This is a genomic window from Roseicyclus mahoneyensis, from assembly GCF_003148775.1.
GTDB classification, from domain to species: Bacteria; Pseudomonadota; Alphaproteobacteria; order Rhodobacterales; family Rhodobacteraceae; genus Roseicyclus; species Roseicyclus mahoneyensis.
This window is the reverse complement of record NZ_QGGW01000001.1, coordinates 166,760-278,894: the sequence shown is the minus strand read 5'-3', so window position 1 is coordinate 278,894 and position 112,135 is coordinate 166,760. Positions and strand designations below refer to the sequence as shown.

The window sequence follows — 112,135 nt, the reverse complement described above, 5'->3', positions numbered from 1 at the left end:
CACCATCGAGGTGGGCTGGACCGGCCCCGACTATCAAAACGACTTCATCTCGGTCCGTGCGCCCGACAGCGAGGGCTTCCACCGATTCGTCAACACCATTCGCACGGATCGCGGCAACCCCGCGCGTCTGCAGATGCCGACAGAACCAGGCACCTATGTCATCGAATATATCGAGGCGCAGGATCGTTCTCCGCTCGCCGCAGTGATGATCGAGATCTCCGCCGTCTCGGCCAGCTTGACCGCGCCCGCAACTGCCCCCGCGGGCGCCACCATCGAGGTGGGCTGGACCGGCCCGGACTATCAAAACGACTTCATCTCGGTCCGCGCGCCCGACAGCGAGGGCTTCCACCGATTCGTCAACACCATCCGCACAGACCGGGGCAACCCCGCGCGGCTGGAAATGCCCTCGGTTCCCGGAACCTATGTCATCGAGTACATCGAGGCGCAGGACCGTTCTCCGCTGGCCGCGGTGATGATCGAGATCTCCGCCGTCTCGGCCAGCGTCACAGCCCCCGCGACCGCCAGCATCGGCAGCACGATTGAGGTCGGCTGGACCGGCCCCGATTACAACAACGACTTCATCGCAATCCGCGCCCCTGACAGCGAAGGCTTCCACCGCTTCGAGGATTCGGCCCGCACCAACCGTGGCAACCCCGCCCGGCTCGAGATGCCGGCCGAGCCCGGCACCTACCTGATCGAATACATCGAAGGGCAGGACCGCACCCCCCTCGCCGTGGCCGAGATCACCATCACGCAGGTCGAGGCCAGCCTGACCGCCCCCGCCAACGCCATGGCCGGCGCCACCATCGAGGTGGGCTGGACCGGGCCGGGCACCGATGGCGATTACATCGGCATCGGACGGGTCGGCGCGCAGGATGGCGCACGCTGGGAAAACTACGTCTGGACGCGCGAGGGGAACCCCGCGCGGCTGGAAATGCCCGCAGAGCCCGGCAACTACCTCATCACCTACTTCCTCAGCCAGGACACCACGCCGCTCACCTCCGTTCCGATCACGATCACGCCTGTTGCCGCCAGCCTGACCGCACCGGCAAGCGCCGTCGCTGGCCAAACGATCGAGGTGGGCTGGACCGGCCCGGATTACCCACTGGACTATATCGGCATCGGCCGTGCGGGCGCGACCGACGGGGCACAGTGGCAGAACTACACCTACACCCGCGACGGCTCGCCCCTTCGCCTCGTGGTCCCGACCGAACCGGGCGACTACGTAATCCGCTACTTCCTGAATCAGGAGGCCACGTCCATCGCCGAAGTGCCCCTGAGCGTCAGCGCAGTGGCAGCCTCGATCACCGCGCCGGCGACGGCAGCCGCCGGGTCGACCGTGGAATTGGGCTGGACCGGCCCGAATTACCAGAGCGACTTCATCGGAGTAGGCCGCGCGGGCGCAACCGATGGGGCACAGTGGGAACGCTACACCTACACCGAGGCGGGCAACCCGCTGCGACTGGAAATGCCCGACGCGCCGGGCCAGTATGTCATCCGCTACTTCCTGGGCCAGGGCAGCACGCCCATCGCCGAAGTGCCGATCACATTGCAATAGGTGCAGGGTCCAAGACACGAAAGGGCGGCCCGCCGGGGCCGCCCTTTTTTCATGCCGATGCGGCAATCGGTCAGAGGTGGATGACCCGCCCATAAGCGTCGAGCACGCTTTCGTGCATCATCTCCGACAGGGTCGGATGCGGGAACACCGTTTCCATCAAGTCGGCCTCTGTCGTTTCCAGCTTTTGGCCGATCACATAGCCCTGGATCAGCTCCGTCACTTCCGCCCCGATCATGTGTGCCCCCAGCAACTCGCCGGTCTTGGCGTCGAACACGGTCTTGATCATCCCCTCGGGCTCGCCCAGTGCGATGGCCTTGCCGTTGCCGATGAAGGGGAAACGGCCGACCTTGACCTGATAGCCCCGTTCCTTGGCCTTGGCCTCCGTCAGCCCCACGCTTGCGACCTGCGGATGGCAATAGGTGCAGCCCGCGATCTGTTCGGGCTTCACGGCATGCGGATGTCCGCCTGCGATTAGTTCGGCCACCATCACGCCCTCATGGCTCGCCTTATGCGCCAGCCACGGCCCGTTGGTGGCATCGCCGATGACGTAAAGCCCCTCGGCACCCGAGCGGCAATACTCGTCCGTCACCACGAAACTGCGGTCGATCTTTGCGCCCAGCGCCTCCAGCCCCAGACCTTCGGAATTGGCGACGATCCCGACTGCGGAAATCACCGTGTCGAACTCATGCGTCTCGATCTTGCCGCCCACCTCGATATGGGCCGTCACCTTGTCGGCCGCGCGATCAAGCTTTTTGACCATGGCTTTGGCCATGATCTTCATCCCCTGTTTCTTGAACGACTTTTCGGCAAAGGCCGAAATCTCGGCGTCTTCCACCGGCAAGATGCGGTCCAGCACCTCGACCACGGTCGTGTCAGCGCCCAGCGTGTTGTAGAAGCTGGCGAACTCGATCCCGATGGCGCCCGAGCCTATCACGAGGAGTTTCTTGGGCATATGCGGCGGCACAAGGGCGTGCTTGTAGGTCCAGACCCGCTTGCCATCCGCCTCCAGCCCCGGCAATTCGCGGGCCCGGGCGCCGGTGGCAAGGATGATGTTCTTGGCCGTCAGCACCTCTGTGCCCTTATCGGTCTTGACCGAAACCTTGCCCTTGGCGGGCAGCGTGGCTGCGCCCATGAACACCGTCACCTTGTTCTTCTTCATCAGGTGGCCAACTCCGGAATTGAGCTGCTTGGCCACGCCGCGCGAGCGTTTCACCACGGCATCGAGGTCAAAGGCGATATTGTCAGCCGACAGGCCGAATTCCTTGGCCCGGTGCATCAGATGGAACACTTCCGATGACCGCAGCATCGCCTTGGTGGGGATGCAGCCCCAGTTGAGGCAGATGCCCCCCATGTGCTCGCGTTCCACGATGGCGACCTTCAGGCCAAGCTGGCTGGCACGGATGGCGGCGACATAGCCGCCGGGGCCCGCGCCGATCACGATGACGTCGAATGTGTCTGCCACGGGTCACTCTCCTCCCGGAATTCCATTTGTTCAACGTTAAACAAATTCCGGCGCCGCGGGCAATCGCCGTCGGGTCGCAGGCGGGATTGCATGGGATGCAAGGCTTGCTGACGGGGCTGGCGCGCCTTGTGGCCGCAAAACGGATCAGAAACCTGCCGTTTTCCGCCGCCCTTACGCCGCTGTCGACGCAAGCTCGCCCAAGATCGCAGCGTACCCACCGCCCGACAAAAACACCTCCTCGGCCGGGGTGGACACCCGCCCGAGCGCCGCGTTGCGATAGGGAAAGCGGCCGAAACGGCGGATGATCTCACGGTGGGCGCGGGCATGCAGCAGGTTGTCGCCCTCCTCCATCCGCGCCTTGAAGAGCCGCACGCTGCGGTCCTGATGGGTCAGTTGTTCGGAATGCATGAAGGGCAGATAGAAGAATTGCCTGAGCGGCGGGTCGATGCGCAGGTCCCAGCCATTCGACAGCGCCAGATGCGCGGCCAGAAGCGCGCGGTCATCTGTGGCAAAGGCCAAGGCGCTGCCGCGGAACATGTTGCGCGGAAACTGGTCCAGAAGCACAATCAGCGCCAGCGAAGTCCGCGGCCCCACTGCCCAGCGGTCGCATTCGCCCGCCGCAGCCGTATCCCATAGCGCGCCGAACCGGTCACGGATCGTGCGGTCGAAGCTGTCGTCTTGCTTGTACCACATCTCGGGGCCGGCCTCTTCCCAGAAGGTCAGCACTTCGCCCGCGCGGTTTGCCATCGGTTTGACCATCGCCTCACACCCCTTTGTTTGCCGCCCGCAGGTCGGCCTGTCGTGCCGGTCGCGCATCTGTAGCGTCATGCGCATCGGCCATGCCTTCGGCCGCCTCCACATACAACTCCTGCGCGGCGGCGACCGCAACCGGGGATGCCGCCCCCGGCAACAGGTTGGCATAGGGCACGGCGTCGTAATCGCCCTCCTCAGCATAGGCCGACACACGCTGCGTCATCCGCCAGATCCCGTAAAGCACGGTGACGAAGAGAATCGTGGCCAAGACCAGCCAGAACGCGCCCGGCCCGAACCGCCCCATCGCCAGACCAATCACCGGCGGCCCGGCCACGGCCCCCAGACCGTTCACGAACAACAGACCGCCCGAGGCTGCAGGCATGTCCTCCGGGGCGAGATAGTCATTGGTATAGGCGATCAGCAGCGCGTAAAGCGGCTGTGCCAAGCCGCCCGACAAGACGCCGACGGCCAGAAGGACCGGGTAAATGTCGCCGAAAAACAGCCCGATCAGGCACACCAACCCCGACAGGCCCGCGCAAACCACGATCAGTGTGCGCCGGTCCATCCGGTCCGACAGCCAGCCGATGGGATATTGCAAGATGATGCCGCCGATGAAGATCGACGAGACGAAGGCCGACAATTCCCCAAGACTCAGGCCCATCTCGGTCGCATAAACCGCCGTCATGCCGTACTGCCCGGCGAAGACCGCCCCCAGCAATGCCATGCCGACGACCCCGAAGGGCGAGGCGCGGTAAAGCGCGCCGAGGCTCATCGTGCGGGTCGCACCAAAGGCAGGCGCGGGCTGCACCGACAGCAAGATCGGCGCAAAACTGATCGACACGAGGATCGAGGGGATGACGAACAACAGCCACCCCGTCGGATCACCCGCCGACAAGATGCCCTGCGCGGCCACGAGGCCCACCATCTGCACCAGCACATAGGCCGACAAGGCCTGGCCCCGCGTGGTGTTGGTCGAGGCATCGTTGAGCCAGCTCTCCGCCGAGACATAGACGCCCGAGATGGAGAAGCCGAGGATCACCCGCAGAACCATCCACGCATAGGGATCGGCCAGAAGAGGGTAGGAGATCAGCGTCGCGGAAATGAGCGAGCCCAGCGCCGCGAACACCCGCACATGCCCCACCTTGGCGATGAAGACCGGCGCAAACCGCGAGCCACCCAGAAAACCAAGGAAATAGCATGACGCGATCAGCGAGATCTGAAAGGTCGAAAACCCTTCGATCGCGCCGCGCACGCCCATCATCGAGCTTTGCAGACCGTTGCCGATCTGCAGCAGGAACATGCCGAGCAAAAGCGCCCAGGAGGAGCGGAGAACGTGGATCATGTCAGGTTGCCTTTCCCTGGCTGGTCCGCGGAACGGTGGGGGCGGAAGGACCCCCCGTCTGTCACGGGTGCGACGGTATAAGCAAGGACGCGTCACCGTAGGAGAAGAAGCGGTAGCCTTCCGCGATGGCATGGGCGTAAACTTGCCGGACGCGCGCCTCGCCCATCAGGGCCGATACCAGCATCATCAGCGTCGATTTCGGCAGATGGAAATTTGTCATCAATCCATCCGTCACGCGAAAGCGGTAACCGGGATAGATGAAGATGTCGGTATCGCCCTCGAAGGGGTGCACCGTGCCATCGGCGGCGGTCGCGCTTTCGATCAGGCGCAGCGCCGTGGTGCCGACGGGAATGATCCGTCCGCCGCCCGCCCGCGTGGCGTTGATCTCGGCGGCGGCGGCCGCGCGCACCTCGCCCCATTCGGCGTGCATCTTGTGGGTGGTCACATCCTCGACCGTCACGGGCAGAAATGTCCCCGCGCCGACATGCAGCGTGACAAAGGTGAAATCGACGCCCCTGTGCGTCAGCGCCGCGATCAGCGGCTCGTCGAAATGCAAGGATGCCGTGGGCGCAGCCACCGCGCCCGCGCGTTTGGCCCAGACCGTCTGGTAATCCTCGCGGTCGCGCGCGTCCGGCGCGCGTTTGCCCGCGATATAAGGCGGCAGGGGCATGGCGCCGGCGGCGTCGAGGGCTGCGTCGAAATCGCTTCCCGCAAGGTTGAAGCGCAGGCGCAGACCTTCATCCAATGCCTGAACTTCAGCCAACAGATCGTTGGAAAAAAAAATACTTTCTCCGATCTTGATCTTGCGTAGCGGCTTGGCCAGCGCAGACCATGTGCCATCGGCCTGCGGTTCCATCAAGGTGACCTCGATCCGGGCGGTGACCGTCCCTTGCGCGCTTTGCCGCGTGCGCTGTCCGGTCAACCGCGCAGGGATCACGCGGGTGTCGTTGAGAACCAGCCGGTCGCCCGGCCGCAAGATCTTTGGCAGATCGAAGACGTGGCGGTCGCCGGTCGCGCCTGCCTCGGCATGCAAAAGCCGCGCCGAGGACCGCGGCCGCGCGGGCCGCGTGGCGATCAGCGCCTCGGGCAGGTCGAAATCGAAATCTTCAAGTTTCATTCAATTGCCAGTCAGCTCGGGCGGCGGGCGGCGAAAGATGTCGCGGAACACGCCGGGCGTCAGAATCGACAAGGGGTTCACGAAGACCTGCGGGTTATCGGCCCGCCCCGTCAACCGGTAGGAAAACCCGAACAACCCCTCGCGGCGTGGCGCGAAGAGCGCTCCCACCAGCCCGTTGACCACATAGAGCGGCGAGACCACGCCCTGCATATCCAATGCGCGCGTGCCCAAAGTGTAGGTACCGTCAAGCGACAGGCCCAGCGCCGGGCCGACCGCGGTGCCCTGCTGCAAGATGACCTGCGCAGGCGTCAGGCGGAAGCGGGCATCGACGGAACCCAGATTGATCCCCTCGCCGCTCAGTTGCTCCAAAAGCCCCACGACCGAGATCAGGTTCAACAATTCCGCCATCACGGGCGCGTCGCGCAGGCGCGGGTTCTCGATCGAGAGCGTGCCATCATAGGTGCCCGTCGCGCCTGTGGCCTGCAAGATCAGCTCCATCGCGCCGCCATGGGCGGTTCGGAACACCCCCGCCGCGCGCAGCACCGCCCCGCCATCCTCGGCCCGGACCCGGACCGCCGAGCCATTGGGCGTGGACACAAGCGTGCCCGTGACCGGCGCCTCTCCGTTCACCCGGCCGCGGAACTGGCCCGACAGGCCGCCATCGCTGGTCATCTCGGCGCTGAGCGCGGTCAGCGCGATCCCCTCGCTGATCTGCAGTCGGTCGAGAGTCGCGCTGATCGGCCCGCCCACGATGCCGCCCACCCCGCCGCCCTGCGGCGCGCCACGCAGGTCGAGCGTGCCGCCAGTCACCTCAATCCCCGGCGGGCGTGCGCCCCCACGCCCGACCAACGCACCCGTGACATCGAGCCAGCCGTCAAGCCGGACCCGGTCCGCGGTCAAGCGGTCCAGCCCGCCGCCGGGCGCTAAGCTGATCCTGCACAGCATGTCCAGCCCGTTCCCTTGCAGCGCCAGCCGCGTCACGGCGGGATCTGGGCCCAGCAGGATCTCTGCCTCGAACCGCCCCGTCTGTCCTGCCGTCAGGGCCCAGCCCAGAGGCGGCAGCGCCAGCGCCGCGCCCGCAAGATCCGAGCTCACCCTAAGCTGCGGCGGGGCGCCATCGGGGAGGCTGACCACGATATCGGCGGGCGCCTCGCCCGACAGCATCCACTCGGGAAGGGTCACGCCCAGCGCCGCTAGCCGGTCGCGCGACAGCCCCGTGCGCGCCTCGAGCAGGCTGGCGCGCGCGGCCTGCGCGCCCAGCGGGCGCGTCCATTGGCCCGTCAGCGGCACGCCGTCAAACGTCGCCTGCCCCGCGATGCGCAACATCGAGGGGTCTACCTCCACCTGCAACCGCTCGGCGGTCAGGCTGCGACCGGGCACCAGCGTGTCCGAGGCGAAGCCACCGATCTCGCCCGCAAAGGCATAGTCGACCCCGCCGGTGCCGTCGTGCCGCATCAGCCGCGTTGTGATGTGCCCCTCGGCGCTCAGACCGCCGCTGCCGATCTGGGCGGGCGTCATCGCTCCGCCCGCGAACAGGCGCACAGGCGGGCGTGTCAGCAGCGTCAGAACATCGGTCAATTCGCCCGCCACCGCGAGATCGATCACCGCCTCGGGGCCGCGCTGGCTTGTGTCGGCAATGACCATGCGCGAGCCGTCGATCGCCACCGCTGCCCCGCCCGGCGCGATCAAGGCCCCCTCGTCCAGCTGCAAGATCAGACGCGGGCCCGATAGTGACAGATAACCCACCCCGCCCTCGATCGGGGGCAGATCTGGCAAGACAAGCAACCGCACGCCGTCGAAGTCGAAGCTGAGGTCATGGACAGGGGCAGCGCCGGGCCGGGCCCTTACCGCCAGATCGACGCCCGACAGCCGCCCCTCGGTCAGCCGCTCGGCGATCCAGCCGCGGGTGTCGGGCAACATTGCGGGGGGCCAATAGGTCAGCGCCTCGCGCGCGCGCGCCTCGGGGACATGCGCATCGAAAGCGATATCCAAGCCCTCCTCGTGCGATGCGATCCGGCCACGGGCGTGCAGTTCCAGCCCGGCGTCATGGATCACCGCCTGCCCGATCTCGATCACCACCTCGGGCGAAAGCGTCAGACGCAGGTCGGCCATCGCCCCGTCCAGTTCCAAGGGCTCGGGATAGAGATCGGTGCGGGCCACAATGATGTCGGTCATCCGGAACTGCGCGGTGTAGCGGGTGCCATCGGGCGACACATCGGCATGGCCTGCCGCATCGAGCGACAGGTCGGGCGCGCGCAGGGCCACGCTGTCGAAGACGATCCGCCCGGCACTTGCATCATAGCGCATGGCGGCCGTCAGGCTGTCGAACCGCAGGGGCGTCGCGGCCCCGTCCAGCGTCACCTGCCCGGCCCCGATGTCGAGCGTGGCGCGCAGATCGCCGACCGATCCGTCGTCGTTCAACGCGCCGCCCATGAACCCCGAGATCGGCGCGCGCATCAGATCGACCCAGGCCAGCACGGGCCCCACCGTCGCCACGTCACGCGCAGAAAGATTGGTGAAGGCAAAACCGATGTTGGTGGCGCCCGTTGCCGCCGCGCGGCTGAGCGCAATGTCGATGGTGGCATCCCGGCTGCCCGACAGCGCGCCGCCCAGCGTGACGGTCAGCACGTTGTTCTTGCGTTCCAGCCGCATCCGCGCGTCGCTGACCCGCATCACCTGTCCGGTGACCGCGTCGGCCATGGCCAGCGACAGGCCGCTGGCCGTCACCTCGCCCAGCTCGGCAAAGGCTGGCGCGGCGAACATCTGGTCCAGCCGTGCCAGCGTATCGGGCAGGCTCTGGCGTCCGATCTCGCCGCCTCCGGTCAAGGCAAGGTCGATCTGCCCGTCCGCGTCGCGGCTGAGCCCCAATCCCGCATTGTCCAGATCCACGCTGATCGGCCTGATCTCGCCCCGCGCCAGAGCCTGTGCCGAGAGCGTCACGGACACCTCAGGAAAGGCGGCGCGCAAGCTGCCATCGGGATCGGTCAGCCGCAGGTTGATCAGCTGCACGTCAAAGCGGGCGGCACCTTCGGCGCGGCTGACGGCAAGCCGCTCCAGCGTGACGCCATTGGCGGGCATGGCCGCGTCGAGCGCGGCTTCGACCCGCATCGTGACAGACGCGGGCAATTCCAGCGGTCCGGCCGCCAGCCGAAGCCACAGCGCCCCCGCCGCGGACAGCGGCACGACGCCAACGACCAGCCCGGCAAGCGCCAGCGCCGGCCAGATCCTTCGTCTGCGCCGGGGCGGGTCGTCACCGCCCGCGCCGCCTGTGATGTCCGTCGTCGCCATGACGCGCCTGTCCGCCCTTTGGTCTTGCCGCCTCAGGGCTTTATCTTCGCCGCAAACCGGCTAGCTTGCAAACCGGCCGGCGCGACTGCGCCGAAATGATTTTCCGATGCCCCAGCGTGAGGTTCCCATGACACAGATCGGCAGCACCGCCCCCGACTTCACCCTGCCCCGCGATGGCGGCGGCGACATCACCCTGTCGGGCCTGCAGCCCAAGACCGTGGTCCTTTACTTCTACCCCAAGGACGACACGCCCGGCTGCACCAAGGAGGCGATCGCCTTTTCCGGTCTGGCAGCCGAGTTCGAGGCCGCGGGTGCGGTTGTCGTGGGCGTGTCCAAGGACAGCGCGGCCAAGCATGACAAGTTCATCGCCAAGCATGGTCTGGGCGTGATCCTCGCCTCGGACGAGGCAAGCGATGTCTGCGAGCGCTATGGCGTCTGGGTCGAAAAATCCATGTATGGCAAATCCTACCTCGGGATCGAACGCTCGACCTTTTTGATCGACGGGGCGGGCGTGATCCGGGCCACCTGGCCCAAGGTCAAGGTGCCCGGCCATGCCGATGAGGTTCTGGCCGCCGTCAAGGCGCTTTAGGCCAAGCCACCGGCCCGCGTTTCGCTTGACGGCGGGGCGCGGGGCCCGCATGCCCCCTGCATGAGTGACCTGATCCCCCTTGCGCAGATGGCCGAGGCCGTCCTGACCACCTCTGACGCGCGCGAAAAGACCGCGCTGTCGCGCCGCTATGCCGGGCTGTGGCAAGCCGCGCGGGCCACGGGTGCCGTGCCCGAGATCGGCACGGCCAGCCCACCCGACCGCCCCGCCCGACCCGACGCACCCGCGCTGCTCGACCCGCGCGATGTGCCGCGCCGTCGCCCCGGAACGCCCGAGGGGCGCGCGGCCATCTTGCATGCGGTGGCGCATATCGAGCTGAATGCCGTGGACCTTCACTGGGACATCATCGCGCGTTTCACCGCCACGCCGATGCCGATCGGATTCTACGATGACTGGGTGCGCGCGGCGGACGAGGAATCCAAGCATTTCAACCTGATCGCCGATTGTCTTGAGACGATGGGCAGCCATTACGGTGCCCTGCCCGCCCATGCCGGAATGTGGCGCGCGGCCGAGGATACGGCGCATGACCTGATGGGGCGGCTGGCAGTCGTGCCGATGGTGCTGGAGGCGCGTGGCCTCGACGTGACGCCGGGCATGATCGAGGTCTTCCGGCGCGCGGGCAAAGACCCGGCCGCCACGCAGGCCGTTGCAGCGATGCAGGTCATCTATGCCGAGGAAGTGCATCACGTCGCCTACGGGTCGAAATGGTTCCATTTCCTGTGCGGCCGCCACGAGCTGGACCCAAAGGACGCCTTTCACGATCTTGTCCGGCGCTATTTTCACGGCGCGCTCAAGCCGCCTTTCAACGAGGAAAAACGCGCCGAGGCGGGCCTGCCGCCCGATTTCTACTGGCCACTGTCAGAGTGATCGCCCTCTCCGCACCGCTGCCATCGGCGGATTCCCGCCGGAATAGGCGGATTTACGGTGCCGCATCATCCCTTCGACGATAGAATGTTGAGACGTGGTGCGGTCCCTTGTATCCCCGAGGAAGCCGTTGCCGGTGCGGGACAACCCGGTTCGGTTCAAAAAACGAGGGGAAGATGGGGCAAGAAACGTGACAGCACGGCTGATCGGTCGCCTGAATGCGACGCTTGAACGACGGTTTCCCGAACAACGCCTGTTTCTGAAATCGGACGAGGGAACGCGCTTTGTCCGCCTTCGGCCGGTGACGCAGGCAGCCATCCTGACGGGCTTTGGTGTCGTTGTCGCCTGGACGGTGATCATCACCTCGGTCTTCCTGATCGACATGGTGTCAGCCGGCAATTCCCGCGAGCAGGCACAGCGCGAACAGATCATGTTCCAGACCCGCCTCAACGCGCTGTCCGACCAGGTTGAACTGCGCACCAACGAGGCCGTGCTGGCGCAAGAACGCTTTGCCAGCGCGATGAACCAGGTCGCCGCGATGCAGGTGCGCCTGCTCGACAGCGAAGAACGGCGTCGCGAACTGGAAACCGCCGTCGATGTGATCCAGGCGACGCTCAGGCGCACAATCGGCGAGCGTGACACCGCGCGGGGCGAAGTGGCGACGCTGCGCAGCGAGTTGAGCGCCGACACCGGCACGATCCAGACTGCCGCCGCGCGCGAGGCCGAATTGACCCGCGCCGTGGACCGGCTGGCCGCCGCCCTTGAGGCGACCGCCGACCAGCGCGACGGTTCTGCCACTCTGGTGGCCGAAGCCGCCGCCGAGATTGACCGCATGCGCTACGAGGCAGCGCTGGCCGAAGAACGGCAAGACCGCGTGTTCCGCCAGCTCGAGGAAGCCGTCGCCATGTCGATGGAACCGCTCGACCGGATGTTGTCGGCCTCGGGCGTGTCGACCGACCGCCTGATCGGGCAGGTGCGCGCCACCTATTCCGGGCAAGGCGGACCCTTGATGCCCATCGCCGTATCGACCATGGGCGAGGAGCCCGACGCCCTGTCGCTGCGCGCCAATGAACTGCTCGCAGAGCTGGACGTCATGAACCTGCACCGCATCGCCGCCGAACGTCTGCCCTTTACTGTCCCGGTCCGCGGCACCTATCGCAACACCTCTGGCTTCGGCTACCGCAACGATCCGTTCAACGGCGGTCGGCGGCTTCACGCCGGTGTCGACTTTGCCGGCGCGCGCGGCACTCACATCGTCGCGGGCGGCGATGGCAGGGTGGTTTTCGCAGGCAGGCAAAGCGGTTACGGCCTCATGGTCGAGATCGACCACGGCTTTGGCATCACCACCCGCTACGCCCACATGACCCGTCTTCACGTCTCCGAGGGCGAAAGGGTCTCGCGCGGGGAACACATCGGTGATATGGGCTGCACAGGGCGGTGCACAGGGACCCACCTACATTATGAGGTGCGGCGCAACGGCGACCCGGTGAACCCGATGACCTTCATCACGGCAGGACGCGATGTTTTCTAAATCAAAGATAAATGAACCCGGGCCGAAGTCCTCCGGTGCCGAAAGCGGCGCCGCCGCGACTTCCTCCGATCCGAAATCCAGCCCCAAGCCGGGAGCAGACATGTCGACCACCCCTTCTTCGTCCCCGAAAACAAAGCCCAATCCGTCGATCCTCAGCTCGGATCTGACGATCACGGGCAACCTGCGCACCACCGGTGACATTCAGGTCGAGGGAACGGTTCAGGGTGACATCCGCGCCCATCTGCTGACGGTCGGCGAAACCGCCAACATCGAAGGTGAGATCGTCGCCGATGACATCGTCGTCACGGGGCGCGTCGTAGGCAAGGTGCGCGGTCTCAAGGTCCGCCTGACCTCCACCGCCCGGGTCGAGGGTGACATCATCCACAAGACCATCGCCATCGAGAGCGGTGCCCATTTCGAAGGCTCCGTCCAGCGCGCCGAAGATCCTCTGTCGACCGGCGGCCAGTCCTCGGGTGGCATGGCCCCCCGCTCGCCCTCGTCCCCGGCCCCCGCCGTGCCGCGCCCGGCTGCCGCCGGCCCCGCGCCGATGTCCGAGGCCAAGTCGTCCTGATCGCTGCCAACCGATCCGAAATAAAAAAGCCGGGCCGCTGCGCCCGGCTTTTTCATGCCCGACCCGGCGCAACTCAATCTTGCGACAGCAAGGCCCGACGGTAGATATGCCATGTCGCATGCCCGAGCACCGGCAGCACGACGAACAGGCCCAACAACCCCGGCAACATCCCCAGAAATGTCAGCCCGGCAATCACGAAACCCCAGGCCAGCATCACCCCGGGGTTGCGCCGCACCACCGCGATCGAGGTCAGCATCGCGGTGACGAAATCCAGCTCCTTGTCCAGAAGAAGCGGCAGTGACACCGCCGTCAGACAAAACAGCGCGAAGGCGAAGACCGCCCCGAACCCAGTGCCAACCATCAACATCGCCAGCCCCTCGGGCTCCAGCAGGTAGGCATACGAGCTTGTCACATTGGTCAGCGCCGAAGGTCCCAGGAACAGCGCGAAAAGCATGTGGGCAAAAAAGGACCAAAACAGGAAATAGACGATGATGATCCAGGCGATTGAGGGCAATTGCCGCAGCCGCTGGCGCCAGATCACGCCGAAGATGTCATTGCGCCGCCATTCCTTTTGCCCCGCCTCCAGCCGCCGCGACACCTCGTAAAGGCCGACGGCAAGGAATGGCCCCAAAAGCGGAAAGCCCAGCGTGATTGGGATCGCCCACCAGATCTGGTCGGTCACGAAGAAAAACACGTAAAGCAACCACCCGCCGACCACATAGACATGGGAAAAGAACAGCCCCATCATCGGCTTGGTCCTGTAATCGCGGAGCCCCGCGCGCAGGGCAAAGCCGATGTCATCCAAGACCATGTCGCGCACGGCGGGCACCTTGCTGGCCGCAAGAGGCGCCTCGCCGCTGTCCGCCTCGACCTCGATCGCCTCGCGCATCCCCCGTTTCCTCCTGCGGGCCCGGCACGTCTCCGCAGCCAAGCCTAGCCGAGGCACCGCCCCCGCGCCAAGCGCCTTGACGCGCGCCTAGATCATGCCCGGCGGCGGGTGCTTGTCCGGCCAGTCGGTCGCCACATGATACGCCTGCCCCAGCGCCATCAGAGCGGCATCCGCCCCCGGCGCGCCGATCAACTGCACCCCTGCGGGCAGCCCCTCTGCGCCAAATCCGGCGGGCAAGGCCAATGCGGGCAATCCGCCAAGGCTTGCGGGCGCCACCACCTCCATCCAGCGGTGATAGGTGTCCATGACCGTGCCGTCGATCGTTTCCGGCCAGCGCGCCTCCACGGCGAAAGGCCAGACCTGCGTCGAGGGCAACACCACCGCGTCGAAGCGCGCGAAAATCTCGCGCGCCGCCGCTCGCCATGCCAGACGCGTCTCGGCGGCCCATTCCACCTCTGCTACCTTGAGGGCGAAGCCGTGGCTCACCTCCCACTTGGCCTGCGCGGGCAACAGCGCCTGATGCGCCTCTACGCGCCAGTAAGGGCCAAGGTTCATCGCCACCGCGAACTGGCGCAGCGTCACCCAAGCCTCCCACAGGGCGGCGGCGGGAAAGGGCGGCGCGACAGGTTCTACCGCCCAACCAAGGCTTTCCATCACCCTCAGCGCCGCCTCGGATTGCGTCACAAGGCCCGGCTCCATCGCATAGGCCCCGCCCCAGTTGCCCAACCAGCCAATGCGCGGCCGGCGGGGCAGCTTGCCCGAACCGGGCCGGTAAGCACCATCCGACAGCGTGCCAAGCAGCGCCTCCAGATCATCGATGTCGCGCGCCATCGGCCCATCGGTCGACAGCCGGTGCTGCACCACGCCGTCGCGCGCCTCGCCCGGCACGAGGCCCGCGGTCGGGCGGAACCCGTAGACATTGTTCCAGGCAGCCGGGTTGCGCAGCGACCCCATCATGTCCGAGCCATCCGCCACCGGCAGCATCCGGAGCGCCAGCGCCACCGCCGCCCCGCCCGAGGACCCGCCCGCGCTGCGCGACAGGTCATAGGGATTGCGCGTTGCGCCAAACACCGGGTTGACCGTGTGAGAGCCGAGGCCAAAGGCCGGCACATTGGTCTTGCCGATCACGATGGCGCCTGCCGCCCTCAGCCGCCGCGCCAGACCATCATCGGCCAGCGGCACATGGTCCTTGAGGATCGGCGAGCCCCGCGTCGACCGCACACCCCGCACATCGACCAGATCCTTGATTGCCACAGGCACACCGTGCAGCCAGCCCTCGGGCGCCATCGCCTCGGCCAGCCGCGCCTCGCCCATCAACGCCTCGCGGTCACGCAATGACACGATGGCATTGACCGGCCCGTTGGCCGCCTCGATCCGGCCCAGCACTTCGCGCATCACCTCGACCGGTGAGACCTCACGCCGCGCGATCCGCGCGCCCAGATCCCGCGCTCCCAGCCGCCAAAGATCGGTCATAGCGCACCCTCCCCGCTTCTTCGTTTCAAAAATATCCCCGCCGGAGGCTCCCGCACCCTCCGACTGCACACCGCCGGATCATGGCGCCCAAATCACCCCTCGGCGCGCGCGTCCGCCCGGCTCTTGCCCGAGACATCCATCGCCAGAACGCTGGCCATCAGCCCGTCCAGATCGCCGTCCAGCACGCCGCCCGTATCGCTGGTCTCGAACCCGGTGCGCAGGTCCTTGACCATCTGGTAGGGCTGCAGCACGTAGGACCGGATCTGGTTGCCCCAGCCTGCATCGCCCTTGTTCTCATGCGCCTCGTTGATGGCGGCGTTCCGGCGGTCCAGTTCCATCTGGTAAAGCCGCGATTTCAGGGCCTTCATGGCGATGTCGCGGTTCTGGTGCTGCGATTTCTCGGAGCTTGTCACCACGATGCCTGACGGCATGTGGGTGATCCGCACGGCCGAATCCGTCGTGTTGACGTGCTGTCCGCCCGCGCCCGAGGACCGGTAGGTGTCGATGCGGATATCGGAGGGGTTCACCTCGATCTCGATATTGTCGTCGATCACCGGATAGACCCACACGCTGGCGAAGCTGGTCTCGCGCGTGCCCTTGCCGAACGGGCTGATCCGGACCAGCCGGTGCACGCCCGATTCCGATTTCAGCCAGCCGTAGGCATTAGGGCCCTTGATCTGGTAGACCACCGACTTGATCCCGGCCTCGGTGCCCTCGCTGCGGTCCTGCTGGTCGACCTCGTAGCCATGCGCCTCGGCCCAGCGGACATACATCCGGCTCAGCATCAGCGCCCAGTCGCAGGCCTCCGTGCCGCCGGCACCTGCGTTGATCTCGAGGAAGGCATCATTGCCATCGGCCTCCCCATCGAGGAGCGCCTCAAGCTCCTTGGTGGCGGCCGACTTCACCAGATCGGCCAGTGCCGCCTCGGCCTCGGCCACCACCTCGGCATCGCCCTCGGCCTCGCCCAGTTCGATCAGCTCGACATTGTCGGTCAGCCCTGCCTTGATCGCCTCGTAGGTCCCCAGCTTGTCGACCAGCGCCTGCCGGTCGCGCATCAGCTTTTGCGCGCGGGCCGGGTCGTTCCACAGCGAAGGGTCCTCTACGCGGGCGTTGAATTCCTCAAGCCGGTGCTTCGCGGTATCGAGCCCCAGTCTCTGACCCAGCAGGGTAAGGGATTTGCGGATCTTCTCGATATGCGATTGCGTCTCGGCGCGCATGGTCAGGGCCTTTCGGGTTCGTTCGGGGGTGATATACCAGCCCCGCGCCGCACCACAAGGTCACGCGCCCGGCCAGGCCGCAGCTTAGGGTGGGCCATCGTGCCCACCAGCGCCCTGTGTCAGTAAAGCCCGCCCGAACTCAGCGTGCCAAAACCCGATTGCGTCGGCACCCGCGCGGCCTCGCCGGTCGAGGTGGTCACGGTCTGGTCGCCGTCGCCGGCCTCGCCTGTCTCGCCCTGCCCGAACAAGGGCAGGTCCGACCCCATGCCCCAGCCGCCGTCGATGATCGAGAGGATTCCGAAATAAGGCTCCTCGCCGTCGCGGAACAATTCATAGACCACATTTCCGCCCTGCGCGCCGTCAGGCAGGCGCTGGCCCGAAAAGCGGTCGATCGGGTAGAAGACGCCGCCCTCGGGCACGGCAAAGGGGCCGCCGCCATATTCACGGGTCGCTTCCAGCATGAATTCGTTGAACACCGGGCCGCACATGCCGCCACCCGACGCGCCCGACCCCAGCGGTTGCGGCTGGTCGTAGCCGATATAGCAGCCCGCGGCTATGGTCGAGGTGAAGCCCACGAACCACACGTCGCGCGCGTCGTTGGTGGTGCCGGTCTTGCCTGCGGCCGGAACCGGCAGGTTGACGGTCGAGGATGCCGTGCCCCGATCCACCACGCCCCGCATCATCGAGGTCATCTGATAGGCCGTGATCGGGTCGATCACCCGCTCGCGGTTGGACATGATCGCAGGCGCGAAGCCTGCCTCGAGCGAAGCGACCTGACAATCGGGGCAGGTGCGCTGGTCATGGCGGTAGACGGTGTTGCCCCAGCGATCCTGAATGCGGTCGACCAGCGTCGGTTCCACCCGCTCGCCGCCATTGGCGAACATGGAATAGGCCGCGACCATGCGGAACAACGTCGTTTCCTGGCTGCCCAGCGAATTGGCGAGGAAGGGCTGCATGTCGTCATAGACGCCGAAACGTTCGGCATAGCGCGCGACCGTTTCCATGCCGACATCTTGCGCCAGCCGCACCGTCATCAGGTTGCGCGACATCTCGATCCCGGTGCGCAGGGGCGACGGGCCGTAAAAGCGGTTCGACGCGTTGGTCGGCCGCCAGATGCCCGCGCCCGTCTCGATCTCGATGGGCGCGTCCAGAACGATGGTGTTGGGCGAATAGCCACTGTCCAGTGCCGCGGCAAAGACAAAGGGCTTGAAGCTTGACCCGGGCTGGCGGGTCGCTTGCGTCGCGCGGTTGAAGCTCGAATGCTGGTAGGAGAACCCGCCTTGCATCGCCAGAACCCGGCCGGTGTTCACGTCCATCGCCATGAACCCACCCTGCACGGCGGGCACCTGCCGCAGCGTCCAGCGCAGGAAGGACCCGTCGCTGTCACGCGTCATCGCGCGCACATGCACCACATCACCGACCGACAACAGATCGCCCGCGACACGGGCCTGCGCGCCGCGGTTGCCATCGGCATCGACAGGCCGGGCCCAGGTCACATCCTCGGCGGGGATGAAATGGCCGTCGTCATCCTCCTCCACGCCCTCGATCCCGATCCGGGCGGAGGTCGCGCCAACCTCCAGCACCACGGCGGCATACCAGCCGTCGATATCGCGCGCGATCTCGGCATCGGCGAGCGCCTCGCGCCAGCTGGCCTCGTCGGTCAGAAGGCCCGGGTCCACCGTGTCCACTGGGCCGCGCCAGAGGCCGAGGTTGCGATCGTAGCGTTCCAGCGCGCGGCGCAGCGCGCGGGCCGCCACCACCTGCAGGCTCTCGTCCATGGTGGCGCGCACGGTATAGCCACCGGAAAAGAACTCGTCCTCGCCGTATTGAACGGAGAGCTGGCGGCGGATCTCGTCGGTGAAATAGTCGCGCGGCGGCATGGCACTGCGGAAGGGCTCGATATGGCCACCCTGCACGGTCTCGAGCGGCATCGCGGTGGTCTGTTCCATCTCCTCCCGGGAGATGTAGCCATTCTCGAACATCTCGCGCAGAACGTAGTTGCGGCGGCTGATGGCGCGATCATAGTCGCGCACCGGGTGGAAGTTCGACGGTGCCTGCGGCAGGGCCGCCAGATAGGCTACCTGCTCAAGCCGCAGATCCTCAAGATTGGCGTTGAAGTAAGTCTGGGCGGCGGCGGCCACTCCGTAGGAGTTCTGCCCGAGAAAGATCTCGTTGAGATAGAGTTCAAGGATGCGCTCCTTGCTGAGGGCCTGTTCGATCCGCGCGGCGAGGATGATCTCGCGCACCTTGCGTTCGATGGTGCGCGAACCGTCGAGCAGGAAGTTCTTCATCACCTGCTGCGTGATGGTCGAGGCGCCGCGCACGTCGCGTCCGCGACTTTGCACCGCTTCGACAAAAGCAGCCGCGATGGCGCGCGGGTCATAGCCGCCGTGCTCGTAGAAATTCCTGTCCTCGGCGCTGATGAAGGCTTGGGCGACCAGATCGGGAATTTCGTCGGCCGGCACGAACAGGCGCCGTTCGGCCGCAAATTCATCGACGATCATCCCCTCACGGGAATAGATCCGACTGATCGTGGGGGGCGTGTAGGACGACAGCGCCTCGGTGCTGGGCAGGTCATGCGAATACATGAACAAGACGCCGCCCACCGCAATGGCCATGGCGACGATGCCAAGTGTGACGGCGCTGAAAATGGCGCCGAAAATGCCAATGATGAATCGGATCATGAGTGCCGCCCGTGTCTGGTGGACAGTCTATACTCTTCTCACCCGCGCCGATCAAATGGGATGGGCGGGTTTTCGCCCCGCGATTGCTTCACCATATTGTGCGGATGTCCGGCCCCGACGACATCTTGCCCGCTTACGAGACCGAGGCCGCCCGCTGGGCCCGCGAACGCAACCGCACCCTGTGGGAGGAACCGGCCCTGTTGGCGACGGTCGCCGGTCGCCCGCCGGGGCTGTCGGTGCTGGACCTCGGCTGCGGATCGGGTGAACCGATCGCGGCGTGGTATGTGGCGCGCGCAGACCGGGTGACGGCGGTGGACGGCGCGGCGGCGATGATCGCCCAATTGCGCGCAAGGGTGCCGCAGACCGAGGCAATCCATGCAGACATGCGGGGGCTGAACCTTGGGCGACGGTTCGACGTGATCCTCGGCTTCAATTCGTTTTTTCATCTCTGCCCGGCAGATCAACGCGCGATGTTTCCTGTCTTTGCGGCCCATTCCGCGCCCGCTGCGCGCCTTTTGTTCACAAGCGGCCCGTCGGCAGGTGAGGCGGTGGGACGAGTGGGCGGCAGCCCGGTTTATCACGCCAGCCTCTCCCCCCATGAGTATCGCGACCTCTTGTCGGCGAACGGGTTCTCGGTGGTCTGGTTTCGCCCCGAGGATCCCGGTCTGATGGGGCATTCGGTCAGGCTGGCCGTGGCGACCTGATCGCTATTGCCGCGCCCGCGCCATCCGGGCGGCATCGGCATCGGCCCATGCGAGAATCGCCGTCACCGCCGCCCCCTGCATCCGTGCGCGCCATTCGGCATCGAGGATATTGGCAAGATCGCGGTCATCCGAGATGAACCCGATCTCCAGCAGGGCCGAGGGGATGTCGGCGGCGCGCAGCACGGTGAAACCCGCCTCGCCCCAGGGCTGGGGGTGCATCCGCACGCCCTGCGCGCCGAAGGTCTCGACCAGCGTCGTGGCAAAAGCCTCTGCCCTCGGCGCGGTGTCGAGGCGGGCAAGGTCCATCAGCACGCCCGCCACCACATCGTCAGACCCCCGCAGATCGATGCCCGCCAGCAGATCGGCGCGGTCATGCTGTTCGGCCAGCGCCTCGGCGGCGGCATCTGACGCCGTGTCGGAGAGCGTGTAGATCGTGGCGCCCTGCGCCCGCCCTTCGGCCAGCGCATCGGCATGGATCGACAAGAACAGGTCCGCGCCTGCCGCACGCGCCAGCGTCACGCGGGTCGGCAAGGGCACGAAGACATCGGCATCGCGCGTCAGCACGACCTCCACCCGGCCGGTCAGGCGCAGCGCGTCGCGCAATTCGCGCGCAAAGGTCAGGACCAGATCGGCCTCGGTATGGTCGCCCCGCACCGCGCCGGGATCGACACCACCATGGCCGGGGTCGAGCACCACTGTGATGCGGCCGTCTCGGGGCCGCATGACGACCTCGGGCAGGGTCGGCAAGGGGCCGGCTGCCTCGGGCGGGGTGCCGATGCGCGCCAGAAACGCCGCCTCGGTGGCGGGCGCAAGCTGCAGCGTGACGGTGGCGCGTCCGGTGGCGGCATCGGTCGTCATCGCAGCCGTCTCGGGCGTCATCGGCGTGGCAAGCTGCAGCACCAGACGCGACCAGCCCGCCTCGCGCGCCGCACCCGCCGTCAGGGTCGCCAAGCCTTGCGGCAAAGGCTGCGCGGCTGTCCAATCGCCAAAGGCCACCTCGCGGAAGTCGACCACGAGCCGCATCGGATCGGCCAGCGTGAAGACGCGGAAGGGCACCGGCTGGCTGAGCGACAGGGTCAGCGTCACGCCCTCTTCGTCGGCCGTGATGCGGCTCTCCTCGGGGATCAACCGGGCCAGCGCGCCAAAGCCCTGCGCATGGACGACAACTGACAGGAAAAGGACGGCAAGCGCCGCAAGAAACGGGGTAAGAACTGCTCGGATCACGGGGTTGGTCCCGGTTGTGGTTTGGTTGGCGGCAAGTCTAGCAGACCGCACCGCACAGCCCTAGCCCCTGCCCGCGAAAAATGCGCCAAGGCGGTCCATCCCCTCTTCGATATCGGCGGTCGCGCGGGCATAGGACAGGCGCAAGAAGCCGCCGCCCCGCGTCTTGTCGAAATCGAGGCCGGGCGTCACGGCCACGCCCGCTTCGGCGAGAATCTGACCCGAGAGCGCGAGCGCATCGTCGGTGAAGGCCGAGACATCGACATAGACGTAAAAGGCCCCATCGGCGGGGGCAATCTTGGTCAGCCCCGCGCGCGCCAGCCCCGCCAGCACGATCTCGCGGTTCTTCGCGTAGACCGCGCGGTGACCGTCAAGCTCGCGCCGCCCCTCGGGCGACATCGCGCCAAGGGCCGCGATCTGGCTGGCATGGCTGGGACAGATGAAGAGGTTCTGCGCCAGCCGCTCGATCACGCGCACATGATCCGGCGGCACGACCATCCAGCCCAGCCGCCAGCCGGTCATCGAGAAATACTTGGAGAAGGAATTGATGACATAGACGTCATCGGTGACTTCCAGCGCGCTGGTGGCGCGTTCGGCATAGTGCAGGCCGTGATAGATCTCGTCGGAAATCAGCGCGATGCCGCGATCGGCCACAGCCTGCGACAGCGCGGCGAGCGCGGGGCGGTCCAGCATCGTGCCTGTCGGATTGGCGGGGCTGGCCACGATCAGGCCGGCAAGGCTTGCGTCCAGATGGGCGGGCGTGGGCTGGTAGCGGGTATCGAGCGTGGTGGGCAGGCCCACGGGCGTCAGGCTCATCGCGGTCAGGATCTGGCGGTAGGACGGGTAGCAGGGCTCGCCCAGACCCACGCGGTCACCGGCGTCAAACAGCGCCGAAAAGGCAAGGATGAAGCCGCCCGACGCGCCCGAGGTCAGGATCACGCGGCCCGGATCAAGGTCCACGTCATACCATTCGCCGTAAAGCGCCGCGATGGCCGCGCGCAGGTCGGGGCGGCCAAGCGCTACGGTATAGCCCAGCGGCCCCGCCTCCATCTCGGCGGCCAGACGCGCGCGGGCGGCCTTGGGCGCGCCTGTGCCGGGCTGGCCCACTTCCATGTGGATGATGTGGCGGCCCGCCTCTTCGGCGGCGCGCGCGGCCTCCATCACATCCATGACGATGAAGGGATCGACGGCGCTGCGGGCGGAAAGGCGCATCTCGGGGTCTCCGGGCATGGGATGCGCGCCTTCAACCAGCCCCTGCCCCTCCCGTCAACGGCCCTGCGCGCTCACGCGTCTGTGAGAGCGTGTCGCGCGCGTCGCGGCTGGCTTGGCACCGGGGGGATGTGGTAGTCAGGTCCAAACACCTTGTGAAAGAATGTTGCCGTGCTGAAAAACCTTGCCGCCCTTGGCCTTGCGCTTGGCCTTGCCCTGCCCGCCGCCGCCACCGATCTGGACAACCTCAGCGCGGCCGAGCGCGACGCCTTCCGCGCCGAGGTGCGGGCCTATCTGCTGGAAAACCCCGAGGTGCTGATGGAGGCCATCGCGGTTCTGGAACAGCGTCAGGGCGCGGCCGAACTGGAACGCGACGCAATGATGGTCGCGGCCAATGCGGATGCGCTGTTTTCCTCGGCCTTCGACGTGAGCTTCGGCAATCCCGAGGGCGACATCACCATCGTGGAATTCATGGATTACCGCTGCGGCTACTGCCGGCGCGCGCATCCCGAGGTGGCCGATCTGGTGGAATTTGACGGCAACATCCGCGTGATCGTCAAGGAATTCCCGATCCTGGGCGAGCAATCGGTGCTGGCGTCCCGCTTTGCCATCGCCACCCGCATCGCGCTGGGGGACGAGGCCTACGTGAGCGTCCATGACGCGCTGATGGAGATGCGCGGCGATGTGACCGAGCCGGCATTGCAGGTGCTGGCGGCGGACCTTGGCCTTGACGGGGCGGCGATCATGGGCGCGATCAATGATCCGCTGGTGATGCAGACGATCGAATACAACCACGCCTTGGCGCAACGGATGGCCATCTCGGGCACACCGAGCTTCGTCTTTGGCGACCAGCTTGTGCGGGGCTATGTGCCGATCGACGGGATGCAGCAGATCGTTGCGATGCTGCGCGAAACCGCCAACTGACCGCAAGATTCTGAAGAGAAACAAAAAAGGCGCCCCGCGGGGCGCCTTTTGTCGTTGTGTCCGGGACGGTCAGCCGCCCAGCCACCAGCCACGGCGCTTAGGCTTGGGAGCCTCGCCGTTAGCGGGTTCGGAGACGGGTTCCGCGGCGGGTTCAGAGGCGGCGATCGGTGCAGGTTCCGGCACTGCCTCGGGAGCTTGCGGTTCGGCCACAGGCTCGGGCGTGGGCGCAGGGGCCGGTGCAGCTGCAGGGACGGCCACGGCTTCTGCCTCGGGCGCGACGCTGTCAGCCTGAGGCGCGTCGGAAGCAACCTCCGCCTCTTCGGCCGCGGGCTTGGTGGTCTTCTTGCTGCGGCTTGCACGCACGCGCTTGGGCTTGGCGGGCGGCTCTTCGGTGGCCGGGGCTTCGGGCGCGATCACGGCCTCGATCACGGGCGCGACCTCGGCCTCGGTCATGGCTTCGGGCGCGGCGGCCACCTCGGCCACGGTGTCGTCCCCGTCGCTGTCGGCCCCGTTCTCGTCGTCGTCGCCATCCGTGTCGTCCTCGTCACCCTCGACCGGACCATCCTCGTAGCCGGTGCCATCGGCCTTCTTGCGACGACCGCGGCCACCGCGACGGCGGCGGCGTTTCTTCTTGGGCTGCTCGTCGCCTTCGGACGCGGGGCGGGCCGGCTGAGCCTTCGGCTGCGCCACCTCTTCGACCTCGGCCTCATCGGCCTCCAGCTCTTCGGCCTCGACCACATCCTCATCCAGATCGTCCATCAGGGACGCATCCATCGAGATCACGGGCGAGACCGCCACGATCTTGCGGGTTGCGGTCTTGAATCGCTCGATCTTGTACTCGGGCGAGACCATCGCGGCATCGGCCTCGATCCGGATCGCCATGCCGTAGCGCAGCTCGATCGCGGCAAGGTATTCGCGCTTGTCGTTCATCAGGTAGTTCACGATGGCCACAGGGGCCACGACCTTGACCTCCTTGGCGCGGCCCTTGGGCCCTTCTTCTTCCAGCTGGCGCAGGATCGAGAGCGCAAGGCTGTCGTCGGACCGGATCAGGCCGGTGCCGTGGCAGGCCTTGCAGGGCTGTGTCGTGGCCTCCAGCATGCCGGGGCGCAGGCGCTGGCGCGACATTTCCAGAAGGCCAAAGGCCGAGATGCGGCCCACCTGAATGCGGGCGCGGTCGGTCTTGAGCTTGTCCTTGAGGCGCTTTTCCACCGCAAGGTTGTTGCGCCGCTCGTCCATGTCGATGAAGTCGATGACGATAAGGCCCGCAAGGTCACGCAGGCGGACCTGACGGGCAACTTCCTCGGCGGCCTCGATGTTGGTCTTGAGCGCGGTTTCCTCGATCGAGCCTTCCTTGGTGGCCCGGCCGGAGTTCACGTCGATCGCCACCAGCGCCTCGGTGATGCCGATCACGATGTAGCCGCCCGACTTGAGCTGGACGGTCGGGTTGAACATGTCGGCCAGATAGCCCTCGACCTTGTATTTCGCGAACAAGGGCGTGGGGTCGGTGTAATGCTTCACGTTCTTGGCGTGGGACGGCATGATCATCTTCATGAAGTCCTTGGCATGCCGATAGCCGGCATCGCCTTCGACAAGAACCTCCTCGATCTCGCGGGTGTAGAGGTCGCGGATCGTGCGGTGGATCAGATCGCCTTCCTCGTAGATGGGCGCCGGCGCGATGGATTTCAGCGTCAGGTCGCGGATCTGTTCCCACTGGCGCTGGAGGTATTCGTAGTCGCGCTTGATCTCGGTCTTGGTGCGCTGGCTTCCGGCGGTGCGGATGATCAGACCAGCGCCCTGCGGCACGTCGATTTCCTCGGCGATTTCCTTGAGCTTCTTGCGGTCGGCCGCATTGGTGATCTTGCGCGAGATGCCGCCGCCGCGCGCGGTGTTGGGCATCAGCACGCAATAGCGCCCGGCAAGGCTCAGGTAGGTGGTCAGCGCCGCACCCTTGTTGCCGCGCTCCTCCTTGACGACCTGCACCAGCATGATCTGGCGGACCTTCACGACCTCCTGGATCTTGTATTTGCGGGCACGGGGTTTGCGCACCGGGCGGATGTCTTCCTCGGTGTCGTCATCAGCGACCGTCTCGGCCACCGGGGTGGCTTCTGCCTCCTCGGCCTCGTCGGCCTCGGCGTCTTCGGCGTCTTCGGCGGCACGGTCGCGCAGGTCATCGTCCCAGCCGCCGCCATCGCCCGCCACATCGGTTGCGGTCATGTCATCGGCCGCGGCCTCGTCATCGCCCAGATCGACCACATCCATGCCCGATGGCGCGCTGGCCGCACCCGTGGTCACGGCATCGCCATTGGTTGCCTCGGGCTTGCTGTCGGTCGCCTTGCGGCGACGCGGGCGTCGGCCACGCTTGGGCTTGGCCTCTTCGTCTTCGGCTTCTTCGGCCATGGCCTCGGCGTATTCGCGTTCCTCGCGCAAGAGCGCTTCACGGTCGGCGACGGGGATCTGGTAATAATCGGGATGGATTTCCGAGAAAGCCAGAAAGCCGTGGCGGTTTCCGCCGTAATCGACAAAGGCGGCCTGCAACGAGGGTTCGACCCGCGTGACCTTTGCCAGATAGATGTTTCCTGCCAGTTGCCGCTTGTTCAGCGACTCGAAATCGAATTCCTCGACCTTGGTTCCGTCTGCCACGACAACCCGGGTTTCCTCGGGATGGGTGGCATCGATGAGCATCGTCTTTGCCATTGTGTCCTTGCCCGCGACACAGGCCCATGCCGCCCCTGCGGTGCAAGGCACCGGGCGAAAGTGGATGTGTCACGATTGATGATGAAGGCGAGCACCGGGGGCGCGGCAGCGGTCGGGGCTGTCGCCCCTGTCCGTCTTGCCTTCTGTGCGCCCATGCGGTGCATCGCGTCTGACTCCGACCGTGCCGGACGGTTCCGGATCGGCCAATTCTGCCCCGTTGCGGGGGCGGTTCGGGATGGGCCGGAAGGCATGTCGCGCTTGCGGCCCGAGTGACCTGCCTTCCCTGTCGCGCTCGGATTCCGGCGCGGATCGGGGATGCAGAGAAACTGGTTCGACTGGCAATAGGCCAGCCTGACTACCTTAAGGGGCTGCACGCGCGAATGGCAATGGCAATTCGTCAAGGCGGCGGACAGGTCGCCCCGACCCCGACATCGCAGAGCCAGTCGGCAAGATAGGGTGATCTGCCGAAATCCGGATAATAGCGCGGATCGGCCACACCGGCGGGCCAAAGGATCGGCTGCGGCACCTCATGCATCGCCCGGAGGCGGCGGGCGAGCGGTCGGGCGTCTTGCCCCGGTTCGGGCCATTGCGACCAGACATGAAGGCTGTCGATGATCGTCAAGGCGCCCGTTCCCGGCTCGGTCCCGATCGCGCCAGGCCGGGGAAGATCGGGCATCAGGGCGGACCAGGCCCGCGTCACAAGACTGCCGTAGCGATCCTCGAGGATCACGAGATCGACCGCGGGCAGCATCTCCACGGATGCGACCACCATGGGGCGATACCCGTCCATCCCGATCTCGGGGGCGTCGAGCGTGATACGATACAGGCGCCCCTCGCGGGCAAGCGCGGCAAACGCGATGGACATGCTGCCCTGTGCCATCGCATCGGGTGGCAGTATCAGAACATGAACCTCGGCCAGATCGGCGTCGTGAAGCAGCGCGGAACAGACATTCCAGCAGCGATTGAAATCCCCGTAAGACGCCTCGACCCCGTCGAATTCCAGAACCAGAACCCGTCCCTGCGACACAGGCAGGTCATCCGGCTCGATCTGCCACGTCTCGACAAGGGCGGCGAAACCGGCACCCCGCAGATTGGCCGCCAGCGTGGGGCCGAAACACCACCCCAGAACCGCAACCATCAGCGCCACGCCGATCACCGGGCGGCGGCGCAGCAGCCAAAGGCCAAGACCGAACAGCCCCAGCAAAAGCCCGAGGTAGCCAAGCCCCAGACCGATGAGGACCGCAATTTCGAAAGGATCGAGACGAATGAACAGAGGCGGCAACAGCATCACATTCCCGCATTCAGGGCCGGAGCGCCGGAGCACCCCCCGGCAGGGCATCACGCGACCGACGGTAAACGCCGTGCCCGGCATTCTAAAGGCAGGATTTCCTCAGGCCCCGGCTGGCCCACGCATGCCAGCCCGCCGCCCCTGCCAGCCCCGTTCAGATAGACGGAAGACGACAGGCCGTGTCACCGTTCAAAGATAATCCGACCGGCTGAGGCCGTATTTCGCCATCTTCTCGTTCAGGGTCCGGCGCGGCAGGCACAGCTCGTCCATCACGTTCGAGATCGAGCCGCGATGGCGCCGCATGGTGTTGTCGATCAGCATCCGCTCGAAGGCCTCGACGTATTCCTTGAGCGGCTTTCCCTCACCGATCTGTTGCGGGGCAATCTCGGCGTTGTCGGCCATGAGCAACGACGCGATGGAGCCCGAGCCGCGGCGCTGCTGCAAGATCGCGCGTTCGGCGATGTTGATCAGCTGGCGGACATTGCCCGGCCAGGGCGCCTGCAACAGTTGCGCCGCTTCTTGCGCGGTCACCTGGGGTGCCTCGGTGCCGTATTCCTCGCCAAACTGTTCGCCAAAGCGGGTGAAAAGCGTCAAGATATCCTCGCCCCGCTGGCGCAGGGGCGGCAGGTCGATGCGCATGGCGGCCAGCCGGTAGAACAGGTCCGGGCGCAGCGAGGCCTCGCACATCTCGGGTTCGGGCGCGTTGCAGATCGCCACGATCCGGGTCTCGGCGGGCGTGCCCTGTTCGTTGATCGTGGTCAGAAGGCGGGCCTGCAACGGACCGGGCAGGCTCTCGATATCCTCGAGCACCAGCGTGCCGCCGCGCGCCTGTTCGACCAGCGGCTTGTCCTGATCCTCGCCCACCGGGCCGAAGAGCATGGCGGCCAGCGTCGCCTCGTCATGGGCGGCGCAAGACGTGGTGACAAAGCTTTTGCCTGCGCGCGGGCCCACGGCGTGCAGCGCATGCGCGACAAGCGTCTTGCCCGTGCCGGTCTCGCCCACGATCAGCACATGGCCATCGGCCTGACCCAGATCGAGGATATCCTCACGCAGGCGTTCCATCACCGAACTCGTACCGATCAGCTTGCGCATCAAGACAGTGCCGTCCGACAGTTCGCGGCGCAGTGCCCGGTTGTCGAGCGTCAGGCGCCGCTGCTGGCTTGCGCGCTTGGCCAGTTCGGTCATCCGGTCAGGGTTGAAGGGCTTTTCGAGGAAATCATAGGCCCCGATCCGCATCGCCTCGACCGCCATGGGCACATCGCCATGCCCTGTGATCAAGATCACCGGCAAACCGCTGTCCACGCCCATCAGCCGCTTGAGAAAGGCCATGCCGTCCATACCGGGCATCTTGACGTCGGTCACGACCACGCCGGGCCAGTCGGCGCCAATGGCTTTCAGCGCCTCCTCGGCCGAGGCGAAGGTCTGCGTCTCGAACCCCGACAGCGCCAGCCACTGGCTGATCGACTGCCGCATGTCCTGTTCGTCATCCACGATCGCAATCTTCATCGCGGGCCATCCTTTCGTTTCGTCACGCCCGAGGCGTGCCCTCTTGCAGCGCCGGAGGCGTGCATCCTGGTCGCGCCTGAGGCGCCTATCGTCCCCTCACTGCGCCGCACGCACGCCACCCTCGATCAGCGGCATCCGGATCTCGAACACCGCGCCGCCGGTCTCGCCGTTGCGGGCCGTCAGCCGCCCGCCCAGATCGGTGACGATCCCCGACGATATCGCAAGACCAAGACCGACCCCCTCGCCGGGCTTCTTGGTGGTGTAGAATGGCTCGAACAGCGCGTCGAGATCGTCAATTCCGTTGCCGTTGTCGCGCACCGTCAGCACCGCCTCCTCCCCTTCCGAGATCAGCAGGTCCAGCTCGCGCTTGGGCACATCCTTCATCGCATCGAGCGCGTTCCTGAGCAGGTTGATGATGACCTGTTCCAGCCGCAGCCGGTCCGCCAACACCATCACCGGCTGGCGCGGCAGGTTGCGCGTGATCTCGACCTTGGTGGTGCGCAATTGCGGCTCCATCATCGTCAGCGCGCCCTTCAGCGCATCGCGCAGATCGACGGGTTCCAGCGCGTCACCACCCTTTCTGGCATAAGATTTCAGCTGTCGCGTGATGGCGCCCATCCGGTCGATCAGGTCGTCGATGCGCTGGAAGCTCGACGCCGCCTCCTCGATCCGCTTGCGCTGCAAGAGCAGGCGCGCACCGGCCAGATACGTCTTCATCGCGGCCAGCGGCTGGTTCAGTTCATGACTGACGGCTGCCGACATCTCGCCCAAAGCGGCCAGTTTCTGGCTCTGCGCAAGGCTTTGCTCGGCCTCCTCCAGCGTGCGCTCGACCCTCTGGCGCTCGGCGATTTCCCGCTGCAGGCGACCGTTCAACCGGCGAAGCTCTGCCGATTCCCGTGCCAGCCGGTCCGACCTGAGCCGCGCCCTGCGGCTGATGAGGTAGAATCCCCCGGCGAGTGCGAGGGCGAATCCCATGATCTGCAGGGCCAAGACCGCATTCACCCGCTCGCGCACCGAGGTGTAGGCGGTATAGCTGACGATGCGCCATCCCCGGAACGGGATGCGGCTTTCCAGCCGGATCGTCTCGTTGCCGAAAAACCGGCTGTCGGCCTCGCCGAAGGCAAAATCGCCCGTCGCCCGCAAGGCGCGCTGGATCGCGCTTTGCGGTGGTTGAAGGGCCAGCGCCTCGACCTCGGTGCGGCCGCGCCAGCGTGGTTCGGTCGACAAGATGATGGCGCCCTGACTGTTGGTCAGAAAGATCGCCTCGGTGGTGCCGCGCCAGCGATCGACGATGCGTGCCAGATCGACCTCGACCAAGATCACCCCCAAAAGCCGGTTGTCCGACGACCGCATCGCCCGCGAGAAGGTGAAGTCGAACCGCCCCGTTTCCGGCTCGTTCGAGGTGAAAACAGTGTCGGGCGACCGGCTGGCCTCGACAAAGAAGGGATCGGCGCTGCGCAATTGCCCCAGACGCTCACGGTCGGTCGCCGCCACGATCCGCCCGTCCCGGTCCAGCAACACCAGCGAGGCCGCGCCGATCTCGTCGACATAGGAAATCAGCCGCGCCGTGGTGTCCACATAGCTGGCGGTTTCCAGCGACCGGATCAGAACCGGGTCGCGGGCCAAAAGCAGGGGCACCACGGAATGGCGCTGCAATTCGGATTGGATAGTCCCGGAATAGATCGCCAGCCGGATCTCGGCGCGGTTGCGCGTGGTCTCGGTGAACTGTTGCGTCAGCCACGCGTTCGAGACCCATATCACCGCCACGGCGGCCGCCAGAAACACGACCATGAAGGCCCGGAGCACCCAGGCAAAACGGCGTCGGCGCCGATCGGCGGAAATCTGGGTGTCCACAAGGCTCATGGCCGCAAAGGTAGACAGGCCCGCGCCCGCGCTCAAGGGCGATCCCGCGCCGCTCAGCGGCGACGGTGGTCGCTCAGGCCGCCACCAAGGCCTCCGCCAGCGACCGGAACAGCGCCGCGCCTTCGGTGCCGCCATGGGCAGGGTCGACCACCCGCTCGGGGTGCGGCATCAGACCCAGCACGCGCCGATTGGCGCTCAGGATGCCCGCGATGTCCTCCATCGCGCCATTTGGATTGCCCAGATAGCGAAAGGCGATCCTGTCCTCGACACGCAGGGCGGCCAAGCTCTCGGCATCGGCGACATAATTTCCGTCGTGATGCGCGATGGGAAAGCTTACCTCCTGCCCGGGCGCGTATCCGGCGGTAAAGGCACTGTCGGCGGTCTCGACCCGCAGGCCTTGCCGCTTGCACACGAACTTGAGCCCCGCGTTGCGCATCAGGGCACCCGGCAGCAGCCGCGTCTCGCACAGCACCTGAAATCCGTTGCAGATCCCCAGCACATAGCCGCCCCGGCCCGCGTGATCGGCCACCGCGCGCATCACCGGCGATTGCGCCGCGATCGCACCGCAGCGCAGGTAGTCGCCATAGGAAAACCCGCCCGGCACGCCCACGATATCGGTGCCTGCGGGCAGCACGCCATCCTTGTGCCAGACCATTTGGGTGTCAAACCCCGCCGCGCGGAACGCCACCGCAAGATCACGGTCACAGTTGGACCCGGGAAAGACCAGAACCGCGGCCTTCACGCGCCCATCTCCACCCGGTAGCTTTCGATCACGGTGTTGGCGAGCAGCTTTTCGCACATCGCGGTCACCTCGGCTTCGGTGGTGCCGGGGGCAAGATCCAGCTCGATCACCTTGCCCTGCCGCACGCCCGCGACGCCCTGAAAGCCAAGGCTCCCAAGCGCCGATTTCACCGCCTCGCCCTGTGGGTCGAGAACGCCCTGTTTCAACATCACGGTCACGGTGGCCTTCATGCACCCGCCCCTTCATCTTTCCAAAAATATGCACCGGACGCCCAAAACCGGGCGCCCGGCCTCAGTTGATCAGAGTAGGCTTGGTCACGCCCGTCTCGCGCTGCGGCATCACGCCCAGACGGCGCGCGACTTCGGTATAGGCGTCGGCCAGATTGCCCAGATCGCGGCGGAACACGTCCTTGTCGAGCTTCTGTCCCGTCTCGATGTCCCACAGCCGGCACGAATCCGGGCTGATCTCGTCGGCCACGATCAGGCGCATGTAATCGCCATCCCAGATCCGCCCGATCTCGATCTTGAAATCGACCAGCTTGATGCCGACGCCCAGCATCAGGCCGGACAGGAAATCGTTCACGCGAAGCGCCAGACTGACCATGTCATCCATGTCCTGCTGCGTGGCCCAGCCAAAGGCGATGATATGTTCCTCGCTGACCAGCGGATCGCCCAGCGCGTCATCCTTGAAGTAGAACTCGACGATCGGGCGCGGCAGCGGCGTGCCTTCCTCGATCCCCAGACGCTTGGAGATTGAGCCTGCCGCGACATTGCGGACCACCACTTCCAGCGGGATGATCTCGACCGCGCGGATCAGCTGCTCGCGCATGTTGAGACGGCGGATGAAATGCGTCGGAACCCCGATGGCGCCGAGGCCCGTCATGAAGAATTCCGAAAGTCGGTTGTTGAGCACGCCCTTGCCTTCGACGGTCGCGCGCTTTTCCGCGTTGAAGGCGGTGGCGTCATCCTTGAAATACTGCACGAGAGTGCCCGGCTCGGGGCCTTCATAGAGGATTTTGGCCTTGCCTTCGTAGACCTTCTTGCGCCGTGCCATGCTGTCTCCGGACGTGTCTGGGATGGGGTGCGGGGCTGCCTGCAACCTGAACCTCTTCGCGCCTATAGGACAAAGCGCGCTGTGTCGCAAGCAAGCCCGGCATCGGCGCTTGCGGGGGACCGGCAGGGCCAAGTAGGATCACGCCCGACAGGCAACCGACGCAACGGAGATCCCGATGAGCACCTTCGACGACCGCGAGCGCGGGTTCGAAAACAAGTTCGCCCACGATCAGGACATGCAGTTCCGCGCCGGGGCGCGGCGCAACAAGCTGATGGGCCTCTGGGTGGCTGAGCTACTGGGCAAATCCGCCGAGGAGGCCGAGGCCTATGCCAAAGAGGTCGTGAAGGCCGATTTCGAGGAGGCGGGCCACGAGGATGTGATGCGCAAGGTTCTGGCCGATCTGGGCGACCGCGTCCCCGAGGCCGAGGTCCGGGCGAAATACGACGAGCTTCTGGCGGTGGCCAAGGGGCAGTTGATGAACGAGGTGTGAGGGCTGACTTTCACCCGATGTCGAAGAAAGGGCCCCCGTCTTGCGGGGGCTTTTTCTTGACCAGCCGCACCATGTCGCCAGCATCGACCGTGAAGCGCGGGTTTCCTTTCAAGAACGTTTTCCAAGTCGCTGCGGGAAGCTGGGCTTTCGACACGCCGTGGCGGTCAAGCATGAACTTACCAAGGCCGCTCAGGCTCAAGCACTTGCCCGACGACTGACCGATGGCGGTTTCGATCCACTTCGCAACCTTGGCCTCGTCAAACGCGGGTGAAGCCACCGGCGCAGGGGCACACGCAGGCACCGCGACGGATTTTGCAATATTCCTGTAATCGCTGCACGCCTTGCGAAACGGGCAGTCCGGACCAGCAGTGCCTATGCCGACAACATGAACACCATGGTCCGACAGTTTTCGGGCCAGGTGAGAGAAATCCCTGTCGCGGCTGGCGATTGCGATGGTGCGCGCCCCGCCGAGAAGCGCCGCCTCCATCGCTTCGATGGCAAGCAGCATGTCCGCTGCGTTCTTGCCTTGCGCGCTATCAATCACCTGCAAGCTGCCCTGCGCGCGCCATCCGCTCATTCTTGTGGCATCGCCGTAGACGCGCCGTAGTCCCCTACGGCCCAAGCCGGTCGCCGCGGCGACGATCTGATCGGCGAGATCAGGCGAAAGGTTTTCGCCGTCGATGAACAGGGCAACGCAGGGTCGCGTGTCCGGATGGATGACCGTTTCGAGTTTCATCCCTGTTTCCTGCCAGCCGATCTTGACCGATCTATGGCATGCTCGCGGCGCAACACATGAAGCCTGCTCATAACCTTCTTGCAGATTTTCCGCCTTGCTCAGGGCCGCCCGAGCAGCCACATGCCCCTTTGCGTGCCCGACCCTGATGGAGAAACCCATGACATCCCCCCTCGCCCGGCTTTTGGAAACCCGCGACTGGCTGATGGCCGATGGCGCGACGGGCACGACGCTGTTCAACATGGGTCTGCAATCGGGCGATGCGCCGGAACTGTGGAACGAGGAACATCCCGACCGGATCACCGCGCTTTACAAGGGCGCGGTCGATGCGGGGTCGGATATCTTCTTGACCAATTCCTTCGGCGGCACCCGCTCGCGCCTCAAGCTGCATCAGGCCGAGGACCGTTGCTATGATCTCAACAAGCGCGCCGCCGCGATCGGGCGCGAGGTCGCCGACAAGGCGGGCCGTACCGTGATCGTCGCAGGCTCCATGGGCCCGACAGGCGAGATCATGGCGCCGATGGGCCCGCTGACCCATGAGCGCGCGGTCGAGATGTTTCACGAACAGGCCGAGGGGCTGCGCGATGGCGGGGCCGATGTGCTCTGGGTCGAGACGATCAGCGCGCCCGAGGAATACGCCGCGGCGGCCGAAGGTTGCCGCTTGGCGGGCATGGACTGGTGCGGCACGATGAGCTTTGACACCGCAGGCCGCACGATGATGGGCCTGACCTCGGCCGGAATGACCGAGCTGGTCGAGAAACTGGGCCACAAGCCGCTGGGCTATGGCGCCAATTGCGGCGTGGGCGCCTCCGACCTCCTGCGCACGGTGCTGGGCTTTCGCGCCGCGGGGTCGGAGCGTCCGGTGATCGCCAAGGGCAACGCCGGCATCCCGAAATACCACGAAGGCCACATCCATTACGACGGCACGCCCGAATTGATGGCGCGCTATGCCGTGATGGCGCGCGATGCAGGGGCCACGATCATCGGCGGCTGCTGCGGCACCACGCCCGACCACCTGCGCGCGATGCGCGAGGCGCTGGAAACCACGCCGCGCGGACCCGCGCCCACGCTCGACGAGATCACGCAAGCCCTTGGCGGCTTTTCGTCGGGATCGGACGGCACGGACGACAATGGCCCCGCCGCGCGCGAGCGCAGCGGGCGGCGGCGGGTGCGGGGCTGAGTGCCATGACCCGGCGGCGTCGCGCGCCGCTTGGCCCATGTCGCATTTCGGCATTCCGCATTCCGCAATTCAACTAGGACGGACCCAAAGCGTGCACCCGCGTGCCGCACAGGTGACAGGAGACGCGCCCATGTCAGACGATCAAGACGACATCATCCTTGCCGACCTCGACGATGACGAGCTGGTGGGCCAGATGTATGACGACCTCTACGACGGGCTGAAGGAAGAGATCGAGGAATCGGTCAATATCCTCCTCGCCCGCGGCTGGACGCCTTATGACATCCTGACCAAGGCGCTGGTCGGCGGCATGACCATCGTCGGAAACGATTTCCGCGACGGCATCTTGTTCGTCCCCGAGGTTCTGATGGCCGCCAACGCGATGAAGGGCGGCATGGCGATCCTAAAGCCGCTTCTGGTGGAAACCGGCGCGCCGCGCATCGGCAAGATGGTGATCGGCACGGTCAAGGGCGACATCCACGACATCGGCAAGAACCTTGTCGGCATGATGATGGAGGGCGCGGGCTTCGAGGTGGTCGATCTGGGCATCAACAACGCGGTCGACGCCTATCTCGACGCGCTGGTGGCCGAGGATGCCGATATTCTGGGCATGTCGGCGCTGCTGACCACGACCATGCCCTACATGAAGGTCGTCATCGACACGATGAAGGAAAAGGGCATCCGCGACGATTACATCGTGCTGGTGGGCGGCGCGCCGCTGAACGAGGAATTCGGCCGCGCCATCGGGGCGGATGCCTATTGCCGCGACGCGGCCGTTGCAGTGGAAACCGCCAAGGAATTCGTGCTGCGCCGCCACAACCAGATGGCCGCCCGCGCCTGAAGCCTGCCGAGACGCGCGGCCTCGTGGATTGAATTGCCAAGCGCCCTGCGCTTGGCCCATAGTCGCCCCATACCGGTCACGGGAGTGGAGTGATCATGGTGGGCACAGCTGAGGACGAAGCACGGACAAAGGTCTTTCTCTCCGACGTGGGCGCGGCCATCAAACGCTTCCACGAGGAGACGCGCCAGCCGCATCTCGGGGCTTGGGTCCAGGCCACGGCTCTCCCCCTTCTTCCGGTGCTGCTCGGCTTGATCCTGATCGGGCTCGTGCCAACACCGGATGTGGACCCGGCACGCCCCATCGCGGTCGCGAATGCCACCACGCCGCCCCCCACACCCACCGATCTCGCGCTGGCCACCTATGGCATCGATCTGCGCCTTGCCTTGGCGGTGCTGTTGCTGGTCGTGGTGCTGGTGGTGTCCTTCCTGTCCCAAAAACATCTGCTCGAGACCCATGCCGGCGCCTTTTGGCCCCGCACATCGCGCGGCTCGGCCGGAGCCATCGGGCGTGAGGCCCCGGCCACGCCACCGCTGCGCGTCGGCCTTTGGCTTGCCATCGGGTTCGTGCTGGGCGGCCTTGCCATCACGCATGTCGACCATGTCTTTCCATGGATGACCCCGCCGCCCCTGCCCAGCGGGATGAACGGGTTCAGCGACATGCCGCCCGAAACCTTCTGGCCGCTCGCACTGGGCAGCGCGTTGATCGCAATGGTCTTCACCGTCACCGCCCTCTCGGCCTATGCCATCAGGATCACCTGGCACAATTACCCGGCCGTGCGGCATGCGGCCGATCTGGCTGCCGCCATCGACGCAGCCATCGCCCGGCGGGAATCGGTCGACGGGACCGTGTGCGTCATGGACAGGGCGAAACCGCAAGAACTCGGGAAACAACTGGACGCGATCTTGCAGGCCTGGAAGCAGCGCCCGCTCGGGGCGGGCGTCGTGCCCGTGCAATCCACGATGAAACCGAGCGCAATCGTGGACATCCTCAAGACCTTCGTGCGCCCGCTCGTCGCGGTGCTGATCCTTGGCCTCGTCACGCTGAGCCTGTTCTTCGACCACCTCGAGGCGCGCAACGACTGGTCGGCGTCGGTGATCGCGACCCATGATTTCTGGCTCATCGTCTTCGGGATCCTGTGTTCCACTGTCGTGGCCGCGATCTATCTGCCTGCGATGTCGCGCCTCAGCCTCTATCTCGAGGCCGAGGAGCATCTGAAATCGACCACCGGCGGCGCGGTGAAGGGATGGCGGATCGACAGGGGGAAAGACGAGGAGGCGGGCCAACGGCTGATCGTTCCCCGAACATCGTCCGGACCCGATGATTTCCCCGAGGCCCTGTGCGACTATCTCGGCGGCGACCGCACCAAGGTGGGCATCATGCTGGAAAGCTGGCATTTCGCGGGCGGTTTTCACATCTTGCTGAAGCAATCCCTGACCAAGCAGCTTGTCACGGTCCTGGGCCTGCTTGGCCCGACGCTTGCCGGCACGATCCTCGGCCTTCTTTGATTGCGGAACCACGCCTTGCCCGCACCGACGTTTCGCGCATAAGGGCAATCATGGCCGTATCCGTCTTCATCGCCCGCCGGATCGACGCCGGCCTCTTCGCGCAGGTCCATGAGGACGTGTTCGACGGGCCGGTCGATCCGCATCTGCTGGAACGCTTCCTGGCCGCCGACCATCTGCAGATCGCGGTGGCCGTCGACCGCGACCAATTGGTCGGCATGTGTTCGGGTGTGATCCATCACCATCCCGACAAGCCCGACAGCTGGTGGATCAACGAGTTGGGCGTGGCCGGGCCATGGCGGCGGCACGGCATCGGCACACGGCTGGTGATGACCTGCATGGACCACGCCCGCCGCATCGGCTGCCGTGACATCTGGGTGGTCGCCGACCCGACCGGCGAGGCCGAGGGGTTCTGGCACAGCCTTCGCTGGACCCGGACGGGCGAGCGGCTGGCGATGTTTTCCACCCGTCTGGACTGACGCCGGCCTTGCAATCCGCGGCGCGCCCGCGTTTTGTCCGCGCCATGACGATCTATGCCATCGGCGACATCCACGGCCATCTCGACCTGCTGCGCGTGGCCCATGACCGCGTGGAGGCGGACCGCGCCCGCGAGGGAACACGCGACGCCCCGCTCGTCCATGTCGGCGATCTGGTCGACCGGGGGCCGGACAGCCGCGGCGTGATCGCGCTGATGATGGCGCTCGTGGCGCAAGATGACCGCGTGACGGTGCTGAAGGGCAATCACGACAACATGTTCGTCCTGTTCGCGCAGGATATCCCGACCGAGGACCCGCACCTGCGGCGCGACCTGAGCTGGCTGCACCCGCGGCTGGGCGGGCAGGATACGCTGGCCTCCTACGGGATCGACACGAGCTTGCCGATGGCCGAGGTGCATCGCCAGACGCGGGCCATGGTGCCCGAGGCGCATATCGCGTTTCTCGACGCCCTTCCGCTCAGCCTTGTCCATGACGGGGTGCTGGCCGTGCATGCCGGCATCCGCCCCGGCGTGCCGCTGGACCGGCAGACCCCGCAAGACCTGTTCTGGATCCGCGGCGGCTTTCTGGACGATGTCACCGACCACGGCGCATTGGTGGTGCATGGTCACACCACCGTCATCAATGTCGAGCTGCACCCAAACCGGCTGGCGATCGACACCGGGGCGGCCTATGGCGGGCCGCTCAGCGCGGTGGCGATCGAGGGACGCGACGTCTACCTGCTGACCGACGCGGGTCGCAAACCGGTTCGGCCGCTCGGATGATCCCACCGCGCGACCTCGTGCTGGTGGCTGTGGTGATCCTGGCCTGGGGATCGAATTTCTCGGCGATGAAACTGGCGCTCGAGCAGGTGCCGCCGATCCTGTTCGTGGGACTGCGCTTTGCGATCCTCGTCCCGCTGATCGTCTTCTTCCGACGTCCCGCAGGCTGGCCCGCGATCCTGGCCGTCGGCGCGCTGATCAACATGGGGCAATTCATGTTCTTGTTCAGCGGCCTTGCGGCGGGATCGAGCGCGGGCCTCGCCTCGCTCATCATCCAGAGCCAGGTGCCCATGACCATCGTGCTGGCTTGGGCCGTCTATGGCGAGCGGATCACGCTCATTCAGGGGCTTGGCATCGGGCTGGCGGCGTTGGGGCTGGCGGGCTTCGGTCTTGCCTCGGGGGGCAACATCACGGTGCAGGGTCTGGGCCTGATCCTGTGTGGCGCGCTGTGCTGGGCGGTGGGCAATCTTGTCCTGCGCCGCCTGCCCGGCACCGACATGCTGGCGCTGTTTTTGTGGGCCAGCCTTGTGCCGCCGCTGCCGATGCTGGGCCTGTCGCTGCTGACCGAAACCGGCGCGCCCTGGGCCACCATCACTGCGATCAGCCCGGCGGGCTGGGCAGCGGTGATCTATGTCGCGGTAATCTCGACCCTGCTGGGCTATTCGATCTGGGGCACGCTTTTGTCGCGGCACCCGGCGGCATTGATCACGCCCTTCGCGCTCATGATCCCGGTGGTGGGTGTCGCCACGGCGGCCCTGGTGCTGGGCGAACGGGTCGCCTTGGCCGAGACTGTGGCGGGCCTTGTCGTGCTGGCGGGGCTGTGCCTTGCCGTCTTCGGCCAACGCTATGCCGCGCGCAGGGCTGGCCGACGCCGCCCGCCTGCGCCATGATGTCCGCATGACCCGTCTTGATGACCAGGCCCTGACCGACGCGGGCCTCGCCCCCGAGGGGCGGGGTCGCGTGCTGCTGATCGGCTGCGGAGCCTTGGCGCGCGAGGTGCTGGACCTGATCGACGCCAATGGCTGGGACCACCTCGACCTGCATTGCCTGCCTGCGATCTTGCACAACCACCCCGAAAAGATCACCCCGGCCGTTGAGGCGGCGGTGAGCGCGCGGCGGGGCGATTATGCGCAGGTCTTCGTGCTTTACGCCGATTGCGGCACGGGCGGCTTGCTTAAGGCCGCCTGCGACCGGCTGGACGTAGGCATGCTGGAGGGGCCGCATTGCTACAGCTTCTTCGAGGGCAACACCGTCTTTGCGGGACGTGACGAGATGACGGCGTTTTACCTGACCGATTTTCTGGTGCGCCAGTTCGATGCCTTCGTGACCCGCCCGCTGGGCCTCGACCGGCACCCGCAGCTGCGTGACATGTATTTCGGGAATTACACGAAACTGGTCTATCAGGCGCAGACGGATGACCCGGAATTGATCGAAAAGGCAAAGGCTTGCGCGGCGTTCCTCAAGTTGGATTTCGAGCGGCGCTTCACCGGCTACGGCGATCTTGAGGTGGCGATGCGCGGGCTCTAGGCCGCCGCTTTGTCCGCCGCCAGAAGCCTGATCCGTTCCACCATTGCGCGCAGCCCGTTCGAGCGCTGCGAGGACAGGTGATCGTTCAGCCCAAGCCGCGCCAATTCGCCACCCGCATCGACCTTCAGCACATCCCCGACTGACAGCCCGTCATACATTGCATGCAGCACCGCGATCAGCCCGCGCACAATCATCGCATCGCTGTCGCCGCGAAAGCGGAACACAGCCTGTGCGCCCTGCCCCTCGATCTGCGGCAAGATCCAGACCTGTGACGCGCAGCCGTCGACCTTGGTCGCAGGCACCTTGACCGCATCCTCAAGGGGATCCATCGCCTTGCCCAACTCGATGACATGGCGATAGCGTTCCTCCCAGTCCTCGAGAAACTCGAAGGTCTCGGCGATCTCCTCGAAGGCTTCGGTGGCCATTGGCGGCATCTCCGGTGGGCTGTGGCAGCGCTGCCCCTGACCTAGGCCCGCACGCCCGCCCCGTCCAGAGGCGCTTTCCTTCGCGGTCACCTTGCGCTACCCAAAGGATCAAGTGATCTGACGGAGAGAGCCGATGCTGCGCGTGACCCTTGCCCTGGCCCTGATCCTCAGCCTTGCGGCCTGCGGCAGCCGTCTCAACCCGTTCAACTGGTTCGGCGGCGACCGCGAGGAACGCATCGTGGCGCGCGAGGTGGTCGAGACCACGCCGGGCGATCAGCGCCAGCTTGTCGCCGAAGTCGTGGATCTGGCCGTCGATCCCACGCCGCAGGGTGCCATCGTGCGCGCCATGGGCCGCCCGCCGGTGCAGGGCTTTTGGGAGGCCGAACTGGTCGAGGTGGAACGGACCGAGGGCGCCATCGTCTATGAATTCCGCGTCTTTCCGCCGCTCAGCCAGACCCGCGAGGGCACACCGCAATCGCGCGAGGTCGTTGTGGCCGCGAACCTGTCGAATTTCGATCTGTCGGGCATCCGCACCGTGACCGTGATCGGCGCGCAGAACCGTCGTACGGTAAGTCGACGTTGACCTCCGGTCGGACCGGCAGGCTCTGACCGGAGGTCAGACCGGAACGATCCGCACCCGCTCGCCTTCGGCGGACAGGGCGATCTCGCCGCGCAAAAGGCGCAGCGCATCCTCGCCAAAGACCTCGCGCCGCCATCCGGTTGCCCACAGCCCGTCATGCGCACCGCAGGCGATGTCGTCGAGGTCCGAGGACGAGGCGATCAGCTTGGCGGCCACGCCCGCCTCTTCGGCCTTGGCCTTGAGCAGCACGCGCAACAGATCCGCCAGCGCAGAATTCAGCGCCGAGCGGTCGCGCCCCTCGGTCATCTTGGGCTGTTTGTCGGCGGGCATGTCGATGCCGCGCTGGACGGCGGCGATCAAGCCGTCGGCGATCTCGCCCTTGCGCGCGTCCCGCAACAAGAGCCGCGACTTGCCCAGATCGGCCAGACTGCGCGGCTTGGTCGAGGCCAGTTCGATCAGCGCGTCATCCTTAATGACACGCGCGCGCGGCACGTTGCGCGATTGGGCATAGTGTTCGCGGAAGGCGGCCAGTTCCTGCGCAATGGCCAGTGTCTTGCCGGAATTGGTGCGCAGTTTCAGCCGCTTCCACGCCTCGGACGGATCGACCACATAGGCCGAGGCATCGGTCAGCGACGACAGTTCTTCTTCCAGCCATGCGGTGCGGCCGGTCCGCTCAAGCTGGGCCACAAGGCTCTCGTAGATCTGACGCAGATAGGTGACATCGGCCAGCGCATAGATCTTTTGCGCATCGCTGAGCGGGCGGCGCGACCAGTCGGTGAAGCGCGAGGATTTGTCGAGCGGTGCGCGCGCGATCTTGCGCACCAGCGTCTCGTAGCCGACCTGATCGCCAAAGCCGCAGACCATGGCGGCCACCTGCGTGTCGAAGAGCGGAGTCGGCACCACGCCCCCGTCGACGTGGAAAATCTCGAGGTCCTGCCGCGCGGCGTGGAAGACCTTGACCACGCCGGGCGCGGCCATCAGCTCGTAGAGCGGATCGAGCGAGATCCCATCGGCCAGAGGGTCGACCAGCACCGCATCCGTGTCATCGCTGCCCGGCAGCGCAAGCTGCACAAGGCAAAGCTGGGCAAAATACGTGCGTTCGCGCAGAAACTCGGTATCGACGGTGACATAGGGGGCGTCGCTTGCGCGGGCGCAATATGCCGCGAGCGCGTCGGTGGTGGTAATCGTCTGAATCAAGCGTCGGGTCTTTTCACGGGCGAAACTGCGGTTGGCCGGTGATAGGCGAGGCGCGTGGAAATGAAAAGGGCCTCGCGCGACGGATGGCGCGCTCGATGACTCAAGGCGCCACCGGTGCCGAAGCCCGGGCCTGCAGTCTTGCAAGCCGCAAAACACGCAAGGATTTGCATCAGACGCCGCTGTTAGCGCAAACCAGAAATGTTTGCGCTACCGGTTACGCTAACATAATGATACTTTGTGATTTTTCCTTGGCCGGCCCGGTATGCTCCGGTATGCGGAGGGCCAGACCGGGCGCGACAGACCACGAGGAAAAACATGACCATCACCCTTGGCATCAACGGCTTCGGCCGCATCGGGCGCTGTACTTTGGCCCATATCACCGAGGCCGCGCGCAATGACGTGCAGGTGGTCAAGATCAACGCCACCGGCCCGATCGAGACCAACGCGCATCTGTTGAGATATGACAGCGTGCACGGCCGTTTCGGCGCTGACGTGCGGGTGACCGGCGACACGATGGATCTGGGTCGCGGCCCGATGAAGGTGTTTTCGACCTATGATCCGGCGGAACTGGACTGGGAAGGCTGCGATGTCGTGCTGGAATGCACCGGCCAATTCAATTCGCGCGATGCGGCCGCCGTCCACCTGACACGTGGGGCCAAGCGCGTGCTGGTCTCGGCGCCGGCCAAGAACGCCGACAAGACCGTGGTCTATGGCGTGAACCACCGCGAGCTTCTCGACACGCATCATGTCGTGTCGAACGGGTCTTGCACCACGAATTGCCTTGCCCCCCTGGCCAAGGTTCTGAACGACGCGATCGGGATCGAGCGCGGGATCATGACCACGATCCACAGCTACACCGGCGACCAGCCGACACTAGACCGGCGTCACACGGATCTTTACCGCGCCCGCGCCGCCGCCATGGCGATGATCCCGACCTCGACCGGGGCCGCCAAGGCGCTGAAAGAAGTGCTGCCCGAGCTTGACGGCCGCCTTGACGGCACAGCGTTGCGGGTGCCCACGCCCAATGTGTCTTGCGTCGACCTGACCTTCGAGGCGGGGCGGAGCGTGACCGTGGCCGAAGTGAACGAGATCATGCGCGAAGCCGCCGAGGGCCATATGCGGTCGGTGCTGGCCTATGACCCGGAACCCAAGGTCTCCATCGACTTCAACCACACCACCCATTCGTCAATTTTCGCGCCCGACCAGACCAAGGTCGTGGGCGGCCGCACCGTGCGTGTGCTGGCATGGTATGACAATGAGTGGGGCTTTTCCGCGCGCATGGCCGATGTCTCGGCGGCGATGGGGCGGCTGTTGCACTGAACCCATCGCCCGCGAGGGCCGAACGGGTTCACGCCGCGCGCCGCGGGGAGGCAGCGCGCGGCCCTTTCACAACCGCCGCCTGCACAGCGCATTCCCTCTTTGCCCGGCCCCTGCCCCGTGGCAGTGTCCGGCCGATTGACAAGGGAAGCGGCATGAACAGCGCATCGGCGATCTTTCTGGGGCTTTGCATCGCGGGTTTTCTGGCGCTGGATGCGGTGGTCTTCGACTGGGATCTGTCGCTTGCCTTGGCCCGCCGCTTTGCCGCGCTTCTCAACTGGATGGCCTTCTGGCGGTAGCGTTGTGCCGGGCCTGCCGCAAAAAACGGCACTTGCCGCTGCACAGTGCGCCGCCCGCTTCGTGCTCCGTTGCCCCGGCTGAGCCAGATGGCTAACATCAAAGACTGACGGCTGGCCCCTTGCAGGCAATCCAGCCCGGAAAACACCAGCCACCACAGGGAAAGATCGAACATGGCACAGCACAGGATCGAGATGATGCGCCGCGCGGCGCTGGCGCTTTTCGCAGGCGTGGTCGCGGCTGCGATGCCGCTGGCCGCAAGCGCGCAGGACAACACGCCCACGGACCCGCGCCTGCACACGCCCGGGCAATTGACCGTCGGCACCGGCGATCCGGTCTATCCGCCGTGGATGCTCAACAACGACCCCGCCGGCGGCGAAGGCTTCGAGAACGGCCTTGTCTACGCGCTGGCCGCCGAAATGGGATTCACCCCCGAGCAGGTGGTCTGGGTCGGCCAGACCTTCGACCAAGCCATCGCGCCGGGCGCCAAACCCTATGATTTCTCGATCCAGCAGATCTCCGTGACCGAGGCGCGGGCGCAGATCGTCAGCTTCAGCCAAGTCTATTTCCAGCCGCAAAAAGCCGTCATCGCCCTGCCGGGCACCGCGGCGGAATCCGCCACCAGTTTCGAGGATCTGCGGTCCTTGCGCTGGGGCGCCGTGATCGGGACGACCGACAACGACTACCTCGTGAACATCCTCGGCGTCACCGATGCCGCGATCTACAACGAGCAGGTCGATGTGTTCCAGGCGCTGCAAGCGGGCCAGATCGACGCGACCATCGCCGCCCTGCCCACCGCGCTGTTCGTGACGGCGGTGCAGGTACCCGACGCGGCCATCGTGGCGCTGTTGCCCGCGGACGCCAATGACCGGGGTCACGGCCTGCTATTCGAATTCGGCAACCCGCTGGTGTCTTGGGTGGACGAGGCGCTGTCGGCCATCATCGAACGCGGCGTGGTGGATGATCTGATCGCCACCTATCTGGTCGCCGATCCGGACCTGCCGATCATCACCGAATGACCACCGCTCATCCCGCCAAGGCGGGCGGACAAGATCCGGCGCGGCGGGGTCCGCCCCCGCCGCCGCCCAAGCGCGGGTTCGACTGGCGTGCGGCTGCCCTGCCAACGGCCATAGGGCTGGCCAGTTTCATCTCCGTGTTCGGCGGTCTCGCGCTCTACGTCACCTCTGCCGAGCAATGGCCGCGCATCAAGCTGCAGTTCTTCAACCTCGACGCCATGATCGCGGCCTTCCCCCGCGTGCTGCAAGGCTTTTGGGTGAACATCCAGGTCTGGCTGACGGTGCTGGTCTGCATTCTGGTCTGGGCGCTGGTGCTGGCCATCGTGCGCAGCTTGCGCGCGCCGTGGTTCGCACCCTTCCGCCTGATGGTGGTGATCTACATCGACATCTTCCGGGGCGTTCCGGTGCTGCTGCTGGTGCTCTTGTTCGGCTTCGGCATCCCGGCGCTGAACCTGCCGGGCCTGCCCAATTCGGGCCTGTTCTGGGGCTCGGTCGCCATGGTGCTCAGCTACGCGGCCTATGTGGCCGAGATCTACCGCTCCGGCATCGACGCGGTCCACGAAGGCCAGCGCGCCGCCGCCAAATCGCTCGGCCTGAGCGAATGGCAGACGCTGCGCTACGCGATCTTGCCGCAGGCGCTGCGCAACGTGGTGCCCGCGTTGATGAACATCGTCGTGGCCCTGCAAAAGGACGTGGCGCTTTTGTCCGTCATCGGCGTGCGCGACGCGGTGCGCGAGGCGCAGATCTACACCGCCTCCACCTTCAACTATTCCTCGCTGATCGTGGCCGCGGGCCTCTTCTTGCTGGCGACGATCCCGATGGCGCGGCTGGCCGATTACCTCACCCGCCGCGACCGGATGCGCCGGTTGCAGATCGCGGCCTGACCCCATGACCCCGATGATCGAAATCGACGAGGTCACAAAGTATTTCGGCACGAAACTGGTGCTCGACCGCGTCAGCCTGACCGTGAACCGGCACGAGGTCGTGTGCCTGATCGGCGCCTCGGGCTCGGGCAAATCCACGCTGCTGCGCTGTGTCAACCGGCTGGTGGCGCATGACTACGGCACGATCCGGCTGGACGGCGTGCCGGTCGATGACCCCCGCTTCGGCAAGACCGGGCTGCAAAAACGCGCGGGCATCGTCTTTCAGTCCTACAACCTTTTCCCGCACATGACCGTGCTGGAAAACATCACGCTCGCGCCCCGCCGTGTGCATGGCGTGTCGCGCGCCGAGGCCACGGCGCGCGCGCAAGAGGTGCTGGCGCGTTTCGGCATGGACGGCTTTGCGCAGGCCTACCCTGAACAGCTCTCAGGCGGTCAGCAGCAGCGCGTCGCCATCGCGCGGGCGCTGATGACCAAACCCGATGTCCTGCTGCTCGACGAAATCACTGCGGCGCTCGACCCCGAACTGGTCGGCGAGGTGTTGGCGATCATCCGCGGCCTCAAGGACGCAGGGATGACGATGATGATCGTCACCCACGAAATGGGCTTTGCCCGCGACTGCGCCGACCGCGTGGCCTTCCTCTCGGACGGCATGATCCTCGAGGAAGGACCGCCAGACCGGATCTTCGGCGCGCCTGAACAGCCCCGCACCCGGGCGTTCCTTGACCGCATCATCGCCTCCGGCCGGCTCTGAAGCGGCCCCCTTCCCTTTGGTCCAGAAGCGCGCTAAACCTGTGATGTTACCGCTAACACAACCTTTTGCGCATGTTGACGCTTGGGAACGGACCGCAGCCGAGGCATGTTGAGCCAAACAGCGATACCAGATCAACGGGGAGAGACACACATGGCTGTCAAAGTCGCCATCAACGGGTTCGGTCGGATCGGCCGCAACATCCTGCGCGCCATTGTGGAATCCGGTCGCACCGATATCGAGGTGGTCGCTATCAACGACCTTGGCCCGGTCGAGACCAACGCGCATCTGCTGCGCTACGACAGCGTGCACGGCCGCTTTCCCGCGACCGTGACGACGACCGCCACCACCATCGACGTGGGCCGCGGCCCAATCGAGGTGACGGCGATCCGAAACCCGGCAGACCTGCCCTGGTCCCATGTCGACATCGTGCTCGAATGCACCGGCATCTTCACCGACCGCGACAAGGCCGCGATCCATCTGGAAAACGGCGCCTCACGCGTGCTGGTCTCGGCGCCCTCGAAAGGCGCGGACAAAACCATCGTCTATGGCGTGAACCACAAGACGCTGACCGCTGCGGACGTGATCGTCTCGAACGCATCGTGCACCACCAACTGCCTCGCCCCCGTCGCCCATGTGCTGCATGGCGCCATCGGCATCACGCGCGGCTTCATGACGACGATCCACAGCTACACCGGCGACCAGCCGACACTGGACACCATGCACAAGGACCTCTATCGCGCCCGCGCCGCTGCGCTGTCGATGATCCCGACATCCACCGGCGCGGCAAAGGCCGTGGGCCTTGTGCTGCCCGAGTTGAACGGCAAGCTTGATGGCGTGGCGATCCGTGTGCCCACGCCCAATGTCTCGGTCGTGGACCTGACCTTCGAGGCGGCCCGCGACACGACGGCAGAAGAGATCAATGCTGCGATCCATGCCGCAGCGGCCCAAGCCCCGCTCAAGGGCATCCTCGGCGTCACGGACGAGCCTTTGGTGAGCAGCGATTTCAACCACGACCCCCATTCCTCGATCTTTGCCACCGACCAGACCAAAGTGATGGCGGGCAACCTGTGCCGCGTGCTCAGCTGGTATGACAACGAATGGGGCTTCTCGTGCCGGATGGCCGACACCGCCGTCGAGATGGGCAAGCACCTATGAGGGTTGAGAGGTCGGTCCGGCATATTTGGAGAAAGATGAAGGACATTTTGAGTCGAATTGTCCCAACCAAGGCGCGTGCCGCCCTTCATCTTTCGGAAAATATGCCCGCCGGAGGCATCGAAGTCTCTGGCCTGTCATCCACCCCATGCTAAACCCGATCCCGACATGGACCGGACGGAGACCAAGATGAGCTGGAACGCGCTGGACGACATGGTGCTTGCGGGCAAGACCGTTCTGACGCGCGTGGACATCAACGTACCTGTCAAGGACGGCACTGTCACCGATGACACGCGCATCACGCGCATCGTGCCGACGGTCAGGGACATCCTGGCCAGAGGCGGCAAGCCGGTGCTGCTGGCACATTTCGACCGGCCGAAGGGCCGCGTCGTGCCCGAGATGTCGCTGCGCGTTACCCTGCCCGCGTTGGAGGCGGCATTGGGCCAGCCGGTCCGATTTGCCGAGGGCGGGTTCAAGGACGCCGTGGCCGCCATGCAGCCGGGCGAGGTATTGCTGCTGGAAAACATCCGCTTCTTTCCCGGCGAGGAAAAGAACGACCCCGCTTTCGCGCTGGAATTGGCCGATCTTGCCGACATCTACTGTAACGATGCGTTTTCGGCCGCGCATCGCGCGCATGCCTCGACAGAGGGTGTTGCCCATCTGCTGCCGTCTTGCGCCGGGCGCTCGATGGAGGCGGAATTGCGCGCGCTGGAGGCGGCGCTGGGCAATCCCGCCCGCCCCGTGGTGGCCGTTGTGGGTGGCGCCAAGGTGTCGACCAAGCTCGACCTGCTGTCGAACCTGATCGAGAAGGTGGACACGCTCGTGATCGGCGGCGGCATGGCCAATACCTTCCTTGCAGCACAGGGCATCGACGTCGCGAAATCGCTGTGCGAACACGATCTTGCAGATACCGCGCGTGCGATCATGGCCAAGGCCGCGACGACGGGCTGCGAGATCATCTTGCCGACCGACGTGGTGGTCGCCGAATCCTTTGCGGCGCATACCGATCACACCACGGTTGCGGCCACCGCCGTGCCGCCCGGCACCATGATCCTCGACGCGGGCGCGCAGACGCTCGAGCGGATCGTGACGGCCTTCGAGGGCGCGAAGACGTTGATCTGGAACGGTCCCCTTGGCGCGTTCGAGATCCCGCCCTTTGACCATGCGACCGTCGCCGCCGCGCGCGCTGCCGCCGACCTGACGGAGGCCGGGCGTCTTGTGTCGGTTGCGGGCGGGGGAGACACCGTTTCGGCGCTCAATCAGGCGCATGCGGCGGACCGCTTCACCTATGTCTCGACCGCCGGCGGCGCGTTCCTCGAATGGATGGAGGGAAAGACCCTGCCTGGCGTCGCGGCGTTGGACCGGGGCGTCTGAGAGGGTGTTTGCGCCACCATTGTGGACAGCGGCGCGGCGCTTTGGCAAGGAGGGTGAAACAATCCCCCAACAGGAGTGCGCCCGATGCCTGACGCTGCCATGAGAACCCGGATGCGAGACGGCCAGGGCTTCATCGCCGCGCTGGACCAGTCCGGCGGCTCGACCCCCAAGGCGCTGCGCCTCTACGGGATCGACGAGGACCAATACAGCTCTGAAACCGAGATGTTCGACCTGATCCACGCGATGCGCGCCCGCATCGCGACCTCGCCCATCTTCACCGGCGACAAGGTGATCGGCGCGATCTTGTTCGAACAGACCATGGACCGCGATTTCGCGGGCAAGCCCGCCGCCACCTATCTGTGGGAGGACAAGGGCGTCGTCCCCTTCCTCAAGATCGACAAGGGGCTGGAGGAAGCCGCAAACGGCGTGCAGATGATGAAGGGGATCCCGGGCCTCGACGCGCTCTTGGACCGTGCCGTTGCCAAGGGCATCTTCGGCACCAAGGAACGCTCGGTCATCCAGTCGGCCAATGCGGGAGGGATCGCCGATATCGTGGCGCAACAGGTCGATCTGGGCTTTCAGGTGCTGGCCAAGGGGCTTGTCCCGATCCTGGAACCGGAAGTCGACATCAAGGCCCCGGACAAGGCGCAGGCCGAGGGGATTTTGCTGGCGGAACTCCTGAAAGGTGTCGATGCCATACCCGACGGCCAGCAGGTCATGCTGAAGCTGACCATCCCGACGAAACCCAACCTCTATGCGCCGCTGATCACGCACCCCAAAGTTCTGCGCGTCGTCGCATTGTCAGGGGGATATGACCGTGCCGAGGCCTGCGAACGTCTGGCCGTCAACACCGGCATGATCGCCAGCTTCTCGCGCGCTCTGACCGAAGGCTTGTCGGCCCAGCAGTCGGATGCGGAGTTCAATGTCTCTCTGGGCGCGGCGATCGACGCGATCCGCGCCGCGTCGATCACTTGATTGCCGAACGGTCAGGCGTCCGTCGCCTGACCGCTGAAATAGACCTGCATGAAGGCAGGCTCGCCCATCCGCTTGAGCAAAGACAGTTGCTGGTCGAGCCAACCCCAATGCCCCTCCTCGTCCAGCGCGATGGTCTCGAAGAGCACTCGGCTGCCGATGTCATTGGCCTCGCCCGCCTCTTTCGCGGCCTTCGAATAGACCTCGATCGCCTCTTCCTCGTCAGCGCGGTCGGCCTCGAACATCGCCTTTAGGCTTTCGGCCTTCACCGGCTTTTTCGCGGGCACGACCTCGGGCGTGCCGCCGAGATAGAGGATCCGGTCGATGAACTGCCCGGCATGGCCCAGTTCCTCCTGCATCTCCTCGCGCATCTTGGTGGCCAGCTTGTCCAGCCCCCAGTCGTCGAGAACATGGGCGTGCAGCAGGTATTGCTGCGCCGCCGAAAGCTCCATCGAAAGGGCCTTTTGCAGGGATGCGATGCTGGATTGGCTGCGGGACATGGGATGCTCCTGTTCTTTCCTCAAAATATTAGAACGATTCTAAGCATTGCGCCTGCGATCTTCAACCCACGCCCACCGGCAAGGGTGCAAAAGGGGATTCCCTTTTGCGAATCAATGTGCGAGTCTCCGCCAAAGCCCCGAGAGAGGGTGCGGCAGACCTGAGGCATCGACGGAATTCATGACCCGCAGCGTTTCGATCACAGGGCTCGTCCTGCCCGTGGCCCTCCTGTTCATCGGGGCCTATTTCACCTTCACCGCGGTGCAGGGGAATTACGGCCTGTTCCAGCGCGTCCAGATCACCGCCGAGGCCGACCGTCTGGATCTGCAACTTGCTGCCCTGCAGGCCGAAGTCGAGCGCATGGAAACCCTGACACGCCGCCTGTCGGATGATTTCCTCGACCTCGACCTGCTCGACGAACAAGCTCGCGCCGTGCTGGGCTATGTGCGCGCCAACGAGATCATCTTGCCCTAAACGGCCCGCTCGAGGGTCCTGTGCGTCACCCGGCCAGTCCGCACAGCCTTCCGCCTGCCCTTCATCTTTCCAGAAATATGCAAGGCCCGGCGCCGTCGTTCGGCGTTGCAAGGCTTGCAATCCCCTGCGTCAGGATTGCGGGGTGCAATCGGCCATTGCCTCTGCTAGAGAAATGTTCAACGTTAAACTATCTCTGCGACCGGGGAGGAGCACCCGCATGCCACCACGCAAGACCGCCGCCGCGACCACGGCGGCCACCCCTAATGTTTCGGCCGATGAGCTCAAGCGCTACTACCGCGAGATGCTCCTGATCCGCCGTTTCGAGGAAAAGGCCGGCCAGCTTTACGGCATGGGCCTGATCGGCGGCTTTTGCCACCTCTACATCGGGCAAGAAGCGGTCGTTGTCGGCCTAGAGGCTGCGGCGTCGGAGGGCGACAAGCGCGTCACCTCCTACCGCGACCATGGCCATATGCTGGCCTGCGGCATGGACCCCAAGGGCGTCATGGCCGAACTGACCGGGCGCGAGGGGGGATACTCGAAGGGCAAGGGCGGCTCGATGCACATGTTCTCGAAAGAGAAGCATTTTTACGGCGGCCACGGGATTGTCGCAGCGCAGGTGCCGATCGGCGCGGGCCTCGCCTTCTCGGACAAATACAAGGGCAACGACCGCGTCACCTTCACCTATTTCGGCGATGGTGCGGCCAACCAGGGCCAGGTGGCCGAAAGCTACAACATGGCGCAGCTCTGGGATCTGCCGGTCATCTTCGTGATCGAGAACAACCAGTATGCCATGGGCACGTCGGTCAAGCGCGCGACCAAATCCCCCGATTTCTGGGAACGTGGCGTGGCCTACGGCATAAAGGGCGAAGCAGTGGACGGCATGGATGTGCTGGCCGTCAAGGAGGCGGGCGAGCGCGCCGTGGCGCACTGCCGCGCGGGCAAGGGCCCCTATATCCTGGAGGTCATGACCTACCGCTACCGTGGCCATTCCATGTCCGACCCCGCGAAATACCGCACCCGCGAAGAGGTGCAGGAAATGCGCGAGAAGCGCGACGCGATCGAACATGTCCGCCAGATGCTGCTGACCGGCGGCCATGCCTCCGAGGAGGATCTGAAAAGGATCGACAAGGAGATCAAGGACATCGTGAACGAAGCGGCGGAGTTTTCCAAGGAAAGCCCGGAACCCGACCTGTCCGAGCTCTGGACAGACATCTACGCCGACGCCGCGCCGCAAGACGCCTGAGGGGACTGACAGACATGGCAACCGAAATTCTCATGCCCGCCCTCTCCCCCACGATGGAGGAAGGCACGCTGGCCAAATGGCTGGTGAAAGAGGGTGACAGCGTCAAGGCGGGCGACATCCTCGCCGAGATCGAGACCGACAAGGCCACGATGGAATTCGAGGCCGTCGAGGAAGGTGTGATCGGCAAGATCCTTGTGGCCGAGGGCACCGAAGGCGTGAAGGTCAACACCCCCATCGCCATCATCGGCGAAGCGGGCGAGACGATGGCCGCGCCCAAAGCCACCGCCCCCGCCGATGAGGCGCCGAAGGCGACCGAAAAGGCCCCCGCCGCGCCCGCAAGCGCCCCGGCTGTCCCAAAGACCGACCGCAAGCCGGATTGGCCCGAGGGCACGAAGATGAAGACCCAGACCGTGCGCGAGGCACTCCGCGACGCCATGGCCGAGGAGATGCGCGCCGATGACAGCGTCTTCGTCATGGGCGAGGAGGTCGCGGAATATCAGGGCGCCTACAAGATCACCCAAGGCCTGTTGGACGAGTTCGGCCCCCGCCGCGTGATCGACACGCCGATCACCGAACATGGGTTCGCGGGCATCGGGGTCGGCGCGGCCTTTGGTGGCCTCAAGCCCATCGTCGAATTCATGACCTTCAACTTTTCGTTGCAGGCCATCGACCATATCATCAACTCGGCCGCCAAGACGCTCTACATGTCGGGCGGCCAGATGGGGGCGCCGATGGTGTTCCGCGGCCCGAACGGGGCGGCAGCCCGCGTGGGCGCGCAGCACTCTCAGGATTTCGCGGCATGGTATGCTTCGATCCCCGGTCTCAAGGTCGCGATGCCCTATTCGGCCGCCGACGCCAAGGGCCTGCTCAAGACCGCGATCCGCGATCCCAACCCCGTGATCTTCCTTGAAAACGAGATCCTCTATGGCCGCTCCTTCGAGGTGCCGGACCTGCCCGATTTCACCGTGCCCTTTGGCAAGGCGAAGATCTGGCGCGAAGGCTCTGATGTCACCATCGTCAGCTTCGGGATCGGCATGACCTATGCGCTGGAGGCGGCCGAGAAACTTGCCGCCGACGGGATCGAGGCCGAGGTGATCGACCTGCGCACGCTGCGTCCGCTCGATTACGACACGATCCTCGAAAGCGTGCGGAAAACCAATCGCTGCATCACGGTCGAGGAAGGCTTTCCCGTGGGCTCGATGGGCAACCATCTGGCGGCCTATATCATGACCCATGCCTTTGATTATCTCGACGCGCCGGTCCTGAATTGCACCGGCAAGGACGTGCCGATGCCCTATGCTGCCAATCTCGAGAAACTGGCGCTGACCTCGGTCGCCGAGGTGATCGAGGCCGTCCGCAAAGTCACCTACCGCTGAGGAGAGCACGCGATGCCCACGGAAATCCTGATGCCCGCGCTCTCCCCCACGATGGAGGAGGGCACGCTGGCCAAATGGCTGGTCAAGGAAGGCGACACCGTCGCCTCGGGTGACATCCTCGCCGAGATCGAGACCGACAAGGCGACGATGGAATTCGAAGCCGTCGACGAGGGCGTGATCGGCAAACTTCTTGTAGCAGAAGGCACGGAGGGCGTGAAGGTCAACGCCCCCATCGCCGTCCTGCTGGCCGAGGGTGAAAGCACCTCCGACATGGGTGCCGCCAAGCCCGCCGCCGAAGCGCCGAAACCCGCGGAGAATGCCGCTCAGGTCGCTGCACCACCCGCCGCTGCACCCGCGCCCGCGGCCCCCGCCGCGTCCGACGGTGCCCGCGTCTTCGCTTCGCCGCTGGCGCGTCGCATCGCTGCCGACAAGGGGCTCGATCTTGGCCAGATCAAGGGCTCGGGTCCGCATGGCCGCATCGTCAAGGCCGACGTGACGGGCGCGACCGCGACCGCCGCAGCTCCGCAGCAAGCCGCCGCAGCGCCCATTGCCGCCCCTGCCCCCGCCGCCGCCGCCAAACCGGCAACCGCAATGCCCACCGGCCCCGACGCCGCGCAGGTCATGAAGATGTACGAGGGCCGGGACTACGAGGAGGTCAAGCTCGATGGCATGCGCAAGACCGTCGCCGCGCGGCTGACCGAGGCCAAGCAGACCATCCCGCATTTCTACCTGCGCCGGGATATCAGGCTTGATGCGCTGATGGCCTTCCGCGGGCAGCTCAACAAGCAGCTCGAATCCCGTGGCGTGAAGCTCTCGGTCAACGACTTCATCATCAAGGCCTGCGCCAATGCGCTGCAACAGGTGCCCGCCGCGAATTCCGTCTGGGCGGGCGACCGGATGCTGCGGCTGAAGCCGTCGGATGTGGCCGTGGCCGTCGCCGTCGATGGCGGGCTGTTCACGCCCGTCCTCAAGGACGCGCACCAGAAATCCCTCTCGGCCCTTTCGGCCGAGATGAAGGATCTGGCCACCCGCGCCCGCGACCGCAAGCTCGCCCCGCATGAATACATCGGCGGCAGTTTCGCGATCTCCAACCTCGGCATGTTCGGCATCGACAATTTCGACGCGGTCATCAACCCGCCCCATGGCGCGATCCTTGCCGTCGGCGCGGGCGTGAAGAAACCCGTGGTGGGCCGCGATGGCGAATTGACCGTCGCGACCGTTATGTCGGTCACGCTCAGCGTCGATCACCGGGTCATCGACGGGGCCTTGGGCGCGGAACTCCTGCAAGCGATCGTTGACAATCTGGAGTCTCCGGTGGCAATGCTTGCATAAGGAACGAATAGCGGCGCCGGGGAGGAGTGGCGACGCTTTCAGACGGGGCTGAGCATTGCATGCGCGGCCCCGTCGCCTTTTCGGGGGGCGGATTGATCTGCCGCAAGGTCCACCACCCTGTCACGGTCTAGACGGGGGCAGATCTTGCATAAGGACCCACCCGATGGATTGGAAAGACACGCTCCGCCACACCTCGTCCCTGCTTGGCCCCATGCGGGCCGAACAGGCCGCGACCGCCAAGGGCTTTCACGAGCTGCACGAGGCGGCCCTTGCCCCCGGGGCGCTGTCCACCAAGCACAAGGAGCTGATCGCGCTGGCCATCGGCATCTCGAAACAATGCAACGATTGCATCGGCTACCACGTGAAGGCCGCGATCCGCGCGGGTGCGACGCGCGACGAGGTCGCGGAAACCATAAACGTCTGCGTGATGATGAATGGCGGCCCCGGCTACATGTATGGCGCCAAGGCGATGGAGGCGTTCGACCAACTGGTGTGAGGAGACGGAAACCTGCAGTTTTGTCCCGCCCCGCTTACGGCTGCAGCGACTTCCACGTTCCGGGCGTCAACCCCTCGACCGTGTGATCCCCCACCGACCAGCGGATCAGGCGCAGCACCGGCAGGCCGACATGGGCGCACATGCGCCGCACCTGCCGGTTGCGCCCCTCGGTGATGGTCAGCTTCAGCCAAGCCTCGGGGATGCTCGCGCGGAACCGCACCGGCGGCTCCCGCGGCCAGAGCCAGCCGGGCTCGGCCACCTGTTCCACCCGCGCGGGCCGGGTCGGGCCGTCCTTCAGCGTCACGCCCCCACGCAGCGCCTCCAGCGCCTCGGGGGTCGGCGTTCCCTCGATCAGCACGAAATAGGTCTTGGGTGTGGCTGATTTCGGATCGGTCAGCCGCGCCTGCAAGATGCCGTCGTTGGTCAACAGCAGCAGCCCTTCCGAATCCCGGTCCAGCCGCCCCGCCGGATACAGCCCCGGCATATCCAGATACCGTTTCAACCCCGGCCAATGCCCGTCACCAGTGAACTGGCTCAGCACATCCATCGGCTTGTTGAACCCGATCAGCCGCGTCTCGCTGCGCGGCATCGCGGCTTTCGCACGCGGGCGCGGGCGGCTCATCCCTGCCCGGCCTTCCACGTCGCGAGCCAACGCTTCGGCGCCATCTCCTCCCAGGTCCGCCGCAACCGCGCCTCCGCCCAGTCCCGCTCGATCCGGCCCGCTGCCACAAGGATCAGTCCGTGCTTCGCATAGTGATCGTGGTGCAGGAAGGTCGCGGGATCCGCCGCCCGCAGCGCCTCGCGCTCCTCGATGCGGCCCTTGAACACGGCGGCATCGACATAGGGCGACCACCAGCACCACAGCTTGCCATGCGCCTTGAGATTGGGGTTGCCCCAGCTAACCGCGTCCTCAACCTGCGGCAGGCCCAGCGACAGGGCGAAATTACGAAGTTCAGGCCAAGCGGCGATCGCTCCCATCAATGTGCCTCCGCCCAGTTCGCCCCCTGCCCGGCGTCTACCACAATGGGCACGTCCAGATGCACTGCCGGATGGGCAGCGCCCTCCATCACGTCACGCGCGCGGGCGATCAGCGTATCGGCCGCCCCCTCGTCCACCTCGAACAGCAGTTCGTCATGGACCTGCAACAGCATCGTTGCCGGCAACCCGTCGATCGCCGCCTCCATCCGGATCATCGCACGGCGGATGATGTCGGCGGCTGTGCCTTGGATCGGCGCGTTGATCGCCGCGCGATAGGCAAAGCCCGCGCCGGGGCCCTTGGCGTTGATCTCGGGCGTGTGGATCTTGCGGCCAAAGAGGGTTTGCACATACCCGTGTTGCTTGGCGAAAGCCTTGGTCGCTTCCATGTAATCCTTGATGCCGGGAAAGCGCTCGAAATAGCGGTCGATGAAGCCCTGCGCCTCGGCGCGGGGGATGCGCAGGTTGCGCGCAAGGCCAAAGCCGGAAATGCCGTAGATCACGCCGAAATTGATCGCCTTGGCCTGACGGCGCACATCGCTTGTCATCTGGTCCAAGGGCACCCCGAACATTTCCGACGCGGTCGCGGCATGAATGTCCTGCCCCTCGCGGAAGGCCTGTTTCAGCGCGTCGATCCCCGCGATATGGGCAAGGATACGCAATTCGATCTGGCTGTAGTCGAGGCTCACCAACACCCGCCCCGGGGCCGCGACAAAGGCCTCGCGGATGCGGCGGCCTTCCTCGGTGCGGATGGGGATGTTTTGCAGGTTCGGATCGGTGGAGGCCAGCCGCCCGGTGTTGGCGCCTGCGATGGAATAGCTGGTGTGAACCCGGCCCGTGTCGCGGTTGATGTGTTCTTGCAGCGCATCGGTATAGGTGGATTTCAGTTTGCTGAGCTGCCGCCAGTCCAGCACGCGGCCGGGCAGGTCGTGTTCGGTCGCCAGATCCTCCAGCACATCGGCGGGCGTGGCATATTTCCCGGTCTTGCCCTTTTCCCCGCCGGGCAGGCCCATCTTCTCGAACAAGATCTCGCCCAGTTGCGCGGGCGAGCCGACGTTGAAGGCCTCTCCCGCCAGCTCGTGGATTTCGGCCTCAAGCCCCGCCATCTTTTGCGCAAAGGCATTGGACATGCGCGACAGCACATCGCGGTCGACCTTGATACCCGCCCGCTCCATCCGCGCCAACACCGGCACCAGCGGACGTTCGAGCGTCTCGTAGACGGTGGTAACCCGTGCCCGGTGAAGTTGCGGCTTGAAGGTCTGCCAAAGCCGCCATGTCACATCCGCGTCCTCGGCGGCATAGGGGGCGGCATCTTCGATCTTGACCCGGTCAAAGGTGATCTGGCTTTTGCCCGATCCGATCAGGTCCTTGATCGGAATAGGCATATGGCCCAGATAGCGCTCGGCAAGCGCGTCCATACCGTGGCCGTGCAGGCCTGCGTTCATCGCGTAAGACATCAGCATCGTGTCGTCGATGGGCGCCACCTCGATGCCGTAGCGCGCCAATACCTTCACGTCATACTTGGCGTTTTGCAAGATCTTGAGGAGCGATGCATCCTCCAGCACCGGCTTGAGCATCGCCAGAGCCTGATCCAGCCCCATCTGCCCTTCGGCCAGCGCGTCGCCGCCAAACAGACCCTCGCCCGCCTCGGCCTTGTGGGTCAGCGGAATGTAGCACGCCACACCCGGCCCTGTGGCCAGCGAGATCCCCACCAGATCCGCCGTCATCTCGTTCAGGCCGGTCGTCTCGGTATCGATGGCGACCTCGCCCCGCGCCAGCGCCCGGTCGATCCACACCTGCAGGGCTTGCGCATCGCGCACCACCTCATAGGCCCCTCGGTCGATGGGCGGCATCTGCGGCGCGCCGCTCTCCGCGGGCTCGGCCCCGCGCGGATCCGTGTCGGGGATGGCGGGTGCCTCCACCCCCAGACCGTCCGCGATGCGTTTGGTCAGCGTGCGGAATTCCATCTTCGTCAGGAATTCGAGCAGCACCTGCGCATCGGGTTCCAGCACCTCCAGATCGTCCAGCGTCACGTCGATGGGCGTGCGGTCATCGAGCGTGACCAGCTTTTTGGACAGCCTGATCTGCTCGGCGAAGTCGATCAGGGTCTGGCGCCGCTTGGGCTGGGGAACTTCATCCGCTCTTTGAAGAAGGGTTTCCAGATCCCCGAATTCATTGATCAATAGTGCTGCCGTCTTGATCCCGATTCCGGGTGCGCCGGGGATGTTGTCGACACTGTCACCCGCCAGCGCCTGCACATCGACAACGCGGTCAGGCCGGACGCCGAATTTTTCCTCGACCCCGTCCGCGTCGATGCGCAGGTTCTTCATCGCGTCGAACATCTCGACCCCGCCGCCGACCAGCTGCATCAGATCCTTGTCGGAGGAAATGATGGTGCAGCGCCCCCCCGCCTCGCGCGCTTGCCGCGCCAGCGTGGCGATGATGTCGTCGGCCTCGTAATTCTCAAGCTCCAGACAGGCGAGGTTGAAGGCCCGCGTCGCCTCGCGCGTCAGCGGGATCTGCGGGCGCAGATCCTCGGGCATCGCCTCTCGGTTGGCCTTGTAGAGGTCGTACATGTCGTTGCGGAAGGTGTGGCTGCCCTTGTCGAAGACAACGGCGGCATGCGTCGGCGCGTCGGGGCCGGTATTGGCCTCGATCATGCGGTGGATCATGTTGCAAAAGCCCGAGACCGCACCGATGGGCAACCCGTCGGATTTGCGCGTAAGGGGTGGCAGCGCGTGATAGGCGCGGAAGATGAAGGCCGAGCCGTCGACCAGATGCAGGTGATGTCCCTTGCCGAATGCCATGGTGCCCCCGTCGCTGTCATGCCCCCAAGGGAATGACGAAGCCGGGCGGCGAAGTCCAGCGCCCTAGCCGCCGAACCCTTCGGCAAAGCCGCCGAGGTTCTCGATGATGGCGACCAGCAGCACGACACCGCAGATCAGCAGCGCGATCCACCAGACGAACTGGATGACGATGGCCGCACCCCCCAGCGCCGCCCCGTAGGACGACAGCCGCCACGGTTCACGCCGGATCGCGGCCATCACCGCCAGACACAGGGCAAGGACACCGAGGATCGGGGTAAGCGTTGCAAGCACGCGGTCGACATCCCAGCCGCGCGGCACCGGCGCGGGCTGGGCCGACCCGTCGAGCGACCCGCGTGCGGCGGCGATCATGTCACCTGCAATCTGGCCGATCACGGTCCCGGTCGAAGGTTGCGGTGCAAAGGGACCGGCGAAGATCACCAGCATCGCAAGCACAAGGGCCACGGCTCCGGTGAGAATCGCAAGCCAGCCCCAGATCGGGGTCTGGGCGGGGGACACGACGGTCGACATGGGCAGCCTTTTCAATTCCAAACTTGGTAACCGAAGGGCTATCGCGTCAATTTGTCAGAATTTTGGCCTTGGCAGCAGGCGGTCAGTCCGGTCGGGCTGCCGCCTCCGCAAACTCGACATGGACGAATTTCTTGTCGCAATAGCCACATTCGACAAAGCCGGTCGCGGGCGAGAGTGACAGCCAGACCCGCGGATGACCCAAAGCCCCCTCGCCGCCATCACAGGCGACGCGCCATTGGGTGACGATCTCGGTCTCGGGCGGCGCGATGGGCATGGCAATGGTCCTTGGCTCAAGGGTCGGGGCGGATATGGCAGGTTGCGCCCGCCCGGACAAGACCGGGCCGGGCGGCCGGCCACGGATCACTCGGCCTTTTGCAGCATACGTCCCAGCGGACGGCCCGACAGGATGTGAACGTGGTAATGCGGCACTTCTTGCACCGCGACCTCGCCCGCGTTGGAGATGGTGCGATAGCCCTGCCCGCCCTCGCCCGGCTGCAGGCCCTTGTCGGCGCAGATACGACCCAGCGTGCGCCAGAAATCCACGATCTCGGCCTCCGAGGCCTCCAGCGCGAAATGATCTGCGCAAACATAAGGCCCCTTGGGGATCACAAGGACATGAACGGGCGCCTGCGGGTAGATGTCGTCGAAGGCCAGCGTGTGGTCGGTTTCCATCACGGTCCTGTTGGGGATCTCACCGCGCAGGATCTTGGCGAAAATATTCTGGGGATCATAGGCATAGGGCATCGCGGAGGGTCCTTGTCAGTCAGCGAAGAGATAGGGGATCTGGGCCAGGTCCTGCCCGGCGTCGCTTGGCACGTCGAAGAAATCAGCCATCACGGCGGCATTCTCGGCGGTGGCCCGGTCCTGACGGACGCGCCAGTGGCGGGGAAATTCGGCATCGCGGATGCGGATCGCCTCGTCGGCGAATTCATGGCGCAGCGTCGGCAGCATGCGCGAGATCACCTCGCCCGGCGTGTCGGCCGCCGCCAGACCGACGCGATGCGCGTGGCCGACCAGATACTGGTCGTCAAACACGCATTGCAATTCGAGGATCCGGGCGTTGGCGCGGTCGGACATGAAATCCTGCATCAGCCCGATATTGCCGGGGTCCAGACAGATCATCAGCCGGTCGGTGTCGTAAAAATCAAACAGCATCCGCATCAGCGCCCGGCGGTGGCGGTTGCGCTTTTCCAGCGTGCGCTCGATCCCGCCCAGATGGGGCACAGCGCAGCCCGCCTCGTCAAACAGGTATTCCACGCCGCGGATGTCCAGCCGATCCGAGGCCGCATGCAGCAAGCGCTTGGCGACATGCCATTTCTTGCACACGATCATGTAGAGGTTGCGATCAGGGCCCAGCGTGCTTTCGCGTTCCCAAAACCGCGTGCCGTAGCGCTTGCCGATCCGCCCGCGCCCGGTCAGGAAGGCGTGCAGCTTTTCGCCCTCCTGGCTGGTGGTGAAATCGACACGGTCCGATTGCCACAACGCGCCCAGCCTGTCCTTGAGCAAACCCGCCTCGGGGCTGATCTTGCGCGCGAAGAGATAGCCTTGGGAAATCAGCAGGTCATACTGGTCGTTGTAGAAGCTGACGGGCATGCCGTAATCGCTGAACATCTTGAAGGTCAGCGTCCGGCTTTCGATCTCGCGCTCGGGGACAAGATGGCGCACGAGGGTCTGGAAAAACGTCTCGTCGGGGATCCAGGTGGTTGAAAAGAAACGCACCACGTCGCGGCGCTGGCGGCAAAACTCGAGGATCTTCTCGATGGTGCACCGGCGCAGGCACCACCATTGGCTGCCGATCATCACCTCGATATCGGCGGGGATGCGGCGGGTCAGGCCCAGTGCCTTTTGCATCTTGAAGCTGCGGTAGAACAGCCATTTTTGCGTGCGCTCGTTGAACCAGTGGCGATAGATAAGGCGTTCGTCCTTGAAGCCGGTCTTGATCCAGTCAGAGCTGTGGAAATCGAAGCTTTCGACATAGTCGCGGTCATGCGCGTCAAGAAACTTGTGCGCATAGGCCGCCGATTTCACCGGCAGGCAATCGCCCGAAAGCATGTAGAAATGGGTCGCGTCAGCAAAACGCTCCTCCGCCACCTCCAGCGCGTTGAGCGTGGCCTGTACGAGGCTCCATGCGCCCCAACCGCATTTGATGCGACGCCGCGCGAAACACACCGAGGGATTGGCCCCCAGCACCTCGGTGATGGTGGCGTAATCGGCGGCCTTCGACCGGGCGTCGAAATGGATCGCGACATAATCGCCGGTCGCGGTCAGCCGTTCGGCCTGCCGGATGATGGCAGCCGGGTCCTTGTGACACAGGAGGATGAAAGCAATCTTCGCCATGCGTGAAACAAATGGCCTCAACCGTCCGTTATTGTTTGATGCTACATACCTAACGGAGATTGAAGACGCACGCGTTCTTTGATCTTTAGAGGTCTGTGTCGTAAGGGCGCCCTCTGCGGGCATGGTCGATCAAGAGGCGAAGAGTATGGGGTTTCCCGGAACCTGGATGACGGAGAGCGAAAGCGTGGTCTACCGCGTGGTGCCCAAATGCGCCTGTTCGACCATCGGCCAGATTATGTACTACTCCGATAACGGCGTCTATTTCGACGGCGATATCCATGACGCGACGGGCGGCATGCACAAATGGTCGCTCGACTCCAGCCAGCCGGTGATCGAACGCTCGGTGCGGGCGCGCAAGACCTATACCTTCACCTGCGTGCGCAACCCCTACACGCGCATCCTGTCATCGTTTTTCGACAAGATATGCGGCATCCAGCGCAACGGGAAACGCTACCGGGGCAACATGGTGCCGCTCTTGATCCAGAAATACGGGATCGAGGTGGGCGGCGAGGATGGCAAGGGCGAGTTCGACCAGATCGCCAGTTTCCGCCGCTTCTTGCTGTTCACGCGCGACACCATCCGCTGGCGCCGCCCGATGGAGCCTGACATCCACTGGTCGGCGATGGCGGGGCATGTCTCGACGCTGGTCGTGAACGGCGGGCGCTATGACAACATCTTTTGGACCGAGAAATTCAACGCGGGGATGCAATCGGTCCTCGACGCGATCGAGGTCAAGCATCCCGTCGACCTCAAGGCTGTGCCGCGCTTCAACGAAAGCGAGGGGCACGGCCCCAAGCGCCTGCATCCGGTCGAGGATTATTTCGACGACCTGTCGATGCATCTGGTCTACGAGATCTATCACCGCGATTTCGACCTGTTCAAATACGATTTCGAGAACCCCGGAAACAAGATGCCCGTGGCCGAGATCGATCTGGACGAGGTCCACGCCAAGCTGGGCGACTGACACCGCATTGCTGGCGTTGCACGAAGGTCGCAACGCACGTGGGGCCTGTAGCCTTAGGGCAATCGGCGTTGCGCCGATCTCGTCGGGCTGACAAGGTATCTTGATTATTTGATCAAGTTCATATTCGGAGATGTCATGACCTCCATTCGAACCCGGTGCGCTGCCGCGCTCCTTGCCGCGAGCATGGTCGTGCCGGTAGCCGCCAGCGCACAATCCGGCAGCTTGGACAGCCAGCGCCAAGCCGTGTTTGCGCAACTGATCGCATCCCCTGCCGATCGGGCCTTGATGCTGGCCTACGCCCGTTTGTCGGTGCAAATGCGCGATTTCGAGGCCGCCGCCGCCACGCTGGAGCGGTTTCTCGACCTCGACCCCGGCAATACGGCCGCAAGGGTGGAACTGGCCACGGCGTATTTCGCGCTGGGTGCCTATGGGGTGGCCCAATACCATCTTGCGGCCGCCGCCGCCTCGGGCGGGCTGACGGCCGAGCAGGCCGAACAAGTCGCCCGCTACCGCGCGGAAACCGACGCGCGGCAGGCCCCCCACCAGATCACGGGCCGGATCGCGCTTGGCCAGTCCTGGGCGCGCGAGACCGACCAGAGCGGGGTTTTCGGCACCGCACAACTGGATTGGCGCTTCGACATGGGCGGGCCCAACGCCAATGACTGGCTCACGCAACTGGCCTTTTCGCGCTACAGCCCCGACGAGATCGGCTTTGACGACCGCCAGACCACGCGCCTGCGCTCGGGCCCGGAATTGAGGCTGACGGGCGACGCCTATGGCCCGCGCCTGCAGCCCTATCTGGAACTGATGTGGATGACCGAGGATGACGGCTTCGGTTTTGTGCGGGACGACACCTCGGTGGCTTTGGGCTTTGCCTATCAGAACCCGCATAACGCATTTTGGACCAGCTACGCCGACGTGCAACTCGGCCGGGGCGAGCGCGAACGCTTCGGGTTTGGCGTGGATTTCGATTTCCACGAGGTGCGCCTTGGCCTTGCCTATCGGCCGTCGCGCGACACCCGCATCCGGGGCACGCTGGGCTGGCGGGACGAAGATACCGATGACGGATTTGGCGCCTACGAGACCGCGACCACCCTGCGGCTTGAGGCGCTCCATGGCTTCGACACCGGGTGGCAGGCCCTGCCCCGCCGCTGGGAAGCGCGCGGATGGGTCCAGCGCCAAGAGGTGGAACAAGGTGACAGATTCGGTATTTTCAACGACTTCACCGACACCGGCTACGGCCTTGGCCTTCGTGCCTTCGTGACCGACGCGCTGTTCTTGGAGGCGCGCGGTGCGCGGCTGGAACGCGTGGACGGTTTCGGCTTTGACGCACCCGAAACCATCTATTCCCTGCAAATCGGATGGGAGTTCTGAGGATGCGCCCCTTGTTCCGGCTTGCCCCGGCGGTTTTGGCAATCGCCCTCGCCCTGCCCGCAAATGCCCAGCAGATCGGCACCGTGGCTTCCTCCGAGCCAACCTTGCGAGGCACGCCGCCCGGCGCAGCCACGCGCACGCTGGCGCTGGGAACTGGGCTGATCGCGGATGAAACCGTCGCAAGTTCGGCCAGCGGGCGTGGGCAATTGCTGTTTCTGGACCAGACCACGCTCAGCCTGGCGCCCAACACCACCATCGTGCTGGACCGCTTCGTCTATGACCCCGCCAGCGGCGCGGGGCAGATCGGTCTGTCGTTGACCCAAGGCGCGCTGCGTTTCATCGGCGGCACGCTGTCGCGCCAGCAAGAGGCGGTGATCACCACCCCCACGGCCGCCATCGGCATCCGAGGATCGACCGCGCTGGTGTTGCACCACAACGGGCGGACCTATGCGATCTTCGTCGCCGGGCGGCGGATGTGCATCATCGTGGACGGCACGCGGACCTGCACCAGCCGGCAAGGCGGTGTGTTGTCCGAGGATGGCTATCTTGGCGCCGTCTCGCCCGAGTTCCTGTCGCGCCTGCTGGTTCTGATCGATGGGCTGCCGCGACCCGGCACGGGCACCGGCCCCGGCACCGGGGTCAACACGCCCAATCCCTCCGAGCGCGGCCCGGTCTCGACCATCGGCGAGGAATTCGATCCGCAGATCTTCGAGGATGATTTCACAATTGATACGATCTTCGAGTTTCTGGGCAGCGGAGGCGGAGATACGGGGGGCGGATGACGCCGATCCTTGCCAGAACGACCTGAACGACCGAGCCTCAGCGCTTGGCCAGCGCCCGCTCGGCCCCGTCCCATCCGGGCGGCGGCGGGCTGCGCAGGAAGGCCGCGATCCGCTCGAGGTAAAGCTGCGCCAGACGCGCCGTGTCGCAAAACGGCAGGTCCATGGTGGCCAGATCGGTGAAGCGGTCCTCGGCGGTGGTCCAGTTGCGGTTGAGATAGGCTGCCCGCGCGGTGGCAAGGGTGGCGGCGAAATCCTCCAGCCCCGGCGTATTCTCGGGCAAGACAAGATGCACCGGCGCGGCCTCGGTCAAGCCTCTGGCCGCGATCAGGTCCAGTTGCACGGCCCGCAGGCCCGCGGGCAGATGGGCCGCGGTCGCATCGCCCACGCAATTGGGCACCCCGTAAACCCGTGTCAGCCCCTCCAGCCGGGCCGCAAGCGTCACGCTGTCGCCGATCGCCGTATAGCTCAGCCGGTCGCGCGACCCCATCAGCCCGACAGAGGCCGGGCCGGTGTTGATGCCGATGCCGAAGGCGACCGGTGGCAGACCCTCGGCCGACAGCGCCGCGTTGGCGCGCACCGCTGCCGCCTCGATCCCCGCAAGCGCATGCAGGGCCGCCTCTGCATGGTCGGGGCGCGCGATGGGGGCGTTCCAGAAGGCCATGACCGCGTCCCCCATGAACTTGTCGATGGTGGCCCCCGCATCCACCAGCGCCTCGGCCAGCGCCGAGAGCCAAGTGTTGACCAGCCGCACCACGCGGTCGGGAGGCATGCCTTCGGTCACGGTGGAAAAGCCGCGCATGTCGATGAAGATGATGGTCAATTCGCGCTCGGCGCCGTCGGGCGTCAGGGCATCCACGGGGTTTGCCTCGATCCGGCCGATCAGTTCGGGCGGCAGGAAATAGGCGAACCGCGCCCGGATCACGCGCCGGGCGCGGTCCTTGGCAAGATAGCCCAGCGTCGTGCCGGGCACATAGACCATCAGAACGGTCAGAACCGGCAGCACCGGATCGAACAGCAGGCCAAAAAGGGAAAAGGCCGCAAGCCCGCCCAGAATGGCCGCCGATACCAGCACGAAGGCCGCGCCAAGACCCAGCACCGGGCGTTCGCGCAATTGCAGCAGCGTCAGCAGCAAACCCATGAGGATGACCACCACGATCTCCAGCCCCGCCATCCAGTCGGGGCGCGTCAGGAAATCACCCGCCATGATCTGCTCGATGATCTCGGCATGCAGCGTCACCGCCGCGATCTGTCCATCCAGCGGCGTGGTGCGGATGTCGAACAGCCCCTGCGCGGATGACCCCACCAGCACGATCCGCCCTGCCAGCCGCGCCTCAAGATCGGGGTCGATCCCGTCACCGGCCAGAACCTCGGTCGCCGACGTGACGCGCTCGGGCCGATAGCCGGTGAAACGGATGCGAAAGGTCCCGTCCGCCTCGACCGGATACTCCAGCGCGCCGGTGCGCATGGCGACGGCGGCCACCGTGCCGCCCGACACCTCGCCCGAACCTTGCGTGGTGCGCAGGACATGACCACCCGCGCCTTGCGCCAGCCGAAGGACTTCGGCCGAGAGCGAGGGCATGAGCGTGCCGCCGATCTCGGTGACCATGGGCACGGTGCGCGTGACCCCGTCGGCGTTGCGCCCAAGGCTGATCGTCCCGATCCCCGCGGCGGCGGCGGTCAGATCGGGCAGGTTGCCGATGGCCGCCGGAAACCGGGTCAGGTTCGGGGGCACATCGCCTGTCACGGCCACGCCCGCGCGCGCCTGCGGCAAGACCCCCTCGGGCGCGCCCGCCACACTCAGGACAACGGGCCGCCCGGTGATTGCCTCGGCGAACCGCGTGTCATGGGGCACAAGCCCCAGATCGGGCAGCGCGGGCGGAATGCCGGTGGCAAAGCGGCTCCAGCTTTCGACGATGCGCTCGGGCGAGGTGCGGTCGGGTTCGGGGAAGAGCACGTCAAAGCCCACCGCCGCAGCGCCATGGTCAAACAGCCGGTCGGTCAGAACGGCCATGTAGCTGCGCGGCCAGGGCCATTGGCCGTAGGCGGCCAGCGATGCCTCGTCGATATCGATGATATGGACGGACGCCCCGCTGTCATAGGCGCGCGGGCTGAGGCGCTGGTAGCCGTCAAAGACAGCGTCCTGCACCCGGGCGAGCATGGGCAGCGCAAGCCAGACCAGCAGCACCATCAGCGCCGTCGCCCCAAGCCCGAGGCCGAGGATCGCGCGCCGCATCAATTTGCCCTGCAGGCGCGCATGCGCGTCACTCGGCCGGACGGGTCGCGGACCCGGTTACCGGGCGCGGGCGCGCCGCGCGGTCCATCGGCACGCTGTCGGCCACCTTGCGCGCCAGTTCCTGCCCGAACAGCGCGACAAGCGCGTTCGACAGCGCAGGCTTGCGCGCCATCTGCTGCTTGAGGGCCGCGACGGGCAGGCGCACCACCGTGCCGCCTTCGGGCAGGGTCACATCGGCCGAAGAGGGCGCACCGGTCAAAAAGGCGATCTCGCCCACGAAGGCGGGCCCCGCGATCGGAAAACCTTGGCCCGCCTTTCCGATCAATATTCTGTCGGAAAACACCAGCATCAGGTCCTCGACCGGCTTGCCCTCCCATGCCAGTTGAGTGTTCGACTCTTCGGCATGGCGCGTCATCAGGGATCGCAGGCGGCGGAACTGGCCCGGGGTCAGGGTCGGAAAATGATCGAAAAGCGCGCGGTCATCCGCGCTCATCCGCCAGCGGGTGCGCTCGGACAGGATCAAGACGATCAGCGCAAGATTGATGAAGACGAGGCCGAGGTTCGACAGGACCGATTGCAAGATCGGATCGGGCCGCAGCCCATAGAAGACCGCGTCACAGCCAAGCCCGCCGGCCACCAGCAAACGCAGGGCAAGTTCGTCGCGCACCATGAAGCCCGCGATCTTGAGCACGAGGCCCAGAAACAGGATGCCACTTATGGTCAGGGCCGGGTCCATCACGCTCCGTTCCCGCGCAGATCTTGATCTGCGCGCCATCGAAATCCCTTTGGGGGATAGCGGGAAAAACGCCTTGGCCCAAGGCCCAATCTGGACCTGTTCAGACCAGACCGGCCTCGGCGAACACTTCGGATAGCGGCCGTTTCGGGCGCGGGCCGACATGGCGGATCACCTCGGAGGCGGCGGCCACGCCCATCTTGCCCGCCATCTCAATGTCGCGGCCCGTCGCCATGCCATAAAGGAACCCTGCGGCGAACTGGTCGCCCGCACCGGTCGCGTCCACCGGCGTGATGCGCGTCACCGCGACGAGAGCGCGTTCCGCGCCGCGGATGATTTTCACTGGCTCACCCGAATGGGTGCAGACGACGATATCGCAGATGGTGGCCGCTTGTGCCAGCGCGACATCCAGATCATCGGTCTGGTAGAGCGCCAGCCATTCCTCATGGTTGCCGATGACGTAATCCATCTGACCCTCGATCAGGCGCAGGAAATCGGCCCGGTGGCGGTCGACGCAAAAAGGATCGGACAGCGTGATGCCCACCTTGCCGCCCCCCTTGCGGCAATGGTCGGCGGCGGCAGTGAAGGCGGTTTTCCCCTCGGGTTTGTCGTAGAGATAGCCTTCCAAAAACAACCAGCGCGCGTTGCCCGCGACGCTTGCGTCCACGTCATCCGCATCGAAATCCGCGCCCGCGCCCAGATAGGTGTTCATCGAGCGCTCGCCATCGGGCGAAACGAAAATCATCGACCGCGAGGTCGGCGCGGGGGCATCCTTGACCGGCGGATTGGGGAAATCGGTGCCCTGCTCGGCCATGCCCTGCGCGTAGAACCGGCCCAGCGCGTCGTCCTTGACCTTGCCCAGAAAGGCGGTGCTCAACCCCAGCGTCCCCGCCCCTGCGATCGTGTTGGCGACCGATCCTCCCGGCGTCTGCACCCGGTCCTTCATCGCAGCATAAAGCAGTTCTGCCCGTTCCCGGTCGATCAGCTGCATGATGCCTTTCTCGATCCCCATGTTGTCGAGGAAACTGTCGTCACCGTGTGAAATCACGTCGACGATGGCATTGCCGATCCCGACAAGGTCATAGGTCTTGGTCATTGGGTCTTGTCCTCGTACTGGCACAGGTCGGCGATGATGCACGCCCCGCATTTCGGTTTGCGCGCGACGCAGATATAGCGGCCGTGCAGGATCATCCAGTGATGGGCATGAAGCTGGAATTCGGCGGGCACATGATCCTCGATGGCGCGCTCGACCGCGTCGACATCGCGGCCCGGAGCGAGCCCCGAACGGTTGCCCAAGCGAAAGATATGCGTGTCGACAGCCTGCGCGGGAAACTGCCACCACATGTTCAGAACGACATTGGCGGTCTTGCGCCCCACCCCCGGCAGCGATTGCAGCGCGGCACGGCTCGATGGCACCTGACCGCCGAACTCCTCCACCAGAATACGGCTCAGCTTGATCACGTTCTTGGCCTTGTTGCGGAACAAGCCGATTGTCTTGATATGCTGGGTCACGCCCTCTTCGCCCAGGGCAAGCATCTTTTCGGGCGTGTCCGCAATCTCGAACAAGCGGGCGGTCGCCTTGTTCACCCCCGCATCCGTCGCCTGCGCGCTCAGCGCCACCGCGACCACCAGCGTAAAGGCATTGGTGTGATGCAATTCGCCCTTGGGTTCCGCCTCGGCGGCCTGGAACCGTGCGAAGATCTCGCGCATCGCTTGATAGGGCAACTGCTTGGCCATGGTGCCCTTTTGGCGGCTTGCGCGCGTACCGGCAAGGCCGATTTGGCGCAAGATCCGGGTCGCGCGCGGTCTACCCTTAGGGCTAGTGTCGCGCCATGACCGATGAGCACACATATCATTACCACGTCATCCGCCGCGCCATCGCAGAGATCGACACGGCCGATGCCCCCCTGACCCTTGAAGCGCTGGCCGCCCGGATGCAGATGAGCCCCGCGCATTTCCAGCGCATCTTCACCGCCTGGGTCGGCGTCAGCCCGAAACGCTACCAGCAATATCTCGCGCTCGACCATGCGCGCCACTTGCTGCGCGACCGGTTCACCACCCTTGCGACAGCGGACGCGGTCGGCCTGTCCGGGGGCGGGCGGCTGCACGATCTGTTCCTGACTTGGGAAGCGATGGCCCCCGGCGATTACGCACGGGGTGCCGCGGGCCTGACCATCCGGCATGGCTGGTTCGACAGCCCCTTCGGCCCGGCGCTGGTGATGGGCACCGACCGGGGCATATGCGGTCTGGGCTTCGCCGCCGAAACCGGGACAGACGCCACCATGGCGGACCTCACCGGCCGCTGGCCTGCGGCGCAGTTTGTCGAGGACCGCGCGGCGCTGGCCCCCGTGGTCGCCAAGGCCTTCGGCGAAGCGCCCGGGGCCGCAAAGCTGCACCTGATCGGCGCCCCCTTCCAGATCAAGGTCTGGGAGGCGCTGCTGCAGGTCCCCACCGGCCATGTCACCACCTATTCCGAGATCGCCACCGCCGTGGGCCACCCCCGCGCCATGCGCGCCGTGGGAACCGCCGTGGGGCGCAACCCGATCAGCTGGCTGATCCCCTGCCACCGCGCGCTGCGCAAATCGGGGGCCTTGGGCGGCTACCATTGGGGCCTGCCCGTCAAGCGCGCGCTGCTGGCCCGCGAGGCGGCGCAAAGCGGGGCCTGAGACGTCACGGCAAAACGGCGGGATTCCGCCATTTCGGCTTTTTCCCTCTGCAGTTCGCCGCCTGCGCTGCTATATTGGCCCGGAACAAAGGTCTCGGGGAAACCGGACCGGGAGCAGTCTGGAAGGGCATCGCAATGATCATTCGCACGAAACTCACCGCACTTGTCACCGTCTCCGCGCTTGCGCTGACGGGCTGTGTCACCACGCAGCCCATGGGCGAACGCACCCAGAGCGGCGCCATCATCGGCGGCATGCTTGGGGCGGCCGCAGGCGCTTTCGGCAATGACAGCGACCCGGGCATGGGCGCGCTGGTCGGCGGCGCGGCGGGCGCGCTTGCGGGCGGCGCAATCGGCGCGGCGCTGGATCGGCAGGCCCGCGACCTGCGCGGCAGCCTCGCCAATGATGACATACGCATCCAGAACACCGGACAGGAACTGGTCGTCACCATGCCCGAGGGCATCTTGTTCGACATCGACAGCGCCGCGATCCGGGCCAATCTGCAAGCCGATCTCAGGGCTCTGGCCCGCAACCTGCAGCAATACCCGAACACAACCGTCGATGTGATCGGCCATACCGACAACACCGGCAGCGCGGGCTACAATCAAGATCTCTCGCAGCGTCGCGCACAGGCGGTGGCGGGCGTGCTGCTTGAGGCGGGCGTCTCGCCCGGCCGCGTGCGCGCCTTCGGCCGGGGCGAAGATGAACCGGTCGCCTCCAACCTGACGCCGCAGGGTCGTGCGCAAAACCGCCGGGTCGAAGTGATCATCCGCCCGCGGTGATCTCCGGCTCGCATCCGCATTCGGCTGGACAGCCCCCTTTCGCTGGTCATAAGATTTGACCAGTCCGGGAGGGGGCCATGCCGTTCCAACGCATCGAGGCCGAGAAACTGTCGCATTCCGTTGTGCGGCAGATCGAACAACTGATCTTGCGCGGCATCCTGCGCCCCGGCGAACGCCTGCCCTCCGAGCGCGAATTGAGCGAGCGTCTGGGCGTGTCACGGCCGTCCCTGCGCGAAGCCGTCGCCGAATTGCACGACCGCGGGCTTTTGGCGGCGCGCGCGGGCGCGGGCATCTATGTGGCCGATGTGCTGGGGTCGGCTTTTTCGCCGGCGCTGATCCGGCTCATTTCCAGTCATGAAGAAGCGGTCTTCGACTACATCGCCTTTCGCCGCGACCTCGAGGCGATCGCGGCGGAACGCGCCGCGGTGCAGGGCTCGGACACCGATCTCAAGGTGATCGACGCGATCTTGCGCAAGATGGAAGCGGCCCACAAGAAACGCAATCCGGCAGACGAGGCGGAACTGGACGCGGAATTTCACCTCGCCATCCTCGAGGCCAGCCATAACGTGATCTTGCTGCACATGATGCGCTCGATCTTCGATCTTCTGAAACAGGGGGTCTTCTTCAACCGCCAGATGATGTTCAAGAGCCGCACGACCCGCGACCTGCTGCTCGACCATCACCGCGCAATCAACGCGGCGCTGCAGGCCCGCGATCCGGCAGCGGCGCGCGCGGCGGTGCAGGAGCATCTGAGCTACGTCGAAAGCCGTCTGGGCGAATTGCGCCGTGCCGAAAAGAACGAGGAAGTCGCGCGCCTGCGCTACGCGCATGAAAAGGAACGCGACTGACCGCGCCCCTGTCCCGTCATCTTTCCAAAAATATGCACGGCCCCCCAGCGCCGCCCGAACCGCCCCTAGTCAACCGCGCCCCCGCCGAAGGCATTCCCGTTTTGCCAGTCGCAGGGCGCGTCTTGCATCTCGAGGTGCAGGCGCGTGCCGGTCCAAGCGTGAGCGGCCGCAAGAACCTCGTCCAGTTCGATGCCAAGGCCGGGTGCCGTTGGCGCTTCGACAAAACCACCCTCGACCATGGGCCGCCCCTTGAGAAGGCGCTTGTGGAAATCGGTCTCGATCGCCTCGACCATCAACAGGTTCGGGCAAGAAACCCCCAAATGGACATTGGCCGCCCATTCCACGGGGCCGGCATAGAGATGCGGGGCGATCTGAGCACTGTGGCTTTCTGCCAAGATAGCGATCTTGCGCCCTTCCCAGATGCCGCCCGCGCGCCCCAAGGCGGGCTGGACGATCCGCACGCCTGCCCTGAGGGCGGCTGCGAATTCCATCTTGCCGCACAGCCGCTCGCCGGTGGCGACGGGGATCGAGGTGGCGCGCGCCACCTCGGCCAATCCGGCCAGATCATCGGGCGGGATGGGTTCCTCGAACCACAGGGGATCATGCGGCTCGATCGCCTTGGCCAGCCGGATCGCATGACCCGGCGTGAACTGGCCATGGGTGCCGAACAAGAGATCGGCACGGTCGCCCACGGCGGCCCGGATCTTTGCGCAAAACGCAGCGGAGAGGCTGATGTCGGACATCGCGGGCGCGTGGCCGCCGCGGATCGTGTAGGGGCCGGCGGGGTCGAATTTCACCGCTGTCCAGCCCTCGGCCACGCGGGCGGCCGCGGCCTCGCCTTGCGCGTCGGCGTCGACCCAGAACCGCGCCACGGCATCGGGCGCCGCGTCATCCTCCGGATAGATATAGGTATAGGCGCGCAGCCGGTCGTTCATGCGCCCGCCCAAGAGCGCCCAGACAGGCCGCGCGCGCGCCTTGCCAAGGATGTCCCAGCAGGCCATCTCCAGCCCCGCGAAAGCGCCGAACACGGTCGGATCGGCCCGCTGGGTAAAGCCCGAGGACCAGACGCGGCGGGCCATCAGCTCGATGTTTTCGGGGCTCTCGCCCAGCATGTGACGGTCGAACACATCCGCGATGACAGCGCGCATGGCCGCGGCGCCCACGGCTGCGGCATAGACTTCGCCCAAGCCCGTGATGCCGCAGGCAGTGGTGAGACGCACGATCTGCCAGTAGCGCCCCCCCCAGCCGGGTGCGGGGGGGGCGATGGTGAAGATCTCGAGATCTTGCAGTTTCATGGTGTCGTACCCTCTGGCTGGCGGCGGCTTTGGGGGCTCTGCCCCCGGCCCGGCCTTCGGCCGCGCCTCCCCCGGGATATTTTCGAAACGAAGAAGGCTCAGGTCGGGAAGATCAAGACGTTGCGGCGGGCCTGACCGGCGTTGGTGTCAGCGATGGCGGCGTTGATCTGGTCGAAGGGCCATTGCCGCGAGACCAGTTCATCAAGCTTGAGACGCCCCTGACCATAGAGGTCGACCATCCATGGAATGTCGCGCGCGAGCACCACATCGCCCATCTTGCTGCCGCGCATGCCGTGCCCCAGGGCTGCGACCATGACCGGCTCGTAGCTGGACATGGCCCCCGAGGCCGGCATGCCCACGGCATAGGCGGTGCCGCCCGGCGCGATCAGGCGCAGCGCCATGTCATAGGCGGGGACAGCGCCCACGGTGACGAAGACATGATCGGCGAGCCTGCCGCCGGTGATGCGCTCAAGCTCCTGCCAGGGCTTTTCCACCGTGGCGAGGATCGTGTCGGTGGCCCCGAAGGCGCGCGCATCGTCCAGTTTCAACGGTTCCAGATCCATCGCCACGATCCGGGCCGCGCCCGCGATATGGGCACCCTGCACGGTGTTGAGGCCGACGCCGCCCGCCCCGATCACCACCACCGTGTCGCCGGGGCGCACGCGCGCGGTGTTGACCACGGCGCCGACGCCGGTCGGCACGCCGCAGGCCAGCAGGCAGGCCGAATGGGGGGCGGCCGCCTCACCCAAGGGGGCGATCTGGGACTGATCGACGATGACCTTTTCGGCGAAGGCGCCGCATTCCATCGCGGCCACGACCGGCGCGCCGGTGGCATCGGTCAGTTTGGGCGCGCGTTCCGTCTTGCCGGAGCAGTACACGGGCCTGCCGCTGGCGCAGTCCGGGCAGGTGCCGCACGACCGGATCAGCGTGACGAGGACACGCTCGCCCAGAGCCACCTTGGCGACGCCCGCCCCAAGGGCGCTGACGCGGCCTGCCGCCTCGTGGCCGTAGACGGCGGGCAGCGTGCCGCCCCATGCGCCTTCGAGATAGGAGATGTCGGAATGGCAGATCGCGACGGCCTCGAGCGTGACCTCGATCTCGCTGGGGCCCGGATCGCGCAGGGTGAGCGTTTCGATCTCGAGCGGCGCGCCAAAGCTGCGGCAGACGGCGGCGCGGATGGTGGATGGCATGTGGTTCCTCGTGTCCCTCGTGTTTTGCGGGCATCCTTGCACACGGCGCAGGGACGGCAAGGCGATTTCGCGCCGTGGGACTGCCTGTTCGCGACGTCCCGCCGCCCCTGCCCCTTGCGGGGCCGCCCCCGCTGGCCCAGAACCGGGGCAAAGGACGGAGGATGCGATGGACAGTCTCGATCTGGGCGATGTGGTGGTGCACTACGCGGACACCGGGCCGCGGGGCGCGCCGGCGGTGGTGTTCTCCAATTCGCTGGGCACCGATCTCCGGCTGTGGGACGCCATCTTGCCCTATCTGCCCGAGGGTCTGCGGGTGATCCGCTATGACACGCGCGGTCATGGGCTGTCGAGCTGCCCGCCTGCGCCTTACACGATGGGCGCGCTGATCCGCGATGCCGAGCGGCTGATTGACGGGCTGGGGGTGCGCGATTGCGTCTTTGTGGGCCTGTCGATCGGGGGGATGATCGCGCAGGGGCTGGCGGCCAAGCGGTTGGATCTGGTGCGCGCGGTGGTGTTGTCGAACACCGCGCCCAAGATCGGCACCCGGACGATGTGGGAGGATCGGATCGCCATGGTCGAGACGCAGGGCCTGTCGGCCATGTCGGGGGCAATCATGGAGCGGTGGTTTTCCAAGCCCTTCCGCGAGGGGCCGCAGGTGACGCCGTGGCGGCGGATGGTGGAGACGACCCCGCCCGAGGGCTACGCGGGCTGTTCGGCGGCCATCGCGGGCACGGATTTCTACGCCACGACCGCCGCGCTGCGCCTGCCTGCGCTGGTGATTGCCGGGTCCGAGGACGGATCGACCCCGCCCGACCTGGTGCGCGATCTGGCAGGCCTGATCCCCGGTGCGCGTTATGAGCTGATCCGGGGTGCGGGGCATCTGCCTTGCGTTGAAAAGCCCGAGATCTTCGGCCCGCTGCTGGCGGGGTTCTTGCGCGACATCGGGCATTCGGAGGGCGGGGCATGAGTGCCAGCCCGTTTGACAGCGCGCTTTACCGCGGGCTCTTCGGCGATGCGGAGATGGCGCGGCTGGTCTCGGACACCGCCGAGGTGCGGGCGATGATGCTGGTTCTGGGGGCCTTGGCATCGGTGCAGGGAAAGGCTGGCGTGATCCCCGAGGTCTCGGGCGCGTTTCTGGCGCGCGCGATGATGGAGGTGCAGGTCGACCCTGCCGGGCTGGCCGAGAGCACCGGCGCGAACGGGGTGAGCGTGCCGGGTCTGGTGGCGGCGCTCCGCCGCGCGCTCGAGGCGCCGGAGCATGCGGCATGGCTGCATTTCGGGGCCACCAGCCAGGACATTCAGGATACCGGCCTGATGCTGCGGCTGGCCCGTGCGCTGGCGCTGATCGAGGGGCGGCTGGTCGCGGCGGCCGGCGCGCTGGGGCGGCTGGCCGAGGCGGAGGCCGACACGCCGGTGGCTGCGCGCACCTATGGGCAGGTGGCGGTGCCGTCGAGTTTCGGGGCGCAGGTGGCCGTCTGGGGCTGGCCGGTGATCCGCGCTATCGAGCGGCTGCGCGACCTGCGGCCGCGGCTGCCGGTGTCGCTGTCGGGGGCTGGCGGGACGGGCAGCATGCTGGGGCCGGACCCCGCCGCGATCCGGGTCGGACTGGCGGAGGCGCTGGGGCTGGCCGATCCGGGCCGCAGCTGGCATGCGGAGCGGTCGCTAATTGCGGAACTGGCCGGGGTCTGCACGGCCGTGACGACGGCAGGGGCCAAGGCGGGCGAGGATCTGCTGATCCTGACCCGCAGCGATGTGGGAGAGGTGCGGTTGGCGGGCGGCGGCGCGTCCTCCACCATGCCGCAAAAGGAAAACCCGGTCGCGCCGTCGGTTCTGGTTGCACTGGCGCGGTTTGCGGCGGCGCAAGGCGCGGCGCTGTCGCCCGCATCGCGCGAGGCGCGCGATGGCGCGGGGTGGTTCACCGAATGGCTGGTGCTGCCGCAACTGGTTGTGGCGGCCGGGAAATCGGCAGCGGTGCTGGGCGAGGTCCTGGGCGCGATCGCGCCGGACCGGAGCGCGATGGCCGCGCGCTTGGGGGAACCGCTGGGGCTGATCCATGCAGAGGCGCTGAGTTTCGCGCTGGCCCGCGCGATGCCGCGGTCCGAGGCGCAGGCGGCGGTCAAGCGGCTGGCGGGTGAGGCGAAACGCACAGGCCGCGCCCTGCCCGATCTGGTGGCCGAGACCCATCCGGATCTGACCTTGCCGCCGCTCACGGGGCCCGAGACGCTGGGCGCCGCACCCGATGATGCGCGCAGCTTTGCCAGCGCGGCGCGGGCAATCGCCGATGGACAAGGTTGATCTGTCAATCTAGGTTGACAGTCGACTGAGCCCCTCGAAAGTCGTTTCATGGCCCCGCGCCGCCTGCCCGTGATGTTCATCTTGATCACCGTGACGCTGGACGCGATGGGCATCGGGCTGATCTTGCCGGTGATCCCGGACCTGATCCGGGAGGTGCAGGGCGCGAGCCTGTCGGACGCGGCGCTGTGGGGGGGCATCTTGTCGGCCTCCTATGCGGTGATGCAGTTCGGGTTCTCGCCCACACTGGGCAACCTGTCGGACCGCTTCGGGCGGCGGCCGATCCTTCTGGTGTCGATGGCGGTTCTGGCGGTCGATTACGTCATCATGGCGGTGGCAGGCTCGATCTGGCTGCTGCTCTTTGGCCGCATCGTTGCAGGCATGGCGGCGGCGACGCATTCCACGGCACTGGCCTACATGGCGGACATCACCGACGGCTCCAAGCGCGCGCAGAATTTCGGCCTGATTTCAGCGGGTTTCGGGATGGGGTTCATCTTTGGCCCGGCCTTGGGCGGGATGCTCGGCGGGCTTGATCCGCGCGCGCCTTTTGTGGCGGCGGCCTGTCTGGCCGCGCTGAATTTCGCCTTCGGGTATTTCGTCTTGCCCGAAAGCCTGCCGAAGGAGCGCCGGCGCAAGCTCGACTGGAGCCGCGCCAACCCGGCCGGCGCACTGAAGGCGGTGGGCAAGCTGCCCGGTGTGCGGCCGCTTTTGATGGTCATGTTGGCCTATCAGATCGCCAATTTCACCTATCCCGCCGTCTGGGCCTATTACATTCAGGGCGCGTTTGGCTGGGATGCGCGGATGGTCGGCCTGTCGCTGGCGGCTTACGGGGTGGCCATCGCGGTGGTTCAGGCGGGGCTGATCCGGGCGATCTTGCCACGCTTGGGCGAGACGCGGGCGGTGGTCTGGGGGCTGATCCTGAACACGGTCTGTCTGGTCCTTTACGGCTTTGCCACGCAAGGCTGGATGATCTGGTTTCTGATCCCGATCTCGGCGGTGGGGGCCATCGTCGCGCCCGCGATGCAGGGCGTGATGAGCCGGGCGGCGGGGGCCGACCAGCAAGGGGAGTTGCAGGGTGTCTTGTCGTCGATCTCGGCGCTGTCGATGATCTTGTCGCCGCTGATCATGACGCAGGCGTTTTTCTGGTTCACCCGGCCCGAGGGGGCGATCTGGCTGCCCGGTGCGCCCTTCCTTTTGGGGGCGGTGCTGATGGCGGGCGCTTTCGTGATCTATGTGCGGACGCGCGTCCCCCCTGCCCGGGCCGTTGTGCGGGCGGCGGAGTGAGCGCCGTGCATATTTGGAGAAAGATGAAGGCTCAGCCGCCCGCAAGGATCTCGGCGTAAAGCGCGGGGTCGGCGTTGCCGCCCGAGAGCGTGCAGATGACCGGCCCATCGGCAAGCGCGCGGCCATGGAAGAGGGCGGCGGCCAGCGCGACGGCGCCGCCCGGTTCCACCACCAGTTTCAGCCGGGTTGCGGCAAGGCGCATCGCTTCCCTGACCTCAAGCTCCGTCACCACGATGCCGGGGCCACAAAGGCGGGACAGGATCGGGAAAGTGATTTCGCCCGGCATCGGCGTCAGGATCGCGTCGCAGAACCCTGCCTCGGGCGAGGCGTGGCGGGTGCGGGTCCCGGAGGCGAGCGAGATCGCGGTGTCGTCGAAGCCTTCGGGCTCGACCGGGCGGACGGTCATTCCGGGCGCTTTCGCCGCCAGTGCCAGCGCGATGCCGGAGGTCAGGCCGCCGCCGCCGCAACAAGTGAGCACGGTGCCCTGGGTGATGCCGAGCGCCGCCGTCTGTGCCGCGATCTCGAGGCCGCAGGTGCCCTGCCCCGCAATCACTTGCGCATCATCGAAAGGCTTGATGAGCGTCATGTTCCGCTCGGCCTGCAGGCGCGCGCCGATCTCCTCGCGCTTTTCGCCGCCGGCGCGGTCGTAGAGCACCACCTCGGCGCCCAGCGCGCGGGTGTTCTCGATCTTCAGCGCGGGCGCGTCCTTGGGCATGATGATGATGGCGGGGACGCCATGGAGTTGGGCGGCATGAGCCACGCCCTGCGCGTGGTTGCCCGAGGAGAAGGCCAGCACGCCGCGGGCGCGGGTTTCGGGGTCAAGCGCCGACACTGCGGCCCAGCCGCCACGGAACTTGAACGATCCCGTGTGTTGCAGCACCTCGGCCTTGGCCAGCACGCGGCGGCCCGCGATTTCGTCGAGGAAGGGCGAAGAGAGCAGCGGAGTTTCGCGGACGATCCCCTTGGCGCGGGCGGCGGCGGCTTCGATCATGGCGATGTCGGTCATTGTGTAGCTTGCTCCAGCACGGTGGCGATCACGCGGATTGCGTCAGGTTCGTCGAGAAAGGGGACATGGCCGCGATCGGGCAGCTCGGCAAAGACCATGTCAGGGCGGCGGCGGCGCATTTCGGCGGCGGTGGCGGCGGACAGGATGTTGGAGCCCGCGCCGCGGATCAGGCCCAAGGGGACGCCTTGCAGCGCATCGAAGAGCGGCCAGAGGTCGGGGGCCACGGCATCCGGGGCGAAGGCGGGGGCCACAGCCTCGCGCAGGCGGGGGTCGTAGCGGTTGTGGAGCGCGCCGTCCCTTTCGGTGAAGAGGCGGCGGGCCATGGCCGCCCATGTGGCGTCCGGCACGCCCAGGAAGGCGGGCGCATAATGGCGCGGAAAGGCGGCGGCGGCCTCGGGCAACGTGCGGGCCTTGGGCGGCCGGCCGAGGTAATCCATGATGTAGGCGAGCCCCTCGGGCATCACCTCCGGGCCGATGTCGTTGAAGATGACACCCGCGATGCGGGGCCGTGCCATGGCGGCCAGCACCAGTGCGACAAGGCCGCCGCGCGAGGTGCCGAGGATGGTGACCTTTTGCAGACCGAGATGGTCAAGCAGCGTCAGGACATCCGCCGCTTCCTGCGGGACCTGATAGGTGGCGGGATCGCCCCAGTCCGACGCACCGCGGCCGCGGAAATCCATGCGGATGATCTGCGCACGGGTGGCGAAGGCATCGAGCACGGGCTCGAAATCCTCCATGTTGCGGGTCAGGCCCGGCAGGCACAGAAGGGGCGCGCCCTCGCCCGTCACGTCATAGGCAAGGCGCAGGCCGTCGGGGGCGGTGACGCACTCCATCGCTCAGAGCCCCAGAATGTTGCGCACAGCGCCGAGGTCGGCGGCGACATTTTCGGGGCGGCCAGGGAGGCGGTCGACGGGATCGCCGGCGCGGTTGACCAAAAGGGTGCGGAATCCGTAGGCGGCGGCCGCCGCCGCGTCCCAGCCATTGGCCGAGACGAAGAGGACTTGATCGGGGGTGCAGGCAAGGCGCGCGCCGACGAGGTCGTAGACGCGGGCGTCGGGCTTGAAGACGCCGACATCCTCGACGCTCAGGACATCGTCGAGCAGCGCGCCGATCCCGGCGGAGGCGACGGCCTCCTCGAGCATCCCGGGACTGCCGTTCGAGAGGATCGCGCGGGCCAGGCCCGCCGTCTTGAGGGTGGTCAGCAGCGCCGGTACCTCGGGGTAGGGTTTGAGGCGGCGGTAGAGGCCGAGGAGTCCGTTTCGCAGGTCAGGGTCGTCGATCCCGGCACGGTCCAGCGCCCAATCAAGGCCGTCTTGCGTGACCTGCCAGAAATCGCAGTGATCGCCGGTGATCGCGCGGAGCCAGGAATATTGCAGCTGCTTGGTGCGCCAGTCGGCAGAGACCTGTTGCCAGACCGCGGCGAAGGTGGCGCGCCCCGGTTCGCCCGCCAGCGCCCGGGCGGCGGCATTGACATCAAAGAGGGTGCCGTAGGCATCGAAAACGCAGGTCGTGATCTTTGTCATGGCATCCCTCCCTTGGCCCCTCTCGGGACTCGGGCGCACCCTTGCACAGGCGTGCGGCCGCGACAATTCGTGTCGGCCCGGTTTCATCCTGCGGCCCGATCGCCTATACTCAAGGCCGAGCCGCGGCAGACCAACCCATGCCGCAAAACCCATCCTCCCCCATCAAAGGATACCCCATGACCCAGGCAATGCCCGGCACGACCGTATCGATTCATTACACAGGCACATTGGCGGACGGCACTACTTTCGACACATCGCAGGGGCGCGAGCCGCTGACCTTCGAGATGGGGGCGGGCCAGATCATTCCCGGCCTCGAGGCGGCACTTGACGGCATGGCCGAGGGCGAGCGCAAGACCGTGACCATCCCCGCCGCGCAGGCTTACGGCCCGCGCCGGGAGGAGGCGATGAGCCAAGTGCCGCGCGATGCGGTGCCGGATCACATCCCGCTGGATCTTGGAACACAGTTGCAGGTGCAGACGCCGGATGGGCAGGCAATGCCGGTGACCGTGGCAGAGGTGACCGACGAAGCGGTGACGCTGGACGCGAACCATCCGCTGGCCGGACAGGACCTGACCTTTGCGGTGGAACTGGTCAAGGTCGCCTGAGGGCGATTTGGGTGGCTTCTCAAGGGTGAGATGCCACTCAAATAATTGATATTATTTTACTTTTAACTCTGTGACCTTCCCACTCTTGGTTTTGGCGGGGTCATGCCGACGCCTTGCGCCCTGTGCAGGGTCCGTGGCGAAGTGTCGGTTGTGACAGGCGCCAATGCTGACAGGGTCAGTCATCATTGACGCTGTGTAAGCCCCGCCTACTTCACCTGCGACGGTTCGACACGGGGCCGATGGCGGGGTCGAGGGGGCCCTGCCCCGGCTTCGCCCGAGACCGTTGACGACCATGGAAGGGAGGTTCCATGATACCCAGAGTGCTGGCCGCGTCCTGCGTGGCCTTTTTGGCGGCTGTGCCCAACGCATCCGCGGACACACCGGCCACGAACGCGGCGGAGGTATATGCCGCGTCCTGTTCGGCATGCCACGGACGCACCGGGCGCGGCGTGTCGGTCTATCCCTCGCTCCAGAACCGAAGCGCGGAGTATCTGGCGGAAAAGCTGGAGATCTACCGCTCGGGCGAAGGCATCGGGCCAAATTCGGGCCTGATGATCCCAAATGCGCGGGATCTGACCGACGCGGAGATCGCGGCCCTTTCGGAGTTCATGTCCACGACGTTCCGATAGGGGCGACGAGGCGCGGTGCGCCGGACCCTGAAAGGTCCGGGGCCCGCCAAGATCCGGACACGCACCAAGGGAGGGGGTCGGTTCGTGCGGACGGCCTTTGAACCCGCGTGTCCGGTGGTGTGCACCACAGGGGGGCACGGTTCCGCACGGGCGCGGCGTCGAGGAGGACGCCGCCTTTCCTTGGGAGGAAGACAATGAAACCTGCAAAGATGGGGCTGACGCTGTGTGCGGCCCTCGCGTCGACCGCGATGCTGTCGGTCATGACGACCGCGGCGCGGGCCGATGCGCCGACCCTGACCCATGAGGTCGTGATGTCCGGGCTGGAAGGCCCGTGGGACATGGCGTTCATGGCGGACGGGACCATGTTCTTTACCGAAAAATGCCTCGGCCTTTCGGTGCGCATGCCCTCGGGCGATGTGATGCGGCTTTTGGGGATGACGGGGTCGGAAGGCTACGCCATGTCGGCCGATGACCTGTTTTGCGAGGGACAGGCCGGGATGCTGGGGGTAGCACTTGACCCCGATTTCGACACCAACCGCCAGATCTACGTCTATTCGGCCTCGACCGCTACGGGCGCGCAGTCGAACCATGTGATGCGGATGACGGTGGCGGCGGATTTCGCCTCGGTCTCGGACCGGGTCGATATCATCGACGACATCCCCTACAAGCCTGCCGCGTCCGACCATCCCTTTGGCGGGCCCGGTGCGCATAATGGCGGGCGCATCCGGTTCCATGACGACGGGTTCTTGTATGTGACCACCGGCGACACCCATAACGGCGAGGTGCCGCAGTCGCCGACGCTGATGGGCGGCAAGGTGCTGCGCATCGACACCGACGGCAATGCAGCGCCGGACAATGGCGCGCCCGAGGGGTTCGATCCGCGCGTCTTTACCTACGGGCATCGCAATGTGCAGGGCATCGCCTTTGACCCCGACACGGGTGCCGTGGTGATCGCCGAGCACGGGCCGTGGCATTCCGACGAGGTGACGGTGCTGCGGCCGGGCGGCAACGGCGGCTGGGACCCGCGGCCCAACATGGCCGGTCGGGCCGATTGCCCGGACAACTATTGCGGCTACTCGCCCAATCAGATGGACGGGATGGACCCGGCCGCACGTGCGGCCTTCATGCCGATGACCGACACCGCCACCTACCCTGACGCGATGCCACCCGCATGGGTCAATGACGGGCTGTCGCAGGGCACGGGATCGGCCGAATTCCTTGTCGGCGATCAGTGGGGCGACTGGAACGGCATGATGGCCGTCGGGATCATGGGCATCGGCTTTGGCGGAACGCCCGTGGGCCAGCGGATCGACCTGATCAACATCGCCGAGGACGGGATGTCGGCCGAGGTGATCACCATGCCGCTGCCGATGGAGCCGGGACGCTTCCGGTCTGTGGTGCTTGGGCCGGACGGCAACCTTTACGCCGCGATGGACGAGGGCGAGATCTACCGGATCATCCCGAACTGAACCCAAGACCGCCGCGCTGCCCAAGGGCGGCGCGGCATCCCCTGCCCGTTACATGTTCTCGGGCTGCAGCATCCCCAGAACATGATAGCCACCGTCAACAAGGATGATCTCGCCGGTGGTGCAGGCGCCGTAGTCCGATGCGAGATATACCGCCGTGCCGCCGATGGCCTCGAGCGTGGCATTGGCGCGGAGCGGTGCGTTCGCCTCGGTCGTCTTGAAGGTCTTGCGCGCGCCACCGATGGCGGCCCCGGCCAGCGTCTTCATCGGCCCCGGCGAAATCGCGTTGACGCGGATCTGTTGTGGGCCGAGGTCATTGGCGAGATAGCGCACGGAGCTTTCCAGCGCCGCCTTGGCCACGCCCATGACGTTGTAGAAGGGCGTGACGCGGTTGGAGCCCTGATAGGTCAGCGTGATGAGGCTGCCGCCCTCGGGCATCAGTTCCGAGGCGCGCTTGGCCACGTCGATGAAGGAATAGCAGCTGATCGTCAGCGAGTTGCGGAAATTCTCGCGGCTGGTGTTGATGAAGCGACCGGTCAATTCCGCCTTGTCAGAAAAGGCAATGGCGTGAACCACGAAATCGAGCGTGCCCCAACGATCCTTGAGGGTGGCAAAACAGGCATCCATGGAGGCGTCGTTCGTCACGTCGACATCGACCAGCAGGTCGGAGCCGAGCGAGGCCGCCAAAGGCTCGACACGCTTGCCGAAGGCCTCGCCCTGATAGCTGAAGGCCAGTTCTGCCCCTTCGGCATGCAAAGCCCTGGCGATGCCCCAGGCGATGGATCGGTCATTGGCGACCCCCATCACAAGGCCGCGTTTGCCCGTTATCAAATTCGCCATGATTGCCTTACCCAACAAACCGGCTGAGCAGCATGGAGCCGTTCGTGCCGCCAAACCCAAAGGAATTCGTCATCACCGTATCAAGCCCGGCATTCTCGCGCAGGGTCGTGGCGATCTCGTCCGGCGACAGCGCCGGGTCGAGCGTCTCGACGTTGATCGAGGGGGCGATGAAATCGCCCTGCAGCATCAGCAGGCAGAAAATCGCCTCGAGCGCACCGGCGGCCCCTTGGGCGTGGCCAGTCATGGATTTGGTGGAGGAAATGGGCGGCGTGCTGCCCGTGCCGAAGACGCGGCGCACGGCCTCGACCTCGCCCACGTCGCCCACGGGGGTCGAGGTGCCATGGGCGTTGATGTAGCTGATGCGGCGGTCCGCTGGCAGGGTTTGCAGCGCCAAACGCATTGCCCGTTCGCCGCCTTCGCCCGAGGGGGCGACCATGTCGTGCCCGTCAGAGGTTGCGGCGAAGCCCGTGACCTCGGCCAGGATGTTGGCACCGCGCGCCAGCGCGTGATCGAGGGCCTCCAGCACCACGATGCCGCCGCCACCCGCAATGACGAAGCCGTCGCGCCCCGCATCAAAGGCGCGGGAAGCCTTATCGGGCGTGTCATTGTATTTCGAGGACATGGCCCCCATCGCGTCGAAAAGGCACGAGAGTGTCCAGTCGAGTTCCTCGGCCCCGCCCGCGAACATGATGTCCTGCTTGCCCAGCATAATCTGTTCCGAGGCCGCCCCGATGCAGTGCAGCGAGGTCGAACAGGCGGACGTGATGGAATAGTTGATGCCCTTGATCTTGTAGGCGGTCGCAAGGTTCGCGCTGATCGTGGAGGACATGCATTTGGGCACGGCGAAGGGGCCGATGCGTTTGGTGGCCCCCGTGGACAGGACCGACTGGTGGGCCGCGAACATGGCTGAGGTGGAGGGCCCGCCCGACCCCGCGATCAGTCCGGTACGGTCGTTGGAGATATCGGCATCGGTGAGCCCGGCCTGCGCGATGGCCTGCCCCATGGCGATATGGGCATAGGCCGCGCCCGGCCCCATGAAGCGGAGCGCGCGCTTGTCGACATGCTCGGCCGGGTCGATCTTGAGCGTGCCCGCGATCTGGCTGCGAAAGCCGTGCTCGACCATGTCGGGATGGGTTTCGATGCCGGAGCGTCCCACCCGCAAGGATGCCTCCACCTCGGCGGCGGTGTTTCCGATGGGTGAGACGATGCCCAGTCCCGTGACGACGACGCGGCGCATGTGCCCGCTCCCTCCGAATGCATGTTGGGGTCGTGTTTAGGACAGGGGGACGGCAAGGGGCAAGCAGATAGGGCTTTGTCCGGTCGCCCGACGTCGCTTGCGGCGGTCGTGCCCGTGTCGCATCTGGCCCAAGGTCCAGACCGGATGCAGCGCCCCAACGATCACGCCATGCCGCGCAACCGTATCCTTGGCGAAGAGTCATCACTTTGCCCTAACAGCTCCCCAAAAAGGGCCGTTTTTAGGCGGAGTCAGGCTCGTGCGTGTCAAGGGACCTGTCCACGACCGCCAGGCTGTCCCGCGGGTCCACAAGAAGGCCGACCAATGGCGACGATTTACGACCTCATCGAAGTGACCTCGATCACGGCGAATACGACCTATTCGCTCGCGAACGGAAACCTGCTGGGTGTTGTCGAGGCGCAGCCGTCGCCGAACCTGAGCGATGGCGAGTTCGACATCGGCGATTTCATTGTGATCGGCGGGGTGTCCTGGCGCATCGACACAATCCGAGAACCCGACAGCAACGGGTCCTTCGTGTTGGGCGATGGCAGCACAAGGACCTTTTCACCGGGCAGCGAGTCCAATCTTGATGCGGTCTTTTTGTCGGTGTCCTCGGGCGGGGTCGTGCGCCATTTCATAATTCCCAACGACCGTTACGGGGATATGAACATTCAGGCGATCACCACTGGCGCGCTTGGCAATGTTGCCGGTAGCGACGCGGCGATCATTTCGACGACCGACAACAAGATCGAGATTGTCTGCTTTACGCGTGGAACGCGGATCACGGTGGCAGGCGGTCAGGACGTGCCGATCGAATGGCTCGCACCGGGTGATCTCGTGCTGACGGCCGATCACGGGCTTCAACCTTTGGCATGGATCGGCTCGCGGTGCCTTACGGCCCATGACCTGCGCGCCCAAGAAGCTCTCAGACCCATCCAGATCGCGGCTGGTGCCCTTGGTGTGGGCTTGCCTCATGCAACTCTGGCGCTGTCGCCGCAGCATCGCGTGCTGGCCGCATCGAGGATCGCGCGGCGCATGTTCGGCGATGACGAGGTTCTTGTTGCCGCAAAGCATCTGGTCGGCCTCGACGGCGTCTCCAACACCGATGGCATCGCGCCGGTGGAATATTTCCACATCCTGTTCGAAAGGCACGAGATCGTGTTCGCCAACGGACTGGCCTGTGAAAGCCTGTTTGTCGGAGCGCAAGCCTACAGCGCCCTTCCGCCTGATGCGAAAGCCGAGATCTCGGCCATCTTTCCCGGGATCGAACAGGCAGGGACGGTGATGTCGCCCAGTCGCCAGATGGTGCGTGGTCGACAGGGTCGGCGGCTTGCGCGGCGGCACATGCTCAACGCCAAGCTGCTCTATTGCCCGCACAAGGCAGAGCCGTTGGGACTTGGGGTGCAGCAGTCCGCAGACAGCCCTGCGCCACAGGCAACACACAGTATGAACGTACCGGGTCGCGATGCGGTCGGGCCTCAACTCTCGCTGAGCGCGACCTTCATGTCCTTGACGAGATAAATCACCTCGCCATCCGCCTCGACCCGTCCATCGGCCACGCCCATTGTCAGGCGGCGGGTCTGCAGAGCCTTGGTGAAATCGACAAAATAGGTCAGCATCTTGCGGTCGGGCCGCACCATGCCGGTGAGTTTCACCTCGCCCACGCCCAGCGCGTAGCCCCTGCCCTGCCAGCCGCGCCAGCCGAGGTTGAAACCGGTCAACTGCCACAGCCCGTCGAGACCGAGGCAGCCGGGCATGATCGGATTTCCCGGAAAATGGCAGTCGAAAAACCACAAGTCCGGCGTGATGTCGAATTCGGCCACCACATGGCCCTTCCCATGCGCGCCTCCCTCGGCGGAGATGTCGGTGATGCGGTCCATCATCAACATGGGCGGCGCGGGCAGCTGGGCATTGCCCGGCCCGAACAGTTCACCCCGGGCGCAGGCCAGAAGGCCCTCCTTGTCGAAGGATGTCGGATACTCTGCCATGTCCCCCCGCAGATGCTATGTCGGACGCCGCCCGAAAACCGTTGCATTCGTCTAACATCGCGCCCGACAGCGGTGCAAGGGTGCGGGGTCGGACGCGGTTTGCAATTGAAACGCTTGGGGCAAAGGCCTTATATATGAGGGGATGTCGAGAGGATGTGTTGGCCGATGACCCCTGAAGCACTGGAACGCGGCAAAAGCTGGCTCGTCACGGGCGATCTGCGTCCGACGCGGCAGAGGCTGACGCTGGCGGCCTTACTGGTCGGGGACGGCGAAAACAGGCATGTCACGGCCGAAGGGCTGCATGACGCCGTGCTGTCGACGGGCGACAAGGTGTCGCTGGCCACCGTCTACAACACGCTCAAGGCGTTTTGCGATGCGGGCCTGATGCAAGAAGTCACTGTAGACGGCTCGCGCAGCTATTTCGACACGCGGATGGACGACCATCCGCATTTCCATTTCGAGGACACCGGGCATCTGACCGATGCACCTGCTGGCGACCTTGAAATCCGCGGCTTGCCCCCCGTGCCCGAGGGCTACGAGATCGCCAAACTCGACGTCGTGATCCGGCTGCGCAAGATTTCCTGACGCTGCATCGCAGCGCTAGCGACCCTTTCGCCCTAGCCAAACCGGGTCTGAGCCTGTAACGGCTCGGCCAACCCATTCGATTTCCTTTAAAGGCCCCCCATGGACCTCCGCAATATCGCGATCATCGCGCACGTCGACCACGGCAAGACCACGCTGGTCGACAACCTTTTGAAACAATCCGGCGCTTTCCGCGAGAACCAGGCCGTCGCCGAGCGCGCGATGGACAGCAATGATCTGGAGCGCGAGCGCGGCATCACGATCTTTGCCAAGCCCACCTCGGTCGAGTGGAAGGGCACGCGGATCAATATCGTCGACACCCCCGGGCACGCCGATTTCGGCGGCGAGGTGGAACGTATCCTGAGCATGGTCGACGGTGTGGTGTTGCTGGTCGACGCGGCCGAAGGGCCGATGCCGCAGACGAAATTCGTGACCTCCAAGGCACTGGCGCTGGGGCTCAGACCGATCGTGGTGCTCAACAAGGTCGACAAGCCCGATGCCGATCCGGACCGGGCGCTGGACGAGGTGTTCGACCTTTTCGCCGCGCTGGAGGCGGATGAGGACCAGCTGGATTTCCCGCACATGTATGCCTCGGGCCGGGCCGGTTGGGCCGATCCGACGCTGGACGGGCCGCGCAAGGACCTTCACGCCCTGTTCAACCTGATCGTGAACCACGTCCCGCGCCCGCGCCAGATCGCGCACCAAAACGACGATTTCCGGATGCTGGCCACGACGCTTGGGGCTGACCCCTTCGTCGGTCGCCTGCTGACGGGTCGCGTGGAATCGGGCCGCCTCAAGGTCGGACAGACTGTTCAGACGCTGAGCCGTCTGGGCGAAAAGGTGGAACAGTTCCGCGTCACGCGCATCCAGGCCTTCCGCGGGCTGGGCCAGCAAGACGTCGAGGAAGCGCTGGCAGGCGACATCGTCAGCCTTGCGGGCATGACGAAATCGACAGTGGCCGACACGATCTGCGCGCTGGCTGTGGATGAGCCGCTATATGCTCAACCGATCGACCCGCCGACGATCACGGTGACCTTCGGCATCAACGACAGCCCGCTGGCTGGCCGCGACGGCAAGAAGGTGCAATCCCGCGTGATCCGCGAGCGCCTTATGAAAGAGGCCGAAAGCAACGTCGCCATCAAGGTCAGCGACACACCCGGCGGCGAGGCCTTCGAGGTCGCGGGCCGCGGCGAATTGCAGATGGGCGTGTTGATCGAGAACATGCGCCGCGAGGGGTTCGAGCTGTCGATTTCCCGGCCGCAGGTGCTGTACCGCGAAATCGACGGGATCAGGCATGAGCCGATCGAGGAAGTCACCATCGACGTGGATGACGAATATACCGGCGCGGTGATCGAGAAGATCACCGGACCGCGCAAAGGCGATCTGAAGGAGATGAAGCCCGGGGGGGCGGGCAAGACGCGGATCATCGCTCTGGTGCCCTCGCGGGGCCTGATCGGCTACCACGGCGAGTTCCTGACCGACACGCGGGGCACAGGTGTCCTGAACCGTGTGTTCCACGCTTGGGAGCCGTTCAAGGGCCCGATCGAGGGGCGGCGCGCAGGCGTCCTGATCTCTATGGAGAACGGGGTGTCCGTGGCTTACGCGCTATGGAACCTCGAGGAACGCGGCCGCATGTTCATCGGCGCGCAGGCGCCGATCTACACCGGCATGATCATTGGCGAGCATAGCCGCGACAACGATCTCGAGGTGAACCCGCTCAAGGGCAAGAAGCTGACCAACGTGCGCGCGTCGGGGACGGACGAGGCCGTGCGCCTGACCACGCCGATCACCATGACGCTGGAACAGGCCATAGCCTATATCGACGATGACGAGTTGGTCGAGGTGACGCCGAACGCGATCCGGCTGCGCAAGCGCTACCTCGACCCGCATGAGCGCAAGCGGCAGTCGCGCGCGGGCTGAGGCGCACCCCGGACCGACCTGCAAGACTACAAAAAACCCCGCTGCCCTTGGCGCGCGGGGTTTTTCATGTCGGTCAGACTGGATGGATCAAAAGATCATCTCATCCACGCCCAGCAGCTGGTCCACCGGATTGACGGCGATGGTCATGCCAAGATCAGTGACAGCGTCAAAGGCCACAACGCCGAGGTTGAGGGTGGGCGCGACCGGGCCGGCGTCAAAGGTGAAGAACGTCAAACCATTGTCCGGCACATCGCCCAGACCGTCGACGAAACGGAACTCGTCCGCGCCATCGGATCCGGGGTTGATCCAGGGGTCAAGGTGGTCGGCAAGGTGATCGGGCCCGAGACCCGCAACATGATCGCCGACCGGGTCGACCGGCATGGTGGTCTGGTCGAGGTCATGGGCATCAAGCGGGTCGAGCGGATCACCCTCCTCGTCCACCGGGCCGGAGGGTTGTGTCCAGGGATCGGTGCCGGGGTCCGAGCCAGAGCGCTGGGCCAGCGCCTCGGCCAACGTCATGTCACTGCCCTCCCCGGTGGGGTCTTCGGGGAGGAAATCGACCTCGTCCAGCATCGTTTTCGCCTTTTCAGCGTTCGCTTTCTCCGCTTCGTATTTCTCATTCACGGCAATCCCCACCAAGGTGACACCGATGATGGCCAGGGTCACACCAATCGTGATGGGATTGACCGTCCACATTTCCGTTCCTTGGCTTTCCATCAGCGCATCCAGCAGCACACCATCGGTCTTGTCATCGCCCGAGACGGTCACGCCATAGCTCCCGAAGGCCTGAGCCAGCGCGTCGCTTGCGCCCATCCGCTCGAACAGGCCCGAGGAAAAGGCCGCGTTGGGATCGGTCTGAAAGGCACCCCCGCTGAAGGCATCATGGCCCTTGTCGGCCAGCCCCTTGAGATGGGCGGCCAGCGCATCGATGCCACCCTTGGCATGGATCGCGGCCAGATCGTCACTCAGCCCGGCGGCGGCTCCCAGACCGGAGAGATAGGCGGCGGCATCCTCGCCCATGAGGTCGAGCATCAGGCCCGTCATGTCGTCCGCGCTCGTGCCATTGGCGGATTTCTCGGCGAGGGCGGACATGATGTCATCGGACAGGCTCAGCGTCGCCTTGCCGTCCCCGGACAGGACGAGAGTGTAGGATTTGGTGGTCTGAACAAAATAGGTCATTGGAATGAAATCCCTGTTAAATAAGAGGTTTGTCTCTGCAACAGGGATTTAGGGGATCACCGAGGCCGCAACGAGTAGGGGAAAACCCACCTCGGCCAGCCAAAGCCTGCGGGTTTTCCGCCGGTTGCACGATGGCACCTGCCCACAGGTGTCAATGCGCGGCCGCGCTCACTCGATCAGGCGGTGATCCATGTTGATCGCGGGCTGCTCGCATCCCGCCTCGCCCACGATCCGGGCGGGCACGCCGGCCACGGTCTTGCACGACGGAACATCGGACAGAACCACCGAGCCGGCCGCAATGCGCGAGCAATTGCCGACATGGATATTACCCAGAACCTTGGCCCCGGCCCCGATCAAAACGCCATCGCCGATCTTGGGGTGACGATCCTCGGTTTCCTTGCCGGTGCCGCCCAAGGTGACGGAATGCAGCATGGAGACGTTGTTGCCAACAACCGCGGTCTCGCCGACAACGATAGAGTGGGCATGGTCGATCATGATCCCCTGCCCGATGCGGGCGGCGGGGTGGATATCGACGCCAAAGACCTCGGACACCCGCATCTGGATGAAATAGGCCAGATCGCGGCGGCCTTCTGTCCAGAGCCAATGCCCCACGCGGTAGGCCTGCACCGCCTGGAAGCCCTTGAAGAACAAGAGCGGCTGGATGTAGCGGTGGCAGGCCGGGTCGCGTTCGAACACCGCCACGATATCGGCACGCGCCGCGACGCCAAGTTCCGCGTCGGCGTCATAGGCATCATCGGCAATCTCTCGCAGCAACTGCTCGGACATCTCACCCGAGGCCAGTTTCTGCGCCATGCGGTAGGCAAGCGCCTTTTCCAGCGTGTCATGGTGCAAGATGCAGCCGTGGATCAACCCGCCCAGCAGCGGCTCATCCTGCACGGCCTGATCAGCCTCGGTGAGGATGCGCCGCCATACGGGATCGACGCCTGCCAGTTTCCGTTTCGCCGTCGCCATGGCTTGGCCCTCCGCAGTCACGCTGTCGTGCTACATCAAATAGGCGCCCCGGTCCATTGTGGAAGGGGGCGCGGGCCTCAGACAGGGGCGGGCAGGCTCAACTCGGCGAAGTGAATGACGAGCCGCACAGATCCGCCCGCAAAGGTGCCGCCCTGCGCTGTCAGCAGCAGCGCGGTGGGCGACCAATAGACGATCGGCGCGGCGGGTCCGTTGACCCAGGAATTCAGGCCGATCCCCAGACCGACGCCGAAACGGCCGTTGTCGCCGCTCACCCCGAGCCGCCACAGTGTCGCGCTACCCGTGATGGTTTCGATGACACGGCCGGTGACGCCGAACAAGATCGCGCGCGCCGGAATGACGAGCGGGGTGGTGACGGTCGCGCCCGGGGTGATCGGAACCGTGATCTCGAACGACCGCATGGCCATGCCCGCATTCGACGGGGCAAGGGTCACGGCACCGGGCCGCCAATCGGCCCCGTCCCAGATCGCGGGCAGGCCCTGATCCAGCACCAGCGCCCGCCAACCCCGGCGCGGCGGCACGAAGACCCAGCCGCCGTTCACGGCGATGGCAAGCTGGCCGTCCTGCCCGGCCCAAGCGTTGACGGCCCCGGGCGGCACAGCGTAGATCTCGCCCTCGGGCGCGGCCGCGGGCGGGGTCGCAGTGTCGGTCGAGACAAGCGTCAGATGCGTCAGCGCGTCGATCCGCGACAGCGCTTCGTTCACGGTGACGTGCTTTTGCGCCTGCGCGGGTGCCAGCAGCGGCAGGGACATGCGGGGGGTGTCAGTCATCGATCATGATCCTTGCAAACGGCCCCGGCCCGAAACGGTCGGACATCTGGGCAACCTCGATGGTGAAGGGCGCGGTGGTGCCATCGCTGGCCCGCATCGCCCCCGTGTAGGTGAAGCCGGGCGCGCCCAGCGTCACCTCGCGTCTCAGCCCCGTGGCATCGACCACGCGGAGAAGGTAGGCTTCGGCGGTCTCGCCCAACGGCACCTCAACCCCCTCCCAGCTGTCGCCGTCGATGCGGCTCCGGCGTATCCATGACAGGGTCAAGGACCCTACAAGGCTTTGCGCCCGCAGATGTGCCGGGGCATAAGGCCTGAGCCCGACACCCTGAAACGCCAGAACCTTTTCGACATAGCTCGGGTCATCGACGCTGCGCCGGGCTGATCCGACGCGGTAGTGCCGGGCAAGGCCGCGGGATGCCGGGCCAAGGTCGACCTGACCCGGCCCACCGTCGAGCAGCACGAAGAGACTGCCCTCGGGCCAAACCTCGGGCATGACGCCATCGGTGCCCTGCTGGCCGCGCAGCCGCATGGCGATGTCCCAAAGCCCCTCGCCCACCAGCGTGGCCTGTGCGAACTGGATCACCTCCCAAGCGCCGTCATCGCCCGACCCGATCGCAGCCAGATTGGCCCCGTTCAGAACCGCCGCCATCTCGGCCGCCGACAGTTGGCCCGACGCCAAGCGCACCCGCAGGGCACCTGCCCGGTCCCATAGGCCCGGGCGGGCTGCGACCAGCGGCGTCTCGAGCATGCCGATGACAGCGCGCCGTTCCATCAGCCGATTGAGAGTGAACCCGTCCGGGCCTGCAGCGGTATAAACGGCGACCGTGCCGGGCCAAGGAGTGGCCGTGACCGCAAGATGAGGCGCATGCTCCACCTCGGACCCCGAGAGAAGCGGCAGATCAAGGAAGACCGGCGTGACGGGCACCGGTGGCACAAAGCTGGAAGCCGGGGCGAATTCCTCCACCGCCTCCGACGGATCCGAGACCGAAGGTTCGACCCGCACGGCCTCCAGATTGCGCGCGCCGCGATCCTCGACCCGGTCGATGCGCCATGTCGATCCGTCGGGCAGCGCCACCATGTCGCCCGCGCCCAAAGCCCGAAGCGAGGGCGGCAGGAACAGGCGCAAGACATCGCGCGCCACGCGCGCTTCGGCCAACCACCGTTCCGCCACTGCCTGCCCCTCGGGTCCGGTCAGGGCCAGAGGAAGATCGGACGCAGTGACAGCATCCGCGCCGTCGGCGGGAAACACCGCTTCGGCCACGCGATCCTGATAATCCGCTTCCGCGGCCGTGTAGCTCAACCTCACGCGCCCCACGATCTCGGCTTCGGCCGCGCGGATCTCGGTGATGCCGCCCGCACCATCCTCGGCCACTGCTGTCGCATCCGCGTCGATCACGGCCGCAGGCAACACGGGCAAGGGCAGAAAAACCAAGGTCCCTTCGCGTTCGACCGCTTGAAACCCGTAAGCCAGCATCAGCGTCTGCAGGCGCGCGCGCGCGCTCTCCGTCTCGCCCGACAGGTGACCCCGCACAAGCCCCTGCAGACGCGTCACGTCGTAGTCCGAAACTCCGGCCGCCTCGCACAGTTCCGCCACCACATGGCTCAGCGGCACAGCCTCGATCCGGCCGGTGATCCAATGACCCAGACGCCAGTTGCCGCCGTCCGACCAGCGGTCGATGTCATTGGGAAAGGCCGGCCATGGCCGTGCGTCCCAAGCCCAGACATGGGCATAGTCCATCTGCAGCATCGGCCCGCCATAGACATCAGAGACCGGGTTGCGCCCCGGCGCGTCCCAGTAGGACATGATCGCGCGCAGATATTGCGCCTGAATCAGGTCATCGCGGCGCCCGTCGGAATAGCGCGGCAAAGCACTTTCCGAGCTTTTGGGGTCGAAGAACTTGTTGGGCTCATTGGTGCCCTTGTCGACGGCCGGGCAGCCGATCTCGGTGAACCGCACGGGCTTTGATCGCGGCACCCAGGGCGAAGGCAATGCCAGAGGCACCCCACCCAGCCGGTCATGATGTGCACTGGCCCACCAGCCGGCAATGTCCTTGTAGCGATAGAGAAACGCATCGACCAATCCGGGGGGCGGAAAGATAGCCCGGCTCCGCGACAACAGACCGGCCCCATCCACTGCGGGCCAGGCTGTGACAGGTTCCCCCACAGTGACGCTTGCGGCAATCTGCAACCAGCCACCCGCGTCTCCGCCGGCCCACCATCCCGACCTGAGCGGCCCACCGGCGGACGTTTCGGCGCTGCCGCGCAATACGCCATCGATCCACAGACGGACACGGCCCGGCGCTGCCGGGTGCAGGTCCCACATCACCTCGTGCAGGCGATCGTCGAAGGGCAATCCCGCAACAGGCAGGTCCAACACCGCCGTCTCAAGGTCCGACCCCGTCTTGGCCGTCTGGCCATCGCCAGCCCTCAACCGCAGGACCGTACCGCCATCGCGCACACCCAGCCAGCTTCCTGTGCCTGCACCCCCCGCTTCCCACAGCGCCCCATCCACAGGGGTTGCAGGCAAACGGACAATGCCGCGAAAAACCGCAACCGAAGCGCGAACATCGACAGAATATGGGGTGGTCGGACCGGGCGGAACGCTCTCTTCAGGGGGGGATACCTGCCACCCGCGCAGCCCCGGATCGATCAGAACCCGGCGCTGCGCCGCGCGCGCCTCCTCGGTCGGATAATACCAGTCGTAGCCCTCGCCGCCCTCGATATTGGCCTCGAGGTAGCCCTGATCGTAGATCGTGCCCCAGGCCGCGTCGGCATGCTCGGTCCCGTCACGCCAGTCACTCAGAGGCATGTAATTGTCGATGCCAATGAAATCGATCTCGTCATCGGCCCAAAGCGGATCGAGATGGAAATACACATCCCCTGACCCATCTTGCGGCTGGTAGCCGAAATACTCCGACCAATCGGCGGCATAGCCCAGATCAGCCTCGGGCAGCAGCGCGCGCACCTCGGCGGCAAGCTGACGGAGCCGGGTCACGGCGCGGAACCCTTCGTGGTCGCGCATCTGCGTGAGCGACCGCATCTCGGACCCGATGCAGAAGGCATCGACGCCCCCCGCCGCGGCGCACAGGGCTGCGGAATGCAAGATGAAGCGGGAATAGGACCATTCCTGCGGTCCGGAATAGGTCACAAGACCGTTTGCCACGGTGAAATCCGCCGCCGTCACGGTGCCAAAGAACGCATCCACCGCAGCCCCGTTGGCCGCGCTTCCATCCGGGCTGCCCGGTTGGCCGGGCGCAAGGTCCCCGGTGATCCGCCCGCGCCACGGCAAGGGCGGCTGTTCCGCGCCGCCCCACGGATCGGGCAAGCCATTGGCTGCCAGGATCTCCATCAGCAAGAAGGGATAGACCATCACCTCCTGCCCGCCCGCCCGGATCGCCTCGATCGCCTCGATCACCGAGCCGTCGGCAGGCGTTCCGCCATAGACGGGCCGGTCGTCGATCCGCGCCAGTTCCTCGGCCTCGGCCCGCGTGATCCCGCCCGCGCGCCACGGCATTTCCGCCCCGTCGCGGGTCTTGTCCTCGACCTTGGGCTTCACGGTGCAGGACCCGGCGCGCAGGTCATCGCCGAACCACGAATAGATCAGGCTGACCGAGCGCAGGCCCGGCAGCACATCGCGCATCTGCTGCAAGGACCGCGTGAAATCCGACCCGCCGCCCGCCGCGCTGGTGTTGAATGCAGCATCGATGCCGAAGGCCTTGCGGTAGCTGATGCTGCGCGTGGACAACACGTATTCACCGGTACCCGGCATGAGCGCGACGGCGCGCACCAGATCGGCCGCGGCAGGCACCATGTCGCGTTCTGGCTGCGGCATGCGCGCGACCTCGAAGGCGAATTGCGGCACGCGGTTGCCGAAGGGCGTCAGGTCCAGATCTTCGAACACGACATAGGCGATGCCGCGATAGGCAGGCACGGCTCCCGCGCCCTCGACCGCCTCGAGCAGCGGGTCCGGCATCTGGTCCTCGGCACCGGTGTAGACCCGCATCGATAGGGTCGACAGGTCTAATTCGACCCCATCGGCCCAGACCCTCCCCACACGCCGGATCTCGCCCTCGCACAGCGCGACGGCAAGGCTGACCGAATAGGAATAGGTCGTGGTCTTTGGCTGGGGCGGCGCTCCCTTGCCGCCCCCGCTGGTCGCGGCACGCTCCACGAACTGCGTGGCCCAGATCACCTGCCCGCCCAGTCGCATCCGCCCGAAAAGCTGCGCCACCGGCGCGCCCTCGCCCGCCTGCGTAATGCGAAACCGGTCGATGCGCCCTCGTTCCACCGCGTCCGAGCCACTTCCCAGCAGCCGCTGGTCGATCACGCGGCCCAGCGTGGCGCCGACCGCACGCCCGATGACGGCCCCGGTCAGACCCAGAACCGTGCCCGAGGCCATGCCACCGATGGCCGCGCCCGCGGCCGACAGAAGAAGCGTCGCCATGCCGTCACATCCTTTCGGGAAACGCGAACCGCGCCACCAGACGCCGCGCCCAAGGGGGCGTCAGCGCGCTTTCCACCACGCCACGCCCGGAATAGGCGTGGATGAAGCTGGGGGCAGACCCGCAATCGGCCTGCACGCCCAAATGTTTCGCGACACCGCCGTCGCGCATGCGAAACAGCAGCACATCGCCGGGCGCGGCCGGCTCGAGGGCCTTGGGGATCAAGTGCCGCGCCGCCGCCGACCAGAGCCGTTCCTCACCCGAGGGCTCGGACCAATCGGCAGTATAGGCAGGCACCGCCTCGGGCTCGGCCCCGTAGACATCGCGCCAAAGACCCCGCAACAGCCCCAGACAATCGCACCCCGCACCCCGGCAACTGGCCTGATGCACATAAGGCGTGCCGATCCAGCCGCGCGCGGCCGCCACCACCGCGCTCACCGGCGGCTTCCCCCGTCGCGCGCCGACAAGCGCGAGGGGTGCGCCACCATCCAGTCATCCCCCGGAATATCCGGAAAGCCTCTGAAATTCAGAAGGTTGGAAAATTTCAATCGGCAGGTTTCCATCCGCTTGTCGCACCCCGCCGTCAGCCCGATCCGGTCCCCCGCAGCGATCCCCGCGCGCAGCCGGTCCCACAATTCGACACGGCGCAAGACGCCCTCGGGCCGGTCGATCTTGACCGCGCCGACCAGCCCCGCGGCCGCGCCATCCAGCACCACACAGCGCCCACGCTCGAACCAGCGCGGCTCGAACGCGTCCAACCCCGACAGATGGAACACTCGCCCACCCTCGACCGACACAACCGTAACCTCGGCCCCATAGCCCGGTGTCTCCAGATCGAACCGGCACGCGCCATCGCCCAGCACCGCCGAACAACTGCGCTGATACACCCGACCCGTCGCCGTGTTCATCCGCTCCGCCAGCCCGCGGAGTTCCGCGGTGAAGGCACCATTGGCCCGCGTCAACTCGCCCAGGCTGCCGCGAAACTGCAACACCCGGTTCGCAGGCTCGCCCCATTGCACCAGCCAGGCCTCGATCGCGGCACCGTCGTAGCGCCCAGCCGCTATATCTTCCTCGGTGATTGCGGCATCCGACAAGGCACCCACGGCTTCGGTGTTGTCCACCGACAGTCCCGTGGTCTGCATCAGCGCCGCCGCCGAAAGCCCGCTCTCGGGTTTGAAGCTGACCCCGTCGAAGGCCAGAACCCGGTCATGATCGGTGAAGCCAAAGGTCACCCCATCGCCCCGCACCAGTTTCCAGCAGCGGCAGACACCCGTCGTGCCACCGGCCAGATGTGCATCTAGGCCCGCAACCCCGCTCACAGCCGGATCTCCACGACCGGCACATTGGGCACCTCGCCCGCCTGGAAACTGGCGACCGAAGTCTGGATCACGTCGGTGTCGAACCGCACCGGCACGTCGAATTCGAACCCCGCCGTGATCGCCTCACCGGCATCAGGCGGTTCGGCAAAGATCACCCTGCCCGCCGCCAGATCCAGCTCGAAATCGACACCCAGAACCTGCTCATCGGTGGAAATCCCCACCAGAACGGTGCCTTCCACAGGCTTCACGATCGGCCGGACATAGGAAAACCCGCCCGAAGCATAGGTCTTGCTCAGCGGAAACACCGTCGCAATCCCGTCCGCCACCGCGATCTGCTGGTCGCGGAACTCGGGCGCGACCGAGGGCGCACAACTCTTGTAATCCGACCAGTCCTTCCAGCGGAACCCGTGCAACTGCCCGCGCCGCGCCTCGAAAAACGCGATCAGCAGCGCGATATCGTCAAGCGAGCGCAAGCTTACCCCCGCGTCATAGCGCCGGCGCGATTGCGCCCAAGGCGTGTTGCGCTCCTCGAACCCGTTGGACAGCGCCACCACCTCGGTGCGCCGCTCAGGGCCGCCCACGGACCCGAAACTCAGGTTGGCCGGAAACCGGACCTCGTGAAATGCCATGATCCCGCCCCCTCAGCGATTGCGCTGGCCGCGCGCCAGCGCCCGGCCCATCTGTGCGGCGATCTGCGTCTGGCTGCGCGCAAAGCCCTGCACGTCGGGCGTCGTGATGTTCATGACCACCTGCACCGGGGCGCCGCCACCCGCCGCCGCCACGCCAAGACGCCCGTCCGCCCCCCGGCGCAGCGGCATGATCGCCTCCGGCCCCGCCTCGCCCATCAGCCCCATGCCGCCCCGCATCGGAAAACTCGTAGCGCCCTGCACCACGCCCCCCCGCGCAAAGGGCATCACCCGCCCCTGCGAGATCGCGCCGCCCTTCTGAAACGGCAAGATGCTGCTGACCAAGCCGTTGATCCCATTGGCCAACACCGACCCCAATGCGTTTTGAACCGGCCGCATCGCGGTGTTGTAGGCGGCATCGACCATGCTGCGCGCCACCGTCCGCAGCGCGTCCGACAGGCGCATGCCATCAAACACCACCCCGTCAAAAGCGCGCCTGAGGCCCCCCCCGATCGACCGGCTCATGCCCTCCACCTCGCGCCCGGTGTACAGCATCGTGTCCTGCATCCCGCGCAACTCCGCCTGAAAGGCAGCCGTCATGCTGGCGGCCTGCGCCATGCTTGTCTCAAGCTCGGCCAGCTGCACCTCAAACGCCGCCATGCCCTCATCCAGCCCTGCCATCATCCGCCTCCTTGTGCGTCACATCGGGAAACTGGGCCGCCAACGCCTCCAGCCGGGCGCGGCCCATAGGGGCCACCCCGGGCGCATCGCCCAACATCATCAGCAATTCGGCAGGCGTCAGCCGCCAGAAGACTTCGGGCGTCAGCCCCAGCCCCTGCAACCCCGCCCGCATCAGGGCGGGCCAGTCAAAGCCCGCGCCGCTCATCCCGACACCCGGAACGCCAAAACCAAAAGCCGCGCGGCCACCCGCGCGGCCTCCAGCGGACCACCCTCGATCTCGGCCGACAACAGATCGGGCAGATCGCCCCGCCAGCCGCCCCCTCGCAGGCCCGCACAGACCAGCATCAGGACATCGCGCGCCCGCAAGGCGTCACCCTCGAACCGCGCGACCAGATCGGCCAGACTGTCTGCCTCCAGCCGTGCTTCCAGTTCCGCCAGCGCCCCTAGCGTCAGCTTGGCCACCAGCCGCTCGCCATCCACGACCAGCGCCACCTCGCCCGCATGCGGGTTCGCCATGGCTCAGATCGCCGAAAAGGTCAGCGCGCCGGCCGAGGCCATCGACATCTCGTAGGTCGCCTCGCCGTCATGATTGCCTGCATAGTCGATCGAGGTGATCTGGAACGCGCCCTGCACGATGCCGAAATCGGGGATCACAACCTGAAACTGCGGCGTCGCGCCGTCAAAGAAGATCTGCCGCGCCCGTTCATCGGTCGAAGCATCTCTAAAAATGCCCGACCCCGAGATCGAGGCCGATTTGACACCTCCCCCCGTCAGCAACTCGCGCCATCCGCCTGCCGACTCAAGGCTCGTCACATCCACCTGTTCGGCGTTGAAGCTCAGCCGCGTGGCGCGCAGCCCTGCCACCGTCTCAAACACGCCATTCCCATCCATGTCGACCTTCACCAAAAGGTCCTTGCCGCTCTGCGCCGCCATCACATTCTCCAATATTGTCTATATTTTGCAAGGTGACGCTCACGCGTCCTCATCCACCCGGGCACGAAACCAGACCTCGATCTCGCGCCTGCCATCGACCCGCCGCGCCCGCGCGCGCACAAAGGCCATCCGCACCAGCCGCCCGCGCGCCAGCACCATCTCGGCCCCGGTCAAGGCATCCGAAATCGCCGCCGCCAACACCTTGGCGCTCGCAAATCCCGCCGCCTCGCTGACCACCGTCACCGGGAAATCATGCACCGCGCCTGCGCCGGTCTTGTCGGACGCATCGCGCACCGTCTCTGGCCCCAGCGCCGCGTAAAGCGGCGGCACAGGCCCCGGCGGCAGCGCGTCATAAATCGCCCCCCCCGACAGCGCCGCCACCGTCGCATCCCCCGTCAACGCGCCATAAACCGCCGTCTGCAGCGCCGCCGTAATGCCATAGCTCATCGCCCCACCTCCTCGAGTGCGAAACACAGCAGCGTCCGCCCCAGCGGGTCGCCCTCATGCACCGCCTCGATCCGGTAGACCCGTGCGCCATCGCGGAACCGCATCGACGCGTCAGGCCGCGCCCCCGCACCCTGCGGCACCGCCCGCATCATGATCTTGAGCTGCACCCGTGCCGCCTGATCCACCTCGCGGCCTGCGCCACGGGTCTCGACCGCCGCCCAGACATGGCCGCGCGTGACCCAGATTTCGCTGAACCCGCCAGCGCCATCGGCGGCCCGCTCAGGCGCCTCCAGCGCCAGACGGCGGTTCATCTCCGGGGCGCTCATTGCCCAGCCCCACGCAACCGCACAGGACGGTGCGGCTCCAGCAGGACCGAGACCGCAAAAGGAATACCCGTCTGCGCATCCATGTTCTGCGCCCAGAACTCGCCCGCAAGGATCAAGACCGCCTGCCGCAGATCGGCGGGAATGCCCGTCCATTCCGCCGCATGCCCGGCCGTGAACTCCACCTCGATCGTGCCGCCCAGCCCGGGCGCGGGCAAGACGCTGCCCGTGGCGACAACGGCAGGGCGATGCGCGTCCAGCTGCAACCGGTAGCGCGCCGGATCGACCGGGGTTTCCGCCCCGGCCCGGGTGATCAGCTTCACGCTGTCGATCCGGCCGACCGGCGCCAGTGGCAGCACATGCACCGTATCCCCATGCCAGGCCATCAACGTCAGCACGAAGCGCCGCTCGAACAGCGCCTTGCCGATCCGTGCCTCGATCCCGGACAAGGCCGCCCGCAGGCAGCTTTCCAACTGCCCGTCCTGACTGCCATCGTCGGAGAAGCCGCGCGCCAGGCGCAACTGTTCGGCCAGTTCCGCCACGGGCAAGGCCGCCCCCGGCACCGAGGTCAGTTCGACCATCATCATGTCATCATCTCCGAAAATCCGCCGAAATCTGAGGTGGGGCGATGCGCCGCCCGCGCTGCTCGAGCGGAGAGACGCGCAGCTGGATCGCGCGCGGCTCACCGCCCCTCCCGCCCTACGACCCGCAAGGGCCAAGGGCGGGGTCCGATATCTCCGCTCGCCAAGATGTCAGGACAGGCCGAATTTCATCAGCTTGATCGCCGCAAAATCGGAGATCGCGCCACCGACCCGCTTGGTCGCATAGAACAGCACATGCGGCTTGGCGCTGAACGGGTCGCGCAAAACCCGCAGGTCCGGGCGCTCCGCAATAGTGTAGCCCGCGCCGAAATCGCCGAACGCGATAGCCGTGGCATCGACGTCGATGTCGGGCATGTCCTCGGCGATCAGCACCGGGTAGCCCATCAGCCGCGCAGGCTCGCCTGCCGCCAATCCGTCCGACCACAAGAAGCGCCCGTCCGCGTCCTTCATCTTGCGCACCGCGCCTGCAGTTTTCGAGTTCATCACGAAACTCGCGCCCGCCCGGTACTGCGCACCCAGCGCATAGACCAGATCGACGATGGCGTCGGCCGGGTTGATGGCGTCGAAATCGCCCGCCGTCCCGGTCACCACATAGCCCAGCGCGCCCCAGGCCCAGATCGTATTGGGCAGCTTCAGGCCGTTCAGGATGCCGGTGGGCTTGCCCGCCCCATCGCCGTTGATGAAGGCAGCCGCTTCGGCGCGGGCGAACTTGTCCGCGATGCGCCCCGCCAGCCAACCTTCGATGTCGAAGGCGCTGTCATCAAGCAGCCGCTGCGACGCCTTGGGCATCGCCGACAGCTCGAACAGCGGGATCGAGATGCGCTCGATCTGCGGCGCCGTGGTCTCGGTGGTGTCCGTCACCTCATCCGCCCAGCCCGCGCCGGTGTCCGTGGTGTCGATCAGCACATCAAAGGAACTGGCCTCCACCCGCACCACATTGGCCACAGCCCGCAGGCTCGACGCGCTGCGCAGCACCGACTGGATGGTCTCCGCCGTCTGCGGATCGACAAGATAGCCGCCCTCGGCATTCACCGCCGTGCTCAGCCCCTTGTGCTCGATCTCGAGACCGCGCAGCCCGTCATCGTCGCCGTTGCGCAAATATGTCGCCAGCGCCTTCTTGTGCGGCGCGGTCTGGTCGATTTCCGCCGACAGCGCGGGGCGGGCATGGATCATGGTTTTCGTGGTCAGCATTGCGATACGCTCTTCCTGCTTCTGAAATCGGGTGTTGAGATCGTTCTGGAACTGGCTGAATTCGTTCAGGAAACCGCCAAGGGCCTCCTTCACCTCAACCAACGGCGCTTGGGCCGCACGGGGCTGTTCCGCCGCCCCGGTTCGGGTCTCGGTCATGCATCACCTCTGAATGATTGCCGATGGGTCAGCGGGGCTTTTGCGCCGCCATTTGGGCGCGCGCTGCGTCGAACACGCGCGCCAGATCACGCAGGTCATCACCCGCCTTGGCCTCGGCGGCCTCGGCTGCGGCGCTGACCCGCGCCTCGGGAAGCATGGGGAAGGTCACCAGCGACACCTCCCACAACTCCACCTCCGACAAGAGCCTGCGCCCCTGCCCGTCCTTCGCGGCCCGCACCGTCTTGTAGCCGATGCTCAAGCCGTCGATCGCGCCCGCCTCGATCAGCGCCGCCGCCTCCCGCGCGCGGGCCACCTCCTTCAGAAGGCGCCCCTTGACGTAAAGCCCCTCGGCGTCTTCGTGCACCTCGTCCCAGATGCCGATGGGCTCGGTCGGGTCGTGCTGCCACAGCATCTTGACCCGACGCCCGGCCCCCTCCAGCCGCGTCAGGCTCGCCGCATAAGCGCCCCGCTCCACGATATCGCCGCCTTGGTCGCAGGTCCCGAACAGGCTCGCGTAGCCTTCGATCGCGCGGCCCTTCGTGACCGTCAGTCCGGCCTCGTCGAACCGCGCGAACTTGGTCTCAAGCCCCTGCATATAAATGTCTTTCATATCCCACTCCTATCCCGCGCCACTCAGCTGGATCAGCTCGTTGATGCCTTGCGCCAGGATCACCGAGACGACACCGAACACCGCCAGCCACAGCCGCCGCTCCAGCCGTTCCAGCGCGGTCTCGATCCCCTCCAGCCGGAAACTCAGCGCCTGCCAGCGCTCGTCCTGCACCCGCTCATTGGCCTCGATCCGGGCGCTCGCCGCATCGAACGGGGCATAAAGATACCGTGACCCACTGCGGTCGCGCTCGCTCATGCGCCCTCCGGCCGCTCCGGCAAGCCTAGCATCCGCCGCTTCTCGCCCTCGGTCAGGAAATCCGCCTCTGCCACGCGCCGCCACTGCGCTTCGCGCTCGGCCGCCAGCGCCGGCACCTGATCCAGATCGGGCTTGAATTCGATCACCTCGCCGCTCAGCCCGCTCAGCCAATGGCCCATCTGCGCCAGCACCTTCTGCGCCAGCGGCAGCACCGTCAGCCGGTAAAATGCCCGGTTGGCCTCTGCGTAATTGGCATAGGTCGCATCGCCCGGAATACCGAGCAGCATCGGCGGCACGCCAAAGGCCAGCGCGATGTCGCGGGCCGCCGCCTCCTTGGTTTTCTGGAATTCCATGTCGGAGGGCGAGAACCCCATCGGCTTCCAGTCCAGCCCCCCCTCCAGCAGCATCGGCCGCCCGGCATTGCGCGCGCCCTGATGGTGCGTCTCCAACTCCTCCTGCAGCCTAGTGAACTGGTCCTGGGTCATCGTCCCCGTGCCATCGACCCCGCGATAAACGATCGCCCCCGAAGGACGCGCGGCATTGTCCAAAAGCGCCTTCGACCAGCGCGAGGCCGCGTTATGCACATCCAGCGCGGTGGCCGCAGCCTGCAGCGGCGCCAGCCCGTAATGGTCGTCCTGCGGATGGAAGGTCTTGATATGACAAATGATCTCGGGCGCGTAGCGGTGCTTTTTCGCGCCGACCACATAGTCGTAGGCCATAGGCCAGCCATCGACCCCCGGCACAAGGCTCATCCGGTCGGACCGCAGCACATGCAGCTCCGCCAGCCCCGCGCCCTGCGCCGGAACCGCCTCCAGATAGGCATTGCCCGCCAGCATCAGTTGCGCAAAAACCGCCTCCAGCAGATCGGCCCGGCCCTGCGCCTGATTGGGCCGGTTCAGCAGCGCCAGCACCGGATGCGTCTCATAGCGACATGTCGCGTCCTGGCAGACCACCGGCAATGCCGCCGCCGCCTCCGCGATCAGCTTGACCGACCGGAACCCCACCGGGTTGCCCTGAAACCCGTTTTTCGTCAGCGAGACGATGTCGCGCGGGCTCCAGGCAATCCGGCCCGAGCTCCCCCAGACCGCCACCCGCGCCCCGGCCGAGGCCTTGCGCTCCGGCACCGCCACGGGGGCTTTTCGCAAGAAATCCAATACCATGCGCCTCTCTCCTCAAGTGATACATAAAGACGTGCCGCGCGACCTTGCGGCTGCACGTCCGGCGCCCCCTCCGGGGCGCACACCATCTTGTCCGTCAAGTTGGCCTCAAAGGCCCCGGATCTGCGGGCTGAGCGCCCTGCCACCGGGCACCAGCAACCCCTCGGTCACCGCCCAGACCAGCGCATCAACGCGGTCCGGGCTGCCGGTGCCTGCAAAGCCCCTGAGGCTCATCAGGCACATCTCGTCCTCCAGCGCGGCCAGCACCCCTAGATGCCGCACCCGCCCCTGTTCATACAGCGCGGCGACAGGTTCGGCCCGTGCCGTCTTGCCGACGCTCGCCCGCACCCCGCGCACATTCACATGCGGATCGACCTGCCGCATCAGCAGCGTCACCAGATCGCCACCTTGATTGACCTCGGCCACCATCCGCGCGGCCCCATGCCGGTGATAGGCCGCCGCCGCGGCCTCGGCCCATTCCTTGGGGCTCGCGCCGGAGACGCTTGCATCCTCCAGCACCACGGCCGTCCAGTCATGCGGCGGCCCCTGCTCGACCACCGCCAGCACCACGATCCCGCAGGCGTCCGACCCCGCATGGCCCGTCACCGGCGGATCGACCGCCACGATCACCCGCGCACCCTTCGGCGCGACATCCACCCGCAGCCCATCCAACCACGACCGAGTCCAAAGCGCGTCCTCTGCATCCTCCAGCAATTCGCCGTCCAGCTCCTGCCGCCCCAGCCGCGTCTGCCCGTAGCGCGCCCGCACCTCGCGCAGGAAACTCGGCGCCAGATGCGCCCGGTTTGCCTCCGTCGCCGCCTGCGTCACCACCGTGCTGTCACGGCACAAAAGCGCCTTCAACACCCCCACGTTGCGCGGCGTCGTGGTCACAACCTGCTGCGGATGCTCCCCCAGCCTTAGCCCGAATTGCAGCATGTCCCAGGTTTCCTGACCTTTGGGCCATTTCGCCAGCTCATCGGCCCAGGCCGCATCGAACTGCGGCCCGCGCAAGGCTTCGGGGTCATGCGCGGAATAAAGCCGCGCCTCCGCCCCGTTCGGCCATTCCAGCCGCCGCTCCCCCGCGATCCAGCGCGGGCAGCGGTCGGGCGGAGAGCAGGCGATCAGCCCGCTCTCCCCCTTCACCATCACGGCCAACGCCTGGTCATAGGTTTCCCCCACCAAGGCCAACCGCCGCGCGCGACCCGGCGCCTCCGGCGTCGGTCCCTCGACCATGGACCGCACCCATTCGGCCCCGGCACGGGTCTTTCCCGCACCACGCCCGCCCAAGATCACCCAGCTGGTCCAGTCCCCCGCCGGGGGCAACTGGTGCGGCAAGGCCCAGACCTCGAAGAGGTAGGGCAAGGCCGCCAGCGCCTCGTCACTCAACTCCTGCAGAAACGTCGTCACCGTCTCTTGCGGCGCGGAGGCGAGCCAACCTGCGGCAGACCTCATCGCGGGCAGCATCGAGGTCGAGCACCCCGCCCCCTCGTCGCCCGTATCTCTGGCTCCCTGCGTCACGCGCCTTTGCCTCCTGCACAATGGCAAGCTGAAAGGCGGCACCGACCGCCCTCACATCCTTGACCACATCCGTTTCGTTGCAGATTTCTGCCACTCGCGCGGCATCAAGCGTCCTCTCCAGAAGCTCGACAGCCGTCTCCAGCGCCTTGTAAGCCTGCGCCACCGATCGGTCCGCATAGGCCAACGCGTCATGATCGTTAAATATGTCCGTCATTGAATACCCTCGCGTCCGAAAAAACCCTCGGTCACGAGCAGCACATGGACCTCAAAGGCGAGAGGCACGATCAAGGGCGGGCAAAACACCCGTCCGGCCACGAAAAAACGGCCCTAGGGTCATCCCCCGGGCCGTCTACCCATGTCTTCCAGCGTGCCCAAAGGAATGCCATGGAGCGTGCGCATGGTCAAGAACTATTGCGTTTACAAAGGGTTAACGCAAGCATCGGCGTTAACCTACTGTTAAGCCGCGCAGCGCCTCACGGAGACGACGCCGCCCGCTCCGCCTCGATCTGCCGCCAACGCGCGACATTTCTGTTATGTTCCTCAAGGGTTTCGGCAAAGGCATGCCCGCCCGTGCCATCGGCCACAAAGAACAACAACGGCGTGTCATCGGGGTTCACAGCCGCCTCGATGGCCGCACGGCCGGGGTTTGCGATCGGCGTCGGCGGCAGCCCGTTGATGACATAGGTGTTCCACGGCGTCTCGGCGCGCAGCTCGCTGGCCCTGATCCCGCGCCCCAGAACGCCGCGCCCTTCGGTGATTCCATAGATCACCGTCGGGTCCGTCTGCAGGCGCATCCCCCGGTTCAGCCGGTTCACAAAGACGCTCGACACCTGCCGCCGCTCGTCGGGCACGCTGGTTTCCTTCTCGATGATCGAGGCCAGGATCAGCGCCTCCTCGGGGCTGGCCAGCGGCAAGCCGTCCTGCCGGTTCGCCCAGGCCTCGGCCAGGATCGCCTCTTGCGCCGTCAGCATCCCGTCGATGATCGCCCGCCGATCCGCACCGCGCGTCACTTCGAACGTATCGGGCGCAAGCCTGCCTTCGGGCGGCACCTCGGCAATCTCGCCCGACAAGAAATCGGCGGCGCGCAACCCTTCCACGATCTGCCAACTTGTCAGCCCCTCGGGCACCGAAACCCGGTAGACCATTGGCGTCCCGCTCTCGACCAGCTGCGTGTAGGCCTCCGGCACGCCTTCCTCATAGGCGAAATCCGCAAGCTCCACGATCTCGCCCGTGCCCGGCACACGCTCGCGCAGACGCAATTCGCCCGAGCCCGACAGCCGCAACACATAGGTCGCAGTATAGCGGAACTGAGACGGCCCACCGGCTGTCACGATCTGCAAGACCTCCTCCATCGAGGACCCTGCCGGGATCTCGTAGCTGCCGAACCGCAGCTGATCGCCCATGCCCGCGTAATCAGCCCCCAGCCGGAACAGCATGGCCGATGAGACAGCCCCGGTTTCGGCCAGATCCTCCGACACCCGCCGCAGGCTCGCGCCGCGCGGCACCTCGAAAAACGCCGCCTCCGTCAAGGGTCCGGGCGCGCGGAATTCCCGCTGCCCCCAGGCAATCGCCCCCGCCAGCGCGATGAACACGATGATGAGAAAGCTCATTCCGTTGGCGGCGACATTCTTCCACATGGGCGGATCACACCCTCCCCATGATCAGGCAGGCGTTCGTTCCGCCAAAGCCGAAGCTGTTGGACTGCACAATGTTGATCTCGCCCTTCTGCGCCAAGTTGGCACACAGGTTGATCGCGGTCTCGGCCGCCACGTTATCCAAATTGATCGTGGGTGGCGCGATCTGGTCACGGATCGCCAGGATCGAGAATATCGCCTCGATCGCCCCTGCAGCCCCCAAGAGATGCCCCGTCGCCGATTTGGTCGAAGACATCAAAACCTTGCCCGCATGATCCCCCATCAACCGCTCCACCGCGCCCAATTCGATCGTGTCGGCCATGGTCGACGTGCCATGCGCATTGACATAGTCGATCGCCGAGGGCTCCAGCCCCGCCCGCTTCAACGCCGCCCGCATCGCGCGTTCCGCGCCTTCGTGATCGGGCGGCGGCGCAGTGATGTGATAGGCGTCGCCGGACAGGCCATAGCCCAGAATTTCCGCGTAGATCTTGGCCCCACGCGCCTTTGCGTGTTCGTATTCCTCGAGCACGACGACACCCGCGCCTTCGCCCATCACGAACCCGTCGCTGTCGGCATCCCACGGGCGGCTCGCTTTTTGCGGCTCATGCCCCCGCTTGGTCGACAGCGCCTTGCAGGCGTTGAACCCCGCGATGCCGATCTCGCAGATCGGGCTTTCCGCACCGCCCGCGATCATCACCTCCGCATCGCCCCACTGGATCAGCCGCGCCGCATCGCCAATGGCATGCGCGCCGGTCGAACAGGCGGTCACGACGGCATGGTTTGGCCCCTTGAAGCCATAGCGAATGCTGACCTGCCCCGAAATCAGATTGATCAGTGCCCCCGGCACGAAGAACGGCGACACCCGCCGCGGGCCCTTGTCGCGCAACGTGATCGAGGTATCGGCAATCGACGACAGCCCCCCGATCCCCGAGCCGATCAAGACACCCGTGCGCTCGCGATCCTCGGTGCCTTCAGGCGTCCAGCCGCTGTCCTCCACCGCCTGAACAGCCGCCGCCATGCCATATAAGATGAAATCATCGACCTTGCGCTGCTCCTTGGGCTCCATCCAGTCGTCGGGGTTGAACGTCCCGTCGCTGCCATCGCCCCGCGGCAGCTCACAGGCATAGGTCGTGGCCAGATGGCTCGCATCAAAGCGCGTGATCGTGCCCGCACCGGAGTGTCCGGCCAAAAGCCGCTCCCAGGTCTTTTCCACGCCGGAGGCCAGCGGCGTCACCAGCCCCAGCCCCGTCACCACCACTCGCCGCATTCTTCGCCCTCGCGCCTGCCTTGCCGCGTTCCCGCGCCTCGTCCGGTTCGATACCGTGGAAGGGGTCTCCGGGGCAAGGGGTGGGGCCGGTGGTGGGCGGTCTCCCGCACGCTTGCGCCGCAGGGCATGCTTGACCGGGCCCAAACCGCTCTCCACAGTCTGAAGGCCGCAACCATTTCAGGGCGCTGGCCGAATTTAACACGTCAATAGATTGGCCGCGCCTGCGTCGGCATTCCGGTCAGTTCACAAGCAACGAGGCTTCCAATGTTTGCCATTTCCCCGCCCATAGCCCGCATCGGCATCGCCCGCCCTCTCCTGCTCGGCCTCGCCGCCCTGATGATGGCGGTCATCGCCAGCCCGGCCGCCGCCAACCCCGGGCGCGCCGCCGGAGATTGCGTCCGCGCGAACCGGGTTACCAGCGCCTATTCCGACCGGATGGAGTTCACCAATGTCTGCAACGTCTCGGTCTTCGTGATCTACTGCGGCGACACGGCGAACCCCGGACCGTTCTGTCAGGGCAGCCGCAACTCCAACTACTATTCCCATTCTCTGATCCTCCGCGCCGGCGCGACGGCCAGCGCAGCGCTGCAACGGGGCGGGCGGATCATGTGGGGCGCGTGCGAGGGCACCATCGGCTTTGGCAACGACGGCAACTTCACCGATTCCCCAGACGGCCGCTACACCTGCCTTGCACGCTGAAAACGCCACCTTATAAAGAAAAATCCCTCCGGACCGTGTCCGGAGGGATTTTTGTCTGCGCCGCTGCCCGGGGCAGTCGGCAGGTACGCTTACTGCGCTTCCTTGATGAACTTGACCGCGTCGCCGAAGGTCTGGATCGTCTCGGCCGCGTCGTCCGGGATCTCGATGCCGAACTCTTCCTCGAAGGCCATGACCAGCTCGACCGTGTCGAGGCTGTCCGCGCCAAGATCGTCGATGAACGAGGCGTTTTCCGTCACCTTGTCCTCTTCGACGCTCAGGTGCTCGACCACGATCTTCTTCACGCGCTCTGCGATGTCGCTCATGTTCATCCTCGTTCGTTACGGCGCCGCTCGTCTCCCGGCACCTTCGTTTGCGTTCTGCCTCTCGGCCCGCTCATGGACCGCCCGGTGTTGCCCCCGGACAAGCCCGTGCCGAAAACCAAACGCCCCCGGCAAAATCTGCGTCGCTATAGCATAGAACAGCGCCAGCGCAACGGCCTTCGCACGACCGCCGCGCGGTCTCAGATCATCGCCATCCCACCATTCACATGCAGCGTGGCGCCCGTGACATAGCCCGCCTCGGCGCTGGCAAGATAGAGCGCCGCCGCAGCGATCTCGGCGGGCGTTCCCATGCGTCCCGCCGGGATCTGGCCGAGGATCTTGCCCTTCTGCTCGTCATTGAGCTTGTCGGTCATCGCCGTCTCGATGAAGCCCGGCGCGATGCAGTTCACCGTGATGCCCCGGCTCGCCACCTCATAGGCAAGGCTTTTCGACATGCCGACCATCCCCGCCTTGGACGCCGCATAATTGCCCTGCCCCGGATTGCCGGTGGCCCCCACGATCGATGAGATATTCACGATCCGGCCCCAGCGCGCCTTCATCATCCCGCGCACAACCCCCCGGCAGAGCCTCATGGTCGACGTCAGGTTGACCTCGATCACATCGGCCCATTCCGCATCCGACATCCGCATGAACAGGTTGTCGCGCG

109 protein-coding genes and 2 pseudogenes (2 of these 111 cut by a window edge) are annotated in these 112,135 nt (G+C 66.0%); 45 read left to right on the top strand and 66 right to left on the bottom strand.

Features of this window, described 5'->3' with window-relative positions; genetic code table 11:
• Positions 1 to 1,558, top strand: the end of a protein-coding gene (locus C7455_RS01395) for a VWA domain-containing protein (protein ID WP_109664478.1). It extends 1,721 nt beyond the left edge of the window; only the last 1,558 of its 3,279 coding nucleotides appear in the window; the start codon falls outside the window, past its left edge; the stop codon is at positions 1,556 to 1,558.
• Positions 1,559 to 1,628: 70 nt separating this feature from the next.
• Here C7455_RS01395 and lpdA read toward each other — a convergent pair whose 3' ends face one another.
• The 5 genes from lpdA to C7455_RS01370 form a co-directional block, all read right to left on the bottom strand.
• Positions 1,629 to 3,020 (bottom strand): dihydrolipoyl dehydrogenase, encoded by a 1,392-nt coding sequence (lpdA, locus tag C7455_RS01390; RefSeq protein ID WP_109664475.1) that lies wholly within the window; start codon positions 3,018 to 3,020, stop codon positions 1,629 to 1,631.
• Positions 3,021 to 3,191: 171 nt separating this feature from the next.
• A complete protein-coding gene (locus tag C7455_RS01385) occupies positions 3,192 to 3,779 on the bottom strand; it encodes a DUF924 family protein (RefSeq protein ID WP_245904176.1) in 588 nt (195 codons plus the stop codon).
• Between the two features lie 4 nt (positions 3,780 to 3,783).
• Positions 3,784 to 5,115 (bottom strand): MFS transporter, encoded by a 1,332-nt coding sequence (locus C7455_RS01380; protein ID WP_109664473.1) that lies wholly within the window; start codon positions 5,113 to 5,115, stop codon positions 3,784 to 3,786.
• A gap of 61 nt (positions 5,116 to 5,176) precedes the next feature.
• Positions 5,177 to 6,232, bottom strand: a complete 1,056-nt coding sequence (gene queA, locus C7455_RS01375; RefSeq protein WP_109664471.1) for a tRNA preQ1(34) S-adenosylmethionine ribosyltransferase-isomerase QueA — start codon at positions 6,230 to 6,232, stop codon at positions 5,177 to 5,179.
• Positions 6,233 to 9,520: a YhdP family protein gene (locus tag C7455_RS01370; RefSeq protein WP_109664469.1), complete on the bottom strand. Its 3,288-nt coding sequence runs from the start codon at positions 9,518 to 9,520 to the stop codon at positions 6,233 to 6,235. It lies immediately after the preceding gene.
• Between the two features lie 127 nt (positions 9,521 to 9,647).
• Here C7455_RS01370 and C7455_RS01365 point away from each other — a divergent pair, with 127 nt between their 5' ends.
• The 4 genes from C7455_RS01365 to C7455_RS01350 all read left to right on the top strand — a co-directional run bounded on the left by C7455_RS01365 (position 9,648) and on the right by C7455_RS01350 (position 13,093).
• A complete protein-coding gene (locus C7455_RS01365; protein ID WP_109664466.1) occupies positions 9,648 to 10,109 on the top strand; it encodes a peroxiredoxin in 462 nt (153 codons plus the stop codon).
• A gap of 69 nt (positions 10,110 to 10,178) precedes the next feature.
• Positions 10,179 to 10,994: a ferritin-like domain-containing protein gene (locus tag C7455_RS01360; protein ID WP_109666052.1), complete on the top strand. Its 816-nt coding sequence runs from the start codon at positions 10,179 to 10,181 to the stop codon at positions 10,992 to 10,994.
• Between the two features lie 187 nt (positions 10,995 to 11,181).
• Entirely contained in the window at positions 11,182 to 12,522 is a 1,341-nt protein-coding gene (locus C7455_RS01355; RefSeq protein ID WP_109664463.1) for a DUF5930 domain-containing protein, read from the top strand.
• Positions 12,512 to 13,093, top strand: a complete 582-nt coding sequence (locus C7455_RS01350) for a bactofilin family protein (RefSeq protein WP_109664461.1) — start codon at positions 12,512 to 12,514, stop codon at positions 13,091 to 13,093. Before C7455_RS01355 ends, C7455_RS01350 begins: the two co-directional genes overlap by 11 nt.
• A gap of 73 nt (positions 13,094 to 13,166) precedes the next feature.
• Here C7455_RS01350 and C7455_RS01345 read toward each other — a convergent pair whose 3' ends face one another.
• From C7455_RS01345 to C7455_RS01330, 4 genes are all read right to left on the bottom strand, one after another.
• Positions 13,167 to 13,982 carry a DUF2189 domain-containing protein gene (locus tag C7455_RS01345; protein WP_109664458.1) on the bottom strand — a complete coding sequence of 272 codons (816 nt, stop codon included), beginning with the start codon at positions 13,980 to 13,982 and terminating at the stop codon, positions 13,167 to 13,169.
• A gap of 87 nt (positions 13,983 to 14,069) precedes the next feature.
• Positions 14,070 to 15,455, bottom strand: coding sequence for an amidase (locus C7455_RS01340; protein ID WP_109664456.1), 1,386 nt, complete (start codon positions 15,453 to 15,455; stop codon positions 14,070 to 14,072).
• 92 nt (positions 15,456 to 15,547) lie between these two features.
• Positions 15,548 to 16,672 carry a peptide chain release factor 2 gene (gene prfB / locus C7455_RS01335; RefSeq protein WP_109664453.1) on the bottom strand — a complete coding sequence of 375 codons (1,125 nt, stop codon included), beginning with the start codon at positions 16,670 to 16,672 and terminating at the stop codon, positions 15,548 to 15,550.
• A 119-nt stretch (positions 16,673 to 16,791) separates the two neighbouring features.
• Complete coding sequence (locus tag C7455_RS01330; protein WP_109664450.1) at positions 16,792 to 19,356, bottom strand: penicillin-binding protein 1A; 2,565 nt, start codon at positions 19,354 to 19,356, stop codon at positions 16,792 to 16,794.
• A gap of 104 nt (positions 19,357 to 19,460) precedes the next feature.
• Here C7455_RS01330 and C7455_RS01325 point away from each other — a divergent pair, with 104 nt between their 5' ends.
• Positions 19,461 to 20,060, top strand: coding sequence for a class I SAM-dependent DNA methyltransferase (locus C7455_RS01325; RefSeq protein ID WP_109664446.1), 600 nt, complete (start codon positions 19,461 to 19,463; stop codon positions 20,058 to 20,060).
• A gap of 3 nt (positions 20,061 to 20,063) precedes the next feature.
• On the opposite strand, the gene C7455_RS01320 is transcribed toward C7455_RS01325, so the two are convergent.
• Both C7455_RS01320 and C7455_RS01315 read right to left on the bottom strand, forming a co-directional pair.
• Positions 20,064 to 21,284: an N-acetylmuramoyl-L-alanine amidase gene (locus C7455_RS01320; protein WP_170118967.1), complete on the bottom strand. Its 1,221-nt coding sequence runs from the start codon at positions 21,282 to 21,284 to the stop codon at positions 20,064 to 20,066.
• Positions 21,285 to 21,344: 60 nt separating this feature from the next.
• A complete protein-coding gene (locus tag C7455_RS01315; RefSeq protein ID WP_109664441.1) occupies positions 21,345 to 22,493 on the bottom strand; it encodes a pyridoxal phosphate-dependent aminotransferase in 1,149 nt (382 codons plus the stop codon).
• Positions 22,494 to 22,661: 168 nt separating this feature from the next.
• Here C7455_RS01315 and C7455_RS01310 point away from each other — a divergent pair, with 168 nt between their 5' ends.
• On the top strand, positions 22,662 to 23,414 hold the full coding sequence (locus C7455_RS01310; protein ID WP_245904175.1) for a DsbA family protein: 753 nt from the start codon (positions 22,662 to 22,664) through the stop codon (positions 23,412 to 23,414).
• Positions 23,415 to 23,483: 69 nt separating this feature from the next.
• Here the strand turns inward: C7455_RS01310 and C7455_RS01305 are convergent, their stop codons facing one another.
• The 7 genes from C7455_RS01305 to purC all read right to left on the bottom strand — a co-directional run bounded on the left by C7455_RS01305 (position 23,484) and on the right by purC (position 32,560).
• On the bottom strand, positions 23,484 to 26,108 hold the full coding sequence (locus C7455_RS01305) for an Rne/Rng family ribonuclease (RefSeq protein ID WP_109664438.1): 2,625 nt from the start codon (positions 26,106 to 26,108) through the stop codon (positions 23,484 to 23,486).
• A 397-nt stretch (positions 26,109 to 26,505) separates the two neighbouring features.
• Positions 26,506 to 27,396, bottom strand: coding sequence for a hypothetical protein (locus C7455_RS01300; protein WP_146199899.1), 891 nt, complete (start codon positions 27,394 to 27,396; stop codon positions 26,506 to 26,508).
• Positions 27,397 to 27,585: 189 nt separating this feature from the next.
• The gene (locus C7455_RS01295) at positions 27,586 to 28,902 is read right to left on the bottom strand and encodes a sigma-54-dependent transcriptional regulator (RefSeq protein ID WP_109664432.1); all 1,317 of its coding nucleotides are present in this window, start codon (positions 28,900 to 28,902) and stop codon (positions 27,586 to 27,588) included.
• Between the two features lie 96 nt (positions 28,903 to 28,998).
• Complete coding sequence (locus C7455_RS01290) at positions 28,999 to 30,765, bottom strand: sensor histidine kinase (protein WP_109664429.1); 1,767 nt, start codon at positions 30,763 to 30,765, stop codon at positions 28,999 to 29,001.
• Between the two features lie 73 nt (positions 30,766 to 30,838).
• Positions 30,839 to 31,507, bottom strand: a complete 669-nt coding sequence (gene purQ, locus C7455_RS01285; protein ID WP_109664426.1) for a phosphoribosylformylglycinamidine synthase subunit PurQ — start codon at positions 31,505 to 31,507, stop codon at positions 30,839 to 30,841.
• Complete coding sequence (gene purS / locus C7455_RS01280) at positions 31,504 to 31,737, bottom strand: phosphoribosylformylglycinamidine synthase subunit PurS (RefSeq protein WP_109664423.1); 234 nt, start codon at positions 31,735 to 31,737, stop codon at positions 31,504 to 31,506. Before purS ends, purQ begins: the two co-directional genes overlap by 4 nt.
• Positions 31,738 to 31,798: 61 nt before the next feature.
• On the bottom strand, positions 31,799 to 32,560 hold the full coding sequence (gene purC, locus C7455_RS01275; protein WP_109664420.1) for a phosphoribosylaminoimidazolesuccinocarboxamide synthase: 762 nt from the start codon (positions 32,558 to 32,560) through the stop codon (positions 31,799 to 31,801).
• A 175-nt stretch (positions 32,561 to 32,735) separates the two neighbouring features.
• Between purC and C7455_RS01270 the strand changes: the two genes are divergently transcribed.
• Positions 32,736 to 33,050 (top strand): DUF1476 domain-containing protein, encoded by a 315-nt coding sequence (locus C7455_RS01270; RefSeq protein WP_109664417.1) that lies wholly within the window; start codon positions 32,736 to 32,738, stop codon positions 33,048 to 33,050.
• A gap of 10 nt (positions 33,051 to 33,060) precedes the next feature.
• Here C7455_RS01270 and C7455_RS01265 read toward each other — a convergent pair whose 3' ends face one another.
• The gene (locus C7455_RS01265; protein ID WP_170118966.1) at positions 33,061 to 33,945 is read right to left on the bottom strand and encodes an NYN domain-containing protein; all 885 of its coding nucleotides are present in this window, start codon (positions 33,943 to 33,945) and stop codon (positions 33,061 to 33,063) included.
• Here C7455_RS01265 and bmt point away from each other — a divergent pair.
• The 7 genes from bmt (at position 33,944) to C7455_RS01230 (ending at position 40,085) form a co-directional block, all read left to right on the top strand.
• Positions 33,944 to 34,963, top strand: a complete 1,020-nt coding sequence (gene bmt / locus C7455_RS01260; protein WP_109666047.1) for a betaine--homocysteine S-methyltransferase — start codon at positions 33,944 to 33,946, stop codon at positions 34,961 to 34,963. The genes C7455_RS01265 and bmt overlap by 2 nt on opposite strands.
• 130 nt (positions 34,964 to 35,093) lie before the next feature.
• Positions 35,094 to 35,801, top strand: a complete 708-nt coding sequence (locus C7455_RS01255; protein WP_109666045.1) for a corrinoid protein — start codon at positions 35,094 to 35,096, stop codon at positions 35,799 to 35,801.
• A 95-nt stretch (positions 35,802 to 35,896) separates the two neighbouring features.
• Positions 35,897 to 37,306 (top strand): hypothetical protein, encoded by a 1,410-nt coding sequence (locus tag C7455_RS01250; protein ID WP_146199898.1) that lies wholly within the window; start codon positions 35,897 to 35,899, stop codon positions 37,304 to 37,306.
• Between the two features lie 50 nt (positions 37,307 to 37,356).
• Positions 37,357 to 37,782, top strand: a complete 426-nt coding sequence (locus C7455_RS01245; RefSeq protein ID WP_109664412.1) for a GNAT family N-acetyltransferase — start codon at positions 37,357 to 37,359, stop codon at positions 37,780 to 37,782.
• 44 nt (positions 37,783 to 37,826) lie between these two features.
• Entirely contained in the window at positions 37,827 to 38,561 is a 735-nt protein-coding gene (locus tag C7455_RS01240; protein ID WP_109666043.1) for a metallophosphoesterase family protein, read from the top strand.
• A complete protein-coding gene (locus tag C7455_RS01235; RefSeq protein ID WP_109664410.1) occupies positions 38,558 to 39,448 on the top strand; it encodes an EamA family transporter in 891 nt (296 codons plus the stop codon). The genes C7455_RS01240 and C7455_RS01235 overlap by 4 nt, the downstream gene beginning before the upstream one ends.
• 7 nt (positions 39,449 to 39,455) lie before the next feature.
• A complete protein-coding gene (locus C7455_RS01230; protein WP_109666041.1) occupies positions 39,456 to 40,085 on the top strand; it encodes a DUF1638 domain-containing protein in 630 nt (209 codons plus the stop codon).
• Here the strand turns inward: C7455_RS01230 and C7455_RS01225 are convergent.
• The gene (locus C7455_RS01225) at positions 40,082 to 40,510 is read right to left on the bottom strand and encodes a SufE family protein (RefSeq protein ID WP_109664407.1); all 429 of its coding nucleotides are present in this window, start codon (positions 40,508 to 40,510) and stop codon (positions 40,082 to 40,084) included. The genes C7455_RS01230 and C7455_RS01225 overlap by 4 nt on opposite strands.
• 133 nt (positions 40,511 to 40,643) lie before the next feature.
• Between C7455_RS01225 and C7455_RS01220 the strand changes: the two genes are divergently transcribed.
• Positions 40,644 to 41,093, top strand: a complete 450-nt coding sequence (locus C7455_RS01220; protein WP_109664404.1) for a hypothetical protein — start codon at positions 40,644 to 40,646, stop codon at positions 41,091 to 41,093.
• A 33-nt stretch (positions 41,094 to 41,126) separates the two neighbouring features.
• Here C7455_RS01220 and rnd read toward each other — a convergent pair whose 3' ends face one another.
• Positions 41,127 to 42,284: a ribonuclease D gene (gene rnd / locus C7455_RS01215; protein WP_109666039.1), complete on the bottom strand. Its 1,158-nt coding sequence runs from the start codon at positions 42,282 to 42,284 to the stop codon at positions 41,127 to 41,129.
• Positions 42,285 to 42,602: 318 nt separating this feature from the next.
• Here rnd and gap (C7455_RS01210) point away from each other — a divergent pair, with 318 nt between their 5' ends.
• From gap (C7455_RS01210) to C7455_RS01180, 8 genes are all read left to right on the top strand, one after another.
• The gene (gene gap / locus C7455_RS01210) at positions 42,603 to 43,607 is read left to right on the top strand and encodes a type I glyceraldehyde-3-phosphate dehydrogenase (protein ID WP_109664401.1); all 1,005 of its coding nucleotides are present in this window, start codon (positions 42,603 to 42,605) and stop codon (positions 43,605 to 43,607) included.
• A 152-nt stretch (positions 43,608 to 43,759) separates the two neighbouring features.
• The gene (locus C7455_RS20040) at positions 43,760 to 43,903 is read left to right on the top strand and encodes a hypothetical protein (protein WP_170118965.1); all 144 of its coding nucleotides are present in this window, start codon (positions 43,760 to 43,762) and stop codon (positions 43,901 to 43,903) included.
• 171 nt (positions 43,904 to 44,074) lie between these two features.
• Complete coding sequence (locus C7455_RS01205) at positions 44,075 to 44,920, top strand: substrate-binding periplasmic protein (protein ID WP_109664398.1); 846 nt, start codon at positions 44,075 to 44,077, stop codon at positions 44,918 to 44,920.
• The gene (locus C7455_RS01200; protein WP_109664396.1) at positions 44,917 to 45,801 is read left to right on the top strand and encodes an amino acid ABC transporter permease; all 885 of its coding nucleotides are present in this window, start codon (positions 44,917 to 44,919) and stop codon (positions 45,799 to 45,801) included. Before C7455_RS01205 ends, C7455_RS01200 begins: the two co-directional genes overlap by 4 nt.
• 13 nt (positions 45,802 to 45,814) lie before the next feature.
• Positions 45,815 to 46,552: an amino acid ABC transporter ATP-binding protein gene (locus tag C7455_RS01195; RefSeq protein WP_109664394.1), complete on the top strand. Its 738-nt coding sequence runs from the start codon at positions 45,815 to 45,817 to the stop codon at positions 46,550 to 46,552.
• Between the two features lie 150 nt (positions 46,553 to 46,702).
• Complete coding sequence (gene gap, locus C7455_RS01190; protein ID WP_109664392.1) at positions 46,703 to 47,707, top strand: type I glyceraldehyde-3-phosphate dehydrogenase; 1,005 nt, start codon at positions 46,703 to 46,705, stop codon at positions 47,705 to 47,707.
• Between the two features lie 186 nt (positions 47,708 to 47,893).
• Complete coding sequence (locus tag C7455_RS01185; protein WP_109666037.1) at positions 47,894 to 49,078, top strand: phosphoglycerate kinase; 1,185 nt, start codon at positions 47,894 to 47,896, stop codon at positions 49,076 to 49,078.
• An 84-nt stretch (positions 49,079 to 49,162) separates the two neighbouring features.
• Complete coding sequence (locus C7455_RS01180; RefSeq protein WP_109664390.1) at positions 49,163 to 50,053, top strand: fructose bisphosphate aldolase; 891 nt, start codon at positions 49,163 to 49,165, stop codon at positions 50,051 to 50,053.
• A gap of 11 nt (positions 50,054 to 50,064) precedes the next feature.
• Here the strand turns inward: C7455_RS01180 and C7455_RS01175 are convergent, their stop codons facing one another.
• Entirely contained in the window at positions 50,065 to 50,550 is a 486-nt protein-coding gene (locus C7455_RS01175; RefSeq protein ID WP_109664389.1) for a bacterioferritin, read from the bottom strand.
• A gap of 178 nt (positions 50,551 to 50,728) precedes the next feature.
• Between C7455_RS01175 and C7455_RS01170 the strand changes: the two genes are divergently transcribed.
• The 5 genes from C7455_RS01170 to C7455_RS01150 all read left to right on the top strand — a co-directional run bounded on the left by C7455_RS01170 (position 50,729) and on the right by C7455_RS01150 (position 55,469).
• Positions 50,729 to 51,022, top strand: coding sequence for an FtsB family cell division protein (locus C7455_RS01170; RefSeq protein ID WP_109664386.1), 294 nt, complete (start codon positions 50,729 to 50,731; stop codon positions 51,020 to 51,022).
• A 217-nt stretch (positions 51,023 to 51,239) separates the two neighbouring features.
• The gene (gene pdhA, locus C7455_RS01165) at positions 51,240 to 52,265 is read left to right on the top strand and encodes a pyruvate dehydrogenase (acetyl-transferring) E1 component subunit alpha (protein WP_109664383.1); all 1,026 of its coding nucleotides are present in this window, start codon (positions 51,240 to 51,242) and stop codon (positions 52,263 to 52,265) included.
• Between the two features lie 14 nt (positions 52,266 to 52,279).
• Complete coding sequence (locus C7455_RS01160) at positions 52,280 to 53,641, top strand: pyruvate dehydrogenase complex E1 component subunit beta (protein WP_109664380.1); 1,362 nt, start codon at positions 52,280 to 52,282, stop codon at positions 53,639 to 53,641.
• Between the two features lie 12 nt (positions 53,642 to 53,653).
• On the top strand, positions 53,654 to 54,973 hold the full coding sequence (locus C7455_RS01155) for a pyruvate dehydrogenase complex dihydrolipoamide acetyltransferase (RefSeq protein WP_109664377.1): 1,320 nt from the start codon (positions 53,654 to 53,656) through the stop codon (positions 54,971 to 54,973).
• A gap of 163 nt (positions 54,974 to 55,136) precedes the next feature.
• Positions 55,137 to 55,469, top strand: coding sequence for a carboxymuconolactone decarboxylase family protein (locus C7455_RS01150; protein WP_109664375.1), 333 nt, complete (start codon positions 55,137 to 55,139; stop codon positions 55,467 to 55,469).
• Between the two features lie 34 nt (positions 55,470 to 55,503).
• On the opposite strand, the gene C7455_RS01145 is transcribed toward C7455_RS01150, so the two are convergent.
• The 7 genes from C7455_RS01145 to C7455_RS01115 all read right to left on the bottom strand — a co-directional run bounded on the left by C7455_RS01145 (position 55,504) and on the right by C7455_RS01115 (position 62,116).
• Positions 55,504 to 56,091 (bottom strand): pseudouridine synthase, encoded by a 588-nt coding sequence (locus C7455_RS01145; protein WP_109664372.1) that lies wholly within the window; start codon positions 56,089 to 56,091, stop codon positions 55,504 to 55,506.
• On the bottom strand, positions 56,088 to 56,447 hold the full coding sequence (locus C7455_RS01140; RefSeq protein WP_109664369.1) for an MmcQ/YjbR family DNA-binding protein: 360 nt from the start codon (positions 56,445 to 56,447) through the stop codon (positions 56,088 to 56,090). The genes C7455_RS01145 and C7455_RS01140 overlap by 4 nt, the downstream gene beginning before the upstream one ends.
• Positions 56,447 to 59,251, bottom strand: a complete 2,805-nt coding sequence (gene polA, locus C7455_RS01135; RefSeq protein WP_109664367.1) for a DNA polymerase I — start codon at positions 59,249 to 59,251, stop codon at positions 56,447 to 56,449. The genes C7455_RS01140 and polA overlap by 1 nt, the downstream gene beginning before the upstream one ends.
• A 63-nt stretch (positions 59,252 to 59,314) precedes the next feature.
• Positions 59,315 to 59,779, bottom strand: coding sequence for a hypothetical protein (locus C7455_RS01130; protein ID WP_109664365.1), 465 nt, complete (start codon positions 59,777 to 59,779; stop codon positions 59,315 to 59,317).
• 82 nt (positions 59,780 to 59,861) lie between these two features.
• On the bottom strand, positions 59,862 to 60,053 hold the full coding sequence (locus C7455_RS01125) for a zinc-finger domain-containing protein (RefSeq protein WP_109664362.1): 192 nt from the start codon (positions 60,051 to 60,053) through the stop codon (positions 59,862 to 59,864).
• Between the two features lie 86 nt (positions 60,054 to 60,139).
• Positions 60,140 to 60,523, bottom strand: a complete 384-nt coding sequence (locus tag C7455_RS01120; RefSeq protein WP_109664360.1) for an HIT domain-containing protein — start codon at positions 60,521 to 60,523, stop codon at positions 60,140 to 60,142.
• Between the two features lie 15 nt (positions 60,524 to 60,538).
• Positions 60,539 to 62,116 carry a DUF5928 domain-containing protein gene (locus C7455_RS01115; protein WP_109664357.1) on the bottom strand — a complete coding sequence of 526 codons (1,578 nt, stop codon included), beginning with the start codon at positions 62,114 to 62,116 and terminating at the stop codon, positions 60,539 to 60,541.
• A gap of 145 nt (positions 62,117 to 62,261) precedes the next feature.
• On the opposite strand from C7455_RS01115, the gene C7455_RS01110 reads away from it, so the two are divergent.
• The 3 genes from C7455_RS01110 to C7455_RS01100 all read left to right on the top strand — a co-directional run bounded on the left by C7455_RS01110 (position 62,262) and on the right by C7455_RS01100 (position 65,236).
• On the top strand, positions 62,262 to 63,080 hold the full coding sequence (locus C7455_RS01110; RefSeq protein WP_109666036.1) for a sulfotransferase family protein: 819 nt from the start codon (positions 62,262 to 62,264) through the stop codon (positions 63,078 to 63,080).
• Positions 63,081 to 63,215: 135 nt separating this feature from the next.
• Positions 63,216 to 64,454: a tetratricopeptide repeat protein gene (locus C7455_RS01105; protein ID WP_146199897.1), complete on the top strand. Its 1,239-nt coding sequence runs from the start codon at positions 63,216 to 63,218 to the stop codon at positions 64,452 to 64,454.
• Positions 64,442 to 65,236: a FecR family protein gene (locus C7455_RS01100; RefSeq protein WP_109664352.1), complete on the top strand. Its 795-nt coding sequence runs from the start codon at positions 64,442 to 64,444 to the stop codon at positions 65,234 to 65,236. The genes C7455_RS01105 and C7455_RS01100 overlap by 13 nt, the downstream gene beginning before the upstream one ends.
• Positions 65,237 to 65,273: 37 nt before the next feature.
• Here C7455_RS01100 and C7455_RS01095 read toward each other — a convergent pair whose 3' ends face one another.
• From C7455_RS01095 to nth, 4 genes are all read right to left on the bottom strand, one after another.
• Complete coding sequence (locus C7455_RS01095; protein WP_109664349.1) at positions 65,274 to 67,469, bottom strand: CHASE2 domain-containing protein; 2,196 nt, start codon at positions 67,467 to 67,469, stop codon at positions 65,274 to 65,276.
• A gap of 28 nt (positions 67,470 to 67,497) precedes the next feature.
• A complete protein-coding gene (locus tag C7455_RS01090; RefSeq protein WP_109664346.1) occupies positions 67,498 to 68,205 on the bottom strand; it encodes a cyclic nucleotide-binding domain-containing protein in 708 nt (235 codons plus the stop codon).
• A 100-nt stretch (positions 68,206 to 68,305) separates the two neighbouring features.
• Entirely contained in the window at positions 68,306 to 69,298 is a 993-nt protein-coding gene (locus C7455_RS01085; RefSeq protein ID WP_109664344.1) for an adenosine kinase, read from the bottom strand.
• On the bottom strand, positions 69,295 to 69,939 hold the full coding sequence (gene nth / locus C7455_RS01080) for an endonuclease III (RefSeq protein ID WP_109664341.1): 645 nt from the start codon (positions 69,937 to 69,939) through the stop codon (positions 69,295 to 69,297). Before nth ends, C7455_RS01085 begins: the two co-directional genes overlap by 4 nt.
• A 95-nt stretch (positions 69,940 to 70,034) precedes the next feature.
• On the opposite strand from nth, the gene C7455_RS01075 reads away from it, so the two are divergent.
• The 3 genes from C7455_RS01075 to C7455_RS01065 all read left to right on the top strand — a co-directional run bounded on the left by C7455_RS01075 (position 70,035) and on the right by C7455_RS01065 (position 72,495).
• A complete protein-coding gene (locus tag C7455_RS01075; protein ID WP_109664339.1) occupies positions 70,035 to 70,868 on the top strand; it encodes a methylated-DNA--[protein]-cysteine S-methyltransferase in 834 nt (277 codons plus the stop codon).
• A gap of 134 nt (positions 70,869 to 71,002) precedes the next feature.
• Entirely contained in the window at positions 71,003 to 71,647 is a 645-nt protein-coding gene (locus C7455_RS01070; RefSeq protein ID WP_109664336.1) for a YiaD family glycine zipper/OmpA-like lipoprotein, read from the top strand.
• 77 nt (positions 71,648 to 71,724) lie between these two features.
• Positions 71,725 to 72,495, top strand: coding sequence for an FCD domain-containing protein (locus C7455_RS01065; RefSeq protein WP_109664334.1), 771 nt, complete (start codon positions 71,725 to 71,727; stop codon positions 72,493 to 72,495).
• Between the two features lie 65 nt (positions 72,496 to 72,560).
• Here C7455_RS01065 and C7455_RS01060 read toward each other — a convergent pair whose 3' ends face one another.
• Positions 72,561 to 73,790, bottom strand: coding sequence for a mandelate racemase/muconate lactonizing enzyme family protein (locus C7455_RS01060; RefSeq protein ID WP_109664331.1), 1,230 nt, complete (start codon positions 73,788 to 73,790; stop codon positions 72,561 to 72,563).
• A 98-nt stretch (positions 73,791 to 73,888) separates the two neighbouring features.
• Positions 73,889 to 74,980 carry an alcohol dehydrogenase catalytic domain-containing protein gene (locus C7455_RS01055; RefSeq protein ID WP_109664329.1) on the bottom strand — a complete coding sequence of 364 codons (1,092 nt, stop codon included), beginning with the start codon at positions 74,978 to 74,980 and terminating at the stop codon, positions 73,889 to 73,891.
• Positions 74,981 to 75,146: 166 nt separating this feature from the next.
• Between C7455_RS01055 and pcaD the strand changes: the two genes are divergently transcribed.
• From pcaD to C7455_RS01040, 3 genes are read left to right on the top strand one after another with little or no spacing between them, the layout of a single operon-like run.
• Positions 75,147 to 75,947: a 3-oxoadipate enol-lactonase gene (pcaD, locus tag C7455_RS01050; protein WP_109664326.1), complete on the top strand. Its 801-nt coding sequence runs from the start codon at positions 75,147 to 75,149 to the stop codon at positions 75,945 to 75,947.
• Positions 75,944 to 77,275, top strand: coding sequence for a lyase family protein (locus tag C7455_RS01045; protein ID WP_109664323.1), 1,332 nt, complete (start codon positions 75,944 to 75,946; stop codon positions 77,273 to 77,275). Before pcaD ends, C7455_RS01045 begins: the two co-directional genes overlap by 4 nt.
• A 48-nt stretch (positions 77,276 to 77,323) precedes the next feature.
• Positions 77,324 to 78,556: a TCR/Tet family MFS transporter gene (locus C7455_RS01040; RefSeq protein ID WP_109664321.1), complete on the top strand. Its 1,233-nt coding sequence runs from the start codon at positions 77,324 to 77,326 to the stop codon at positions 78,554 to 78,556.
• Between the two features lie 31 nt (positions 78,557 to 78,587).
• Here the strand turns inward: C7455_RS01040 and C7455_RS01035 are convergent, their stop codons facing one another.
• Genes C7455_RS01035 through C7455_RS01025 form a run of 3 tightly spaced genes read right to left on the bottom strand, consistent with a single transcriptional unit; the run spans position 78,588 to position 81,085 of the window.
• The gene (locus C7455_RS01035) at positions 78,588 to 79,562 is read right to left on the bottom strand and encodes a threonine ammonia-lyase (RefSeq protein ID WP_109664318.1); all 975 of its coding nucleotides are present in this window, start codon (positions 79,560 to 79,562) and stop codon (positions 78,588 to 78,590) included.
• Positions 79,559 to 80,395, bottom strand: coding sequence for an alpha/beta fold hydrolase (locus tag C7455_RS01030; RefSeq protein ID WP_109664315.1), 837 nt, complete (start codon positions 80,393 to 80,395; stop codon positions 79,559 to 79,561). The genes C7455_RS01035 and C7455_RS01030 overlap by 4 nt, the downstream gene beginning before the upstream one ends.
• 3 nt (positions 80,396 to 80,398) lie before the next feature.
• The gene (locus tag C7455_RS01025) at positions 80,399 to 81,085 is read right to left on the bottom strand and encodes a haloacid dehalogenase type II (RefSeq protein WP_109664313.1); all 687 of its coding nucleotides are present in this window, start codon (positions 81,083 to 81,085) and stop codon (positions 80,399 to 80,401) included.
• A 176-nt stretch (positions 81,086 to 81,261) separates the two neighbouring features.
• On the opposite strand from C7455_RS01025, the gene C7455_RS01020 reads away from it, so the two are divergent.
• From C7455_RS01020 to C7455_RS01010, 3 genes are all read left to right on the top strand, one after another.
• Positions 81,262 to 81,690: an FKBP-type peptidyl-prolyl cis-trans isomerase gene (locus C7455_RS01020; protein WP_109664310.1), complete on the top strand. Its 429-nt coding sequence runs from the start codon at positions 81,262 to 81,264 to the stop codon at positions 81,688 to 81,690.
• Positions 81,691 to 81,998: 308 nt separating this feature from the next.
• Positions 81,999 to 82,319, top strand: a complete 321-nt coding sequence (locus C7455_RS01015) for a c-type cytochrome (protein ID WP_109664307.1) — start codon at positions 81,999 to 82,001, stop codon at positions 82,317 to 82,319.
• Positions 82,320 to 82,513: 194 nt separating this feature from the next.
• Positions 82,514 to 83,788: a PQQ-dependent sugar dehydrogenase gene (locus C7455_RS01010; RefSeq protein WP_109664304.1), complete on the top strand. Its 1,275-nt coding sequence runs from the start codon at positions 82,514 to 82,516 to the stop codon at positions 83,786 to 83,788.
• A gap of 48 nt (positions 83,789 to 83,836) precedes the next feature.
• Here the strand turns inward: C7455_RS01010 and C7455_RS01005 are convergent, their stop codons facing one another.
• Entirely contained in the window at positions 83,837 to 84,625 is a 789-nt protein-coding gene (locus tag C7455_RS01005; protein ID WP_109664301.1) for an enoyl-ACP reductase FabI, read from the bottom strand.
• Between the two features lie 7 nt (positions 84,626 to 84,632).
• Positions 84,633 to 85,862 (bottom strand): beta-ketoacyl synthase N-terminal-like domain-containing protein, encoded by a 1,230-nt coding sequence (locus C7455_RS01000; protein ID WP_109664298.1) that lies wholly within the window; start codon positions 85,860 to 85,862, stop codon positions 84,633 to 84,635.
• A gap of 321 nt (positions 85,863 to 86,183) precedes the next feature.
• On the opposite strand from C7455_RS01000, the gene C7455_RS00995 reads away from it, so the two are divergent.
• Positions 86,184 to 87,380, top strand: a complete 1,197-nt coding sequence (locus tag C7455_RS00995; protein WP_245904174.1) for a Hint domain-containing protein — start codon at positions 86,184 to 86,186, stop codon at positions 87,378 to 87,380.
• Here the strand turns inward: C7455_RS00995 and fabA are convergent.
• Positions 87,338 to 87,847 (bottom strand): bifunctional 3-hydroxydecanoyl-ACP dehydratase/trans-2-decenoyl-ACP isomerase, encoded by a 510-nt coding sequence (gene fabA / locus C7455_RS00990; protein WP_109664295.1) that lies wholly within the window; start codon positions 87,845 to 87,847, stop codon positions 87,338 to 87,340. The genes C7455_RS00995 and fabA overlap by 43 nt on opposite strands.
• A 165-nt stretch (positions 87,848 to 88,012) precedes the next feature.
• Between fabA and irrA the strand changes: the two genes are divergently transcribed.
• Together irrA and typA are read left to right on the top strand one after the other, a co-directional pair.
• A complete protein-coding gene (gene irrA / locus C7455_RS00985) occupies positions 88,013 to 88,432 on the top strand; it encodes an iron response transcriptional regulator IrrA (protein ID WP_109664292.1) in 420 nt (139 codons plus the stop codon).
• 99 nt (positions 88,433 to 88,531) lie between these two features.
• On the top strand, positions 88,532 to 90,349 hold the full coding sequence (typA, locus tag C7455_RS00980; protein WP_109664289.1) for a translational GTPase TypA: 1,818 nt from the start codon (positions 88,532 to 88,534) through the stop codon (positions 90,347 to 90,349).
• A gap of 87 nt (positions 90,350 to 90,436) precedes the next feature.
• Here typA and C7455_RS00975 read toward each other — a convergent pair whose 3' ends face one another.
• From C7455_RS00975 to fabF, 23 genes and pseudogenes are all read right to left on the bottom strand, one after another.
• Positions 90,437 to 91,528 carry a hypothetical protein gene (locus tag C7455_RS00975; RefSeq protein WP_109664287.1) on the bottom strand — a complete coding sequence of 364 codons (1,092 nt, stop codon included), beginning with the start codon at positions 91,526 to 91,528 and terminating at the stop codon, positions 90,437 to 90,439.
• A gap of 168 nt (positions 91,529 to 91,696) precedes the next feature.
• Positions 91,697 to 92,500 carry a serine O-acetyltransferase gene (gene cysE, locus C7455_RS00970; RefSeq protein ID WP_109664284.1) on the bottom strand — a complete coding sequence of 268 codons (804 nt, stop codon included), beginning with the start codon at positions 92,498 to 92,500 and terminating at the stop codon, positions 91,697 to 91,699.
• 77 nt (positions 92,501 to 92,577) lie between these two features.
• Positions 92,578 to 93,288, bottom strand: a complete 711-nt coding sequence (locus C7455_RS00965; protein ID WP_109664281.1) for a DUF2793 domain-containing protein — start codon at positions 93,286 to 93,288, stop codon at positions 92,578 to 92,580.
• Positions 93,281 to 95,353 (bottom strand): annotated as a pseudogene (locus tag C7455_RS20670) (baseplate multidomain protein megatron); the annotation flags it as partial. The gene C7455_RS00965 and the pseudogene C7455_RS20670, both read right to left, overlap by 8 nt.
• A gap of 564 nt (positions 95,354 to 95,917) precedes the next feature.
• Positions 95,918 to 97,732 (bottom strand): annotated as a pseudogene (locus C7455_RS20665) (baseplate multidomain protein megatron); the annotation flags it as partial.
• 4 nt (positions 97,733 to 97,736) lie between these two features.
• Positions 97,737 to 98,168, bottom strand: coding sequence for a C40 family peptidase (locus C7455_RS00950; protein ID WP_109664279.1), 432 nt, complete (start codon positions 98,166 to 98,168; stop codon positions 97,737 to 97,739).
• Positions 98,165 to 99,049, bottom strand: coding sequence for a DUF2163 domain-containing protein (locus C7455_RS00945; protein ID WP_109664276.1), 885 nt, complete (start codon positions 99,047 to 99,049; stop codon positions 98,165 to 98,167). The genes C7455_RS00950 and C7455_RS00945 overlap by 4 nt, the downstream gene beginning before the upstream one ends.
• Complete coding sequence (locus tag C7455_RS00940; protein ID WP_109664273.1) at positions 99,046 to 99,678, bottom strand: DUF2460 domain-containing protein; 633 nt, start codon at positions 99,676 to 99,678, stop codon at positions 99,046 to 99,048. The genes C7455_RS00945 and C7455_RS00940 overlap by 4 nt, the downstream gene beginning before the upstream one ends.
• Before the next feature lie 12 nt (positions 99,679 to 99,690).
• A complete protein-coding gene (locus tag C7455_RS00935) occupies positions 99,691 to 100,356 on the bottom strand; it encodes a phage tail tape measure protein (protein WP_109664271.1) in 666 nt (221 codons plus the stop codon).
• Positions 100,340 to 100,561: a rcc01693 family protein gene (locus C7455_RS00930; protein ID WP_109664268.1), complete on the bottom strand. Its 222-nt coding sequence runs from the start codon at positions 100,559 to 100,561 to the stop codon at positions 100,340 to 100,342. Before C7455_RS00930 ends, C7455_RS00935 begins: the two co-directional genes overlap by 17 nt.
• Positions 100,558 to 100,872: a gene transfer agent family protein gene (locus C7455_RS00925; protein ID WP_109664266.1), complete on the bottom strand. Its 315-nt coding sequence runs from the start codon at positions 100,870 to 100,872 to the stop codon at positions 100,558 to 100,560. Before C7455_RS00925 ends, C7455_RS00930 begins: the two co-directional genes overlap by 4 nt.
• A 3-nt stretch (positions 100,873 to 100,875) precedes the next feature.
• Positions 100,876 to 101,289: a phage major tail protein, TP901-1 family gene (locus tag C7455_RS00920; RefSeq protein ID WP_109664263.1), complete on the bottom strand. Its 414-nt coding sequence runs from the start codon at positions 101,287 to 101,289 to the stop codon at positions 100,876 to 100,878.
• 39 nt (positions 101,290 to 101,328) lie between these two features.
• Positions 101,329 to 101,736 (bottom strand): DUF3168 domain-containing protein, encoded by a 408-nt coding sequence (locus tag C7455_RS00915; RefSeq protein WP_109664260.1) that lies wholly within the window; start codon positions 101,734 to 101,736, stop codon positions 101,329 to 101,331.
• Positions 101,733 to 102,062 carry a head-tail adaptor protein gene (locus tag C7455_RS00910; protein WP_109664257.1) on the bottom strand — a complete coding sequence of 110 codons (330 nt, stop codon included), beginning with the start codon at positions 102,060 to 102,062 and terminating at the stop codon, positions 101,733 to 101,735. The genes C7455_RS00915 and C7455_RS00910 overlap by 4 nt, the downstream gene beginning before the upstream one ends.
• Positions 102,059 to 102,646, bottom strand: a complete 588-nt coding sequence (locus C7455_RS00905) for a head-tail connector protein (RefSeq protein ID WP_109664255.1) — start codon at positions 102,644 to 102,646, stop codon at positions 102,059 to 102,061. Before C7455_RS00905 ends, C7455_RS00910 begins: the two co-directional genes overlap by 4 nt.
• A 165-nt stretch (positions 102,647 to 102,811) precedes the next feature.
• Positions 102,812 to 104,008: a phage major capsid protein gene (locus tag C7455_RS00900; RefSeq protein WP_109664252.1), complete on the bottom strand. Its 1,197-nt coding sequence runs from the start codon at positions 104,006 to 104,008 to the stop codon at positions 102,812 to 102,814.
• A gap of 28 nt (positions 104,009 to 104,036) precedes the next feature.
• Positions 104,037 to 104,618, bottom strand: a complete 582-nt coding sequence (locus C7455_RS00895) for an HK97 family phage prohead protease (RefSeq protein ID WP_109664250.1) — start codon at positions 104,616 to 104,618, stop codon at positions 104,037 to 104,039.
• 9 nt (positions 104,619 to 104,627) lie between these two features.
• Entirely contained in the window at positions 104,628 to 104,873 is a 246-nt protein-coding gene (locus C7455_RS00890) for a GTA head formation protein, RCAP_rcc01685 family (protein ID WP_109664247.1), read from the bottom strand.
• A complete protein-coding gene (locus C7455_RS00885; protein ID WP_109664244.1) occupies positions 104,870 to 106,033 on the bottom strand; it encodes a phage portal protein in 1,164 nt (387 codons plus the stop codon). Before C7455_RS00885 ends, C7455_RS00890 begins: the two co-directional genes overlap by 4 nt.
• A gap of 105 nt (positions 106,034 to 106,138) precedes the next feature.
• The gene (locus tag C7455_RS00880) at positions 106,139 to 107,482 is read right to left on the bottom strand and encodes a DNA-packaging protein (RefSeq protein WP_109664241.1); all 1,344 of its coding nucleotides are present in this window, start codon (positions 107,480 to 107,482) and stop codon (positions 106,139 to 106,141) included.
• Positions 107,409 to 107,762, bottom strand: a complete 354-nt coding sequence (locus tag C7455_RS20035) for a hypothetical protein (RefSeq protein WP_109664238.1) — start codon at positions 107,760 to 107,762, stop codon at positions 107,409 to 107,411. The genes C7455_RS00880 and C7455_RS20035 overlap by 74 nt, the downstream gene beginning before the upstream one ends.
• 259 nt (positions 107,763 to 108,021) lie before the next feature.
• Complete coding sequence (mltG, locus tag C7455_RS00870; protein WP_109664235.1) at positions 108,022 to 109,185, bottom strand: endolytic transglycosylase MltG; 1,164 nt, start codon at positions 109,183 to 109,185, stop codon at positions 108,022 to 108,024.
• A gap of 7 nt (positions 109,186 to 109,192) precedes the next feature.
• Positions 109,193 to 110,449 (bottom strand): beta-ketoacyl-ACP synthase II, encoded by a 1,257-nt coding sequence (gene fabF, locus C7455_RS00865; protein WP_109664233.1) that lies wholly within the window; start codon positions 110,447 to 110,449, stop codon positions 109,193 to 109,195.
• A 264-nt stretch (positions 110,450 to 110,713) separates the two neighbouring features.
• On the opposite strand from fabF, the gene C7455_RS00860 reads away from it, so the two are divergent.
• Positions 110,714 to 111,148: a hypothetical protein gene (locus C7455_RS00860; protein WP_109664230.1), complete on the top strand. Its 435-nt coding sequence runs from the start codon at positions 110,714 to 110,716 to the stop codon at positions 111,146 to 111,148.
• An 89-nt stretch (positions 111,149 to 111,237) separates the two neighbouring features.
• Here C7455_RS00860 and C7455_RS00855 read toward each other — a convergent pair whose 3' ends face one another.
• Positions 111,238 to 111,471 carry an acyl carrier protein gene (locus C7455_RS00855; protein WP_109664228.1) on the bottom strand — a complete coding sequence of 78 codons (234 nt, stop codon included), beginning with the start codon at positions 111,469 to 111,471 and terminating at the stop codon, positions 111,238 to 111,240.
• A 197-nt stretch (positions 111,472 to 111,668) separates the two neighbouring features.
• Positions 111,669 to 112,135: the 3' portion of a 3-oxoacyl-[acyl-carrier-protein] reductase gene (gene fabG, locus C7455_RS00850; RefSeq protein WP_109664225.1), read on the bottom strand. Its footprint extends 271 nt past the window's final position; only the last 467 of its 738 coding nucleotides appear in the window; its start codon lies beyond the right edge, outside the window — the gene reads right to left on this strand; its stop codon occupies positions 111,669 to 111,671.

Excerpts from the sequence above, each read along its gene's own strand:
- C7455_RS01175 (WP_109664389.1), bottom strand. The coding sequence starts at position 50,550 with ATGTCCCGCAGCCAATCCAGCATCGCATCCCTGCAAAAGGCCCTTTCG.
- C7455_RS01065 (WP_109664334.1), top strand. The coding sequence starts at position 71,725 with ATGCCGTTCCAACGCATCGAGGCCGAGAAACTGTCGCATTCCGTTGTG.
- bmt (WP_109666047.1), top strand. The coding sequence starts at position 33,944 with ATGACATCCCCCCTCGCCCGGCTTTTGGAAACCCGCGACTGGCTGATG.
- C7455_RS00965 (WP_109664281.1), bottom strand. The coding sequence starts at position 93,288 with ATGACTGACACCCCCCGCATGTCCCTGCCGCTGCTGGCACCCGCGCAG.
- C7455_RS00885 (WP_109664244.1), bottom strand. The coding sequence starts at position 106,033 with ATGGTATTGGATTTCTTGCGAAAAGCCCCCGTGGCGGTGCCGGAGCGC.
- C7455_RS00905 (WP_109664255.1), bottom strand. The coding sequence starts at position 102,646 with ATGATGATGGTCGAACTGACCTCGGTGCCGGGGGCGGCCTTGCCCGTG.
- C7455_RS01315 (WP_109664441.1), bottom strand. The coding sequence starts at position 22,493 with ATGCGCCTTTCCGCCCGCAGCGCCGTCGATCCCTTCATCGTCATGGAT.
- C7455_RS01000 (WP_109664298.1), bottom strand. The coding sequence starts at position 85,862 with ATGCGCCGCGTCGTCGTCACGGGACTGGGCATCGTCTCACCCATCGGA.
- C7455_RS00855 (WP_109664228.1), bottom strand. The coding sequence starts at position 111,471 with ATGAGCGACATCGCAGAGCGCGTGAAGAAGATCGTGGTCGAGCACCTG.
- C7455_RS01160 (WP_109664380.1), top strand. The coding sequence starts at position 52,280 with ATGGCAACCGAAATTCTCATGCCCGCCCTCTCCCCCACGATGGAGGAA.
- C7455_RS01060 (WP_109664331.1), bottom strand. The coding sequence starts at position 73,790 with ATGAAACTGCAAGATCTCGAGATCTTCACCATCGCCCCCCCCGCACCC.
- purC (WP_109664420.1), bottom strand. The coding sequence starts at position 32,560 with ATGGCACGGCGCAAGAAGGTCTACGAAGGCAAGGCCAAAATCCTCTAT.
- C7455_RS01095 (WP_109664349.1), bottom strand. The coding sequence starts at position 67,469 with ATGCGGCGCGCGATCCTCGGCCTCGGGCTTGGGGCGACGGCGCTGATG.
- C7455_RS00935 (WP_109664271.1), bottom strand. The coding sequence starts at position 100,356 with ATGGCAGGGCTGGATGAGGGCATGGCGGCGTTTGAGGTGCAGCTGGCC.
- C7455_RS01270 (WP_109664417.1), top strand. The coding sequence starts at position 32,736 with ATGAGCACCTTCGACGACCGCGAGCGCGGGTTCGAAAACAAGTTCGCC.
- C7455_RS01105 (WP_146199897.1), top strand. The coding sequence starts at position 63,216 with ATGACCTCCATTCGAACCCGGTGCGCTGCCGCGCTCCTTGCCGCGAGC.
- C7455_RS01070 (WP_109664336.1), top strand. The coding sequence starts at position 71,003 with ATGATCATTCGCACGAAACTCACCGCACTTGTCACCGTCTCCGCGCTT.
- purS (WP_109664423.1), bottom strand. The coding sequence starts at position 31,737 with ATGAAGGCCACCGTGACCGTGATGTTGAAACAGGGCGTTCTCGACCCA.
- C7455_RS01140 (WP_109664369.1), bottom strand. The coding sequence starts at position 56,447 with ATGGGAGCGATCGCCGCTTGGCCTGAACTTCGTAATTTCGCCCTGTCG.
- C7455_RS00975 (WP_109664287.1), bottom strand. The coding sequence starts at position 91,528 with ATGACCTATTTTGTTCAGACCACCAAATCCTACACTCTCGTCCTGTCC.
- C7455_RS01265 (WP_170118966.1), bottom strand. The coding sequence starts at position 33,945 with ATGGGTTTCTCCATCAGGGTCGGGCACGCAAAGGGGCATGTGGCTGCT.
- C7455_RS01350 (WP_109664461.1), top strand. The coding sequence starts at position 12,512 with ATGTTTTCTAAATCAAAGATAAATGAACCCGGGCCGAAGTCCTCCGGT.
- C7455_RS01100 (WP_109664352.1), top strand. The coding sequence starts at position 64,442 with ATGGGAGTTCTGAGGATGCGCCCCTTGTTCCGGCTTGCCCCGGCGGTT.
- gap (WP_109664401.1), top strand. The coding sequence starts at position 42,603 with ATGACCATCACCCTTGGCATCAACGGCTTCGGCCGCATCGGGCGCTGT.
- C7455_RS01380 (WP_109664473.1), bottom strand. The coding sequence starts at position 5,115 with ATGATCCACGTTCTCCGCTCCTCCTGGGCGCTTTTGCTCGGCATGTTC.
- C7455_RS00900 (WP_109664252.1), bottom strand. The coding sequence starts at position 104,008 with ATGACCGAGACCCGAACCGGGGCGGCGGAACAGCCCCGTGCGGCCCAA.
- C7455_RS01300 (WP_146199899.1), bottom strand. The coding sequence starts at position 27,396 with ATGCTGTTGCCGCCTCTGTTCATTCGTCTCGATCCTTTCGAAATTGCG.
- C7455_RS01055 (WP_109664329.1), bottom strand. The coding sequence starts at position 74,980 with ATGCCATCCACCATCCGCGCCGCCGTCTGCCGCAGCTTTGGCGCGCCG.
- C7455_RS01340 (WP_109664456.1), bottom strand. The coding sequence starts at position 15,455 with ATGACCGATCTTTGGCGGCTGGGAGCGCGGGATCTGGGCGCGCGGATC.
- irrA (WP_109664292.1), top strand. The coding sequence starts at position 88,013 with ATGACCCCTGAAGCACTGGAACGCGGCAAAAGCTGGCTCGTCACGGGC.
- C7455_RS01020 (WP_109664310.1), top strand. The coding sequence starts at position 81,262 with ATGACCCAGGCAATGCCCGGCACGACCGTATCGATTCATTACACAGGC.
- C7455_RS01325 (WP_109664446.1), top strand. The coding sequence starts at position 19,461 with ATGTCCGGCCCCGACGACATCTTGCCCGCTTACGAGACCGAGGCCGCC.
- C7455_RS01245 (WP_109664412.1), top strand. The coding sequence starts at position 37,357 with ATGGCCGTATCCGTCTTCATCGCCCGCCGGATCGACGCCGGCCTCTTC.
- C7455_RS01370 (WP_109664469.1), bottom strand. The coding sequence starts at position 9,520 with ATGGCGACGACGGACATCACAGGCGGCGCGGGCGGTGACGACCCGCCC.
- nth (WP_109664341.1), bottom strand. The coding sequence starts at position 69,939 with ATGGCCAAGCAGTTGCCCTATCAAGCGATGCGCGAGATCTTCGCACGG.
- C7455_RS01230 (WP_109666041.1), top strand. The coding sequence starts at position 39,456 with ATGACCCGTCTTGATGACCAGGCCCTGACCGACGCGGGCCTCGCCCCC.
- C7455_RS01180 (WP_109664390.1), top strand. The coding sequence starts at position 49,163 with ATGCCTGACGCTGCCATGAGAACCCGGATGCGAGACGGCCAGGGCTTC.
- C7455_RS01305 (WP_109664438.1), bottom strand. The coding sequence starts at position 26,108 with ATGGCAAAGACGATGCTCATCGATGCCACCCATCCCGAGGAAACCCGG.
- C7455_RS00920 (WP_109664263.1), bottom strand. The coding sequence starts at position 101,289 with ATGGCGGCGCAGAGCGGCAAGGACCTTTTGGTGAAGGTCGACATGGAT.
- C7455_RS01250 (WP_146199898.1), top strand. The coding sequence starts at position 35,897 with ATGGTGGGCACAGCTGAGGACGAAGCACGGACAAAGGTCTTTCTCTCC.
- prfB (WP_109664453.1), bottom strand. The coding sequence starts at position 16,672 with ATGCGCGCCGAGACGCAATCGCATATCGAGAAGATCCGCAAATCCCTT.
- cysE (WP_109664284.1), bottom strand. The coding sequence starts at position 92,500 with ATGGCGACGGCGAAACGGAAACTGGCAGGCGTCGATCCCGTATGGCGG.
- C7455_RS00915 (WP_109664260.1), bottom strand. The coding sequence starts at position 101,736 with ATGAGCTATGGCATTACGGCGGCGCTGCAGACGGCGGTTTATGGCGCG.
- mltG (WP_109664235.1), bottom strand. The coding sequence starts at position 109,185 with ATGTGGAAGAATGTCGCCGCCAACGGAATGAGCTTTCTCATCATCGTG.
- C7455_RS01150 (WP_109664375.1), top strand. The coding sequence starts at position 55,137 with ATGGATTGGAAAGACACGCTCCGCCACACCTCGTCCCTGCTTGGCCCC.
- C7455_RS01130 (WP_109664365.1), bottom strand. The coding sequence starts at position 59,779 with ATGTCGACCGTCGTGTCCCCCGCCCAGACCCCGATCTGGGGCTGGCTT.
- C7455_RS01200 (WP_109664396.1), top strand. The coding sequence starts at position 44,917 with ATGACCACCGCTCATCCCGCCAAGGCGGGCGGACAAGATCCGGCGCGG.
- C7455_RS01090 (WP_109664346.1), bottom strand. The coding sequence starts at position 68,205 with ATGGACCCGGCCCTGACCATAAGTGGCATCCTGTTTCTGGGCCTCGTG.
- C7455_RS01345 (WP_109664458.1), bottom strand. The coding sequence starts at position 13,982 with ATGCGCGAGGCGATCGAGGTCGAGGCGGACAGCGGCGAGGCGCCTCTT.
- C7455_RS01085 (WP_109664344.1), bottom strand. The coding sequence starts at position 69,298 with ATGACCAAGACCTATGACCTTGTCGGGATCGGCAATGCCATCGTCGAC.
- C7455_RS01040 (WP_109664321.1), top strand. The coding sequence starts at position 77,324 with ATGGCCCCGCGCCGCCTGCCCGTGATGTTCATCTTGATCACCGTGACG.
- C7455_RS01010 (WP_109664304.1), top strand. The coding sequence starts at position 82,514 with ATGAAACCTGCAAAGATGGGGCTGACGCTGTGTGCGGCCCTCGCGTCG.
- C7455_RS01145 (WP_109664372.1), bottom strand. The coding sequence starts at position 56,091 with ATGAGCCGCCCGCGCCCGCGTGCGAAAGCCGCGATGCCGCGCAGCGAG.
- C7455_RS20040 (WP_170118965.1), top strand. The coding sequence starts at position 43,760 with ATGAACAGCGCATCGGCGATCTTTCTGGGGCTTTGCATCGCGGGTTTT.
- C7455_RS01025 (WP_109664313.1), bottom strand. The coding sequence starts at position 81,085 with ATGACAAAGATCACGACCTGCGTTTTCGATGCCTACGGCACCCTCTTT.
- C7455_RS01110 (WP_109666036.1), top strand. The coding sequence starts at position 62,262 with ATGGGGTTTCCCGGAACCTGGATGACGGAGAGCGAAAGCGTGGTCTAC.
- C7455_RS01170 (WP_109664386.1), top strand. The coding sequence starts at position 50,729 with ATGACCCGCAGCGTTTCGATCACAGGGCTCGTCCTGCCCGTGGCCCTC.
- pcaD (WP_109664326.1), top strand. The coding sequence starts at position 75,147 with ATGGACAGTCTCGATCTGGGCGATGTGGTGGTGCACTACGCGGACACC.
- C7455_RS01045 (WP_109664323.1), top strand. The coding sequence starts at position 75,944 with ATGAGTGCCAGCCCGTTTGACAGCGCGCTTTACCGCGGGCTCTTCGGC.
- C7455_RS01030 (WP_109664315.1), bottom strand. The coding sequence starts at position 80,395 with ATGGAGTGCGTCACCGCCCCCGACGGCCTGCGCCTTGCCTATGACGTG.
- C7455_RS00860 (WP_109664230.1), top strand. The coding sequence starts at position 110,714 with ATGTTTGCCATTTCCCCGCCCATAGCCCGCATCGGCATCGCCCGCCCT.
- fabF (WP_109664233.1), bottom strand. The coding sequence starts at position 110,449 with ATGCGGCGAGTGGTGGTGACGGGGCTGGGGCTGGTGACGCCGCTGGCC.
- fabA (WP_109664295.1), bottom strand. The coding sequence starts at position 87,847 with ATGGCAGAGTATCCGACATCCTTCGACAAGGAGGGCCTTCTGGCCTGC.
- gap (WP_109664392.1), top strand. The coding sequence starts at position 46,703 with ATGGCTGTCAAAGTCGCCATCAACGGGTTCGGTCGGATCGGCCGCAAC.
- C7455_RS01220 (WP_109664404.1), top strand. The coding sequence starts at position 40,644 with ATGCTGCGCGTGACCCTTGCCCTGGCCCTGATCCTCAGCCTTGCGGCC.
- C7455_RS01185 (WP_109666037.1), top strand. The coding sequence starts at position 47,894 with ATGAGCTGGAACGCGCTGGACGACATGGTGCTTGCGGGCAAGACCGTT.
- C7455_RS01225 (WP_109664407.1), bottom strand. The coding sequence starts at position 40,510 with ATGGCCACCGAAGCCTTCGAGGAGATCGCCGAGACCTTCGAGTTTCTC.
- C7455_RS20035 (WP_109664238.1), bottom strand. The coding sequence starts at position 107,762 with ATGACGGACATATTTAACGATCATGACGCGTTGGCCTATGCGGACCGA.
- C7455_RS01035 (WP_109664318.1), bottom strand. The coding sequence starts at position 79,562 with ATGACCGACATCGCCATGATCGAAGCCGCCGCCGCCCGCGCCAAGGGG.
- queA (WP_109664471.1), bottom strand. The coding sequence starts at position 6,232 with ATGAAACTTGAAGATTTCGATTTCGACCTGCCCGAGGCGCTGATCGCC.
- C7455_RS00940 (WP_109664273.1), bottom strand. The coding sequence starts at position 99,678 with ATGGCATTTCACGAGGTCCGGTTTCCGGCCAACCTGAGTTTCGGGTCC.
- C7455_RS01115 (WP_109664357.1), bottom strand. The coding sequence starts at position 62,116 with ATGGCGAAGATTGCTTTCATCCTCCTGTGTCACAAGGACCCGGCTGCC.
- C7455_RS00930 (WP_109664268.1), bottom strand. The coding sequence starts at position 100,561 with ATGAGCGGCGCGGGCTTTGACTGGCCCGCCCTGATGCGGGCGGGGTTG.
- C7455_RS00925 (WP_109664266.1), bottom strand. The coding sequence starts at position 100,872 with ATGGCGAACCCGCATGCGGGCGAGGTGGCGCTGGTCGTGGATGGCGAG.
- C7455_RS01240 (WP_109666043.1), top strand. The coding sequence starts at position 37,827 with ATGACGATCTATGCCATCGGCGACATCCACGGCCATCTCGACCTGCTG.
- C7455_RS01155 (WP_109664377.1), top strand. The coding sequence starts at position 53,654 with ATGCCCACGGAAATCCTGATGCCCGCGCTCTCCCCCACGATGGAGGAG.
- C7455_RS00890 (WP_109664247.1), bottom strand. The coding sequence starts at position 104,873 with ATGAGCGAGCGCGACCGCAGTGGGTCACGGTATCTTTATGCCCCGTTC.
- C7455_RS01385 (WP_245904176.1), bottom strand. The coding sequence starts at position 3,779 with ATGGTCAAACCGATGGCAAACCGCGCGGGCGAAGTGCTGACCTTCTGG.
- C7455_RS01290 (WP_109664429.1), bottom strand. The coding sequence starts at position 30,765 with ATGAGCCTTGTGGACACCCAGATTTCCGCCGATCGGCGCCGACGCCGT.
- polA (WP_109664367.1), bottom strand. The coding sequence starts at position 59,251 with ATGGCATTCGGCAAGGGACATCACCTGCATCTGGTCGACGGCTCGGCC.
- C7455_RS01120 (WP_109664360.1), bottom strand. The coding sequence starts at position 60,523 with ATGCCCTATGCCTATGATCCCCAGAATATTTTCGCCAAGATCCTGCGC.
- pdhA (WP_109664383.1), top strand. The coding sequence starts at position 51,240 with ATGCCACCACGCAAGACCGCCGCCGCGACCACGGCGGCCACCCCTAAT.
- C7455_RS00995 (WP_245904174.1), top strand. The coding sequence starts at position 86,184 with ATGGCGACGATTTACGACCTCATCGAAGTGACCTCGATCACGGCGAAT.
- C7455_RS01330 (WP_109664450.1), bottom strand. The coding sequence starts at position 19,356 with ATGATCCGATTCATCATTGGCATTTTCGGCGCCATTTTCAGCGCCGTC.
- C7455_RS00910 (WP_109664257.1), bottom strand. The coding sequence starts at position 102,062 with ATGAGCGCCCCGGAGATGAACCGCCGTCTGGCGCTGGAGGCGCCTGAG.
- C7455_RS01255 (WP_109666045.1), top strand. The coding sequence starts at position 35,094 with ATGTCAGACGATCAAGACGACATCATCCTTGCCGACCTCGACGATGAC.
- C7455_RS01235 (WP_109664410.1), top strand. The coding sequence starts at position 38,558 with ATGATCCCACCGCGCGACCTCGTGCTGGTGGCTGTGGTGATCCTGGCC.
- C7455_RS01195 (WP_109664394.1), top strand. The coding sequence starts at position 45,815 with ATGATCGAAATCGACGAGGTCACAAAGTATTTCGGCACGAAACTGGTG.
- C7455_RS00895 (WP_109664250.1), bottom strand. The coding sequence starts at position 104,618 with ATGAAAGACATTTATATGCAGGGGCTTGAGACCAAGTTCGCGCGGTTC.
- C7455_RS01125 (WP_109664362.1), bottom strand. The coding sequence starts at position 60,053 with ATGCCCATCGCGCCGCCCGAGACCGAGATCGTCACCCAATGGCGCGTC.
- C7455_RS01075 (WP_109664339.1), top strand. The coding sequence starts at position 70,035 with ATGACCGATGAGCACACATATCATTACCACGTCATCCGCCGCGCCATC.
- C7455_RS00880 (WP_109664241.1), bottom strand. The coding sequence starts at position 107,482 with ATGAGGTCTGCCGCAGGTTGGCTCGCCTCCGCGCCGCAAGAGACGGTG.
- C7455_RS01365 (WP_109664466.1), top strand. The coding sequence starts at position 9,648 with ATGACACAGATCGGCAGCACCGCCCCCGACTTCACCCTGCCCCGCGAT.
- C7455_RS01205 (WP_109664398.1), top strand. The coding sequence starts at position 44,075 with ATGGCACAGCACAGGATCGAGATGATGCGCCGCGCGGCGCTGGCGCTT.
- C7455_RS01015 (WP_109664307.1), top strand. The coding sequence starts at position 81,999 with ATGATACCCAGAGTGCTGGCCGCGTCCTGCGTGGCCTTTTTGGCGGCT.
- C7455_RS01295 (WP_109664432.1), bottom strand. The coding sequence starts at position 28,902 with ATGAAGATTGCGATCGTGGATGACGAACAGGACATGCGGCAGTCGATC.
- C7455_RS01005 (WP_109664301.1), bottom strand. The coding sequence starts at position 84,625 with ATGGCGAATTTGATAACGGGCAAACGCGGCCTTGTGATGGGGGTCGCC.
- typA (WP_109664289.1), top strand. The coding sequence starts at position 88,532 with ATGGACCTCCGCAATATCGCGATCATCGCGCACGTCGACCACGGCAAG.